This window comes from Halorussus salilacus (genome assembly GCF_024138125.1).
GTDB classification, from domain to species: Archaea; Halobacteriota; Halobacteria; order Halobacteriales; family Haladaptataceae; genus Halorussus; species Halorussus salilacus.
On record NZ_CP099993.1, the window covers coordinates 2,709,239 to 2,820,955 of the forward strand.

The 111,717-nt window shown below is 67.7% G+C and carries 110 protein-coding genes and 1 tRNA gene (2 of these 111 only partly in view); 53 read left to right on the forward strand and 58 right to left on the reverse strand.

The window, feature by feature from the left end; translation table 11 throughout:
- The 4 genes from NGM10_RS14005 to NGM10_RS14020 all read left to right on the forward strand — a co-directional run.
- A protein-coding gene (locus NGM10_RS14005; protein WP_253479743.1) for a M20/M25/M40 family metallo-hydrolase crosses the window boundary here: on the forward strand, positions 1–149 show its 3' portion. The gene continues 916 nt to the left of window position 1, outside the view; the window shows 149 of its 1,065 coding nt (coding positions 917–1,065); its start codon lies beyond the left edge, outside the window; its stop codon occupies positions 147–149.
- A gap of 94 nt (positions 150–243) precedes the next feature.
- Positions 244–939, forward strand: a complete 696-nt coding sequence (locus tag NGM10_RS14010; RefSeq protein ID WP_253479744.1) for a hypothetical protein — start codon at positions 244–246, stop codon at positions 937–939.
- Between the two features lie 103 nt (positions 940–1,042).
- Entirely contained in the window at positions 1,043–1,921 is an 879-nt protein-coding gene (locus tag NGM10_RS14015) for a hypothetical protein (RefSeq protein ID WP_253479746.1), read from the forward strand.
- Between the two features lie 193 nt (positions 1,922–2,114).
- Complete coding sequence (locus tag NGM10_RS14020; protein WP_253479747.1) at positions 2,115–2,501, forward strand: hypothetical protein; 387 nt, start codon at positions 2,115–2,117, stop codon at positions 2,499–2,501.
- Positions 2,502–2,522: 21 nt separating this feature from the next.
- Here the strand turns inward: NGM10_RS14020 and NGM10_RS14025 are convergent, their stop codons facing one another.
- Positions 2,523–5,321: an ATP-dependent helicase gene (locus tag NGM10_RS14025; RefSeq protein ID WP_253479749.1), complete on the reverse strand. Its 2,799-nt coding sequence runs from the start codon at positions 5,319–5,321 to the stop codon at positions 2,523–2,525.
- A 319-nt stretch (positions 5,322–5,640) separates the two neighbouring features.
- Positions 5,641–6,444 (reverse strand): GIDE domain-containing protein, encoded by an 804-nt coding sequence (locus NGM10_RS14030; RefSeq protein WP_253479751.1) that lies wholly within the window; start codon positions 6,442–6,444, stop codon positions 5,641–5,643.
- Positions 6,445–6,535: 91 nt separating this feature from the next.
- Here NGM10_RS14030 and NGM10_RS14035 point away from each other — a divergent pair, with 91 nt between their 5' ends.
- On the forward strand, positions 6,536–7,318 hold the full coding sequence (locus tag NGM10_RS14035) for an MBL fold metallo-hydrolase (protein WP_253479753.1): 783 nt from the start codon (positions 6,536–6,538) through the stop codon (positions 7,316–7,318).
- A gap of 173 nt (positions 7,319–7,491) precedes the next feature.
- Here NGM10_RS14035 and NGM10_RS14040 read toward each other — a convergent pair whose 3' ends face one another.
- A complete protein-coding gene (locus tag NGM10_RS14040; protein ID WP_253479755.1) occupies positions 7,492–8,559 on the reverse strand; it encodes an mRNA surveillance protein pelota in 1,068 nt (355 codons plus the stop codon).
- 39 nt (positions 8,560–8,598) lie between these two features.
- Positions 8,599–9,270 (reverse strand): DUF4013 domain-containing protein, encoded by a 672-nt coding sequence (locus NGM10_RS14045; RefSeq protein WP_253479758.1) that lies wholly within the window; start codon positions 9,268–9,270, stop codon positions 8,599–8,601.
- An 86-nt stretch (positions 9,271–9,356) separates the two neighbouring features.
- Here NGM10_RS14045 and NGM10_RS14050 point away from each other — a divergent pair, with 86 nt between their 5' ends.
- Positions 9,357–9,566, forward strand: a complete 210-nt coding sequence (locus NGM10_RS14050) for a hypothetical protein (protein ID WP_253479761.1) — start codon at positions 9,357–9,359, stop codon at positions 9,564–9,566.
- Positions 9,567–9,576: 10 nt separating this feature from the next.
- Here the strand turns inward: NGM10_RS14050 and rqcH are convergent, their stop codons facing one another.
- The 7 genes from rqcH to NGM10_RS14085 all read right to left on the reverse strand — a co-directional run bounded on the left by rqcH (position 9,577) and on the right by NGM10_RS14085 (position 18,505).
- Positions 9,577–11,685 carry a ribosome rescue protein RqcH gene (rqcH, locus tag NGM10_RS14055; protein ID WP_253479764.1) on the reverse strand — a complete coding sequence of 703 codons (2,109 nt, stop codon included), beginning with the start codon at positions 11,683–11,685 and terminating at the stop codon, positions 9,577–9,579.
- Positions 11,686–12,166: 481 nt separating this feature from the next.
- Entirely contained in the window at positions 12,167–13,822 is a 1,656-nt protein-coding gene (locus NGM10_RS14060) for a tRNA uridine(34) 5-carboxymethylaminomethyl modification radical SAM/GNAT enzyme Elp3 (protein ID WP_253479767.1), read from the reverse strand.
- A 340-nt stretch (positions 13,823–14,162) separates the two neighbouring features.
- A complete protein-coding gene (locus NGM10_RS14065) occupies positions 14,163–16,205 on the reverse strand; it encodes a DHH family phosphoesterase (RefSeq protein ID WP_253479769.1) in 2,043 nt (680 codons plus the stop codon).
- A gap of 75 nt (positions 16,206–16,280) precedes the next feature.
- Positions 16,281–16,490: a hypothetical protein gene (locus tag NGM10_RS14070; RefSeq protein WP_253479771.1), complete on the reverse strand. Its 210-nt coding sequence runs from the start codon at positions 16,488–16,490 to the stop codon at positions 16,281–16,283.
- A gap of 222 nt (positions 16,491–16,712) precedes the next feature.
- On the reverse strand, positions 16,713–16,976 hold the full coding sequence (locus NGM10_RS14075) for a hypothetical protein (protein WP_253479772.1): 264 nt from the start codon (positions 16,974–16,976) through the stop codon (positions 16,713–16,715).
- Between the two features lie 226 nt (positions 16,977–17,202).
- On the reverse strand, positions 17,203–17,856 hold the full coding sequence (locus NGM10_RS14080; protein WP_253479773.1) for a YIP1 family protein: 654 nt from the start codon (positions 17,854–17,856) through the stop codon (positions 17,203–17,205).
- Between the two features lie 64 nt (positions 17,857–17,920).
- A complete protein-coding gene (locus NGM10_RS14085) occupies positions 17,921–18,505 on the reverse strand; it encodes a thymidine kinase (protein ID WP_253479774.1) in 585 nt (194 codons plus the stop codon).
- A gap of 166 nt (positions 18,506–18,671) precedes the next feature.
- Between NGM10_RS14085 and NGM10_RS14090 the strand changes: the two genes are divergently transcribed.
- Positions 18,672–18,899: a hypothetical protein gene (locus NGM10_RS14090; protein ID WP_253479775.1), complete on the forward strand. Its 228-nt coding sequence runs from the start codon at positions 18,672–18,674 to the stop codon at positions 18,897–18,899.
- Between the two features lie 76 nt (positions 18,900–18,975).
- Here the strand turns inward: NGM10_RS14090 and NGM10_RS14095 are convergent, their stop codons facing one another.
- Both NGM10_RS14095 and NGM10_RS14100 read right to left on the reverse strand, forming a co-directional pair.
- Complete coding sequence (locus NGM10_RS14095; protein WP_253479776.1) at positions 18,976–19,995, reverse strand: NADP-dependent oxidoreductase; 1,020 nt, start codon at positions 19,993–19,995, stop codon at positions 18,976–18,978.
- 220 nt (positions 19,996–20,215) lie between these two features.
- Positions 20,216–20,803: an NADPH-dependent FMN reductase gene (locus tag NGM10_RS14100; RefSeq protein WP_253479777.1), complete on the reverse strand. Its 588-nt coding sequence runs from the start codon at positions 20,801–20,803 to the stop codon at positions 20,216–20,218.
- 137 nt (positions 20,804–20,940) lie between these two features.
- Here NGM10_RS14100 and NGM10_RS14105 point away from each other — a divergent pair, with 137 nt between their 5' ends.
- The 3 genes from NGM10_RS14105 (at position 20,941) to gdhB (ending at position 25,431) form a co-directional block, all read left to right on the forward strand.
- Positions 20,941–23,907 carry a bacterio-opsin activator domain-containing protein gene (locus tag NGM10_RS14105; protein ID WP_253479779.1) on the forward strand — a complete coding sequence of 989 codons (2,967 nt, stop codon included), beginning with the start codon at positions 20,941–20,943 and terminating at the stop codon, positions 23,905–23,907.
- Positions 23,908–23,987: 80 nt separating this feature from the next.
- Positions 23,988–24,137 (forward strand): rubrerythrin-like domain-containing protein, encoded by a 150-nt coding sequence (locus tag NGM10_RS14110; protein ID WP_253479781.1) that lies wholly within the window; start codon positions 23,988–23,990, stop codon positions 24,135–24,137.
- A gap of 4 nt (positions 24,138–24,141) precedes the next feature.
- Positions 24,142–25,431: a glutamate dehydrogenase GdhB gene (gdhB, locus tag NGM10_RS14115; protein WP_253479782.1), complete on the forward strand. Its 1,290-nt coding sequence runs from the start codon at positions 24,142–24,144 to the stop codon at positions 25,429–25,431.
- 139 nt (positions 25,432–25,570) lie between these two features.
- On the opposite strand, the gene NGM10_RS14120 is transcribed toward gdhB, so the two are convergent.
- The 5 genes from NGM10_RS14120 to NGM10_RS14140 all read right to left on the reverse strand — a co-directional run bounded on the left by NGM10_RS14120 (position 25,571) and on the right by NGM10_RS14140 (position 29,638).
- The gene (locus tag NGM10_RS14120; RefSeq protein WP_253479783.1) at positions 25,571–27,028 is read right to left on the reverse strand and encodes a serpin family protein; all 1,458 of its coding nucleotides are present in this window, start codon (positions 27,026–27,028) and stop codon (positions 25,571–25,573) included.
- Between the two features lie 99 nt (positions 27,029–27,127).
- Positions 27,128–27,607 carry a toxin-antitoxin system TumE family protein gene (locus tag NGM10_RS14125; protein ID WP_253479784.1) on the reverse strand — a complete coding sequence of 160 codons (480 nt, stop codon included), beginning with the start codon at positions 27,605–27,607 and terminating at the stop codon, positions 27,128–27,130.
- Positions 27,604–28,215 carry a helix-turn-helix domain-containing protein gene (locus NGM10_RS14130; RefSeq protein WP_253479785.1) on the reverse strand — a complete coding sequence of 204 codons (612 nt, stop codon included), beginning with the start codon at positions 28,213–28,215 and terminating at the stop codon, positions 27,604–27,606. The genes NGM10_RS14125 and NGM10_RS14130 overlap by 4 nt, the downstream gene beginning before the upstream one ends.
- A 54-nt stretch (positions 28,216–28,269) precedes the next feature.
- Positions 28,270–29,211 (reverse strand): HhH-GPD family protein, encoded by a 942-nt coding sequence (locus tag NGM10_RS14135; protein ID WP_253479786.1) that lies wholly within the window; start codon positions 29,209–29,211, stop codon positions 28,270–28,272.
- Positions 29,212–29,377: 166 nt separating this feature from the next.
- Entirely contained in the window at positions 29,378–29,638 is a 261-nt protein-coding gene (locus tag NGM10_RS14140; protein ID WP_253479787.1) for a YgaP family membrane protein, read from the reverse strand.
- A gap of 139 nt (positions 29,639–29,777) precedes the next feature.
- On the opposite strand from NGM10_RS14140, the gene NGM10_RS14145 reads away from it, so the two are divergent.
- Positions 29,778–30,110 (forward strand): ribbon-helix-helix protein, encoded by a 333-nt coding sequence (locus tag NGM10_RS14145; protein ID WP_253483851.1) that lies wholly within the window; start codon positions 29,778–29,780, stop codon positions 30,108–30,110.
- A gap of 267 nt (positions 30,111–30,377) precedes the next feature.
- On the opposite strand, the gene NGM10_RS14150 is transcribed toward NGM10_RS14145, so the two are convergent.
- Complete coding sequence (locus tag NGM10_RS14150; protein WP_253479788.1) at positions 30,378–30,869, reverse strand: hypothetical protein; 492 nt, start codon at positions 30,867–30,869, stop codon at positions 30,378–30,380.
- Positions 30,870–30,996: 127 nt separating this feature from the next.
- Here NGM10_RS14150 and NGM10_RS14155 point away from each other — a divergent pair, with 127 nt between their 5' ends.
- The gene (locus NGM10_RS14155) at positions 30,997–31,719 is read left to right on the forward strand and encodes an RNase P subunit p30 family protein (RefSeq protein ID WP_253479790.1); all 723 of its coding nucleotides are present in this window, start codon (positions 30,997–30,999) and stop codon (positions 31,717–31,719) included.
- A complete protein-coding gene (locus NGM10_RS14160; RefSeq protein WP_253479793.1) occupies positions 31,691–32,302 on the forward strand; it encodes a class I SAM-dependent methyltransferase in 612 nt (203 codons plus the stop codon). The genes NGM10_RS14155 and NGM10_RS14160 overlap by 29 nt, the downstream gene beginning before the upstream one ends.
- Before the next feature lie 4 nt (positions 32,303–32,306).
- On the opposite strand, the gene NGM10_RS14165 is transcribed toward NGM10_RS14160, so the two are convergent.
- Positions 32,307–32,465, reverse strand: a complete 159-nt coding sequence (locus NGM10_RS14165; protein ID WP_253479796.1) for a ribbon-helix-helix protein, CopG family — start codon at positions 32,463–32,465, stop codon at positions 32,307–32,309.
- Positions 32,466–32,581: 116 nt separating this feature from the next.
- Between NGM10_RS14165 and NGM10_RS14170 the strand changes: the two genes are divergently transcribed.
- Together NGM10_RS14170 and psmA are read left to right on the forward strand one after the other, a co-directional pair.
- Positions 32,582–33,061: an Rpp14/Pop5 family protein gene (locus tag NGM10_RS14170; protein ID WP_253479798.1), complete on the forward strand. Its 480-nt coding sequence runs from the start codon at positions 32,582–32,584 to the stop codon at positions 33,059–33,061.
- 7 nt (positions 33,062–33,068) lie between these two features.
- Complete coding sequence (gene psmA / locus NGM10_RS14175; RefSeq protein ID WP_253479801.1) at positions 33,069–33,830, forward strand: archaeal proteasome endopeptidase complex subunit alpha; 762 nt, start codon at positions 33,069–33,071, stop codon at positions 33,828–33,830.
- 236 nt (positions 33,831–34,066) lie between these two features.
- Here psmA and NGM10_RS14180 read toward each other — a convergent pair whose 3' ends face one another.
- From NGM10_RS14180 to NGM10_RS14190, 3 genes are all read right to left on the reverse strand, one after another.
- The gene (locus NGM10_RS14180) at positions 34,067–34,861 is read right to left on the reverse strand and encodes a M14 family metallopeptidase (protein WP_253479804.1); all 795 of its coding nucleotides are present in this window, start codon (positions 34,859–34,861) and stop codon (positions 34,067–34,069) included.
- A gap of 138 nt (positions 34,862–34,999) precedes the next feature.
- Positions 35,000–35,677, reverse strand: coding sequence for an ArsR/SmtB family transcription factor (locus NGM10_RS14185; RefSeq protein WP_253479807.1), 678 nt, complete (start codon positions 35,675–35,677; stop codon positions 35,000–35,002).
- A 167-nt stretch (positions 35,678–35,844) separates the two neighbouring features.
- A complete protein-coding gene (locus NGM10_RS14190; RefSeq protein ID WP_253479809.1) occupies positions 35,845–36,327 on the reverse strand; it encodes a DUF309 domain-containing protein in 483 nt (160 codons plus the stop codon).
- 430 nt (positions 36,328–36,757) lie between these two features.
- On the opposite strand from NGM10_RS14190, the gene NGM10_RS14195 reads away from it, so the two are divergent.
- The 3 genes from NGM10_RS14195 to NGM10_RS14205 all read left to right on the forward strand — a co-directional run bounded on the left by NGM10_RS14195 (position 36,758) and on the right by NGM10_RS14205 (position 38,495).
- Complete coding sequence (locus tag NGM10_RS14195) at positions 36,758–37,078, forward strand: DMT family transporter (RefSeq protein WP_253479812.1); 321 nt, start codon at positions 36,758–36,760, stop codon at positions 37,076–37,078.
- A gap of 95 nt (positions 37,079–37,173) precedes the next feature.
- Positions 37,174–37,653, forward strand: coding sequence for an Lrp/AsnC family transcriptional regulator (locus NGM10_RS14200; RefSeq protein WP_253479815.1), 480 nt, complete (start codon positions 37,174–37,176; stop codon positions 37,651–37,653).
- Positions 37,654–37,712: 59 nt separating this feature from the next.
- On the forward strand, positions 37,713–38,495 hold the full coding sequence (locus tag NGM10_RS14205; protein ID WP_253479818.1) for a PHP domain-containing protein: 783 nt from the start codon (positions 37,713–37,715) through the stop codon (positions 38,493–38,495).
- On the opposite strand, the gene NGM10_RS14210 is transcribed toward NGM10_RS14205, so the two are convergent.
- Positions 38,492–39,343 (reverse strand): RNA ligase family protein, encoded by an 852-nt coding sequence (locus tag NGM10_RS14210; protein ID WP_253479820.1) that lies wholly within the window; start codon positions 39,341–39,343, stop codon positions 38,492–38,494. The two genes, NGM10_RS14205 and NGM10_RS14210, sit on opposite strands and share 4 nt — an antisense overlap.
- Positions 39,344–39,933: 590 nt before the next feature.
- On the opposite strand from NGM10_RS14210, the gene NGM10_RS14215 reads away from it, so the two are divergent.
- The gene (locus tag NGM10_RS14215) at positions 39,934–41,346 is read left to right on the forward strand and encodes an MATE family efflux transporter (protein ID WP_253479822.1); all 1,413 of its coding nucleotides are present in this window, start codon (positions 39,934–39,936) and stop codon (positions 41,344–41,346) included.
- Positions 41,347–41,353: 7 nt separating this feature from the next.
- Here the strand turns inward: NGM10_RS14215 and ddfA are convergent, their stop codons facing one another.
- Positions 41,354–41,638 carry a DdfA family disk-determining factor gene (gene ddfA / locus NGM10_RS14220; RefSeq protein WP_253479824.1) on the reverse strand — a complete coding sequence of 95 codons (285 nt, stop codon included), beginning with the start codon at positions 41,636–41,638 and terminating at the stop codon, positions 41,354–41,356.
- A gap of 511 nt (positions 41,639–42,149) precedes the next feature.
- Positions 42,150–42,234, reverse strand: a tRNA-Leu gene (locus NGM10_RS14225).
- Between the two features lie 150 nt (positions 42,235–42,384).
- Here NGM10_RS14225 and NGM10_RS14230 point away from each other — a divergent pair.
- The 3 genes from NGM10_RS14230 to NGM10_RS14240 all read left to right on the forward strand — a co-directional run bounded on the left by NGM10_RS14230 (position 42,385) and on the right by NGM10_RS14240 (position 45,019).
- Positions 42,385–43,176 (forward strand): inositol monophosphatase family protein, encoded by a 792-nt coding sequence (locus tag NGM10_RS14230; protein ID WP_253479826.1) that lies wholly within the window; start codon positions 42,385–42,387, stop codon positions 43,174–43,176.
- A 72-nt stretch (positions 43,177–43,248) separates the two neighbouring features.
- Entirely contained in the window at positions 43,249–43,710 is a 462-nt protein-coding gene (locus tag NGM10_RS14235) for an Lrp/AsnC family transcriptional regulator (protein ID WP_253479828.1), read from the forward strand.
- 178 nt (positions 43,711–43,888) lie between these two features.
- Complete coding sequence (locus NGM10_RS14240; RefSeq protein ID WP_253479830.1) at positions 43,889–45,019, forward strand: DUF63 family protein; 1,131 nt, start codon at positions 43,889–43,891, stop codon at positions 45,017–45,019.
- A 14-nt stretch (positions 45,020–45,033) separates the two neighbouring features.
- Here NGM10_RS14240 and NGM10_RS14245 read toward each other — a convergent pair whose 3' ends face one another.
- The 4 genes from NGM10_RS14245 to NGM10_RS14260 all read right to left on the reverse strand — a co-directional run bounded on the left by NGM10_RS14245 (position 45,034) and on the right by NGM10_RS14260 (position 50,679).
- Positions 45,034–45,204, reverse strand: a complete 171-nt coding sequence (locus NGM10_RS14245) for a zf-TFIIB domain-containing protein (RefSeq protein WP_253479832.1) — start codon at positions 45,202–45,204, stop codon at positions 45,034–45,036.
- Positions 45,205–45,391: 187 nt separating this feature from the next.
- Entirely contained in the window at positions 45,392–47,170 is a 1,779-nt protein-coding gene (locus tag NGM10_RS14250; protein ID WP_253479833.1) for a YcaO-like family protein, read from the reverse strand.
- Between the two features lie 108 nt (positions 47,171–47,278).
- Positions 47,279–48,103: a transcriptional regulator TbsP gene (gene tbsP / locus NGM10_RS14255; RefSeq protein WP_253479835.1), complete on the reverse strand. Its 825-nt coding sequence runs from the start codon at positions 48,101–48,103 to the stop codon at positions 47,279–47,281.
- 461 nt (positions 48,104–48,564) lie between these two features.
- The gene (locus NGM10_RS14260; protein ID WP_253479838.1) at positions 48,565–50,679 is read right to left on the reverse strand and encodes a hypothetical protein; all 2,115 of its coding nucleotides are present in this window, start codon (positions 50,677–50,679) and stop codon (positions 48,565–48,567) included.
- 102 nt (positions 50,680–50,781) lie between these two features.
- On the opposite strand from NGM10_RS14260, the gene glyA reads away from it, so the two are divergent.
- Both glyA and NGM10_RS14270 read left to right on the forward strand, forming a co-directional pair.
- Entirely contained in the window at positions 50,782–52,029 is a 1,248-nt protein-coding gene (glyA, locus tag NGM10_RS14265) for a serine hydroxymethyltransferase (RefSeq protein ID WP_253479841.1), read from the forward strand.
- Between the two features lie 176 nt (positions 52,030–52,205).
- Positions 52,206–53,099: a bifunctional methylenetetrahydrofolate dehydrogenase/methenyltetrahydrofolate cyclohydrolase gene (locus tag NGM10_RS14270; RefSeq protein ID WP_253479843.1), complete on the forward strand. Its 894-nt coding sequence runs from the start codon at positions 52,206–52,208 to the stop codon at positions 53,097–53,099.
- Here NGM10_RS14270 and NGM10_RS14275 read toward each other — a convergent pair.
- Both NGM10_RS14275 and NGM10_RS14280 read right to left on the reverse strand, forming a co-directional pair.
- Positions 53,096–53,518 (reverse strand): hypothetical protein, encoded by a 423-nt coding sequence (locus tag NGM10_RS14275; RefSeq protein WP_253479844.1) that lies wholly within the window; start codon positions 53,516–53,518, stop codon positions 53,096–53,098. The genes NGM10_RS14270 and NGM10_RS14275 overlap by 4 nt on opposite strands.
- A 45-nt stretch (positions 53,519–53,563) precedes the next feature.
- Positions 53,564–54,409 (reverse strand): DUF7117 family protein, encoded by an 846-nt coding sequence (locus NGM10_RS14280; RefSeq protein WP_253479845.1) that lies wholly within the window; start codon positions 54,407–54,409, stop codon positions 53,564–53,566.
- An 85-nt stretch (positions 54,410–54,494) separates the two neighbouring features.
- On the opposite strand from NGM10_RS14280, the gene NGM10_RS14285 reads away from it, so the two are divergent.
- The 4 genes from NGM10_RS14285 (at position 54,495) to NGM10_RS14300 (ending at position 57,134) form a co-directional block, all read left to right on the forward strand.
- Complete coding sequence (locus NGM10_RS14285) at positions 54,495–54,746, forward strand: hypothetical protein (RefSeq protein ID WP_253479846.1); 252 nt, start codon at positions 54,495–54,497, stop codon at positions 54,744–54,746.
- A 142-nt stretch (positions 54,747–54,888) separates the two neighbouring features.
- Positions 54,889–55,179 (forward strand): hypothetical protein, encoded by a 291-nt coding sequence (locus NGM10_RS14290; RefSeq protein WP_253479847.1) that lies wholly within the window; start codon positions 54,889–54,891, stop codon positions 55,177–55,179.
- A 180-nt stretch (positions 55,180–55,359) separates the two neighbouring features.
- Positions 55,360–55,752: a DUF7528 family protein gene (locus NGM10_RS14295; protein WP_253479848.1), complete on the forward strand. Its 393-nt coding sequence runs from the start codon at positions 55,360–55,362 to the stop codon at positions 55,750–55,752.
- A gap of 455 nt (positions 55,753–56,207) precedes the next feature.
- Positions 56,208–57,134 (forward strand): DUF1028 domain-containing protein, encoded by a 927-nt coding sequence (locus NGM10_RS14300; protein ID WP_253479849.1) that lies wholly within the window; start codon positions 56,208–56,210, stop codon positions 57,132–57,134.
- 207 nt (positions 57,135–57,341) lie between these two features.
- Here NGM10_RS14300 and NGM10_RS14305 read toward each other — a convergent pair whose 3' ends face one another.
- The 3 genes from NGM10_RS14305 to NGM10_RS14315 all read right to left on the reverse strand — a co-directional run bounded on the left by NGM10_RS14305 (position 57,342) and on the right by NGM10_RS14315 (position 59,290).
- Complete coding sequence (locus tag NGM10_RS14305) at positions 57,342–58,088, reverse strand: hypothetical protein (RefSeq protein WP_253479850.1); 747 nt, start codon at positions 58,086–58,088, stop codon at positions 57,342–57,344.
- A 311-nt stretch (positions 58,089–58,399) separates the two neighbouring features.
- A complete protein-coding gene (locus NGM10_RS14310; RefSeq protein ID WP_253479851.1) occupies positions 58,400–58,849 on the reverse strand; it encodes a UPF0179 family protein in 450 nt (149 codons plus the stop codon).
- 42 nt (positions 58,850–58,891) lie between these two features.
- A complete protein-coding gene (locus NGM10_RS14315) occupies positions 58,892–59,290 on the reverse strand; it encodes a DUF5820 family protein (protein WP_253479853.1) in 399 nt (132 codons plus the stop codon).
- A gap of 545 nt (positions 59,291–59,835) precedes the next feature.
- Between NGM10_RS14315 and NGM10_RS14320 the strand changes: the two genes are divergently transcribed.
- The 6 genes from NGM10_RS14320 to NGM10_RS14345 all read left to right on the forward strand — a co-directional run bounded on the left by NGM10_RS14320 (position 59,836) and on the right by NGM10_RS14345 (position 68,462).
- Positions 59,836–61,899 (forward strand): PrkA family serine protein kinase, encoded by a 2,064-nt coding sequence (locus tag NGM10_RS14320; RefSeq protein ID WP_253479855.1) that lies wholly within the window; start codon positions 59,836–59,838, stop codon positions 61,897–61,899.
- 128 nt (positions 61,900–62,027) lie between these two features.
- Complete coding sequence (locus tag NGM10_RS14325) at positions 62,028–64,295, forward strand: PrkA family serine protein kinase (protein ID WP_253483853.1); 2,268 nt, start codon at positions 62,028–62,030, stop codon at positions 64,293–64,295.
- 76 nt (positions 64,296–64,371) lie between these two features.
- On the forward strand, positions 64,372–65,685 hold the full coding sequence (locus NGM10_RS14330; RefSeq protein ID WP_253479857.1) for a YeaH/YhbH family protein: 1,314 nt from the start codon (positions 64,372–64,374) through the stop codon (positions 65,683–65,685).
- The gene (locus tag NGM10_RS14335; RefSeq protein WP_253479859.1) at positions 65,682–67,661 is read left to right on the forward strand and encodes a SpoVR family protein; all 1,980 of its coding nucleotides are present in this window, start codon (positions 65,682–65,684) and stop codon (positions 67,659–67,661) included. The genes NGM10_RS14330 and NGM10_RS14335 overlap by 4 nt, the downstream gene beginning before the upstream one ends.
- A 129-nt stretch (positions 67,662–67,790) precedes the next feature.
- Positions 67,791–68,057, forward strand: a complete 267-nt coding sequence (locus NGM10_RS14340; protein WP_253479861.1) for an AbrB/MazE/SpoVT family DNA-binding domain-containing protein — start codon at positions 67,791–67,793, stop codon at positions 68,055–68,057.
- A 3-nt stretch (positions 68,058–68,060) separates the two neighbouring features.
- The gene (locus NGM10_RS14345; protein ID WP_253479863.1) at positions 68,061–68,462 is read left to right on the forward strand and encodes a PIN domain-containing protein; all 402 of its coding nucleotides are present in this window, start codon (positions 68,061–68,063) and stop codon (positions 68,460–68,462) included.
- A 62-nt stretch (positions 68,463–68,524) separates the two neighbouring features.
- Here NGM10_RS14345 and NGM10_RS14350 read toward each other — a convergent pair whose 3' ends face one another.
- Positions 68,525–70,306 (reverse strand): M3 family oligoendopeptidase, encoded by a 1,782-nt coding sequence (locus NGM10_RS14350; protein WP_253479865.1) that lies wholly within the window; start codon positions 70,304–70,306, stop codon positions 68,525–68,527.
- A 239-nt stretch (positions 70,307–70,545) separates the two neighbouring features.
- Here NGM10_RS14350 and NGM10_RS14355 point away from each other — a divergent pair, with 239 nt between their 5' ends.
- Positions 70,546–71,271, forward strand: coding sequence for a ribosome assembly factor SBDS (locus NGM10_RS14355; protein ID WP_253479867.1), 726 nt, complete (start codon positions 70,546–70,548; stop codon positions 71,269–71,271).
- A 31-nt stretch (positions 71,272–71,302) separates the two neighbouring features.
- Here the strand turns inward: NGM10_RS14355 and NGM10_RS14360 are convergent, their stop codons facing one another.
- On the reverse strand, positions 71,303–71,623 hold the full coding sequence (locus tag NGM10_RS14360) for an FUN14 domain-containing protein (protein ID WP_253479868.1): 321 nt from the start codon (positions 71,621–71,623) through the stop codon (positions 71,303–71,305).
- Positions 71,624–72,066: 443 nt separating this feature from the next.
- Here NGM10_RS14360 and NGM10_RS14365 point away from each other — a divergent pair, with 443 nt between their 5' ends.
- The 3 genes from NGM10_RS14365 (at position 72,067) to NGM10_RS14375 (ending at position 74,765) form a co-directional block, all read left to right on the forward strand.
- Complete coding sequence (locus NGM10_RS14365) at positions 72,067–72,423, forward strand: DUF2209 family protein (RefSeq protein WP_368408632.1); 357 nt, start codon at positions 72,067–72,069, stop codon at positions 72,421–72,423.
- A complete protein-coding gene (hflX, locus tag NGM10_RS14370; RefSeq protein WP_253479871.1) occupies positions 72,420–73,715 on the forward strand; it encodes a GTPase HflX in 1,296 nt (431 codons plus the stop codon). Before NGM10_RS14365 ends, hflX begins: the two co-directional genes overlap by 4 nt.
- Positions 73,716–74,045: 330 nt before the next feature.
- Positions 74,046–74,765 carry a DUF7344 domain-containing protein gene (locus tag NGM10_RS14375; RefSeq protein ID WP_253479872.1) on the forward strand — a complete coding sequence of 240 codons (720 nt, stop codon included), beginning with the start codon at positions 74,046–74,048 and terminating at the stop codon, positions 74,763–74,765.
- Here NGM10_RS14375 and moaC read toward each other — a convergent pair whose 3' ends face one another.
- The 5 genes from moaC to NGM10_RS14400 form a co-directional block, all read right to left on the reverse strand.
- Positions 74,766–75,269 (reverse strand): cyclic pyranopterin monophosphate synthase MoaC, encoded by a 504-nt coding sequence (gene moaC, locus NGM10_RS14380; protein ID WP_253479873.1) that lies wholly within the window; start codon positions 75,267–75,269, stop codon positions 74,766–74,768.
- Positions 75,262–76,701 carry an NAD(P)H-hydrate dehydratase gene (locus tag NGM10_RS14385; RefSeq protein WP_253479874.1) on the reverse strand — a complete coding sequence of 480 codons (1,440 nt, stop codon included), beginning with the start codon at positions 76,699–76,701 and terminating at the stop codon, positions 75,262–75,264. The genes moaC and NGM10_RS14385 overlap by 8 nt, the downstream gene beginning before the upstream one ends.
- A gap of 87 nt (positions 76,702–76,788) precedes the next feature.
- Complete coding sequence (locus NGM10_RS14390) at positions 76,789–77,076, reverse strand: acylphosphatase (RefSeq protein WP_253479875.1); 288 nt, start codon at positions 77,074–77,076, stop codon at positions 76,789–76,791.
- 540 nt (positions 77,077–77,616) lie between these two features.
- Complete coding sequence (locus NGM10_RS14395; protein ID WP_253479876.1) at positions 77,617–78,162, reverse strand: tRNA (cytidine(56)-2'-O)-methyltransferase; 546 nt, start codon at positions 78,160–78,162, stop codon at positions 77,617–77,619.
- Positions 78,163–78,286: 124 nt separating this feature from the next.
- The gene (locus NGM10_RS14400) at positions 78,287–78,526 is read right to left on the reverse strand and encodes a hypothetical protein (protein WP_253479878.1); all 240 of its coding nucleotides are present in this window, start codon (positions 78,524–78,526) and stop codon (positions 78,287–78,289) included.
- 105 nt (positions 78,527–78,631) lie between these two features.
- On the opposite strand from NGM10_RS14400, the gene NGM10_RS14405 reads away from it, so the two are divergent.
- A complete protein-coding gene (locus NGM10_RS14405) occupies positions 78,632–79,570 on the forward strand; it encodes an NAD-dependent epimerase/dehydratase family protein (protein ID WP_253479880.1) in 939 nt (312 codons plus the stop codon).
- A 29-nt stretch (positions 79,571–79,599) separates the two neighbouring features.
- Here NGM10_RS14405 and NGM10_RS14410 read toward each other — a convergent pair whose 3' ends face one another.
- The 7 genes from NGM10_RS14410 to NGM10_RS14440 all read right to left on the reverse strand — a co-directional run bounded on the left by NGM10_RS14410 (position 79,600) and on the right by NGM10_RS14440 (position 87,534).
- Positions 79,600–80,463, reverse strand: coding sequence for a hypothetical protein (locus NGM10_RS14410; RefSeq protein ID WP_253479883.1), 864 nt, complete (start codon positions 80,461–80,463; stop codon positions 79,600–79,602).
- 157 nt (positions 80,464–80,620) lie between these two features.
- A complete protein-coding gene (locus tag NGM10_RS14415) occupies positions 80,621–80,953 on the reverse strand; it encodes a BsuPI-related putative proteinase inhibitor (protein WP_253479886.1) in 333 nt (110 codons plus the stop codon).
- Positions 80,954–81,020: 67 nt separating this feature from the next.
- Positions 81,021–82,172 carry a S8 family serine peptidase gene (locus NGM10_RS14420; RefSeq protein ID WP_253479888.1) on the reverse strand — a complete coding sequence of 384 codons (1,152 nt, stop codon included), beginning with the start codon at positions 82,170–82,172 and terminating at the stop codon, positions 81,021–81,023.
- A 16-nt stretch (positions 82,173–82,188) separates the two neighbouring features.
- The gene (locus NGM10_RS14425; RefSeq protein ID WP_253479891.1) at positions 82,189–83,277 is read right to left on the reverse strand and encodes a S8 family peptidase; all 1,089 of its coding nucleotides are present in this window, start codon (positions 83,275–83,277) and stop codon (positions 82,189–82,191) included.
- Positions 83,278–83,469: 192 nt separating this feature from the next.
- Positions 83,470–84,627 (reverse strand): S8 family peptidase, encoded by a 1,158-nt coding sequence (locus tag NGM10_RS14430; protein WP_253479894.1) that lies wholly within the window; start codon positions 84,625–84,627, stop codon positions 83,470–83,472.
- Between the two features lie 247 nt (positions 84,628–84,874).
- Positions 84,875–86,065, reverse strand: a complete 1,191-nt coding sequence (locus tag NGM10_RS14435; protein ID WP_368408633.1) for a S8 family peptidase — start codon at positions 86,063–86,065, stop codon at positions 84,875–84,877.
- 281 nt (positions 86,066–86,346) lie between these two features.
- Positions 86,347–87,534 (reverse strand): S8 family peptidase, encoded by a 1,188-nt coding sequence (locus tag NGM10_RS14440; RefSeq protein ID WP_253479899.1) that lies wholly within the window; start codon positions 87,532–87,534, stop codon positions 86,347–86,349.
- 157 nt (positions 87,535–87,691) lie between these two features.
- On the opposite strand from NGM10_RS14440, the gene NGM10_RS14445 reads away from it, so the two are divergent.
- Both NGM10_RS14445 and NGM10_RS14450 read left to right on the forward strand, forming a co-directional pair.
- Complete coding sequence (locus NGM10_RS14445; RefSeq protein WP_253479901.1) at positions 87,692–88,447, forward strand: DUF2797 domain-containing protein; 756 nt, start codon at positions 87,692–87,694, stop codon at positions 88,445–88,447.
- A 63-nt stretch (positions 88,448–88,510) separates the two neighbouring features.
- Positions 88,511–89,818 (forward strand): DUF6498-containing protein, encoded by a 1,308-nt coding sequence (locus tag NGM10_RS14450; RefSeq protein WP_253479902.1) that lies wholly within the window; start codon positions 88,511–88,513, stop codon positions 89,816–89,818.
- Between the two features lies 1 nt (position 89,819).
- Here NGM10_RS14450 and purM read toward each other — a convergent pair whose 3' ends face one another.
- A complete protein-coding gene (purM, locus tag NGM10_RS14455; RefSeq protein WP_253479904.1) occupies positions 89,820–90,794 on the reverse strand; it encodes a phosphoribosylformylglycinamidine cyclo-ligase in 975 nt (324 codons plus the stop codon).
- A gap of 136 nt (positions 90,795–90,930) precedes the next feature.
- Between purM and NGM10_RS14460 the strand changes: the two genes are divergently transcribed.
- From NGM10_RS14460 to NGM10_RS14480, 5 genes are all read left to right on the forward strand, one after another.
- Entirely contained in the window at positions 90,931–91,173 is a 243-nt protein-coding gene (locus tag NGM10_RS14460) for a DUF8593 domain-containing protein (RefSeq protein WP_253479906.1), read from the forward strand.
- 99 nt (positions 91,174–91,272) lie between these two features.
- Positions 91,273–92,391: a BMP family lipoprotein gene (locus tag NGM10_RS14465; protein ID WP_253479908.1), complete on the forward strand. Its 1,119-nt coding sequence runs from the start codon at positions 91,273–91,275 to the stop codon at positions 92,389–92,391.
- A 44-nt stretch (positions 92,392–92,435) separates the two neighbouring features.
- Positions 92,436–94,112, forward strand: coding sequence for an ABC transporter ATP-binding protein (locus NGM10_RS14470; RefSeq protein WP_253479910.1), 1,677 nt, complete (start codon positions 92,436–92,438; stop codon positions 94,110–94,112).
- A gap of 46 nt (positions 94,113–94,158) precedes the next feature.
- Positions 94,159–95,235 (forward strand): ABC transporter permease, encoded by a 1,077-nt coding sequence (locus NGM10_RS14475; protein WP_368408673.1) that lies wholly within the window; start codon positions 94,159–94,161, stop codon positions 95,233–95,235.
- On the forward strand, positions 95,232–96,281 hold the full coding sequence (locus NGM10_RS14480) for an ABC transporter permease (protein WP_253479916.1): 1,050 nt from the start codon (positions 95,232–95,234) through the stop codon (positions 96,279–96,281). The genes NGM10_RS14475 and NGM10_RS14480 overlap by 4 nt, the downstream gene beginning before the upstream one ends.
- Before the next feature lie 74 nt (positions 96,282–96,355).
- Here the strand turns inward: NGM10_RS14480 and NGM10_RS14485 are convergent, their stop codons facing one another.
- The 4 genes from NGM10_RS14485 to NGM10_RS14495 all read right to left on the reverse strand — a co-directional run bounded on the left by NGM10_RS14485 (position 96,356) and on the right by NGM10_RS14495 (position 98,973).
- Positions 96,356–96,778, reverse strand: a complete 423-nt coding sequence (locus NGM10_RS14485; protein WP_253479919.1) for a hypothetical protein — start codon at positions 96,776–96,778, stop codon at positions 96,356–96,358.
- A 50-nt stretch (positions 96,779–96,828) separates the two neighbouring features.
- Positions 96,829–96,957, reverse strand: coding sequence for a hypothetical protein (locus tag NGM10_RS18210; protein ID WP_256504298.1), 129 nt, complete (start codon positions 96,955–96,957; stop codon positions 96,829–96,831).
- 97 nt (positions 96,958–97,054) lie between these two features.
- Complete coding sequence (locus NGM10_RS14490) at positions 97,055–97,675, reverse strand: zinc metalloprotease (RefSeq protein WP_253479922.1); 621 nt, start codon at positions 97,673–97,675, stop codon at positions 97,055–97,057.
- Positions 97,672–98,973 carry a TraB/GumN family protein gene (locus tag NGM10_RS14495; RefSeq protein WP_253479924.1) on the reverse strand — a complete coding sequence of 434 codons (1,302 nt, stop codon included), beginning with the start codon at positions 98,971–98,973 and terminating at the stop codon, positions 97,672–97,674. Before NGM10_RS14495 ends, NGM10_RS14490 begins: the two co-directional genes overlap by 4 nt.
- A 198-nt stretch (positions 98,974–99,171) precedes the next feature.
- On the opposite strand from NGM10_RS14495, the gene NGM10_RS14500 reads away from it, so the two are divergent.
- The 4 genes from NGM10_RS14500 (at position 99,172) to NGM10_RS14515 (ending at position 105,235) form a co-directional block, all read left to right on the forward strand.
- Positions 99,172–100,503 carry a right-handed parallel beta-helix repeat-containing protein gene (locus NGM10_RS14500; protein WP_253479926.1) on the forward strand — a complete coding sequence of 444 codons (1,332 nt, stop codon included), beginning with the start codon at positions 99,172–99,174 and terminating at the stop codon, positions 100,501–100,503.
- Positions 100,500–101,507 (forward strand): glycosyltransferase family 2 protein, encoded by a 1,008-nt coding sequence (locus tag NGM10_RS14505; protein ID WP_253479927.1) that lies wholly within the window; start codon positions 100,500–100,502, stop codon positions 101,505–101,507. The genes NGM10_RS14500 and NGM10_RS14505 overlap by 4 nt, the downstream gene beginning before the upstream one ends.
- Before the next feature lie 7 nt (positions 101,508–101,514).
- Positions 101,515–103,047: an oligosaccharide flippase family protein gene (locus tag NGM10_RS14510; RefSeq protein WP_253479929.1), complete on the forward strand. Its 1,533-nt coding sequence runs from the start codon at positions 101,515–101,517 to the stop codon at positions 103,045–103,047.
- A 223-nt stretch (positions 103,048–103,270) separates the two neighbouring features.
- On the forward strand, positions 103,271–105,235 hold the full coding sequence (locus NGM10_RS14515) for a putative glycosyltransferase family protein (protein ID WP_253479930.1): 1,965 nt from the start codon (positions 103,271–103,273) through the stop codon (positions 105,233–105,235).
- Positions 105,236–105,274: 39 nt separating this feature from the next.
- Here the strand turns inward: NGM10_RS14515 and NGM10_RS14520 are convergent, their stop codons facing one another.
- Positions 105,275–106,390 carry a DUF1616 domain-containing protein gene (locus NGM10_RS14520; protein WP_253479932.1) on the reverse strand — a complete coding sequence of 372 codons (1,116 nt, stop codon included), beginning with the start codon at positions 106,388–106,390 and terminating at the stop codon, positions 105,275–105,277.
- 311 nt (positions 106,391–106,701) lie between these two features.
- Between NGM10_RS14520 and NGM10_RS14525 the strand changes: the two genes are divergently transcribed.
- Positions 106,702–107,187 (forward strand): acyl-CoA thioesterase, encoded by a 486-nt coding sequence (locus NGM10_RS14525; protein ID WP_253479934.1) that lies wholly within the window; start codon positions 106,702–106,704, stop codon positions 107,185–107,187.
- A gap of 43 nt (positions 107,188–107,230) precedes the next feature.
- On the forward strand, positions 107,231–107,695 hold the full coding sequence (locus NGM10_RS14530; protein ID WP_253479936.1) for a DUF7992 family protein: 465 nt from the start codon (positions 107,231–107,233) through the stop codon (positions 107,693–107,695).
- A gap of 18 nt (positions 107,696–107,713) precedes the next feature.
- Here NGM10_RS14530 and NGM10_RS14535 read toward each other — a convergent pair whose 3' ends face one another.
- The gene (locus NGM10_RS14535; protein ID WP_253479937.1) at positions 107,714–108,574 is read right to left on the reverse strand and encodes a DUF7551 domain-containing protein; all 861 of its coding nucleotides are present in this window, start codon (positions 108,572–108,574) and stop codon (positions 107,714–107,716) included.
- 121 nt (positions 108,575–108,695) lie between these two features.
- Here NGM10_RS14535 and NGM10_RS14540 point away from each other — a divergent pair, with 121 nt between their 5' ends.
- Complete coding sequence (locus tag NGM10_RS14540) at positions 108,696–109,175, forward strand: FKBP-type peptidyl-prolyl cis-trans isomerase (RefSeq protein WP_253479940.1); 480 nt, start codon at positions 108,696–108,698, stop codon at positions 109,173–109,175.
- A 53-nt stretch (positions 109,176–109,228) separates the two neighbouring features.
- Here the strand turns inward: NGM10_RS14540 and NGM10_RS14545 are convergent, their stop codons facing one another.
- Both NGM10_RS14545 and NGM10_RS14550 read right to left on the reverse strand, forming a co-directional pair.
- Positions 109,229–110,749: a sulfite oxidase gene (locus tag NGM10_RS14545; RefSeq protein ID WP_253479943.1), complete on the reverse strand. Its 1,521-nt coding sequence runs from the start codon at positions 110,747–110,749 to the stop codon at positions 109,229–109,231.
- A gap of 88 nt (positions 110,750–110,837) precedes the next feature.
- Positions 110,838–111,717: the 3' portion of a plastocyanin/azurin family copper-binding protein gene (locus NGM10_RS14550; protein ID WP_253479946.1), read on the reverse strand. The gene runs 47 nt beyond the window's last position; 880 of the gene's 927 nt are visible here — the last part of the coding sequence; its start codon lies off the right edge, out of view; it ends in the stop codon at positions 110,838–110,840.

Genomic DNA, 111,717 nt, shown 5'->3' on the forward strand with positions numbered 1-111,717 from the left:
TCCCGTCGCTGAACCTCGGCCTGCCGAACCGATACATGCACACTCCGGTCGAGGTCATCGACACCGCTGACCTCGACGCGGCAGCCGACCTGCTCGCGGCCTTCGCGGAGCGGTCGGCCGGACGCGACGGATTCGGAGTCGACGTTTGAGCCCGACCGGCGGCTACCCGGCCGCGTTCCCGGCGTAAACGTCGCCCAGAACACTTTTCCACGGTTTTGACGTACTGGTGACCGTGGGGGACCTATGAGTACGAACTTGACACGAGTAGCCCGACGAGCGACCGGAGAATCGAACGACGACGCCGGGGATACCCCGATACAGGGGGCGGTCAGGGCCGTGACGGAACGGACCCGCAGAGGGTCGTCCGGCGGCCGTCACGGACGGCTGTCCGGGACGTACGTCGTCATCGATGTGGGTCAAGTCGTCGGTTCGCTCCTCGGGGGCCGCGGGGAGACGACCGGCGTCGCGGAGACGGCCGCCGAACTGATTCCCGAAGCCGAACCGATGTCCGAAACCGGAGGGCGTCGAGGCGGTCGGGGCCGCGGGGTGTTGCCCCGACTCTTCGTGCTCGGGGCCGTCGTCGGTCTCGGCTACGCGCTCCGGGGACGCTCCGATTCGGCCGACGAAATTGTCACGCGGGCGACCGAAAGAACCCGGCAGGTGGCCGGGACGACCGCCCAGCGGACGGCCACCGTCACCGGAACCGCGGCCGAGCGAATCCAAGAGGGGAGCGAACGGGTCGCCGAACAGATTCAGGAGGGTGGCGAGCAGGCCGCAGAGCGCGTCGAGGAGAGCGGCGAGCAGGCGGCCGAGCAGATTCAGGAGGGCGGCGAGCGGACCGCAGACCAGATGGAGGAGGCGGCCGAAACCGCGACGGAGGCCGAAAGTTCCGGTGAGGATTCGGGCGACTCCGAAAGCGGCGAGACGGACGAGGAGTGAGTCGGGGGAGTATCACGTTCTCCGTGAGACACTGCCTTCCCGAACTATATACTCACATATAAGATTCTAAAATTTTTATAGTGTCGGGGAGAACTATCTCTCGATGGGTGTCTCTCAGGAGCAACGGTACGCGAACTTCAACCTCTACGACATCTTCGCCAATTTTCTTCCCGGTGCAGTGCTCGTAATCGGTCTGCTCTTCCCCTACGTCGGAATCGACGGACTATTCGTCGAAGTGGAAGTCGGCAGTCTGCTGGTCCTCCTCGTCTCCTCGTTCGCCGTCGGACTGTTCGTTCAAGCACTCGGGGGAATCGTGCAGTCGTCCGGTCAGGACTTCGCGAATCATATCAAGAAGGTCGATGAGCGAGCCGATTCAAGCGGCAAAACCGGCACTCCCGAACCGAAGTCGGAAATCAACATCAGTACGCTGGACGCGTACTTCATCGAGACCTTCAGAGCCGAATTCGGTCTCGAATCGGATTTCACGGACTGGAACAGGCTACACAAACTGATACTCGCGAAACTCGAAGCGACTTCCAGGACGCGAGCGCTCCGCCTGCAGGCGCTGTATCTCTCGATGCGTGGTATGGCCGCGACGATGGTTCTGCTGGCGAGCTGGTTCGGAATCTACGCGATACTCACCGCTGTCGACGTGTTTCCGACCGCGATTCCGTTCTGGACGTTCCCCTATCTCGTCGCCGTTTCGCTCGTCACCGCAGGGATATTCTCCAATCGCGGGAGCGAGTTCAGCAGGGACGTCGCGAAGTACATGGTCATCGAGTACTACCTCGAAGTCATCAGCCAGCAGGACCGAGAGGTCGAACTCGACTTCTTGGACGAAACGACTCAGGGAGCAACCGATTCCGAGTCGGACGGCCCCGCTGGCGCGGACGCGAACGATAACGTAGACGACCAGTTTACCGCGGCAGAGAAAGAGTTGCTCGACTCGACGATGGCACCGTCCACGGGTGACGGGGAATGAGTCTTTGCGAACCCCGACCGACTGCGGGTGGAAACGAAACGGAGCGAGTCGCGAACGGATGGCACGGGATTATCAGGGACAGGATTATGACGCCGGTAGATGAGGAAAAGTTTATACAACGAGTGGTAGTAAGTCCGGATTGGACCCGAGACAGCAACCAGAGAGACCCGTCTGCTGAACGAGGGAGTAGCGTATGAGTGCATTACACGAGAGTTCGCTCGTCCACCACAACGGTACGAGTGCAGGGGAAGTCGCCGATTTGCTATCGAATCACGCGGCCCTCGTGACCGAAGGCGAAGACGGTAGTTACACTGTCTTCTTCAAAGAGCCGTTCGAGGAACTACCGCCGCGCAAGCGAGTCGCCACCGCGCTGTTCCTCCAGCGCGTCAGAGCGGAACTCGAATCCGAGTCGGCGTGGTTGACTCCGAGCGAGCTCACGCAGTGGCTCGACCTCCCCATGGGTGTGGTCTATCCCGCTTTACGTCACCTCGAACGGCAATCCGTAGTGGAGAACCGAAACGGCCTCTATCGCATCCCCGGGACGGAGTTCTCGAAACTGAAGCGCGTCCTCCGGGAGTAGGTCTCGTCGTCCCACCTCCTCTCACTCGGCCGCCGACACCCCGCCGCCCGTGTCGTACTCGTAGTCGTCGCCGATCTCCTCCAGCACGCGTTCGTGGAATTCCCGGAGGACGGCGCTCTCGTCCTCGGCCAGCACCACGTCGCTGGCCATCAGAGTTGCGAGACCGAACGCCTTCGGTGAGGGGGAGTCTACCCGGTTCTGGACCACCTCGATCTCCGCGGCCCGAACGTCGGCCAGCACCGCCTCGATGGCCGAGATCGCGAGCTTGTCCTCGATTATCTCCCGATACGTCTCCTCGATGACCGCGAAGTCCTCTAGGTCCTCGGCGAACCCGAGTAGCATCTCGCTGGAGACCTGTTGCTCGCTTGCCGACTTCTCGTAGCCCTTGTAGCGCTTGAGTATCATCAGCGACCGGGTGGCGTTGATGCGGAAGTACCGCTGGAGGAGTTCGGTGCCCGACAGCGCCGCCCGGAGGTCGCTCCGAACGTCCCCCGGGGAGATATCCCGCAGGATTTCGGCCACGTCGACCTTCCGATTGAGCGGCATCGACACCGTAAAGCCGTTGTCGGCGACCGCGACCGAGACGTTGGTGTTGGCGGCGTTGGCACACCGGTAGGCCACCACCCGCGAGAGGCCGTCGTTGAACTTCCGGCCGTAGTTCGAGTGGACGTAGTAGTGGCGCTCGTACTCCTCGCGGTCGAGTTCGACCTCGACCGCGAGCCGCGAGTCGGTGCTGACGCTCTCGGGTCCGGCGTACCGGACCTGCTCGTCGAACATCCGGGCGATGGCCCGGACGCTGTTCTCGTCGAGCGGGAACTCCCGGAGCCACACCCTGACCGCGGGCCTACCCCGCTTGCGGAAGCGTTCGAGGAGGTCGCTCTGGAATTCGAGGATGCTCCTGCCGAGGTCGTACGAGAGGGGCAGGCGCTCGGAGAACCACGAGGGGACCGTGGGCCGGGCGCTCGTCCGGTCGGCGTACACCTTCGACCCCCGGCGATACCGGAACTCGAAGTTCTGGCCGCCGAGGACGAACACGTCGCCCTTCTCCAGGGTGTCGAGATAGGACTCGTCGAGGTCGCCGACCCACTCGTCGTCGGCGCGGGTGAACACGTCGCAGGTGAACGAGTCCGGAATCGTGCCGATGTTGGTCATGTAGATGACCCGCGCGAGCCTGCCGCGCTTGCCGAGCAGGGGTTCGCCCACCTCGTACTCGGGGTAGTGGTACTCGCCGTCGGGCGGGTCGTTCTCGTCGCGCCATATCTTCGCGTAGACGTTCTTGTCTTCGAGCCCCTCGTAGTCCGAGGTGAGGTACCGAAAGAGGGTCTCGAACTGGTCGTCGGAGAAGTTCCGGTAGGGGTAGGCCCGCCGCAACGTCTCGCGGACCTCGCGTTCGGGGCGCACGTCGTTTATCGCCATCCCGTAGACGTGCTGGGCCGCCACGTCGTAGGCCTCCTCGGGGACGAACACGCGGTCGACGAACCCCTCTTTTGCCTTCTTGAGCATCACGGCGCACTCGACGAGTTCGTCGCGGTCGAGGGCGATGACGCGGCCGGTGACGGTCTGGCCGAGCTGGTGGCCCGCCCGCCCCACGCGCTGGAGGAGCGAGGCCACCGACTTGGGCGAGCCCACCTGCACCACGAGGTCGACGTGGGGCATGTCGATGCCGAGTTCGAGGCTCGTGGAGGTCGTCACCACGTCGAGGCTCCCGTCCTTGAGGTCGGCCTCGATGGACTGGCGGGCCTCCTTCGAGAGGCTCCCGTGGTGACACCCCGAGTTGTCCTCGTCGTAGGCGTCGTAGCCCTCCCGGAGATTGTGGAGGACGCGCTCGGCCCCCGACCGGGTGTTCGTGAACACGAGGGTGTTGGTGTGGTCCCCCACGAGGTCGTGGAGTTGGTCGTAGAACCGCTCGTTGACCACCTCGCGGGGCGTGTGGACGAGGTCGTCGGTGGGGCACTGCAACTCGATGTCGAACTCCCGGACGAACCGGGTGTCGACGATTTCGCAGTCGCGGGGCGGTCGGGGCGGGCGCTCGCCCGCCCCGACCGGTTCGTCGGCTCCATCCGCTTTGCCCGACCGCCGACCCACGAGGAACTCCGCGATGTCTTCCAGCGGTTCCACGGTCGCCGAACACCCGATGCGGGTCGGCGGCGACTCGACCACGTTCTCCAGTCGCTCCAGACTCACCGCGAGGTGGGTGCCCCGCTTGCCGTCGGCGAGGCTGTGTATCTCGTCGACGACGACGTACTCGACGGTCTTCAGCTTCTCCTTGAACTTCGGGGAGTTCAGCAGGATGGCCAGCGTCTCTGGCGTCGTGTTGAGGATGTGGGGCGTCTCCTCCAGCATCTTGCGGCGCTCGCTGTCGTCGGTGTCGCCGTGCCGGATGGCGTGTCGAATCTCGGGGTCGCCGTCGGCCCGCTCGGCGATGCCCGAGAGTGGGACCGCCAGATTCCGGTGGATGTCGTTGGCCAGCGACTTGAGCGGCGAGACGTAGAGGCAGTACACGGAGTTGTCCAGCCCGTCGTCCTGCTCGCGTTCTCGCCGGAACAGTTCGTTGAGGATGGCCGTGAACGACGCCAGCGTCTTCCCGCTCCCGGTCGGCGACGCCACGAGGGCGTTGGTCCGGTCCCGGACGAGCGGGATGGCCTCCTTCTGGGGCGGGGTGAAGAAACCGCCGTTCTCGGGGACGTACTCGCCGAACTCGGAGACCCACCACTCCCTGACCTCGGGTTCGAGCGACTCCAGTACCTCGGCGTCGTCGAGTTCGACGGTATCGGGGTCGAAGTCGTACTCTCCGCGCGCCAGCAGCTCGCGCGCTCCCATTTGGCCCTCCTTGGGACCGGGCGCACAAGACGGTTTGGCTCGTAGAGTGAAAGTGAAATCGGGCGCGTTCTTTGCGTCCGGCGCGCCTCGCGCGAGGCGCGCCGGACGGAACGCTCGGTAGTCGCATTCGGCTGCGCCTCCCGGATTGGTCGGCCCGGTGGTCGGGAGTATTCACCACTAGATTCGATATTTAAAACTTTGCCACGTAGCGAACGTGTATTCGGCCGCTGGAAGACAACTATCCCGGTTCTGATGGTGAGTTCCGGAACCACCGTTAATATAAACCCGACCCGACCAGACTGGTTTGTTTCGCCCCGCCTCAGACCCCGATTCCGAGCCCCGCGAGGAGCATCCACCCACCCAACGCCGCGAGGACGACGCCGACCGGAATCCGCCACAGGCCGACCGTCCGCGAGCGCACGAGCTCGTCCTGCGGGCGGTCCGAGACGAGGAACATCGGTTCGGCGCGCTCGTCGGCCTTCCGTATCTCCATGTGCTCGGGGCGAGTCGGGGCCTCCCAGTCGTCGCGGGGGTGGACCGTGCCGTAGACGTACGCCTCCTCGCTGGGTTTCAGGAGGTGCTGGTGGTACTTGCGGTCGCCGTGTTGCTGGCCCCAGTCGAGCGCCTCGATGAGCGGCTGGCTCGACGCGCCCGGGGTCGCGTCGGAGGCGAGGAACTCCCGGACGGGTTCGGGCGGGTCGTCGGGCCCGCCGACCTCGATGGTCTCCTCGGCGTGTTCGTCGATGTCGAACTCCGCGCCCTCCGGCCGGACGGTGATGGTCCCAGTCTCGTCCTCGACCTCGAACGCCGAGACCGAGACGGTCCCGCTCCCAACGGTCTCCCAGCCGGAGTGCTTGCCGCTCTCGTCCCACTCCTCTATCTCCCACTCGGCGGCGAGACACGACTCCTCGGTGAACGGCGCGCGCAGGGTCTCGCCGTCGATTGCGTTGGCGGTGCCGGTAATCTCGGCGGGACCGAGGTCGAGGTGCCAGACGTCGTCGGTGGGCGTGTTCTCCATCAGCTTTCGCTGTCTGTGGAGCGTCCACCCGCGGTAGCAGAACCACGCACCGACGCCGACCGCGGCGAGCGCGAGGACGCCCCACGGGAGGGATTCGGAGGGCATGTTCGACCTCGGATATGTATCCCGGGACGGAATAAGTGCCGATTGGGTCGCGCCCGAAGCCGTTTTACCGCTCGGACCGCGCCTTTCGCACATGCGCGTCACGTTCCTCGGCACCGGAAGCGCGATGCCGACCGGCGAGCGCTACCAGACCGGCGTCCTGCTGGAGGACGACGGCCGCCGACTCCTCGTCGACTGCGGGAGCGGCGTGCTCCACCGCCTCCAGCAGTCGGGCGTCGGCTACGAGGCGGTCTCGTCGGTCCTGCTGACCCACCACCACCTCGACCACGTCTCGGACCTGATGGCCCTGCTCAAGGCCCGGTGGCTGGCGGGCGAGGAGCACCTCGAAGTCGTCGGTCCCGCGGGCACGAAGGACCTCCTCGACGGTCTGCTCGACGTTCACGACTACCTGCAGGACCGGATGGACCTCCGGGTCCGCGAGGTCGGCGAACACGCGTTCGAGGTCGCTGGCTTCGAGGTCGAGGCCTTCGAGACACGCCACTCGATGCCGTGTCTGGCCTACCGGTTCGGCGAGGTCTCCGAGTCCAACTCGGAGGCTCGCGGGACCTCGTCCCGCGGTGGATTCGTCTTCGGGGCCGACAGCGAGGCGTTCGAGGGGCTGGCGAACTTCGCCGACGGCTGTGAGGTGTTGGCCCACGACTGCTCGTTCCCCGACGAGGTGGACGTGGACAACCACCCGACGCCGACCCAACTCGGGCGGGCGCTCGCCGACTCCGGCGCAGATATCGGCCGGGTGTTCCTCACCCACCTTTACCCCCACACCGAGGGCCGCCACGAGGAGATGCTCGACTCCATCGGGACGGTGTACGACGGCGACGTTCGGTTCGCGGAGGATTTGCGGACTGTCGAGCTTTGAAGCGAGACACATCCGCAAATCCTCAGCGTTGATGACGACCCCCGGACGGTCGAACTCTGAGAGTTCGAGTTCCTTCGAAGGAGTCGGCGGCGCGGAGGATTTGCGGAGCGTCGAACGGTCGAGCGACCCGGCCGAAAATCGCCCGCGCCGCGGGCGATTTTCGGCCGAGTGGTCTACTCCAGCCGGTATCGCAGGAGCGCGGCGACGCCGCCGAACCCCGAGAGCTGGTCGCCGGGCGCGAACTCGCTGGAGAAGACGGTCACGTCCCCGCCCTTCTGCTCGACCGACGTGACGAGGTCGTTGACGTCGAGGTCCCACTCGCCCTCGCCTGAGCGCTCCTCTCGCAGTCGCTCGTCGAGTATCAGGAGGTGTTCGATGGCACCGTAGTCGGCGGCCTTCTTCACCTGCTCGACGCCGTAGGCGACCTTCGCGCCCTCGCCGATGCGCTGGGTGAGGTCGTCGATGAGTTCGGCCTCCTCGGCGATGCGGGTCTCCTTCTGGACCTCCTCGACCGCGCCGCGCTTGAGCACCTCGTGGACGCCACGGTCGCCGACCGCGCTGGTGTCGACGGTCGTAATCTTCTCGGTCAGTTCGGGGGCCTCGTCGGCGATGTAGTCGTAGGCGTCCTGCTTCGTGAACCCCGGTCCCGCGAGCACGATGGCGTCGGTGTCGAGGTGACCGAGCGCGTCGGCCACCTCCGCGAACAGTTCGTCGCGGTCGCGGGCGTACTCGCCCTTGCCGGTCGTGCCCGAGAACTCGGCGTACTCCTCGGTGCCGTACTGGGCGACCGTGTGGATGTGGGCCTGACCCTCCTCGACCGTGACGATGGCGACGTCGGGGTTGTCGGTGGCCTCCTCGGCCTCTTCGAGCCGGTCGAGCTGGTCGGGCTTCCAGTGCTTCTCGATTGCTATCTCCTTGGTCTCCTCGACGTTGAGGGTGTGGTGCTGGCCGAGCTGGTCCTCCCGCGAGCAGTCGGCGATGGTCCCCCCGACCCGGAGACGGTTGGCGAACTTGTGGAACTCCACGTCCTCGACTTCGACGGCGACCCACAGGTGTTCGCGCTCGCCGCCGGTGTCGCGCATCTGGTCGTCGTTGCGCTGGATGCGCCGGGTGGTGTCGCCCGAGACGAGGTCGCCGGGTTCGAGGACGTACGTGAGGTGCCACAGGTCGTCGAGGCTCTCGGGGACGAGCGTGATGCGCTCGCCGCCGCCCTCGACGCGCTGGCGGCTCTGGATTCGCATACGAGACGGTCCGTGCTGAGGTGGTAAGTGCCCTGCTATTCACCGTGCCACCGAGCGACCGATCAGCCGAGCGACCGCGACCAGCGCGTAGGCCGCCACGACGAGCCCGGCCACCTCGCCGGGTCGCCCGGCCGTCGCGGCGGCGCTCGCGAGCGCCGCCGCGACGGCCGCGACCCCCAGCGCCGAGACCCACCCCACGAAGTACCCGGCGTCGGTCGCGATTCGCCGGACACCGGCGGGGTCGAGTCCCGCGCGGACGGTCCGTCGGCGGGCCACCCCGACAAGCGCCGCGGGCAGGAGGTACGCGAACGACAGCGACGCGAGGAGGACGACCGTCCCCCCGGCGTAGACGACAAGCGCCGACCCGGCGGAGGCGGGCGACTCGCCCGCGAGTCGCCCACCGACCGTGACCGCGAGCGCGACCCCCGGTGCGAGGAGGTAGCCGACCGCGACGGCGAGCGCTCGCAGGCCGTCGGCCGCGAGCGCTCGCGGGTCGGCGAACCCCGGCGGTGCGTCGGCGGCCTCCCCGCCCTCGATGCTCGCCCGGAGGACGGCCGTCGCGTGGCCCGCGAGCAGGACCGCGGGAATCGCCGCGAGGGGGGCGAAGACGCCGAGACGGGCGAGCAGACCGACCGCCAGCGCGAGGGCGACCCCGACCAGCAGGGTCCCCTCGTCGCCCCGGGCCGGGTAAGTCAGCGCGTCGCGGAGCATACCTCCGGTACGAGACCGAGGACCGTAATAGCTGGGCGCTCGTCCCGCCAAAACGCTTATTTCCTCTATCGGACCGAGAACAATACATGACGACGAAATCCGAAGAGAAGTCCGATTCCTCGACAGGCGACGGTCGCTGGACGCTCGGCGTCGATACCGACGGCGACGGCGCGATGAACGTCGTGTTCCGGTCGAGGGGCGGCGTCCTCGCCGCCCTGACCGCGGTCCTCGTCGCGTTCGTCGCGCTCGACCTGCTCGTCACCGGCGGGGAGACCATCCGAGCGCTCGCGCCCTGAGTCCCGACCGCTACTCGTCCTCGATTCGGCTCCCGCCCGGCGGCAGGAACTCCTGGATGAGGTCGGCGCTCGCGACCTTCCGGACGAACGAGGTGTCGGCGAACCGCTCGCGGAACTGTCGGTAGATTCGCTTCGCGGTGTCGTTCTGGGCGAACCGGCCGGGTTCGACCTCGACGTGGGTCTCGACCTGCGGGACCACGGCGGCGGGCGGCCCCCCGAGGACGCGGGTGTGTGGTTCGCACGCGATTCCGACCGCGACGCCGACCTCCACGTCCCGGAAGTAGGTCCGGTCGCCGCGGATGGCGAACCCGCCCTTCTCCAAGTACTCGCCGCTCTCGGGCGTCTTGCTCACCTGGTCGGGGGTCACCATGTAGGCGTCGCCAGCGAACCGATTGTCCTTCCAGACCGACGAGTAGGAGACCGCGAACTGGGCGGCCTCGCGCTTGCTCGCGTCGGGGACCTCGACGTCCCGCGAGGGCTCGCTCGGGTCGGAGGTCTTGAGAATCGTCACGGGGCCGCCGTGAGCCTGCGCGTGGAAGAACAGGTCGTTGCCGTCCATGTACTTCTGAACGAGTTCCTCGTTCTGGTCGGCGTTCCGGCCGCCGATGACGAGGAAGCCGTCGGAGGTCCGGAACCACCTGAACCGCTCGTACCACTGCTCCTGCTTTCGGATGGGGATGGATGGCTCGTTGAGCCAGTCTACGTCCTCGGCCTCCTCCTCGTCGTCTCCGTCCTCGCCCTCGTCGGGGTCGGCCTCCCACTCGGCCTTGCGGCGCTTCACCTCCTCCAACTGCTCGCGGGTGTCCTCGATGGCCGCGAGCGCGCCCTCCTTCTTCTCCTCGATGCGCTTGGCCTCGGTGTAGAGGCGGTCTGCGTTCTTCTCGACCCCCGTCTCGGCGTCGAGTTCGACCGGCGTCCCGTCGAGTTCGACCGTGACGGTCCCCGCCTCGGGGTTCACGCCCCGGACGGCCTCGGCGGCGTCGATGCCCCGCTCGGCACCCTCCTCGAACCGCGCTTCTATCTCCTCCCACGAGGTGCCCTCGTCGAGGGCGTTCCGCACGGTGGTCAGTATCTCGTCGGCGAGCCCGTAGTGGGCGTAGAGGAGCTCGGCCTTCTCGCGTTCGGCCTCTGCCTGCTCCTCGAACCCCTCGATGGCTCCCTCCTGCTGTTCGATGATGCGCTTTTGCTTCTGTATCTCTGCCTCGAAGTCGGGGCGCTGGTCGCCGACCTCCCCGTCGCCGGGGTCGTCGCCCTCGAAGTCGACGTTCGCGAAGTAGAAGTCCACCGCCTCGTTGAAGGTGTCGAACCCTTCGGCTTCGAGGTCGCCGTACTCCTCCAGCGGGACGGGCGTCACGTCCACGAGGCGGCCGTCCTCCCGATACACGCGGGGGTCGAACTCCGCGGCGCGGACCGGTTCGGCCAGCCGCTGGATGGCGTCGTAGACCGCCTCGTAGTCGCTCTCGTCGGCGTCGGCGATGTCCTTGCCCTTCTCGACGCCCGCGCGGGTGCAGACCTCCTCGGCGTACAGCCCGCCGAAGTTGAGCTGGGTCGCGAGCGTCCGAACGATGTCGGTGTCCGACTCCTCCATGTGGGCGACCAGCACCTCGTAGTCGATTTCGAGGGGGTTCACGCGCTCGTCGGGGAACTCGTACCGGCTGCCCGGCGCGACGGTCCGGGACTTGAGCCGGACGGTGTCGAGCGAATCGACGACCTCCCGATTTTCGTCGAGCACCGCGACGTTGCCCTGCCCGAACAGCTCGGCGACGATGGTGGTGTCCTCGTCGTCGCGCTCGAAGTGGAACTGGAGGATGCGGTCGAAGCCGTACTGCTCGACGCCCGCGAAGTCGGCTCCCGACAGCCGATTGCGGAGCATCATCGCGAAGTTCGGTGGCCGTCCCGGCGCGTCCGGGACGTTCTCGGGCGCGGCGACGTGAGCGCGCTTGTTCTCGCCGACCTCCACGAGGAGTTCGACCCGACCGCGGTCGAAGTCGCGCATCTTCAGCCGGATGAAGTCGTCGTCGTAGAGGTACGCCTTGTCGAGCTTCGCGCCCTCGTAGGCCCCGAGTTCCGCGACCACGGCCGCGAGGTCGATGCTCGACAGCTCCCGCTTCTGGTCCATGCCTACGTGTTTTCTGTCGCCGGGGAAAGGCGTATCGCTACGGTGGGACTCGGATGGTGGAGGGGATTCTGCTATTCGGTGAGATTCGTGAAGTCGGACCTTCGGGAGGGAAATCGACGTGTAGCTAGCTATCGCCGTCACCTATGAGCCCGCACCACGTCCTCCCCAACCTCCTCACTCCCTCGCTCCGCTCGGTCGCTCGTCCCTCGCACGAGAATCGCGGCCCAAACTGCGGGCCGCGATTCCGCGCGCCACAGCCGAACTCGTTCCGCGTATCGCGCATCTACGCTTCCGGCCCGGCGCGCGGAACGTCGAATCCGCTTCGCGGATTCGACTTCTCGTGCGAGGGACGAGGACCGCAGGGAGGAACAGGGGTGACGACCGAGGACCGCAGTCGGTTGGGGAGGATGTGGTGCGGTCTCACAGGTGACGGAGGGAGCTAGATAGCTTCGATGGTCTCACCGCATGTATTTCGTCTCCTCTACAGCCGCTTGCTCACGTAGGGACCGTCCTGATGGTACCCCAGCTTCTCTCGGTAGTACTCGCGCGCGCCGATGCCCGAGATGACGCTGACCTTGTCGTAGCCCGCGTCGGCGGCCATCTCCTCGGCCTTCCGGAGGAGCTTCCGGCCGTACCCCTTGTGTTGCCAGTCGCGCGATTCGTTCCCTACCTCCACCATCGGGCCGTAGACGTGGAGTTCGCGCACCAACGCCGCGTTCTCCAGCTCCCGGCGCACCGGATTTCCGGGGAAGCGCAGGCGACAGAACCCCACCAGAAGGTCCTTGTCGGGGTCCTCGTAGCTGATGAAGTGTTCGGTCCCCCCGGCGGCCTCGTAGGTCAGCACGTCGAGTTCGACGTTCTCTGGGTCCTCGTCGTTCATCCCGACCTCCCGACACCGGATGCAGTCGCAGGTCCAGCCGTGGTCGTCCATCCGCTGGCGAGCGAGCTGGCGGAGGTTCGACTTCCACACCCCGGCGTCGATGAAGTCGGCGGGGATGTCGCGCTGGACGCGCTGGAGCCGGGTGTACTTCGGAATCATCGACTTGATCTCGGCGACCAGCTCGGCGGCCTCCTCGTTGCGAAGCGGTTCGTACTCGTCGCGGTGCCACCAGTCGTAGGTCGCGGTGCCCCGGACGACGAGGGTGGGATAGATTTTGAGGTAGTCGGGCCGCCACTTCTCGTCCTCGAACAGCCGCCGGAAGTCCTCCAGACACATCTCCTTTGACATGCCGGGCTGGCCGGGCATCATGTGGAATCCGACCTTGAACGCGGCGTCCCTGAGACGCTGGTTCGCGTCGATGGACGCCTGCGCGCCGTGGCCCCGGTGCATCTCGCGGTTGATGCGCTCGTAGGTGGTCTGGACGCCGACCTCGACCTTCGTGCCCCCGAGGTCGAGCATCCGGTCTATCTGCTCGGGGTCACACCAGTCGGGCTTGGTCTCGAACGTGGTGCCGATGTTCCGCACGTCGTTGGTCTCGTTCTCGGCGATCACGTCCTCCAGATACCGGAACTCGTAGTCGTCGTGGTCCTGCGCGAAGCTCTCGTCCTCGGCGGGCTCGGGCTCCTTCCCGGTGTCGTAGTCGTTCATCGCCTCCAGCGCGCGCTTGACGAACCACTCCTGATAGTCGTGGGAGCGAGCCGTCATCGTCCCGCCCATCAGGATGAGTTCGACCTTGTCGACGGGGTGGCCGATTTCGCGCAGTTGCTCCAACCGCAGGGTCACCTGCCCGTAGGGGTCGTAGTCGTTCTGGACCCCTCGGGCCGCCGCGGGCTCGTGGCCGGTGTAGCTCTGTGAGGAGGAGAACTCCGAGCCCGGCCCGCCGGGACAGTAGAGGCACTTGCCGTGCGGGCACTGGTGGGGGCTCGTCATGATGGCGACCGGCGAGACGCCCGACGCGGTCCGGACGGGCTTGCGCTGGAGCACCTCCTGTAAGTCCTCCCTGCGCTCGTCTGGGGCGTAATCCAGCAGTTCGGAGTTCTTCGGCACCTTCGGCGCGGAGTGCTCCGAGCAGACCGACAGCTTCTCGCTTTCGAGGTCGTCGCGCTCGATTTCGCCCGCGAGGATGCGCTCGACCAGTTCCTCGCAGACCCGCTCGAACGCCTCGGTCTCGGTGGCGTCCGGCGTCTCGGTACTCATTGGTGTGTATCTGGTCGGTTGGGCGGGATAAGGGTGTCGTCTACGCGTCCGGGAGACACTTTCGGCGAATCGAACCACCGGCAGTCGAGGGTTTCGAAGACAGCACGGAGAGGACCGTATCAGCGACCAAGTCGGAGAAAGCCCCCGCCTTCTCCGCTCCCGCGGCTCGTTGCGCGCTTCGGTCGCTTCGCTCCCTCCAGTGCTTACGTCGCCGGGGTTCGCGGAGAAGGCGGCCCCTTTCAGTCCCACCTCGCGGTGGACTAGTGACTACACACGAAACCGCGGTTCGCGGAAAAGAGCGACCCGAACCGACCCGCACCGAAGCGCCGAAAAACCCGACTTACAGCCGTTCGCCGATGGCGTCCACGACGGCGTCGACGGCGGCCTCCTTCTCGCCCACGAGGAACTCGATGGAGCCGTCGCGGGTGCCCGTCGCGGCGATGCCCGCGTTCTCGGCGTCCTCGCGCGCCGCCTCGGCGATTTCTCGGGCGTCCACGCGGCCGCCGCTCCGGATGTGGACCTCGTCCTCGTCCACGCCGAGCGTGACGTGGTCGTCGGCGGCCCCGTCGGCGCCGATGCCCCGGCGGTGGACCTCGTCGAGCAGGAGGCCGGTCGGCGGGAAGTCGAAGCGGTGGGTGAACGCCTCGGCGTCCAGCACCGTGAACGAGACGCCGTTCGCGCCCCGGACCGAGAGGTTCGGCTCGACGGTGTCGAGTTCGGTCCCGAGCTTCTGGCGGAACTGCTCGGCGACGTGCTCGGCGAGGTCGCGCTTCTCGTGTTCGAACAGGAGGTCGGTGACGAGCTCGCGCTTGTCCTCGTAGGCCTGATAGAAGGCTTCGAGCGCGACCGCCTCGCGCAGCGCGTCGGTGTGGTCGTCGTCGTAGCCCGCCTCGGCGGCGAGGTCGACGTAGTCCTCGGGGCCGTCCGCCCAGTAGCTGACCGCCGGGAGGTGGGCGACGCCGCCGCGCACGTCGGGGTTGACGTGGGCCGCGACGTTCGCGCCGAGCACGCCCGCGGTCACGTCGTCGCCCGCCTCGCCTTCGAGGTGGGGGTTGACCGCCACGTCGGCGAGGTCGGCGACGCCCTCGTCGGGGTAGCCCGCGTCGATGGTGACCCGGGGGGCGTCGTAGATGTCGAGCAGTTCGAGGCCGTCGCGGGACTCGTCGGTGCTGCCCGCGGCCACGAGGACGAACAGGGGGAGCTTCTCGTCGTGGCGCTCGCGGTTGTCGAGCATCTGGGTGACGTCCTTGGTCGCGTCGGCCATGTCGTAGTCGCCGCCTTCGAGCGGTCGCCGGTCGAAGTAGTGGTACTCGGCGTCGCTCTTGGCGTGCTCGTCCCGCACCAGCGGCAGGACCGCGCGCTCGATTGCCGCGCCCGCGACGTAGCCGTCGGCGGTCGCGTTGTGGCGCACGATGACAGGCCGGGACTCCATCACGGCCCGCCGAATCGTCTCGGCGGCGTCGCGGACGCGCTCGTGGACCGCGGCCACCGCGTCGTGGTCGGCCAGCAGCTCCACGTCGTCGGGGCGGGCCTCGGCGCGCAGGGCGTCTTCGAGCCGGGTCTCGACCGCTTCGCGCTCGTCGCCCGCCAGCTTCTCCAGTTCCTCGGTCTCGACCTGCAGTTCGTTGTGGCGGAGTTCGACCACGCCGTCGAGTCGAACGAAGTCGCCGGTGTCCACCTCGGGGTAGGCCCGGACGCCCGCCTCGACGAACGCGGCGCAGTCGACCGTCGCGGTCTCGTCGCGGACCTCGAAGACCGTCGGGCCGGAGGTCTGGCGCGCGCCGACGACCTCGCCCTCGATTCGGACCGTCTCGTTCACGCGGTCGCTCAGCGTCGCGACCTGCACGCGGGCGGGTTCGGGGTCAGAATCGACTTCTGGCTCGGCCGATTCGGCCGCCTCGGTCGCGGCGCTCGCGCCCGCGCCGTCGGTCGTCGCCTGCTGGCTCCCGTCGTCGGCGTCGTCTCCGTCGTCTCCCCCGGGGTCGTCGGCCTCGTCGGCCTCGTCGGGGAGGACGGCCCCGCGCTCGGGGTCGTCGAGGAGCTTGCCCCGGAACTCGCGCTCGGACTGGCGAAGCGACCAGCCGAGGTCGACGTTGCCGTTGTCTCGAACGCCGGTCACTTGGACGTAGACGACCTCGCCCTCGTCCCAGTCGAGGGAGTCGAGGCGTCGGTCCAGTTCGCTCTTGTGGAGGAGACCGGTGACGCGGTCGCCGATGTCGACGAAGACGCCGAACTCGGCGAAGCCGTCGACCGTTCCCTTGTAATACCGTCCCGGCGTCAGCTGTTCGGGCGAATCGCCGGTAAACTCGAAGAGGACGTCCTGCTGGTGGCTCTCGCAGATAGCGCCGTCGGCAGGAGTCCCGCAAATGATGCACGAACCCATCTTATACGCGAGCAAAATAGCCCCGGCCTAAAACTGTTGTCGAAACAGGTCTGGCCTCACCGTGGAATTTGTGGACTACTCCCGAAACGCGTCGACCCCCGGCAGGTCGGCGACGCCCTCGTGGGTGCCCACGAACTCGGCGTCCTCGACGGCTCGCTCGAAGTCCTCGACGCTCTCGTACTCCCGAACCGCCAGCACCCGGCCCTCCTCGACCACGAAGACGATCTCGTCGGTGCCCTCGCCGTGGCGGAAGTGGTCGGCCTTGCGGGGTTCGTCTGGTTGCATCTTCTCTAGAACCGACCCGAACGTCCTTGAAAGTTCTCCGGGACTGGCGTTCGATAAGTCGCGCTCGACGACGCAATCCACCGGGGAACCGGCAGGTGGAACATCCGGCAGAATCCGGCCGGTGAATCATCTACCGGGTGGGACCGAAAGGAGCCGGGCGCTTTCTACGCAGTCACGACTCCGTCTCTCTTCCCGAGGAATCTCCCCCGAAAAATCCCGCTCTCACTCGAAGACGGGACTGTCGTCCTCCAGCGCCTCGATGTCCGTCGCAATCTCCCGCACCTGCTCGGGGAACAGCGCGACCTGCACCTCGTTGCCCTCGTCGTCCTCGCAGACGATTTTCACGCGCTTGTCGCCGAACTCGCGGGCCTCGGCCGACTCCACGTCGAACAGTTTCGCGGTCCCGGTCTTGTTCGAGGGACCGACGTTCCGGATGGCTCCGTCCTTGAGTTCGACCATGAAGTCCTCGACGATGAGATTGAGCATGTATCAGAGTAGAACCGCTCGCGACTTATAGGGGCTGGTGAACCGGGTGTTGTGGTATCTCAGAAAGCCCCCGCCCGCTCGCGGTCGCTCCGGCGGATATTCGGCGCTCTCCGCACTTCCCGCGCCGAATAGAGCCGCCGGAGACGACTAAAGTGGACGCGAGCGGGCGGCCCCTTTCGTTCCCACCCTGTGGTTTGTGTAGTCGGCCGAAACACACCCCGAAAAATCAAATCAGCGGAAGACAGCCCTGAAAACCCAGTTCCGCGATACGAACGCACACCTCGCTCCCGCGCAGAATCACGACCTCCTCGAACGCCGCGACCCCGCGGAAGGCGTACCCGAACACCAGCGTTGCAGGGATTGCCCCGGCGACCAGCGCCCGGAGGGACGAGGTGTCGTGGACGACCCGGAGGCCGATAACGAACAGAATCGCACCGTAGATCGCACAAACCGCCCGAACCGTGGGACTCGGAATCCCGGCGAACACGCACGGCGCGGTGGCGTAGGCGACGACCTGCACCGTCTCGCTGATGCCCCCGCGGTCGGGGACCGTCAGAATCAGGAGCACGGTCTGGACCGCGGCGGTCAGGTGGAGGACCGCGGGCGCGACGAACAGGGTCGCCAGCGCGAGGCCGAACAGCGCCGAGAGCGCGGGCCGACCGCCGAACGAGGGGGCCGCACCGGGGACTAGCGCGAACCGGGTCGCCTCCTCGACGAGGACGACAGCCATGGCGAACACGAGTCCGGGGGCCTGGTCGCCCGGCGCGACCCCCCGCTCGAAGAACCGGCGGGGGCGGACGAGCACCTCGACCCACGCGCGCGCGACCGCGGCGGGGCCGCGGTCGCGCCCGCCCGTCGGGTTCTCTACCCACTGAGTCATGCTCGCGACACCCGCCGAGTCACGTTCGAGACACCCCTTTCGTCACGGTCGAATCACGTCCGGACTAGTCGGTCCGGAGGGTATGACAGTTGCGACATCGCGCCTCGTAGGACTCGGTCGCGCCGACCATGATGGTCGGGTCGTCGACGTGGGCGGGTTCGCCGTCGATGAGCCGCTGGTTCCGGGTCGCGGGTTCGCCGCATTCGGCGCAGATGGCCTGATACTTGTCGACGTACTCGGCGAGGGCGACCAGCCGCGGCAGGGGTTCGAAGGGTTCGCCCCGGAAGGTCTGGTCGGTGCCCGAGACGATGACCCGCCGGTCGTCGTCGGCGAGGAACTCGCAGACCTCGACCAGCTCCCCGGTGAAGAAGTTGGCCTCGTCGATGGCGACGACCTGCTCGCCGTTGAGTTCGTCGACCATCTCCCAGACGCCCTCGTCGGGGTCGACCACGGTCGCCTCCCACTGGCGGCCGTTGTGCGAGCCGACGGTCCCCTCGCCGTAGCGGTCGTCGAGCGAGGGCTTGAACACCGCGACCTCCTGTCCGGCGATCTCGGCCCGCCGGAGCCTGCGGAGCAGTTCCTCGGTCTTCCCGGAGAACATGCACCCGGTGACGACCTCGACCCACCCGCTGTTCGTTATCTTGTGCATGTCCGATGTGCGCTCAAGCCTGCGTCAAAACTGTTGCCGATTCGGTCGCGATGGTCGGAACGGGTCGGCGACTCCCCTCTCGGTTCCGGGAGTAGGGCGCGGTACGCCCCGATTATCGCTCAACAGGGAGCGTATACTGAAAGTCCGGACGGCCGATGGGAACGGTATGCGGGCGGCCTCCTGCTCCGACTGCGGTCGGTCGCTCGACCTCACGGTCGAGCGACACTTCCGCGTCTCCCCGGAGTCCGTCGACGGTCGCGGAGCGAGCGGCGTCGACGGAGAGGCGGGCGAGACGGTCTTCTGCCTCGACTGCGGCGTCGTCCGACTCAACTCCGACCCGTCGCTTCCCGCGGGAGCGGTGGAGGCCCACGCGCCGACCGGGGCGCGGCGGTGAACCCCAGACCGAGCAGCCACTCGTCCGTGACTGACTCGCGTCGGTCCGGAGGGGACCCGCGCAGGTCCGGCGAGGACTACTCCTCGGAGTCGCCGACCGCCACCAGCTGCTTGCCGACGTTCTCGCCCTCGAACAGCCCGAGGAAGGCGTCGGGAGCGTTCTCCAGTCCCTCGGTGACGGTCTCGCGGTACTGCACGTCGCCCGACTCGACCCACTCCGCGAGCTTCCGGGTCGCCTCCTCGAACCGGGGCGCGAAGTCGCCGACGAGGAACCCCTCGACGCGCGCTCGGCTCTCGATGAGTTTGGGGAGCTTCCGGGGTCCCGTGGGAATCTCCTCGGCGTTGTACAGCGATATCTGGCCGCAGACCGCCACCCTGGCGTCGACGTTCAGCTTCGAGAACACCGCGTCGGTGATGGGGCCGCCGACGTTGTCGAAGTAGCTGTCGACCCCGCCGGGCGCGGCCTCGTCGAGCGCGCCGCGGTAGTCGTCGGTCTCTTTGTAGTTGATACCCGCGTCGAAGCCGAGGTCGTCTTCGAGGAACGCGACCTTCTCATCGGAGCCCGCGAATCCGACCACGCGAGCGCCCGACAGCTTCGCGATTTGCCCGGCGACCGACCCGACCGCGCCCGCCGCGCCCGTGACGACGAAGGTGTCGCCCGCCTTCGGCTGCGCGACCTCGCGGGTGCCGAAGTACGCGGTCCGACCCGGCATCCCGAGGACGCCGAGCGCGGTCGAGACGGGCCCGAGGTCGGGGTTCACGGGCTGAAGCTGGCTCCCCCGGGCGGTCGCGTAGTCGGCCCACTGGAGGTTGCCGGTAACGAGGTCGCCCGCCTCGAAGTCGGCACCGTTCGAGTCGACGACCTCGCCGACCACGCCCGCTCGGAGGGGTTCGCCGACCTCCCACGGTTCGGCGTACGACTCCCGGGCGTCCATCCGACCCCGCATGTAGGGGTCGACCGAGAGGTAGCGCGTCCGGACCAGCACCTCGCCGGGTCCGGGTTCGGGTACGTCCTCCTCGGCCAGTTCGAAGGTGTCGCGGTCGGGCTTGCCGTCGGGACGATTCGCCAGTAGGAACTTGCGGTTGGTCTCGCGCATGGTCGACCCGTGGGCCGCCGCGGGCAAGGAACCTGCGGAACCGGCAGGGACGCGCGGAACCGGTAGGGCCGCGGTCGGGCGCGCCTCGCGAGCGAGGCGCGCCCGACCGCGCTCGTCGGTCGGCTCGCGCCGACGTTCTCGGTCACTCCACCGCGTCGGCGTTCTCGGTCACTCCACCGCGTCGGCGTTCTCGGTCACTCCACCGCGCCGACGTTCTCGGTCACTCCACCGCGCCGACGTTCTCCTCGCTCTCCATCGTGGGCGGGGAGGGCTCGATTTTCGCGTAGTTCACCATCTCCTCGCCGAGTCGGACCACGCGCTCTTCGAGGTCCTCGTCGGTGAACTCGCCGTCCCGGACCGCCGAGTGCGACCGCGGGACCGCGGCCTGATCTGGCAGGACCCACGCGTCGAGCGCCCGGCAGACCGACCGGAGGTGTTCGAGCGCGGTGATTGGGAACTTCCCGCCCGACACCGCGAGCAGGCCGACGGTCTTGTGCTCGAACTCGTCGAAACCGCAGTAGTCGAGCGCGGTCTTGAGGTTCGAGGAGTACGACCCGTGGTACATCGGGGTCCCGAGGATGACGGCGTCGGCCTCGCGCACGTCTCGGGCGAACGCGGCCGCGTCGCCAGCGTCCTCGTCGTCCACGTCGGGGTCGAACGCGGGCAGGTCGTAGTCCCGGAGGTCGAGGAGGTCGCCCTCCCCGCCCGCGTTCTCGACGCCATCCAGTGCGCGCTCCAGCGCGACTCGGGTGACGCTGTCGTCTCGCAGGCTCCCGCAGACGGCCGCGATACGTGGTCCGTTCGCCATACCGGTGGGTGGGAGGCCGATTCACAAATAGCTGGCTTCCGCGCCCGCGGCGGGGACGGCGTCCGCGCTCGCGGAGGACGAACCGATTCGGACGCGGACGACGGACACTTATCGGCCCGCCCACTACTCCACCGACGATGGACACGACTCGGTCACCTCGAACGGCCGCCGACGTCTCGGTCCTCCTCGTCGGGCCGACCGCGTGGCGCGAGCGGGTCGGCCCGGCGTTCGAAGCGTCGGCGGCGTTCTCGGTGCGAGCGGTCGGGACGCCCGAGCGAGCGATGGCGGCGGCGACCGAACTCGACGCCGCGACCGACTGCGTCGTCAGCGCGCAGGACCTCGACCCGGGAACCGGCCTCGAACTGCTGGCCGACCTGGGCTCGCGGGGCGTCTCCGCGCCCTTCCTGCTGGTCCCGGCAGACGGGAGCGAATCGCTCGCCAGCGACGCGCTCGGAGCGGGCGTCGACGACTACCTCTCAGCGAGCGCCGACCCCGGTGAGCTTCGGAGACGGTGTCGACGGGCGGTCCGGCGGGCGAGCGAGCGCCGCCGACGCCGCGAGAAGGCCGACGGGTTCGAGGCGGTCGTCTCGACGCCCGACGAGTTCGCGGCGGTCCTCGACGCCGACGGCACCGTCGAGCGCGTCAACGACGCCGCGCTCGGCTATCTCGACGCCGAGGCCGACGCCGTCCTCGGGAAGCGCTTCTGGGGCCTGCCGTGGAGCGACGCCGACGACTCTCGGCGGGCGGTCCAGCGGGCGCTCCGGCGCGCCCGGGAGGGCGAGTACGCCGACTTCGAGGCGGCCCTCTCGGGCGATGCGGGCGACACCCGATTCGAGTTCTCCGCCCGGCCGGTCGCGGGCGACTCGGGGTCGCCCGGCGACCCCGAGTCGTCGTCTCCCTCTCGCTCTCCGGTCTCACCGAACGACGACGAGGCGGTCGACCGCCTCGTCGTCGAGGGCCGAGAGGTCGCCGAACGCGTCCGACTGGAGCAGGAGCTCCGCGACTCCGAGGAGCTCCACCGGGTGACGCTGAACAACATGACCGACACCGTGCTGGTCACCGACGACGACGGCGAGTTCACCTACGTCTGCCCGAACGTCCACTTCATCTTCGGCTACACCGCCGAGGAGATACACGAGATGGGGACCATCGACGCCCTGCTGGGCGAGGACCTCTTCGACCGCGAGCGCCTCGAATCCGAGGGCGTTCTCACCAACCTCGAATGCGCCGCGACCGACGAGGAGGGCCGCGAGCACACCCTGCTGGTCAACGTTCGGCGGGTCTCTATTCAGGGCGGAACGACCCTCTACAGCTGTCGGGACATCACCACGCGCAAGCAGCGCGAGCAGGCGCTGACCCAGCTCCACCGGACCAGCCGAGGTCTGCTCTACGCCGAGACCAAGGACGACATCGCCGACCGGGTCGTCTCGGACGCGACCGCCATCCTCCCGTCGGCCGCCGCGGCGGTCTACCGGTTCGACCGCGAGGCGAACGTCCTGACCCCGACCGCGGCGTCCGAGGAGTTCGCCGACCTGGCTTCGACCGGCGGGTCGCTGCCCGACCTGCGGCTCGGCCGCGACACCGTGGTGGCCCGCGCGTTCATCGACGAGGAGACGCGGACGCCGGGCGGTAGACCGGAGGAGGAAAACGGAACGCTCCTCGCGTTGCCGGGCGACTACGTCGCTGTCCCGCTTGGCGACCACGGCGTCTTCGTGGCGGCCGCGACCGATGGCGACGCCTTCGACGCCATCGGCGAGGAGGTGGCGGAACTGGTGGCCGCCACGACCGAGGCGGCACTCGACCGGGTCGAGCGCGAGACCGAACTCCGGGAGCGCGACCGGACGCTCCAGCGCCAGAACCGCCGACTCTCCCAGCTCAATCGGATCAACGAGTTCATCCGCGAGATCGACCAGGCGCTGGTCGGCGCGGAGTCCCGCGAGGAGATAGAGACCGCGGTCTGCGAGCGGCTGGTCGCCGACGACCGGTTCGCGTTCGCGTGGATCGGCGACACCACGCCCCTGAGACGGACGCTCCAGCCGCGGGCGTGGGCGGGCGACGAGCGGGGCTACCTCGACGGCGTTCCGCTGGGATTCGACGCCGACGGTGGGGACGCGGCGGATGCCGCGTCCCCACCGTCTCGCGAGCCCAGCGTCCGGGCGGCCGACGACCGCGAGCCGGTACTCGTCTCGAACGTCGCCGACCACCTCCGGACGGGCCGGTGGTGCAAGGAGGCGGTGGCCCGAGACCTCCAGTCGGTGCTGGCGATTCCGCTCGTCTACGACGACGTCCTGCTCGGGACGCTGACCGTCTACGCCGACAGCCCCGACGCCTTCGACGAGATGGTCGAATCGGTGCTGGGAGAACTGGGCGACACCGTCGCCTCGGCCATCAACGCGGTCCAGCGCAAGGAGGCCCTCGACAGCGACACCGTCGTCGAACTCGAATACCGCATCTCGGACCCGAGCGCGCTCTGCTCCCGGCTCGCCGACGAGACGGGCGGCGCGGTCGAGGTCGAGGGTGACGTGGCCCGCGAGGACGGGACGACGCTGGTCTTCGCCGCGGTCGAGGGCGTCGCCCTCGACCGCGCCGTCGAGACCGCCGAGGGGTTCGTCGGCGTCGAGGACGCCGAGCCGATCCGCGCGACCGACGAAGGCGGCATCGTCGGCCTCCAGACGAGCGAGGACTTCGTCACCGCGGCCATCGCCGACCACGGGGCGGTCGTCCGCCGCCTGCGGGCGACCCCCGAGGGAATCACGCTCGCGGTGGACGTGCCCGACTCGGTCACGACCCGGTCGATAGACGAGGTGGTCTCGAACACCTACGACGCCGCCGAACCCGTCGCCCAGCGCGAGCGGACCCGGGCGCTCGACACCCGGGGTCGGCCGGGCCGGTTCCTCGACGACCTGACCGAGCGCCAGCTCGAAGTCGCCCGGATGGCCTACCACACCGGGTTCTTCGACTCCCAGCGCGACGTGACCGGCCGCGACGTGGCCGCGATGCTCGACATCTCTCACACCGCGTTCTACGACCACGTCCGGCGAATCCAGCGGAAGCTGTTCGCGTCGCTGTTCGAGGGCCGCGCGCGTCCCACCCACGTTGAATAGTAACCCGTGGTCTCCGGTTACGGGGTTTACTATTCAACAATCCATTCCATGAGGACGCGTCCCCATGCAATTTTTACCGAATGAGTCTCAGAGACGCCGAGTACGACCCCGACGCCGACTACGAGTACGAGTGTCTGGGGTGTAGCGAGACCCTGCGCGCCGCCACCCACCCGGGCGAGTGCCCCGAGTGCGGAACCGCGATGCGGAACCGCGGGATGCCCTACGAGTAACGCCATGGCGACCAACACGCTCGACGACGGCGAGACCGACGAGTACGCCGAGACCGAGTCTGCGCTCGAAACCGCGCTCCGACAGCTCTCGGAGGCGGCCCCGCACGTCGACGTCGACGACGGCGTCATCGAGCGGCTCAAGCACCCGACCCGGGTGGTCGAGGTCGGCGTGCCGCTCGAACGCGACGACGGGAGCGTCGAAGTGTACACCGGCTACCGCGCCCAGCACGACGACGTTCGGGGCCCCTACAAGGGCGGCCTGCGCTTCCATCCGGAGGTCACCGCCGAGGAGTGCGTGGGGCTGTCGATGTGGATGACGTGGAAGTGCGCGGTGATGGACCTGCCGTTCGGGGGCGGGAAAGGCGGGGTCGTCGTCGACCCCAAGGACCTCAGCACCGCCGAGAAGGAGCGGCTCACCCGCCGGTTCGCCGAGGAGATACGCGACACCATCGGTCCCAAGCGCGACATCCCCGCGCCCGACATGGGGACCGACGCCCAGACGATGGCGTGGTTCATGGACGCCTACTCGATGCAGGAGGGCGAGACGACCCCCGGCGTCGTCACGGGCAAACCCCCCGTCATCGGCGGGAGCGAGGGCCGCGAGGAGGCCCCGGGCCGGTCGGTCGCCATCGTCGCCCGCGAGGCCCTCCGGTACTACGACAGGGCGGTCGAGGACGCCACCGTCGCGGTACAGGGGTTCGGGAGCGTCGGGGCGAACGCCGCGCGCCTGCTCGACGACTGGGGAGCGAACGTGGTCGCGGTCAGCGACGTGAACGGCGCGGCCTACGACACGACCGGCCTCGACACCCACGCCATTCCCTCCCACGAGGAGGAACCCGAGGCCGTCATGACCTACGACGCGCCGAACACGCTCACCAACGAGGAACTGCTCGAACTCGACGTCGACGTGCTGATTCCGGCCGCGCTCGGCAACGTCATCACCGCCGACAACGCGAACGACGTCGAGGCCGACGTCGTGGTCGAGGGAGCGAACGGTCCGACCACCTCGGCCGCCGACGCCGTCCTCGACGAGCGCGACGTGCCGGTGATTCCGGACATCCTCGCGAACGCGGGCGGGGTCACCGTCTCGTACTTCGAGTGGCTGCAGGACATAAACCGCAGGCAGTGGCCGCTCGAACGCGTCAACGAGGAACTCGAATCGATGATGCTGTCGGCGTGGGACGACGTGCGCGCCGAGGTCGAGGCCCGGGGTCTCGCGTGGCGCGACGCCGCCTACGTCGTCGCGCTCGAACGGGTCGGTTCCGCGAAGGCCGCCAGAGGGCTCTGGCCCTGAACTGACACCCCGTAGCCGGAATCGGTCCCGCGAGTCGAACTCCGTACACGGCGGGCGCATCGCGTTCGACTCGCTCTTAGGGTTTGCTTGCACGGACGTTCGGACGATGCGCCGGGTCAGGGGCGGGCAGTGCGGTCCGTCATTCTTCGGGAATCTCCGTCACGCGCCCGACGAACAGCGGCGTCTCGGTCGGCTCGTCGCGGATGTAGAACAGGAACGGTCTGTCGACCGTCAGGTCGACCTCCCGGGGTGGCGCGCTCTCGGTCATGATCACCGCGGTCGCGGCCGCGGCCTCGGTGCCGAGTTCGTCGACCTCCACGAAGCTCTTGTGCCGGATGTCGTCGACGAACAGCTCCCCGCCCTCGGCCATGCCAGAGAAGTCGGCGCCGGGACCGAACGCCTCCTCCATCCCGAGGTCCTCCATCGCCTCGACGAGGCTGAACTCCGACTCGATGCCGAACTTGGGGAACGTGAGGTTGACCAGCGCGGTGCTGGCTTCGTCGAGCATGATCGCGAGTCGGTCGACCGTGAACGCCTCCTCGAACGCCTCGAACTCGCCTTCTGCGGGCACGACGACCACCATGCTGGTCTCGCCGTTGGCATAGGGGAGTTCGACGAAGTGGTGGCCCTCGATTTCGGCGTGCTGGAACTTGATGGAGTCGGAGTGGGTCATCATCGACACCTCCGCGGTCGTCCCGTCGAGCGCGGTGAACTCCCGGGGCTCGGTGGCGTCCTCGTCGAATGGGAACTTCCAGCGCGCGCCGAAGTAGACCGCGTTCGTCAGCACGAGCCGGGTGGTTTCGTCGACGGATTTCCGGGGAAGCAGGTCCTCGATGCGGTCGTCGGTCCGCTCGGCCACCCAGTCGTTTATCTCCTCGCGGGCGGCCTCGGGGTCGCCCGCGAAGTCCACGAGGTTCGTCCCCGCGCCGTAGTAGGCCTCCAGCAGGTCGAGGAAGTCCTCGCGGAAGGGGTAGCCGTCCTGACCCCACACCGCGTTCGCGGTCGAGAGCTCGAACGCCGGACCCGCGTCCTCGTCTTCGTCCTCGGTCCCGGTCGGCCCGCTCGCCTCCTGCCCGTCCTCGTTGCGTCGCTCGAACTCCGCCTCCAGCGACCCGAACGCGGCGTGGAGATTCTCGCCGTCGAGGACGTATCGGAGCGCGTCGGCCATCTCGTCGGCGGTCCCGCCGCGAGCGCCAGCGTAGGTCATCGCCAGCGCGACCGAGACGCTGTACGGCGAGGCGAAGAGGGTCCCGCCCTCGCGCTCGCGCAGGACCGCGAGCAGGTCGAGCGCGAACCCGACGTTGCCCCGTATCTGGTCGGCCAGCAGGTCCTCCGCGATTTCGGGGTCGGTCGTCGGGTCTATCTCGGGGAACGGCGGCGCGTCGAGGTCCTCGAAATCGGGGTCCTCCTCGGTGGTCGTTTCGTCTCCTTCGGTCGTCTCCTCGGTCGTGGTTTCGGTGGTCGTCGGTTCGGTGGTCGTGGTCTCGCCGGTGGTCGGGTCGTCGGTTCCGGTGCCGGGGTCGCTTCCCGCGCAACCCGCGAGACCGGCGAGGAACGCGCCGGTCAGCGCGAGCGTCTCGCGTCGTCGGAGGGTCATGGGTCGGAAATCGACGCGGGATTGTAAACGTCTTCTGTAGGGTGAAGCGCGCGTTTCAGCTATCGGCCCGGGGCGCTCGACCGGAAGTATCGCACTGCGTTACGGCGGGTTCTCGGCGTCGTTGACGCCCTCGAACGTCCCGTTTTCGTAGGCGTACCGCCATCGCTGGAGCGCCGCTCGCGTGACGAGGCCGACCTCGGAGACGGTGATGCACGACTGTTCGACGGGGCGACTCGGGGCGTCCGGCGGCGGATGGAAGTGCCGAGTCGGCGCGTCGGGCTTCGGGTGGCGGTCGAACCGGAAGTCCCTGCCCCGGTCGTCTGTGTAGTGAACGGCGTAGTTGCCGGTCAGACTCCAGCGCACGTCCAACCGGGCGGCCGACGCGTCGCCGACGCCGTCCGCAAGCTCGATGGAGAGCGTCTGGGGGTTCAGAGAGTCGTCCAGCGACGCCGCCTCGACCAGCGGTTCCGCCTCGGCGGCGAGGTCTCGAATCTCACGCAACGCCCCGGCGTCGATGGGACCGAACACCTCCGGATTCTCGCTCGACCGGCCGCGCCGGGTGTCTTCGTCCTCGGTCATACCACGACGGAGGTGTCCCCGTTCCCGTCGTCGTCCGTATCCGTGCCGGTGAGGTGGCCGCTCTGGTGGGCGTCGCTGATGGCGACCGCCGCCTGCGCGAGCGCGAGGTTCCGCCGCGTCGTCTGCCACTCGGTCAGAACCGCCCCGCGTTCGTCGTCGGCGTCGGCAACGTCGAGTTCGCGGGCGAACTCCTCGGGCGACTCGACGCCGTACTCCTCGCGCCACTCCCGGATAGAGGCCTTCATGTCGGCGATTCCGGACGCGATCTCCTCGGGCGTGAGCTCCGAGAGGAGCGATTGGGCGTGTTCGGTGACGATGGCGGTCTCCGACCGGCGGTAGCGGGTCGTCGCCCCGTCCTCGGTCGTCGCGACCTCGCCCGAGTCGACGAGCGTCCGCAGGTGCTTTCGCGCCGTGGTCGCCGACACGCGAGCGCGGTCGGCGATGCGGTCGGCCGATTCGGGCTCGTAGGTCCGATGGACTATCTCGTAGACGCGTTCGAACGGCGTGGTCTCCTCGACCCACTCCTCCGCGACGGCCTCGTTCACGTCACGCGGTTCGCTCCCGCCGTCGGGAGTCGAGCGACGCGACGAGGGCGTGTCGTCGGTCATCGTACGCGACGGTACGCGAAGTCAGCATAATAATCTGTGGGTGAGCATTCTGGGCTACTTTCGGAGTCGCGCGACCGCCTCGCCGCCGTTCGCGTCCGTCTCGTTCTCGACGACCTCCACCAGTCCGTCGCGTTCGAGGTCGTCCAGAATCCCGCGGAGCCACTCCCTGCCGTACTCGCCCTCGGGAGCGTAGTCAACCCGGACGCGCGGCCCGAGCTTCGACAGCGGGAGTTCGTCGTACTCCTTCAGGGTCGCAATCACGCGCCCCCGGAACTGCCGCCTGCTGCCCTCGAAACTCGGCTGAGTCGGCACGTCGGGCGCGGTGAAGTCGCCGGTCTCGTAGGCGTGACACCACTCGCGCCACGGACACCCCGCCGAGTCGCACTTGGGCGACTGCTCGCAGGCGACGCCCCCGAGTTCCATGATGGCGTTGTTCCAGATTCTGGACTCGCCGTCGGGCATGAGGTCGTTCGCGGCGGCCTCGAACGCCGAATCGTCGTCGGGAACGTCGAAGGCGCGGTGGAGCACGCGCTTGACGTTGGTGTCGACCACGGCGTCGCCGTTGTCGAACGCGAAGGAGGCGACCGCGTTGGCGGTGTAGGGGCCGACGCCCATCAGATTCTGTAGCTCGTCGGGCGTCTCGGGGAACTCGCCGTCGTACTCCTCGACGACCTGCTCGGCGGCCTCGTGGAGGTACTTCGCGCGGTTGTTGTAGCCGAGGCTGTGGCTCGTCCAGAAGCCGACCACGTCGGCGCGGTCGGCCGCCGCGAGGGCCTCGGGCGCGGGCCACTCGTCCAGAAAGGCCTCCCAGGCCTCGACGACCCTGCCGAGCTGGGTCTGCTGGCTCATGACCTCCGAGACCAGAATCTCGTAGGCGTCGGCGGTCTCGCGCCACGGGAACGACCGGTGGTCCTCGGCGTACCACGAGGTCAGGGCCTCGCGGACCGCCGGGAGGTCGTCGGGTAGCGACCAGTCGGTCTCGGGTCCGTCGCTCATCGGCGCTGGGTAGGGACGGCCCGGATAAAGGAAGCGTGGTTCGGGCCGCCGCGTCGGCGCGCCGACGCGGCGGCCCGGTCTCGGTCGTTCGCGTTCCGGTCGTTCTCGCTTCGAGTCGTTCGCGCTTCGAGTCGTTCGCGCTCCGGTCGGTTCCGGCCGTTCGCAGTCACTGAACCGCCCGCTCGCGGGCGGTTCGGGCCTCCTCGGACAGCCCCGAGTCGGACGTGTCCCGGCCGAGCGCGGTGTTCGCGGGACACCGCCGCGTCAGTCCGGTGACGGTGAGTATCGCGCCGACAGCGGCCGCGGCCGCTTCGAGCGCGGGGTGGAGCCGAATCAGCCCTCGGTTCGACGCGGCCGCGACCAACAGCAGGAGCGGCCCGACCGAGACGCGGAACTCCTCGTCGGACCCGCCGACGTTCGGTTTCATGGTATCCCAAGGGACCACGCCCGAGTACTTGAAGATTCGTGGCGGGTGGGTTCCGGTGGGTCGGCGCGTCGCGCCCGCCGCGGCGGGCGCGACGCGCCGGGTCGAAAGGGGTTTCCCGCCCGCGCCCGACGGTTCGGGCATGAGTCTCGACGACCTACAGGACGAGGTCGAGGCCGAGTACGCCGACCTCGGCGACGAACTCGCAGTGAGCCTCGACCGCGAGACGCGCAACGAACTCGCGATGCTCAACGCCGCGTTCGACCCCGACGGGACCGACGAACTCCTCCGGCGGGCGGTCCACATGCTGTTCCAGACTGCGGTCGAGACCGGGAACCTCGACTTCCACCTCCGCAGCGAGTTCGACGCGACCTACGACGAATTCCTCTCGGGGATGACCTACGAGGAGATGACCGGCGGCGGCCAGCAGTTCCCGCAGGCCCAGCAGAACGACGACCGACGGTATCAGTTCTAGAAGCCGATCCCCCCGTCGAAGTGGTCCTCGTTGAATTCCGGGATACTCCCACAGGGCACACCGAGCACTACCTACATGGAGGGAATCGTGTTTCGACTCGGTAGCGAGAACTACTGTTCGTCGTCGGAATCGCTCGTATTGCGTCGGAACAACTTCGTGAGGAGCGCGGCACCTTTGTTGCTCCGCTGGCCTTTTCGCTCCAGTTCGGCCCGCGACTGTCGGCTCATATCGCATCACTTGGCCGGTATCTGATAAAACGTTTCGGGGTTAAAATACGATAGCGAGTCCGAACAACAACAGTCCTTCGAGAAGGAAGACCTGCTGTCCGAGGAGGTCTGCGTTGAATTCGATGTCCCCCGCGTTCGCCTCGATGAAACCGCTGTACGAGTCGACGATATCCGCTTCCCAACCGTTTCGGAGGCGCTCCGGTCGATAGTTGAGGTCGTCGAGATACTCTTCGGTAGGGCCGAGTATCAGCTTCGATTCGTGATACGTAGCGACGCCGAATAGCAGGGAGAAGAAAAGTGAAATTCCACCCCACAGAGCCAACCAAGCGTCGAATACGGGGCCTGCGAACCGCCACGCAGAGATGAGACCCCCCAGGAGGAGAACGGATATCCGAACTGCGCGGGTCGCCTTGTCGTCGATGTCGCCGATAGCTCGTTGCTGGGCCTGAAGGACGGCACGAGACTCCTTGTAGGCCGTCTCCAGTCGGTCGTTGGACCAGTTGTCGCTATCGGTGGGGTCGCGGTCGGTCACGCCCCGCTTTCATTCGTCATCCTACAAGGACTCTTGGCGAAAGTATCAGACGCGTGAGTATCTGGTACGGCAAAGGAACAGATAGAAACCGTTCGGAGGAGATGCTCAGAACGAGAGACGTTCGTCCATGCAACTCTACGAGGGCGTCCACGCCCACCCCGACGCCGACAGCACCGTCGCGCGCACGGCCGCCACCGCCGCCGACTACGGCTTCGACGGCGTGGTCGTGCGCAACCACAGCGACGCGCTCGCCGACTACGACGCCGAGACGGTCGCCGACGAGTACGGCGTGGACGTTGTCGAGGGCGTCGAGATACGGGCGGAGGGTCCCGAGCAGGCCAGCGGTCACGTCGGCAACTACCGACCAAAGTGTACGATTCTGGGAATCCACGGCGGGACGAACGCGCTCAACCGCTTCGCGGTCGAGTCCGACCGCGTGGACGTGCTCGCCCACCCCATGCGCGGGCGAGGGGACTTCAACCATGTGCTGGCGAAGGCCGCGGTCGACCACGACGTGCGCGTGGAGTTCGACCTCTCGCGGGTCCTCCGCGACGACGGCGGCCCGCGGGTGCAGGCTCTGCAGGACCTCCGAAAGCTCCGCGAGCTGGTCGAGAAGTACGACGCGCCCTACGTCGTGAGCGCGAACCCCCGCTCGCACCTCCAGTTGCGCGCGCCCCGCGAACTCGCCGCGGTGGGGGAGGCGGTGGGGTTCTCCGCCGAGGGGATTCGAGAGGGCCTGCGCGAGTGGGGACGACTCGCCGAGCGCAACCGCGAGCGCATGTCCGACGATTTCATAGCGCCGGGGGTCGAACGCGGCAGGTATGAAGAAGAGCCTTCAGGACCACGCTGACCGATTCGACGAGGTGGCGGGCGAGTACGACGACAGCCAGAACGACACCGAGGAGTACCGCGCCTGCGTGTCGCTGGTCGTCGAGCACGCCGACCCCGACTCGGACGACACCGTGGTCGACCTCGGGACCGGCACGGGAGCTATCGCGCTGGCACTGGCCGACGACGCCGGGCGCGTCGTCGGCCGCGACATCAGCGAGGGGATGATGGAGCGCGCCCGGGAGAAAGCGGCGGAGCAGGGCATCGAGAACGTCGAGTTCGGCGAGGGCCGTTTCCGAGAGCCGAACGTCGCGTCGGCCGACATCGTCGTCTCGAACTTCGCGATGCACCACCTCAGCGACGAGGAGAAGCGCGAAGCCATCGAGGTAATCGCCGAGCTGGGGCCGCGGAGGTTCGTGCTCGGCGACGTGATGTTCTTCGGCGAACCGGACCCTGACGAACCCTTCTACAGCCCCGAGGTCGACGACCCCTCGACGGTGGGCCATCTGGCCGACGTGATGACGGACGCCGGGTTCTCGCTGACCGCGGTCGAGCGCGTCCACGAGCAGGTGGGCGTGTTGGTGGCCGAGCGGAGTCCCGAGTAGCGGCTCACCCCTTGCGCTCCTTCAGCCACTCGTCCAGCATGTCCCGTATCGCGGTCTCGCGGTTGTCCCGGTACTCCGCGAACGCCACGTCGTCCAGCCGTTCGAGTTCCTCCTCGCCGAGTTCGATGGTGATTTCCTCCATGTCGAGGTGGTCCAGATGCATCTGCGAGACCTTCCGAACAGCGAACACATATAGGTTCGTCAGACGGTCGTGTGACGCGAGCGCGGGACTTCCCACCATTCAAGCCCCGGGCCGTCCAATCCTCGCCAACGACTCCCATGAAACACCTCCCGAAGCATCTCCAGCCCCGGTGGCGCTACCTCGCGGTCGTCCTCGAAGCGTGGCCCGACGCCGACTTCGACCGCCGGGACTTCCAGCGCAGCGTCTGGTTCTCCGCCCAGAATCTGCTGGGCGACGCGGGAAGCGCCGACGCCGACCTGAAGGTCCTGCGATTCGACTTCTCCGAGGGGACCGGCGAGGCCATCGTGCGAGCGCGCCGAGGTCACGCCGAGGAGGCGCGAGCGGCGCTTGCCTGCATCGACGAGGTTAACCGCGACCCCGTGGGCCTGTTCGTCGCAGGTATAAGCGGTACGGTCCGTGCCTGTGAAGAAAAGTATTTACGACGAGCGGCCGAATTTCGGGACGAGAGAAAAGTCGTGTTCGGGGACGCTCAGCGGTCGGCAGTCGTCCGAGGCAATCGCCTCGACGTGCCGACCGACGGCGCGTTCGCGGGCGCGACGGAACTCGATTTCGAGTGATACCACTATGCAGGGACAAGCCCAACAGCAGGCCTACGACCGTGGGATTACCATCTTCTCCCCGGACGGACGGCTCTATCAGGTCGAGTACGCCCGCGAGGCCGTCAAGCGCGGCACGGCGAGCATCGGCGTCCGCACGGAAGGCGGCGTCGTGCTGGCCGTGGACAAGCGCATCCGTTCGGAACTCATGGAGCGGACGAGCGTGGAGAAGATTCACAAGGCCGACGACCACATCGGCATCGCCTCGGCGGGCCACGTCGCCGACGCCCGCCAGCTCATCGACTTCGCCCGGCGGCAGGCGCAGGTCAACCGCCTGCGCTACGGCGAGGCCATCGGCGTCGAGACGCTGACCAAGGAGGTCACCGACCACATCCAGCAGTACACGCAGGTCGGGGGCGCGCGTCCGTTCGGCGTCGCGCTCATCATCGGCGGCATCGAGAACGGCGAACCCCGCCTCTACGAGACCGACCCCTCCGGGACGCCCTACGAGTGGAAGGCGCTGGCGGTCGGTGCCGACCGCGGCGAGATTCAGGACTACCTCGAAGAGAACTACAACGAGGGTGCCGACCTCGACGGCGGTATCGAGCTCGCGCTCCGCGCGCTCGCGACGGTCAACGACGACGAACTCAGCCCCGAGGGCGTCGGCGTGGCCACAATCGACGCCGAGACCGAGTCGTTCCTCGAACTCACCAACGACGAGATCGAGGAGTACCTCGGCGAGTTCGAACTGCTCGCCGACGACACCGACGAGCAGACCGACGAGGAGTAACCGACTTCCTCCTTCCCGCGGTTCTCGACCCTTCAGTAGTGGCTACGTCGTTGCGGTTCGGTGCCGTGTCTTCTTCGAGAACCCCCGCCCGCTCGCGGTCCGAAGGCTCGCGAGCGGGCGGTCCCTTCCGGTTCCATCAGAGGAGTTCGGTTCCCCGGGCGACCCCGGGCCGAAGGTGACAACGGCCGGTTCTCGGTGGACGGTGTCACCGAGCGCGACTCGTCGAGAGCCGCCGGTTACGCGTCCAGCACGCCGACGCGCTCGCTCCGGTAGCCGAAGATGGACTCGTAGCCGTACGCCGACAGCAGGACGGGGTAGAACGGTTCGTCGGCGACCACCTCGCGGTCGTCGGCCGCCGCGAACGACTCGCCCGCGTCGACGCGCTCGAAGTTCTCGGCGAGCACCCGGTACTCGCCGGCGGGTTCCTTGGGAATCTTGCGGCCCAGACGGAACACCGCCACCTCGTCGCGGTCGGCCGCCGGGACCTCCTCGGCCGGGAGCGCGCCGGTCGCCCGCAGGAAGCCGCGGGTCAACTCCACGGCGTTCTCGGCGGCCGCCTCCGAGCCCTGATAGCCGCACTCGACCTCGACGGTGTGTGGGTACTCGATGAGCCGTCCGTCGGTCTCGTTCTGGGTGTCCACCAGCACCGAGACGGGGAGGTGTGGACAGACGGTCCGGGCCACCGCGCCGACCGTGTCGGTGACCGCGAACGGTTCGCCGTACGACTGGGTGGAGTGTAGCGCCAGCGTGGTGCAGTCCCGGACCTCGCGCGCGAGGTCGGCGGCGAGTCGCCCCTCGTGGGTGTCGGCGTCCGGGTCGCCCGGGAACGCGCGGTTGAGGTCCTCGTCGACGTAGCGCACGCCGCGTTCGAGCGCCTCCTCATTGGCGACGACGAGCTTCACGGGGCGCTCGACCTCGGGCGGGTCGGCGAGTAGCGCCTCGACCGCGCGGAGACCGCAGGGCTCGTCGCCGTGAATCGCGGCGACCACGGCTATCTCCGGCGTGCCCGCGCCTAGCTGTTCGATTCGCATCTGCCACAGTTCAGGAAATGTTCGGCCTTGAGCGTTTCGAATCGATGGCTCGCCGCGGGACCGCGTCGCGGTCCCGCGGCGAGCGGTGGGTCCGTCTCGCACACTCCACCGACGCTCGTTCTCGCACACCCCCGCCGACTACTCGCCGTGGTCGCACAGCGCCCGGACGCGGGGTTCGACCGCGGCGGCGGCGTCGGTCAGGGCCACGAAGTCGCCCTGCTGGTCGTACTCGACGAGGCCCGCGTCGGCGAGCTTCGGGACGTGGGTGTGGTACAGCGAGAGGTAGACCTCCAGTACGGTCTCGGCGTCGATCTCCGGGAGGGGCCGGTCGTACTCGCCGACCGCGACCTCGTCGGCGAGGTCGGCGAGCGGGAGGTCGCCGTGGGTCAACAGCGTCACGAGCGCGCGGCGACGGCGGAACGCCGAGAGGGCGTCCAGAAGCGCGTCGAGCGAGACCGGCGACTCCTCGACCCCGCGGTCGAGGGTCGAGAGCACGGCTTCGAGGCGGCGGTCCGACCGGTACCGGACCGTCCGGTCGTCGGCGTCGTAGTCGAGGAACCCGGCGTCGGCGAGCTTCGGCAGGAGGGTGTGGTGGAGCCGAGCGGTCGTTCGACCGGTGGCGTCGCTTTCGGCGAGTCGCTCGGCGAGGTCCTCGACGGCGACCGGACCGCCGTCGGTCTCGGCGAGATGCCGGAGGAGGGTCCGACACTCCCGGTCGCCTACCGCGTCGAAGACGGCGTCGAGCGGAGCGTCACGCTCGGGGCTGTGCGGGCCGGTGGTCGGTACCATCTCGTATTGGCGTTCGGTCGTCGTCATGTGAGAGCCTCCGTTCCGGAACCCGAGTTCGCGGGGACCGCTCCATCCCGAACGTGGACGAGCAAACTATATAAGTTGTCGATTTCAATTGAGTCGCGGCAGGTCCGTCGGGATGACTCGGACCGCACCGACCGCCCCGACGCGGTCGGTCGAGTCTCGCGAGCCGGTCAGTCGAGTCGCTCGGCGTACTCGTAGTCCTCTATGCGAGCCTTCGGGAGTTCGCCGTCGAGCGAAATCCGCCAGCCGTGGAGGGCCGTCGGGTCCGCCAGCGCGTCGGTCATGGTCGCGCGCACGTCGGGCAGGTCCACGCCGTAGAAGTCGTCGGGCACGTCCCGGAGGTATCGGAGCGCGGTCCGGAACAGGCTCTCCATCCCGCCGTCGTCCTCGAAGTCGAAGTGCTTGTACGCGCCCGCCGCGACCTGCACCATCCCGTGGAGGAACGCGCTCTCGGTGGTCCCCGACCCGTAGTTGTACCACTCGTCCTCGAAGCAGTCGTGGGACTCGTGGTACTCGCCGGAGTTGTAGAGCGCGACGCCGTGGATGACCGCGCGCCGGAGGGTCCCGTGCTCCCACATCCCCCGCTCGGGGAGCCACCCGGTCGGGTCGCCCGTCGGCGGGCCGACCATCGGGTCTCGGGTGTGGTCGTCCATACCGGGGATTCGGGCCGGAGGCGGGTAACTGCTCCGGACGACGTGGTAGGCTCGGAGAAAGGGTTTGTAGGAGTACTGCCGAAAACCGGTTCCAGAAAGCCCCCGCCCGCTCGCGACGAATTGTAGAGTCAGTGAACGAGGCCGCTTCGAAAGCCCCCGCCCGCTCGCGGTCGCTCCGCGGGATATTCTCGCGCTCTCCGCACCGTCGGACCTGCGGTCCGACGAGCCCTCACTCGCTTCGCTCGCGAGGACACGGCCCGCGCGAGAATAGTCGCCCGCGGAGACGACCACGGCCTACGGCCGCGACCGGGCGGCCCCTTTCAATCCCACCCGCGTAGACTGGTTCACCTGCACGCAGAGGGTGAAAACACGACCCTGCAACTCATTCCGAACGACAACCTATAGACCCGCGAGGACCCAAACCCGGGACATGTCGTGGACAACGCTGGTCGTCGCGGGGCTGTTCGAGGTGGCGTGGGCCATCGGCCTGAAGTACTCCGACGGCCTGACGAACCCCAGAGCGACCGCGGCGACGGTCGTCGCGCTCGTCGTCAGCATGGTGTTGCTCGCGCGGGCGGTCGAGGACCTCCCGGTCGGGACGGCCTACGCGGTCTGGACCGGCATCGGCGCGGTGGGGACCGCCACGCTCGGCATCGTCCTGTTCGAGGAACCCGCCGACCTCTCGCGGGTCGCCTTCGTCGGCGTCATCGTGGTCGGCATCGCGGGCCTCCACGTCACCTCGGGCCACTGATTCGCGGGACCCGAGACCGCGGGTCGGACGCCACGACCGTCCGTCAGGGGGCACAAACCTGATTGTCGCGTGTCCCGACTAGTTCCCCATCTTCCATGAGCGAAGATAGCATCGACCACATCGACAAAGGCATCCTCTACCTGCTCCAGGAGAACGCCCGGAACAACACCACTTCGGCCATCGCCGAGCAGGTCGACGTGGCGTCAAGCACGGTCGGCAACCGCATCAAGCGACTGGAGGACCGGGGAGTCATCACCGGCTACCACCCCTCGGTCGACTACCAGACGGCGGGGATGAGCCACCACGTCGTGGTCGTCGGGACGGTTCCGTTCGACGACCAGCGCCGCGTCGCCGACGCCGCGACCGAGGTCGACGGCGTGGTTCGGGTCCGGGAACTGCTCGCGGGCGAGGGCAACGTCACCGTCGAGGTCATCGGCCGGTCCCAGACCGAAATCGAGGAGCGAATCGGGGCCCTGACCGACCTCGGTCTCGACCCCGAGCGCGTCGAGATGGTCACGCGCGAGACCGCCCAGCCGTTCAACCACTTCGGCGAGCAGTTCGTGAGCGACGGGTGAGCAGGGCGTCAGATTTCCGAACCCCAATAGCTACGCCGTCCGAGCCCCAACGTTCTCGCGTGCCCGTCACTCACGATTATCACGTTCACTCGAACTACTCCGACGGGTCGGTCATGCCGGGGATGGTCCGGGCGGCCGCCGACGCCGGACTGGAGGCGGTCGGGTTCGCAGACCACTGCAACGTCGCCGACCGCGAGCGGATGCGACGAGCCAAGCGCGAGTACGGCTTCAACCTCGACCGGACCTACCCCCTCCGGCGCGAGGCCATCGAGACGCTCCGCGAGCGGTTCGACCTGACGGTCTACGACGCGGTCGAACTCGACTACGACCCGCGCGACGAGGCCGCCATCGCCGACTTCCTCGACGAGGCCGACTTCGACTACGCGCTCGGGAGCGTCCACCACGTCGACGGCGAGAACGTCCAGAGTAGCGCGGAGTTCGCCGACCGCTCTCCGGTCGAGCGTCGCGCAATCGTCGAGCGATACTACGAGTCGCTCGTGAGCCTCGCCGAGTCGGAACTGTTCGAAATCGCCGCCCACGTCGACCTCGTCGAGCGGACCCCCGAACTCCGGGGCTACACCACGGCCGACCACCGCGAGATGGTCGCCGACGCGTTCGCGCGCTCGCCCACGGTGCCCGAAGTCAACGCCGGGCGCGCGCTGGGCGACTACGGCGAGTTTCACCCCGCGTCCGACCTGTTCGACGCCCTGCGCGAGCGCGGCGTCGAGTTCGTGGTCGGGTCCGATTCCCACGCGCCCGCGGAACTCCGCGAGCGCGTCCCCGCGCTCGCGGAGCGCTTCGAGGCCGCCGACGCCGAACCGGTTCGGCTGTTCGAGGGCTAGCCGCCGAGGTACTCCTGGGTCCGGGCCGCGACCGCCGACTTGAACGCCCGAACGTCGAGGTCGGCGCGGTCCTCGAAGAGTCGCGCGTGTTCCTCACGGAAGATGCGCTCGACGACCCGGTCGTAGACCGCGTCGAACGTGACCGGGCGGTCGGACTCGCGCAGGGCGCTCGCGACCGCCTCGAACCGCTCGTCGGTCGCGTACTCCTCGGCGAGCGCGTCGGGGTCGGCGTCGATTGGGTCGGTCTCGGCGGTGTCGACCGGGTCGGCCCCGTCGGCGTCCGGAACAGCCGGATTGGGAATCTGGGCGCGCCCGCCGGTCTTGTTCCGGACGACGACCCCGGCGGCGGGGCCGTCGTACCACTCCGAGGTCGGAATCTCGTAGCTCCCCGGGTCGAAGTCGGTCGCCCGGACCTCCTTCTCGAAGGTATCGACGGGGTGCAGGCCGAGTCGCCGGTGTATCTTCTCGACCGCGTCCGGCGGGAGGAACGCCTCCTTGCGCGCCGACCACACGTCGAACCCGAGGAACGAGGGCATCCGGTCCCAGTCGTACTCGATTCGGTGGGCGTGGGTCGCCTCGCCGAAGAAGACGAACCCCTCGGGTTCGGAGACCGCCTCCCGCAGGGCCGCCCGGTCGAGGTTCTCCCGGACGTGACGCGCGGCGTGGCGGTACGGCCCGGGCACCTCCTCGCCGAAGACCCGGGTCCGGTCGCCGAACCGGAGGAGTCCCGACTCCCGAAGCTGAAAGCGGAGGTGCGCGCCGTCTATCTTCTCCTGTAGCCAGAGGTGGCCGCCCTCGAACAGGTCGGGTGCCTCCTCGGCGCGCGGAATCTCGGGGTACTGCTTCACCACGCGGGGTTCGGAGGCGAACGCCTTGAATGTGGTGTCGGTTCGGGAGGTGTTCCGGGAGGTGTCGCCCGGTGAGACAGTCCACGGAAACGGCCGGTGAACCATCCACTGGGAATCGCCCGGCGACACATTCCACGGGGTGGGATTGAAAGGGGCCGCCCGCTCGCGTTCACTTCAGTCGTCTCCGGCGGCTCTATTCGCGGCGGGCGTTGCGGAGAGCCGCGAATATCCGCCGGAGCGACCGCGAGCGGGCGGGGGCTTTCTGGGTGGTCGAGGGTCTGCCTTCTGTGGCGGTGGGTAGCGAGCGGGCGGGGGCTTTCTGGGTGGTCGAGGGTCTGCCTTCTGCGGCGGTGGGTAGCGAGCGGGCGGGGGCTTTCTGGGCGTTCGCTTTCGCGTCTCCCTCGGTCACTCTGTCACGACACCCACCGAAAACGGTAAAGGCTACCTCGATGACAGCCTCCGAACGTTAACGTTCGGGTGGCGGAACCGCTCGACCCGGCTTCCGAAGCCTTTTGACTGACCGGTCAGTTAGTTTCGGGCGTGACGGAGTGCATCGCCGACGAGACCACCGGCGACCGGGAGGACGACCGATGAGCCTCCGTGAGCGACTCGGCGGTGCGTTCAAGGACCAGTCGGAACTCGACCTGACCGACGGGGCAATCGGGTGGCCGCTGTTCTACCTCTCGCTTCCCATCGTCGTCACGAACCTGCTCCAGACCGCCTACAACCTCGCCGACACGTTCTGGCTCGGCCAGTACAGCACCGAGTCGCTGGCGGCCATCAGCTTCGCGTTCCCGATGGTGTTCCTGCTCATCTCGCTCGGGATGGGGCTGTCGGTGGCCGGGTCGGTCCTGGTCGCCCAGCACGTCGGCGCGGGCGAGGAGCGACAGGCCGAGTACGCCGCGTCCCAGACCGTGACGTTCTCCATCCTCGCGTCGCTCGTGCTGGGCGTCGTGGGCTACTTCCTCGTCGGCGACTTCCTCGCGCTGCTCGGGGCGTCGCCGGAGGTGCTCCCCGGCGCGAAGGCGTACATGCAGGTCATCTCGCTCGGCATCGTGTTCATGTTCGGGTTCTTCGTGTTCGTCGCGCTGATGCGGGGCTACGGCGACACGGTGACTCCGATGCTGGTGATGGCCGGGACCGTGGCCCTCAACGTCGCGCTCGACCCCTTCCTCATCTTCGGGTGGGGGCCGTTCGCCGAGCGCGGCATCCAGGGCGCGGCGGTCGCCACCATCGCCTCGCGGGCGCTGGCGATGGCGGTCGGACTCGGAATCATGCTCCGGGGGTCGCGGGGCGTGCGGATTCGAATCGAGGACATGCGCCCCGACTTCCAGTACCTCCGGAAGATACTCCGCATCGGGGTCCCGGCCTCGGTCGAGGGGACCGGCCGGGCGCTGTCGGTCAACCTCCTCCTGTACGTGGTCGCGCTGTTCCCGACCACCGTTGTCGCGGCCTACGGCGTCGGCACCCGCGTGTTCTCGGTCATCTTCCTGCCCGCCATCGCGGTCGCCCGGGGCGTCGAGACCATGTCGGGCCAGAACATCGGCGCGGGCAAGCCCGACCGCGCGGCGGCGACCAACCACTTCGGCGCGAAGGTGATGTTCGTCGTCCTCACGGCGATGGGCGTGGTCATCTGGCTCGCGGCCGACCCCATCGTCGCGGTGTTCACCGAGGACCCCGAGGTGGTCGATGTCGGCGCGACCTTCCTCCGGTACGTCGCGCCGTCGTTCGGCTTCATCGGGGTGATGCGCGCCTACACCGGCGGGTTCCGCGGCGCGGGCAAGACCCTGACCGCGGCCGCCCTCTCGATATTCATGCTCGGGGTCGTCCGCCTGCCGGTCGCGTGGTTCGGCGCCCACGAGATCGGCGAGGAGGGCATCTGGGTCGCGTTCCTCGTCTCGAACGTCGTCGGCGGGCTCCTCGCGCTCGCCTGGTTCCGGCGCGGGACGTGGCGGGACGGCGACCTCACCGAGGGACCGACCGGCGCGCCCGCCGACGACTGACCGCGGGTCAGCGACGCCCGCCGTCGCGCTCCCGAAGCAGGACCGCCTCGGGCGTCACCGTGACCTCGTACCCGGCGTAGTCGAACTCGATCTGCGCGCTCGCCGAGGCCGACCGCTGGCCGAAGAGCGAATCGAGGGCGTCCGGGTCGATTCGGTCGGCCAGCGGTTCGAGGTCGGTCGGTAGGCAGTTGCTCACCGCGGCGACCACGGTGTAGACCGCTTCGCTCGGTGATTCCTCTCGGTCCAATTCGCGAACGAAGTCGGCACCGCTCCTGTCGGTCGCGTTCGTCATGGCAGACCGGACACCCCGCCCGGAGCGGGTCGCGGGCCGCCGACCGACCCGAGTGTCACCTGCACCGTCGTCGCGAGTACGACGAACTCGATTCCGTCGTTACGTTCCATCTACTTACGCTAAGGCTACCCCACTCAAAAGCACACACCATTACATATCAAACGCGATTAAAAGGATCAGCCGAACAGTCCCCTCGAACCGGACGAGGGGAGAGCGGTCGCTGTTCGGAGCATCGGTCGGCCGGAGATATGCGAGGGAAGAACGCTCCGAAGCGGTCTTCCAGCACTCGTTTGTGACGTGGCAGAGCCACGCTACGTGGGAAACCCACGCTATTGAGTGCGAGGGAAGGGATTCGAACCACGTCGAGACGGTCCGGGCGTGCGGCGCTGGGGTGGCGCGACGCGCCACCCCAGCGCCGGTCCGGGCGACGACTCGCCTGATTCGAACCCTCCCTGTTGCATCTTGGCGCGGCGGTGCCGCGCGTTTCAACGTGGCAGAGCCACGCCTGCGATGCGAGGGAAGGGATTCGAACCCTTGGACCCCTACGGGAGCGGATCTTGAGTCCGCCGCCGTTGGCCTGGCTTGGCTACCCTCGCACGCGGTCGGGAATTGGTCCGAGTCGCTTTAATAGTCTGCGTTTCGACTCCCGGCGCGCCACGCTCGACCCGCCGCGCTCGACTCGGCGAGCGTCCCATCGCCTCTCCAAACCGACACTCCTTTTCCGTCGAACCCCCACTGCTGAAATCATGACCGACGCAGTAGACCGCCTCGCGGTCGCCGAGCGCGCGGCGCGGGCCGGGGCCGAAGTCGCCGCCGAGGGGTTCCGAAGCGGCATCGACGTGGAGACGAAGACGGGCAAGACCGACGTGGTCACCGAGGCCGACCGGGCGGCCCAGCGCCGGGTCATCGAGGTCGTCACCGAGGAGTACCCCGACGACGCCATCGTGGGCGAGGAGGAGGACGAACTCAAGGCGGTGCCCGACGAGGGCGACGCGTGGATAATCGACCCCATCGACGGGACGAACAACTACGTCCGGGACGTTCCGGTCTGGACGACCAGCGTCGCGGCGGTCCGGGACGGCGACCCGGTCGCGGCGGTCAACGACTGTCCCGCGCTCGGCGACCGGTTCGTGGCGGGACCGGAGGGCACCCGCCTGAACGGCGAGTCGGTCTCGGTCAGCGACCGGACCGACCCCGAGGCGTTCGCGGTCGCGCCGACCATCTGGTGGGACTTCGACCACCGCGAGGAGTACGCCGCTGTCTGCCGGGAGATCGTCGAGCGGTTCGGCGACATGCGCCGGTTCGGGTGCGCGCAGGTCACCCTCGGGATGGTGGCCGCGGGGTCGCTCGAAGGCACCGTGACCGACGTCGTCCCGAACCCGTGGGACACCGTCGCGGGGGTCTACATGGTCCGGCAGGCGGGCGGCGTGGTGACCGACCTCGACGGGAATCCGTGGCGACACGACAGCGAGGGACTCGTCGCCTCCAACGGCGAGGCCCACGACGAACTGCTGGCGGCGGTTCGGGACGTCGCGTAGTCGATTGGAAACCACCGTCACACTCGAAGTGAATTCTAAGGATATATAGGATGAAAGAATTTGATGTTAGGTATGGAACTCGATGATACCGACCGAGAAATCCTCGAAGCCCTCCAAGAGAACGCGAGAACGCCGTTCAGCGAGATCGCGCGACGAATCGACATGTCGAGCGCGACCGTCCACGACCGCGTCAACCGGATGGAGGAAGCGGGCGTCATCCAAGGCTATCACGCGAAGGTCGACCCGAAGGCGCTCGACTTCGGTATCTCTGCGGTCGTCGGCCTCCAAGTCGAGCAGGGCCAGGAACAGGAGACCCTCGGACGCCTCGAAGACATCGACGGCGTGCAGACGGTCCACCTCACGACCGGGTCGTGGGACGTGCTGATGCGGGTGTTCGCCGAGGACGCCGACGAACTCCGCGAGCTCATGTTCGAGCACATCGCCCAGATGGACGGGTTCGCCCGGTCGCAGACGATGGTCATCCTCGGGACGCCCTACGAGGCCGAGGAACTCCCCGTCGAACTGGAGGCGTGACGCGCCGAGAGTCACGTCGAAACCACCCGCGGTGATGGCTACGGGTTCCGACGGTGGCGAGAGGCGTCATCGCGAGTCGCACGTTCTCGGAGCCGAGTCGCCGAGCGACTCGGCTCCGGGGATGGACGGTCGGTCGGATACCGCAACGGTAAAACCGCCCGCTTCCGGGACGTAGAACATGGGCACGGTAACCGAGGAGATGGACCCCGAACGCCTCTGGGGCGGCACCGTCGCCGCATTGCTGGCCGCGCTGGTCGGCGGCGCGCTCGCGTTCCCCGAACTCGTCTACGACCGGTTCGTCTGGCAGTACTTCTGGGGGCCGGTCGTCGCCGACGCCCAGAGCGCGCAGTGTGCGGTCTACGCAGACGGGTCGACCACGTACCTCTACGACTCGGCCGCCTGTTCGGCCGCCTCCGGTCCGGTCGCGTACCCCGGCTACACGGTCGTCTCGGAGATCGGGTACGCGGTCACGCTCCTGCTCGCGCTCGTCGGCGTCGTGTTCCTCCTCCGGCGACTCGACATCGGTCAGGACAGGGGTCTGTTCTACGCGCTGTTCCCCTACATGCTGCTCGGGGGTGCCCTGCGCGTGGTCGAGGACGCCGGGGACGCGGTCCCGGCGGGCGTCGACCCCCTCGTCTCGTTCCCGTGGAACACGCTCATCATCAGCCCCATCATCTACTTCACGATGTTCGCGGTCACGCTGGTCGCGCTGGTGGGAAGCGTCAGGCTGGCCGACCGGGGGACGGTTTCGCGCTACGGCAGGCCCCTCGCGGGCGTCGGGGCCGCCCTGCTGGCGGCCACGCTCGGGTACCTCTCGGTGCTTGCGTTCACGACCGACTACGTCAGCTTCTACCCCCAGATCACGGCGGTCGTTGTGGTGGCCTCGACCGCCCTGACCGCGGCGGTCTGGTGGGCCATCGAGCGGTACGCGCCCCACGTCAACCGCGGGACAGAACGGATGGGACTGGTCGTCCTCTGGGCCCACTCGGTCGACGGCGTGGCGAACGTGGTCGGCATCGACTGGGCGACCGAACTCGGCCTGCCCGCCGACCTCGTCCCCAAGCATCCGGTCAACCGCGCGCTCATCCAGGTCGGCGAGCAGTTCCCCGAGACCGTCCAGCACTTCCTCGGGACGGCGTGGCCGTTCCTCGTGGTCAAAATCGTCGCCGCGGTGTTCGTGGTCTGGGTGTTCGACGAGCAGATATTCGAGGAGAGCCCGCGCTACGCCATCCTGCTCCTGATCGCCATCGTCGCGGTCGGGCTCGGTCCCGGTTCGCGGGACATGCTCCGGGCGACGTTCGGCGTGTAGGTGGGCGGGTCGGTTCAGGTTTCCAAGCGGTTCAGCGTCGTCTCCGGGAAGTATCGACCGCCGCAGTCCGAACACTCCGCGACCTCTATCGTGCCCTCGTCGAACCCCAGCGAGTCGGCCACGATTTCGGCCCGGGTCAGCGACGACCCGCAGGTCGCACAGTCGAGTTCGTACTCGGTCGTCACGGTCGGTCCCTCCCCGAGACTGAAATGATAAATAATGCCATACGCTAACACGTAGGACGGGCGGCGTCATAAAACTCCGGATTGGTCAGCCGACGCGAACGCCCGAGGCGTTGGTCGACTGTCGGCCAGCGCGAGGGACCCCGGTTCGACCCCGCCGCCGGACCGGACTAACCGTACCGTTTGCGAATCAGGGGTACGGATGGAGCTCGCGGTCCGGACGGAACTCGAAGCCCAGTTCGGCCGGGACGGTCCGGGCGCGCTCGCCGAAGTAGGCGGTCCCGGTGAAAAGCGGCTGGGCGTCGGGGACGAGGACCCGGACCGCCTCGAACCCCAGCGAAGCGACGTCGCGGGTCGTCAGTCGCGCGGCGAACGCAGACAGGTCGGCGTCGGCGAGGCGGTCGAGGACGGCGTCGAGTTCGGCCGTCCCCTCCGGGACCTCGGCGGGGCCGACGCTGTCGCTCGGGACCGTCGTCTCGACCGAGACGAACTCCCGGGCCGATTCGGGGAATCCGGCGTACCGGCCGATGGCCCCGTCCGAATCGGCGGCGTCCTCCCGGCCCATCGACCGGAGCTCCATCCAGTTCTGGAGGGCCTCGGCCAGCGCCGACTCCGCCGCGGCGTCGGGGTCGAGGTCGGCGTCGGAGCCGACCGCGAACGCGGGCCACTCCTCGCGGTCGCGGTGGACCGCGACCGCGACCACCGGTACGTCCACGTCCTGCGTGACCAACATCGCCGTCACGTCCAGATTCTCCGCGCGCGCACGCCGCGAGAGGGTCTCGAACCGCTCGCTGTCGACCGACAGCCCAAGCGGTTCGAACGTCGAGTACCACGCCAGCATGGTGGCGTCGCGCTCGACCGCCTCGTAGAGCCCCGACAGCAGCGCCTCGACCGTCGAGTTCCCGAGGCCGAGACCGGTCGTAATCGAGGGCCTGTGTCGGACCTCCGGCGGCGGGAAGTGGACGAACTCCGCGGGGAGGTCGACGGAGTCGCCGGTCGCGAGGTCCGCACCCCGGACCCACGCCACCGCCTCGTCGGGAGCGGGGGCGGCCCAGTCACCGGACTGGGCCGCCCCCGCGTCCCCGGGCCGGACGAATTCGGCGGGCGCGACTGCCGAGTCGACGTCGGCGGGTCGCGCGACTCGGAACTCCGACTCGCGGTAGACGCCCGCCGCGTAGCGTTCGAGCGCCTCGCCGAGCGCCTTCATCAGCCCCTCGTTCCAGTCGGCCGCCACGCCCGCGGCCTGCTCGGCCGCCCGCGCGTCGCTGAATCCGGTCGTGTCGGCCAGTTCCGCGAGGTAGTACGGCGCGGGGAACGACTCGGCCTCGCCTATCGACGAGACGAGGCCCACGCGGTCGTCGACCGCGCGCTCGGCCCGGGCGAGCGACTCCTCGAGGGTCGATTCGGCGTGGTCGCGCGCGAGCGTCCGGTCGCGCGCGTCGCCGCAGACCCCGCAGTCGGGCACCGGCAGGACCCGGCGCTCGGCGTGGGGAACCTCGATCACGCCGCCCAGAATCGCCGACTCGCCCCCCGACAGCAGCGTCGCGGCCTCGCGGCCCGCGAGCGCGCCCGCCAAGCGGGCGGTCGGGGCGTCGGTTCCGGGGGTCGCTTCGTCCCCGTCTCCGTCGTCGGCATCGCTTCCGTCGTCCAGATTCGCCTCGACCCGCGTCCGCAGGCACTCGTAGCACGCGGTCGCGGGCGCGAACCCCGAGACGGCGGCCTCGACCTCGGGGAGCGGGCGGCCGCCGACCCCGCCCAGCTCGACGGCGAGCCACGGCGTCTCTCCCTCGCGGGCCGCGCTGTTCGCGCGCTCGAACGTCTCCGCGCCCGCGTCGTCCACGACGACGCCGAGGTCGACGCCCGCGAACTCGCGGGCGTCGACCTCGGCGGTTTCGGCGTCGGCGAGCGCCGCGGTCGCGGCCTCGACCGCGACCCCCGCGCCCGCGATTCCGACGGTCGGTGTGCTCATGGCTCGACCGACGGACCGGGACACGAAAAACGCGGTGCTATCGCTCGGGGGTCGGTGACCGGCGAGCGAAAACCCCGCTCGCCTCTCGGCGCGAAACGACGTTTTCCGTCAGTTCAGCATGCTCTGGGCGACGCCCGCGAGCTGGTCGGTCTCGGCGTTCTGGAGGTCCTCGTTGGCGAGCTTGAGGCGCAGACGCGGACGACCCACGTCGATGGGGACCTTCTCGGTGCCGATGAGGCCCATGTCCTCGAGCTTGGTCTTCGTGCGCGAGAAGGTGGCCTTGCTCGCGATGCCGACGTCCTCGCCCCACTTGCTGATGTCGTACAGCAGGGCCTCGTTCTTGGCCGCGACGAGCAGGCTGATGGTGACCTCGTCGAGACCGTCGCCGTCTCCGCGGGCGGTCTCCATCGAGGAGAGCACCTCGTCGAAGTCCTGCTGGGCGTCGGCGCTGATCTCCTCGCCGAGCGTGTCGCGGACGCGCGAGATCGCGGGAGTGCGAAGCGAGAAGTCGCTGGTCTCCTCCCACTGCGCGGTGTAGGAGTCGTACGCCTCCGCGACGAACTCGTCGTCGTCGGCGGTGAGGCCGCCGACCTTGTCGTCGGCGGTCACCAGCGCGATGACGACCTCGTCGGTGACGATGAGCGAGTTGCTCGGCACCTCGTCGGTGGTGCGAAGCGACAGCGCGCCCTCGTCGATGAGGTCGGCGGCGTTGCTCGCGACGATGAAGTCCTCCATCACGTCCTTGAGCGTCCCCTCCTGTGCGAGCAGGCGGATGGTGGGCAGGTCGCCCTCGTACTCGGTGGCGACGCCAATGAGCTCTTCGATGGTGTCCTTCGATGGATTGACGACGAGCAGGGTCTCGGGCGCGCCGTCGACGACCGTCCGAAGGATTTCGGCTATTTCTTGATCGAGTAAATTCGATTCGGTCTCCATATACCCACAAACGCGTTTACCCTACTTAATTTTAACGTTAGTAACAGGGGGAAATCACGGATTATACGAGGAAGTCGGAGGTAGGTTTTACATCCCTAATCTCGTCGTCGGCCCGACCGTTCACACCCGATAGCAGTATCGAGACCGATATCCGATATTCGAAAATTTCGTTGAGGAGTGGAATACCTTCGAACGAGCGCGGATTTTACTCGCAAATATGTAGTTTCAACGGCGTATTTCCGGAGTTATTGCGTTCCTACTAAAACGTGAAAGATACGAAACAATCAAATGGTGGGACCCTGTAACACGGGATACGCCATGCGAGGCAAAATCCGACAATGGTTCGTTGACAGACCGCGAGCGATGGATGCGGCCTACGCAGTGATGCTGGGAACTACGTATCTGTGGGAAGTCGGTATTCAGGACTCTGCAGGCGGTTCTACAGGGCCGTAGTCCGGCGGTTAGCTTTCAAGTATTTTCGATAGCTCATTCGACCAGTAGAGATCACCATCGTAGACGAAGGGGGCCTTTGCTCGGTCGAGGAACGAACGGAGCTCCGAACGGTTGAGTGTGAAGTTCATGTCCTTTCCGTGGAGGTACATCTCCTCACCGTCGTCGTCAGGTAAGTAAATCTGATACCCACCACCAATGCTCCGCGGAGTCGTCTGAGTGAACTGAACATCAAAGGCTCCATCGGCCTCCTCTATCGTCCCGGAAGTTGGGTATCGGTTGTCACTCTGGGTCAGAACGTACGTTCCATCCCCGACGACCGCGTAGTCCTTGCCCATCATGATCCGCCGCCGGGCGAGCTGGAGGGCACGCTGGATGCTGAATCCGTGGATGAGCAGGCGGGCGAACGCCACGCCGACCTTCGCGGCCTGCTTGTTCAGGACCTTCGTGAACGTGACCGCGCCCGCGGCGCTTCCCTTCCTGACGAGGTCGCGTCCCTCGTAGTAGGAGCCACACGCGTTGAGGAAGAACGTCTGGACGTTGCTCTCCGCGATGTCCTCGACCGCGAGGTGGCCGTTCCGACACCGGAGTCCGTCCTCCTCGCAGTGGCCGATGTAGTGGACGAAGTCGTGGGCCGACTCCAGCACGTCGGCGAGTTCCCGCTTCGAGAGGTGCTCGTGAACGGTCACGTCGATGGGGAGGTCCTCGGCGCGCTCCTGATAGATGTCGGCGACGGTGTCGTGTTCGTCGACCATCTCGTCGTCGTTGAGGACGACCGTCACGTCGATGTCGCCCTCGCCCTGGTCGATGTACTTGAAGCGGTTCTCGTAGGCCTCGGGGACCGCCTTGAACACGTCGATGGGGACGCCATCGGCGAGCCAGCCGTTTATCTGGCCCTCGTGGAGGACGGGGTCGCGCCGGTCGACCGACCTGACCGTCCCGGCCCCCGCTCGGTATCCGGCTCCCGCGACGGCGGCCGCCTGCTGTGGATGGGCCGTCGGGTCGCCCGCCCGGTAGAAGTCGTCGATGGACTTGTTCAGGAGTTCTTCTTTCTCCAGTTCGGTGGATTCGGGGAGGTAGACGAGGCTGAGGTTGTTGAGGAAGTACGGCAGCGAGGTGGCGCTGTCGGCGACCGGTTCGACGTGCATGGCGAGGTGCCACTCGGGCAGGTCCTCGTCGATGCGCTCGTACCGGGCGTCGAGATACGTCGCCAACTGCTTGGCCGGGGTCGAGTGGTACGTCTCCTCGGCGTCGAGGTCGAGTCGGTCGAGCAGGTCCAACTCCGCGAGGTCCCAGCTGTACTCGCCCGCGTTCCGGACGAGGCAGTCGAGGAAGAACACCCGCCGGAGGGTGTCGGCGACCTCGTGCTGGAACCCGGGCAACGGGGTGAACCGGTGTTCGACTCCGGCCTCGGGCGCGCGGAGGACGGGGAACTGCCGGTCTTCGACCCGGAGTTCGGCCTGCAGGTAGTAGGCCAGGGGCGCGGCGACGAACACGTACTCGAAGTCGTCCGGGACGGCCAGCTCGATTCCTACGTCGGCCCGCGATTCGACTACGTGGTCGGGAATCTCGGTTCGGCCGCCGAGTTCGAGCCGCGGCGGATGACCGCGCAGGTTCGGATACGAACGGTCCGGACCGACCGTCTTGTGGGAGGCCGAGGCGTACGTCACCGCCGTCGCGACGCCCTCGGGCGTCGGCGGCACGGTGATCGTGTCGACCGGTTCCTCGTAGTGGCTCCGGAACCCGAACGTCACCTGCGTTCGCCCGGGGAACGAGACGATGAGGTCGTTGTAGTCGTCGGTCTTCCGAACCGTCGCGGGCCCGGAGAACTTCAGATACGTCTTGATGTTGAGATTGACGTCGAGGAGATACTCGTCGTCGGGGAGTTCGAGCGGTTCGCTATCGCCGCCGTGGGTGTGCTTTTCGTTGGACGTACCGCTGAACGCGAAGACCAGCGCCGCGGGGAGCCGAAGCTCGGAGGCGTAGCCCGACACCGTCGCGTCCAGCGGCCGGTCGATGTCGTGGCCCGCGTCGGCGGTCGACCAGCCGTCGGCGTCGATACACACCTCCGTCTTCGTGCGGTCGAACACCCGAAAGCCGGAATCCGTCTCCTCCCACTCTATCATGTCGGCGTCAAACAACGTGTCTCACCCGGAGTTTATATTTTTGTCGCCCGCCGCAACGCCGCGAAAGGTAAGCTTATACTTCGGGGCGCAGGGATTTCTCCCATGAAGTACGACCGCGTCCGCGAGGCCGACCCGAAGGTCGCAGACGCCCTCGAAGCCGAAGTCGAGCGCCAACGCGATACGCTGGCGATGATCGCCAGCGAGAACCACGTCAGCGAGGCCGTCCTCGAAGCCCAGGGGAGCGTCCTGACCAACAAGTACGCCGAGGGGTACCCCGGGTCGCGCTACTACGGCGGGTGCGAGCACGTCGACACCGTCGAGGAACTCGCCATCGAGCGCGCGAAGGAACTCTGGGGTGCCGAGCACGTCAACGTCCAGCCCCACTCCGGGTCGCAGGCCAACATGGCGGTCTACTTCGCCATGCTCGACCCCGGCGACAAGATTCTCTCGCTCGACCTGACCCACGGCGGCCACCTCAGCCACGGCCACCACGCCAACTTCACCGGCCAGCTCTACGAGGTCGAGCAGTACGAGGTCGACCCCGAGACGGGCTACATCGACTACGAGCAGTTGCGCGACCACGCCGAGGCGTTCGACCCCGACATCGTGGTCTCGGGCTACTCGGCCTACCCCCGCGAGGTCGAGTGGGAGCGCGTCCAGGAGGCCGCCGACGCCGCCGACGCCTACCACCTCGCCGACATGGCCCACATCACCGGTCTCGTGGCCTCGGGCGTCCACTCCTCGCCGGTCGGCGTCGCCGACTTCGTGACGGGGTCGACCCACAAGACCATCCGGGCGGGCCGGGGCGGCATCGTCCTCTGCGACGAGGAGTACGCCGACGCCATCGACTCGGCCGTCATCCCGGGGATGCAGGGCGGGCCCCTGATGCACAACGTCGCGGGCAAGGCGGTCGGGTTCGGGGAGGCACTCGAACCCGAGTTCGACGACTACGCCGAGCAGACCGTCAGGAACGCCGAGGCGCTCGGGGAACGCCTGCAGGAACACGGCTTCGGCCTCGTCTCCGGGGGTACCGACACCCACCTCGTACTGGTCGACCTCCGGGAGTCCCACGAGGACGTGACCGGCAAGGACGCCGAGGAGGCGCTCGAAGACGTGGGCATCGTCCTCAACGCCAACACCGTACCGGGCGAGACGCGCTCGCCGTTCGTCACCTCGGGCATCCGCGCGGGGACGCCCGCGCTCACGACCCGAGGCTTCGACGAGGACGACTGCGCGTACGTCGCCGACCTCATCGCCGACGTGGTCGACAACGTCGGCGACGACGACGTGACGGGCGAAGTCGCCGAGCAGGTCCAGGAACTCTGCGAGGCGAACCCCCTGTACGAGTAGGTCGCGGTCGATTGCCGTTACGCTTCGTTTTCGTTCCGGTACGGTACCTCTGCCGTCGAGCCGTCTGCTCGCGCACCCACTCTCTGATGCACGATATTGCATATATGGGGTTATATCGGCGGGGAAATGAGCACGAACCCGTGGATTGAAATGGCTCGGCGTCCCACCTACAGCCAATGACGGACATCATCGACGGCGACGCCGTCGCCGCCGACATCCGCGCCGACCTCCAGGACAGCATCGACGCGCTCGCCGACGAGGGCGTCCGGCCCGGCCTCGCGACCGTGCTGATGAGCGACGACCCCGCCAGCGAGACCTACGTCTCGATGAAACAGCGCGACTGCGAGGAGGTCGGCATCGAGGGCATCCACGTCGAACTCGACCCCGACGCGCCCGCCGACGAACTGTTCGACACCGTCGAGGACCTCAACGACGACCCCGAGGTCCACGGCATCCTCGTCCAGATGCCACTCGTCGAGCAGGTCGACACCCGCCGGGTCCTGCGCTCGGTCGACCCCGAGAAGGACGTGGACGGTTTCCACCCCGAGAACGTCGGGCGACTCGTCGCGGGGAACCCCCGGTTCAAGCCCTGCACGCCCCACGGAATCCAGAAGCTACTGGAATCGGCGGGCGTCGAGACCGAGGGCGCGGAGGCAGTCGTTGTCGGCCGGTCGATGATCGTCGGCAAGCCGATGGCGAACCTCCTCATCCAGAAGGGGCCGCTGGGCAACGCCACGACCACGGTGTGTCACTCCCGGACCGAGGACCTCGCGGCCCACACCCGCGAGGCCGACATCGTCATCGCGGCCGCGGGCGCTCCAGAGTTCATCGACGGGTCGATGCTCAAGGAGGGCGCGACCGTGATCGACGTGGGCGTCAACCGCGTAGATGCCGACACCGACAAGGGCTACGAGCTCGTCGGCGACGTGGACTTCGAGAGCGCCGAGGGGGTCGCGGGGGCCATCACGCCCGTCCCCGGCGGCGTCGGCCCGATGACCCGCGCGATGTTGCTCTACAACACGGTGAAGGCCGCCGGAGAGCAGGAGGGAATCGCAGTAGACCTCCCCTAACGTCTTTTCGCGCCCCTAACGACGCGTTCGCGAGTCGCGCTCGGCCTCCGAGATTTCCTCGGCCCGCTTCCGTATCCGCTCGCCCTCTCGCCTCGCGCGCTGTTGGTTGTTGTACGCGTACGGCGCGTACACCTCGCCGGTCCCCTCGGTCTCGCGGTCCCCTCGGTCTCGCGGTCCCCGGGTCGCTCGGGAGCGTCCCGGGCCTTCTGACCGCGCGAACGCCGCTTCTGGAGGACCAGTAGCGCGACGATTCCGAGCACGACGCCGAGCCCGAGCGCCCGGACGACCACCGCGGCGTCAGGCGCGGGCAGGTCGTCGCCGAGCGCCCCGCCGAACTGGAGGGCGAGGGGTGCGAGGACGAGGCCGAGAAACAGGAGTCTGACCGCCCACTGCCCGCGCGAGGTCCCTTCGGTCGCCATACCTAGAGGATTGGTAGCAATCGACAAAAGGATTCCCCGCGGGCCTCAGGCCAGTCGCTCGAACCGTTCCCGCGCGCTCGCCAGCGCGTCCTCGTCGCCCGCGCGCAGGAATCGACTCAGGTCGCGGGCCGCCTCGACCAGCGATTCGGCGGTCCGAGGGTCCACGTCGCCCTCCAGCGCCCGGACGCGCGTGACGTGGTCGCCGAGGGTTTCGAGCGCCGACGGGGCGCGGTCGTCTGGTTCCCCCTCGTCGGAGTCGCGGGCCTCGTCGACCCAGTCGGCCATCTCCCGTCGGTACTCGCCGACTGCCTCGGCGTAGGCGAGCCCCCGGACGGGGTGCATCGCGGTCGGGACCTCGCCGGGCGCGGGACGCACGGAACCGCCCGCCGAGGGCGGGGGCGAGGCGCGACGCGCCTCGCCCCCGCGCTCGTCTTCACTCGCTTCCTCACGATTGCGCTCGCCCTCTCGCAGGCCCTCATCTTCTTCCTCGGCGTCGGCCCCGCCGAGTAGCGCGAGGAAGTACCACTCCTCCTCCTCGTCGAGGTCGAGGCCGCGACCCACCGCGTCGGCGGCGTGGCGGAGTTCGTGGGCCGCGAGGTACGTCTCGTCGAGGTCGAGGAGGTCGCCGCCCCGCACGAACCCGCGCTTGCGGACGTACTCGCGGGCGAGGTCGCCAGCGCGGTCGGCGACCTCGCGCAGCGGCCGCGAGTCGACCAGTTCGCGGGCCTCGGTCAGGTCGAGTTCGACCGGCGTGTCGGTGTGGAGTCGGCGGTCGGAATCGACGCCGACGCTGCGGAGACTCCCGCACGACGGGCACTCGACGCTCGCGGTCTCGTAGTAGGACCACCGGGTGCCACACTCGGCGCACTCGCGCTCGCCGCGGACCTTCATGCGCCGGGTTTCGACCGCGCGACACAAAACGTCCCCGAACCCGGCCGCCTGAAGATTTATATCACGAATCCGCGATTTGTCGGCCATGCCCCGCGACGGCGAGGAGGACCTGCTCCGCTTTCGCGCGCCGGTCTCCGAGCGCTTCTGGCACGACTACGGCGTGCCCGTCGCGTTCGTGGCGACCGCGCTGGTCGCGCTCGCCCTGTTCCGCGCCCAGAGCGTCGGCGAGGGCGTCGCGTTCGTCGCCGTCTTTGTCGGCCTCTCGCTCGCGTCGATACTGGCCGGACTCGCGGTGTACAACGTCGTGGTGGTCGCGTTGCTCGCGCGGAAACGGTGAGTCCGGATCGACGACGGCCCCGTTTCGGCCGGTAACGCGAAATACGCCGGGGGTAACGTCCGTTCGCCCCGTCGCAAGCCCCGCAACCGACGCGAACGATTTCGCCACTATATCCGGGTCGAGGTGTTGTGGACGACCGACCATGAACGGGGGAGAGAATCACACGACGTTCAAGACCCCGTCGTCCGGGGCCGACGGTTCCGAGGGCGACGACCGGGAGTTCGCGACGTTCGAGAACCCCCGCATCGAGTCGGTCACCTTCCACCTCGTCAACCACTGGCGCGACCTCCGCATCGTGGGCGTCGGCGAGCGGTCGGCCGAGACCCACGACGTGGTGGTCTCCTGCGAGCGCTGTGAGGTCCGCTACCTGCTCGAAGACCTCCCGGCCGAGCGCGTCCCCGGCACAGAGGCGTTCGAGAACCTGAGTTCGTGACGGGGCGACCGCCCCTCGCCCCCGGTATTTAAGCCGGGGGCGACCCAACGACCCCACGCATGTCGACGGGACCTTCGACTCCGGTAGACGCGGAGGATAGAGGAAGTCGCCAGACGGCGGCTGGTCGAGAAATTCTCGGCCGAGCGCACGCCCGATTCTGAGTCCGACGCGAGCGTCGCGGTGACGGTCGCGGGCGAGGTCCACGAACTCACCAGAGCCGAGGCCGACGAGCTGCGCGGCGCGCTCGGCGAGGCGCTGACCGAGCGCCGGGAGTTCGTGCGCACGGTCGGGACCCACCGCGAGGACGGCAGTTACGTCGTCGCGCGCAGGCGGGCCGACTCGTCGGGCCACCGCAAGGTGTTCGAGGGCTTCGCCGCGCTCCGGCGGCTCTACGACCGACTCCCAGAGGAGTTCACCGCCGAGAACGTGGGACGCACGGGACTGACCGGCGGTCGACGCCACATGCTCGTCCACCACTTCGCCGAGCATCCGGCGTTCGCGTGTGAGCTATCGAGGCGACAGCCCCTGACCGCGGAAAAGAACCCGGACGATGGGGGTGGAAACGAGAAGTGACGTAATTTGTCGGTCGAGGTTCGGTGGTCTTTGGTGGTCCGGTGGTCGGCCGTGATTCACTGGTCTGTCGTGGTTCGGTGCCACCGGGACCGCCGCGAAGCTAGCTACTCCCGGTACCGATGAGACCGCACAGCACCGCGACCGCACAGCACCGCGACCGCACCGCAACCGCGCCCCGTGCCTCCCCGCGTGCGAACTCGCTCGCGGTGCGAGCGAGTTCGCGGCGCATCCCGTGGTTCGCGTAGCCTCCGAAACGCCCGGTTCGTCCGGGCCTCTGCGGTCGGGCGAGGACGGAGCGAGCGAAGCGAGCGACGACCGAGCAGGCTTCTTGGTGACGGGAGTAGCTAGCGTCGTCGTTGCCGTTCGAATGGCTGTTACCGACGAGACGACGCCGGATTCGCTCGCGTCGTGCCGCCACGCCAACGCTTTTGACGCTCGCCTCCCACCCGACTCCCATGCAGCCACGACCATCCACCTTCTCGATAGCCGCCCGCGACCCCGAGACGGGCGCGGTCGGCGTGGCGGTCCAGTCGAAGTTCGTCGGCGTCGGCGCAGTCGTCCCCTTCGTCAGCGCCGACGCGGGCGCGATAGCCACCCAGAGCTTCGCGAACGTCGCCTACGGCCCCGACGGCCTCGACCTCCTCCGGGAGGGGAAGTCGGCCGAGGAGGTCGTCCGGGAACTCGTCGGGGCAGACCCCGAGGCCGAGAGCCGACAGGTCGGCGTCGTCGGGCAGGACGGCTCGGTCGCGGCGTTCACCGGCGAGGAGTGCTTCGAGTACGCGGGCGACCTGCAGGGCGAGGAGTACACCGTGCAGGGCAACATCCTCGAAAATCGGGACACCTTGGAGGCGATGGCCGAGGCCTTCGAAGGAACGGAGGGCGGCCTCCCCGAGCGCCTCATCGCCGCGCTGTACGCTGGCAACGAGGCGGGCGGCGACAAGCGCGGCGAGCAGAGCGCCGCGCTCTACGTGGCCAAGGAGGGCGGTGGCTACGACGGCAAGAACGACCGCTGGATAGACGTGCGCGTGGACGACCACGAGTCGCCAATCGACGAACTCGAACGCGTGTTCAAGGTGTACGACGTGACCCTGCTCGAACGCGAGGAGCCCGCCGAGCTGACCGAGCTATCCGGCGAGACCGCCGAGGCCGTGACCGCCACGCTCGCCGACCTCGGTTTCTACGGGGGAGAACCGACCGGGGAGTTCGGCGAGGCCGAGCGCGACGCGCTGGAGGACTTCCGCGGGATGAACAACTTCGAGAACCACGAGCTTCCGGTGCTGGAGGACGCGCTCGCCCGCGGGTGGGACGACGCTGAGGACGAGGGCGAGGAGAAGATGGTCGATGCGATTTGGCACGGCCTGTCGCGGTTGGAGCGGAAGTAACCTACTCCGGGAATAACTCGCTTATTCGCCCAATACGGTGCGTGAAATCTACGGTAAAGGTAGGAGACTCGCGGATCGTTCAGTACGGACAGAAGCCATTATCGTATGGGTCTGTGACGTGTTGTTTCGGTAGATACGAGATAGAACTATCGTGGACGTCTCCTTGTCAGTTCACTGGGAGAAGAACCTCTAAACCCCGAACTTAAATCACCTATCCCGATACAATTTATCCTCTGGTGGCTGCTCTCCTTGTTTCCAAAGGCGCTTTTCGTACATCTTTTTATATGATTCAAAAATTTGACTCCCTGCTTTTGGAGAAACCTGTACATTTGGTCTGTCTTCAGGGCCCATACGCGGAAGGAATAATTCAATCTCGGCTTGCGCATCTTCTTGATTCGGATTTAGTATATTCACACTATTGTGGATCAAATGGGGTACCCAGCGAACATCGAAACCTACGTCAATGGCTTCCTGTGTGGTATTTAGTATATCATCATGGAGTGTCTCGGGGGATGCGTATATTCCACCAGTACCACCAGTACCACCTGTAGCCGCTGAATGTATTCTGAGATTGTGTGGATTAGGGGCTGGAAGAACTAATCGAAGATCTGCATCCTCAGGCGTATTTTGCGCAATATTATTAATTGTAACATGTCTGCCGCTATGCCAAGCACACCATACTGCCTCTGCTCCATTTGATTGGTCAGCGATGTGTGGACTGTCCTCCCTTTTTTCATATACAGCTACAACCGGTTTCTGGAGATGGTTTTCTAAGACAGACTCTATCGATTCCACGGCAGACTCTATCGATTCCTCGGTTTGTTTTGCCGTAATCCGCACCATTCCGATTTCGATTGTTCCAGTGGCAAAAAGAACAGCACCCAATGAAACCAATATATCCGGAAAAACTCCAAACCCCTTTGCTAACAGTATACACGTTATTCCAAGCAGCACCAGTACAAGACTACTCAGTCCCCACCTTGTCGGAAAATACATTTATTTGGAAATGTTTTGTGGTGTAGATATAATTAACGGTGGCTCAATAGTTGCTATACGAGAATCTGTACATTTGAGAATCGAGAATTTGTGCAAATACGTTGATTATGTTTGTGTAGAAAGCGCTGAATTACACGCGTGCGGGTTTCTGCCTCGTACGATCATCGGACACTTCCTGAACTAGTAGAGAGCTCAGCGCTCAATACGCAGAGCTATGCAACGGTTCCAGAAATTCAAATCTAAGGCCGAAGAGAGGAACCGTACTCCCCTCACTCCTCTTTCGGCGCGAACTCCACCAGCGTCAGGTCGCGGTCGAGCATGCAGTAGTCGTGGGGCGGGTCGCCGAGCTTCTCCGCGATGCGGTACTCCTCGTCGAACGCCGCACCCGTGGGTTCGCAGTACTCGTGGCTCGGACACTCGGTGTGGGGGCACGGCCCCGCGAGGCTGGCCTTGCTCCCGGCGTAGGCGTTCTTCGAGGGGACGTTGGCCGTCATGCCCACGGGTTCGACCTCGACCGCGGTGACCCCGGCGTCGTGGACGGCGCAGTCGAGGGTCTGTGCTCCCTCCCGAACGTCGGTGACGCGGTAGCGCACCCCCTCCGAGAGATTCAGACACTGGCTCCGGTACGGACAGCCCTCGCAGGCCGACGACTCCCCCCGATAGACGAACTCCCGGCCGGGGTCGGCGAGCCGGGTCCCGACGAGCGTGATGGACGACATAGCTGGTCGTACGCAAGCCGCGCGGTTAAGTTTCTCGTCCCGTCAACGTCGCCCCGTGAGCTCGTCCAGCCTGTCGAGGTACGCCTCCCGGGGGACCTGATACGCCCCGCGATAGTCAAGGTCGCCGCGGGCGAACTCGCGCGCGAGTTCGCCCGCGGCGTCGAGAGCGGCCTCCCGCGAGTCGTGAGTCCGGGCGCTCACCAGTTCCACGTCGGGTTCGAGGAAGAACTGGACCCGCCACACGTCGGGCGCGCCGGACGCGGCCTCGGTCTCACCCGGCGGCCGGTTCGGCGCGCCGCCAGCGACGTAGATGGTCGGGAGACACGCCGGGGGAAACTGCTCGGTGTCGAACACGTCGGGGCGGTACGCGAGGATTCGCCGCCCGCCGGGTTCGTCGTTCCAGACGGTCCACCCCTCGGGGAGGTCGTCGGCGTCGGTCATGTCCGGCGGTTGGGGACTGTCGGGTAAGGGACTGGCGGTCGGTGGTGGCCGTATTTAAACCGAGCGTTCTGGACGACTCGGTCGGGCGTCCCGCGCGCGAGCGACGCCGGTCGCCCTACTTAATCGTCGGTGTTCAATTAGATTGGTTCAACTGAAGTCGATTCTGATTCGAGCCAACAGTTATATGTTCTCTCATCCCATCCATTAAATAGTATCGGTGGTAGCAACCCACGCGGTACGCGGTAACACCTACCAGAACCCGGTCACGTCCGTTCGATTCGGTCGCCCTCCGACGTGTAGTCGCCGTGATTAGGGTGTGGGGATGGCACGCACATGATCGGCCAGTACCAGGACGCCCCGTCGGTTCGCGGGGCCGCGCGGAAGACCGAGAAGGGGGACCTAGCACGCCCAGCGCCGGGCCCGCGTCCGAACGTCGACTCCGTCGGGCCGTTAGACCTTAGTGGCTGTACGGCTACCACATACTCCGACCGGCGAGTTCGGTCGTCCGCTTCTCTCGCCTCTCCCACCGAACAATACGTGATACAATGAGCGAAACACTGGAAGAACTCAGCCAGCGCTATCAGGAATCGATGCCCGAAGACCTCCGCGAGACCAAGTCGTTCGACTGGTACCTCGAAGAGGTGTACGAGGACCCGAAGGTCGCCCGCAACGCCCACCAGCGGGTCGCCGACATGTTCGACTACTACGGGACCGAGTACGACGAGGACGCCGGGGTCGTCGAGTACCTGCTCGCCTCCGAAGACCCGCTCCACGACGGCGAGAACACCTTCTACGGCCACGAGATACACCGGGCCATCCACGAGTTCGTCAACAAGGTCAAGTCGGGCGCGCGCGGACTCGGCCCCCAGAAGCGCATCAAGCTCCTTCTCGGTCCCGTCGGGTCTGGCAAGTCCGACTTCGACCGGCAGGTCCGCACGTACTTCGAGGACTACACCCTCACCGAGGACGGGCGGATGTACACCTACCGGTGGACCAACCTCTGTGAGGTCGTCCACGATCAGGACCCCGCCGACGACACCGTCCGGTCGCCGATGAATCAGGACCCCCTCGTCCTGCTTCCGCTCGAACAGCGCCAGCGGGTCGTCGACGACCTCAACGAGAACCTCGACGCGCCCTACACCATCACCAACGAGCAATCGCTCGACCCCGCGTCGGCGTTCTACATGGACGAACTGCTGGCCCACTACGACGACGACATCCAGCAGGTCCTCGAAAACCACGTCGAGGTCATCCGGCTGACCGCCGACGAGAACAAGCGCCAAGCGGTCGAGACGTTCGAACCCAAGGACAAGAAGAATCAGGACGAGACCGAACTGACCGGCGACGTGAACTACAGCAAGATCGCCATCTACGGCGAGTCCGACCCGCGCGCGTTCGACTACTCGGGGGCGTTCTGCAACGCGAACCGGGGGATATTCTCGGGCGAGGAACTCCTCAAACTCCAGCGGGAGTTCCTGTACGACTTCCTCCACGCCACTCAGGAGCAGACCATCAAGCCCAAGAACAACCCCAGAATCGACATCGACCAGGTCATCGTCGGCCGGACGAACATGCCCGAGTACCGCGACAAGAAGGGCGACGAGAAGATGGAGGCGTTCAACGACCGGACCAAGCGCATCGACTTCCCGTACGTCCTCGAATACGACGAGGAGGCCCAGATATACCGGAAGATGCTCGGGAACGCCGACGTGCCCGACGTTCACATCGAACCCCACACCCTCGAAATGGCCGGGCTCTTCGGCGTCCTGACCCGCATCGAGGAGCCCGATACCGAACTGGTCGACCTCCTCCAGAAGGCGAAGGCGTACAACGGCGAGATAAAGGACGGCGAGGACGTGGACGTCAAGAAGCTCCGCGAGGAGGGCGAGGAGACCGCAGACATCGGCGAGGGGATGGAGGGGGTCTCCGCGCGGTTCATCGGCGACGAGATCGCGGAGGCCATCATGAACTCCACCCACCGCGACAAGGGGTTCCTCAGCCCCCTCTCGGTGTTCAACCACTTCGAGGAGAACCTCGAAAATCACGGCTCCATCCCCGAGGAGAACTTCACGACCTACTACCGCTACCTCGAGATGGTCCGCGAGGAGTACAAGGACCGCGCCATCGAGGACGTGCGCCACGCGCTGGCCTACGACATCGAGGAGATACAGCGCCAAGGCGAGAAGTACATGGACCACGTCATGGCGTACATCGACGACGACACCGTCGAAGACGAGCTCACGGGCCGCGAGCAGGAGCCCGACGAGAGCTTCCTCCGGGCGGTCGAGGAGAAGCTCGACATCCCCCGCGACCGCAAGGACGACTTCCGCCAGGAGGTCAGCAACTGGGTCAGCCGCCGCGCCCGCGAGGGGTCGCCGTTCGACCCGCAGGACAACGACCGCCTGCGCCGCGCGCTGGAGCGCAAGCTCTGGGAGGACAAGAAGCACAACATCAACTTCTCCGCGCTGGTGTCGGCCAACGAGATGGACGACGACGAGCAGAACGCCTGGATAGACGCGCTCATCGACCAGGGCTACTCGCGGGAGGGTGCCAAGGAGGTGCTCGAATTCGCCGGAGCCGAGGTCGCCCGCGCGGAGATGGAGGACTGACCGTGTCGTCCGGCCACGACGACCGCTCGGGGACCGACGACCGCTCGGGGACCGACGACCGCACGGGGACCGACGCCCGGAGCCGGTCGGGCGCGTCCGAATCGGACGCGCCCGACGGCGAGGCGTTCATCGCCGACGCCGACCGCGAACTCCGGGAGACCTACGAGGAGCCCATGAGCCTCGCGGCGTTCGTCGAGGAGTCCTTCGAGAACCCGACCGTCGCCGCCCACGCCAGCAAGTACCTGCTCGACGCCATCGAGTCGATGGGCACCCGGACGGTGGTCGAGGAGGGCGAGGAGAAGCAACGCTACCGCTTCTTCGACGACCCGCACAACGGCGGCGAACACGCCATCCTCGGCAACACCGAGGTGCTGAACGCGTTCGTCGACGACCTGCGGTCCATCGCGGCCGAGCGCGGCAAGGGCGAGAAGATAATCTGGTTCGACGGCCCGACCGCAACGGGCAAGTCCGAGCTGAAGCGATGTCTCGTCAACGGTCTCCGGGAGTACTCGAAGACCGAGGAAGGTCGCCGATACACGATGGAGTGGAACGTCGCGAGCGCGACCGAGGCCCGTAGCCTCTCGTACGGCGACGAGCGGGCCGCGGGCGACGAGGAGAACTGGTTCCCGAGTCCGGTCCAGTCGAACCCGCTGACGGTGTTCCCGTCCGAGGTCCGCGAGGAGATACTGAACGAGATAAACGCCCGACTCGACGACCACATCGACGTGACGGTCGAGGGACGGCTCGACCCCTTCAGCCGGGAGGCCTACGACTACCTCGAAGAGCGCTACCGCCGGACCGGCGAGGAGGACCTGTTCAGCGCGCTGACCGACCCGAGCCACCTCCGGGTGAAGAACTACGTGGTCGACGTGGGCCGGGGCATCGGCGTCCTCCACTCCGAGGACTCGGGGCCGCCCAAGGAGCGGCTCGTCGGGTCGTGGATGCGCGGGATGTTGCAGGAACTCGATTCGCGCGGTCGCAAGAACCCGCAGGCGTTCAGCTACGACGGCGTCCTCTCGCAGGGCAACGGCCTGCTGACCGTGGTCGAGGACGCGGCCCAGCACGCCGACCTGCTCCAGAAGCTGTTGAACGTCCCCGACGAGGGGACGGTGAAGCTCGACAAGGGCATCCAGATGGACATCGACACCCAGCTGGTCATCATCTCGAACCCCGACCTCGAAGCCCAGCTGAACCAGCACGCCGAGGCGGGCGGTGCCGACCCGCTGAAGGCGCTCAAGCGCCGACTCGACCGGCGGCGGTTCAAGTACCTCACCAATCTGAGCCTCGAAGCAGAGCTCATCCGCCGGGAGCTGACCAACGAGACCGACGTCTGGCAGGCCGACAGCTACGACGAACTCGAAGCCCTCATCCACGAACCGCTCTCCCTGCAGGTGCGCGACGACGACCACGACGTCTCTCGGCGCGAGCTCGCGCCCCACGCGGTCGAGGCCGCGGCGATGTACAGCGTCGTGACGCGACTCGACGGCGAGGACGTGCCCGCGGGACTCGACCTCGTGGACAAGGCCCTGCTGTTCGACCGGGGCTACCTGTTCGACGGCGACGACCGCCTCGACAAGGACGACTTCGAGTTCGACGACGACGCCGACGACGGCGACCAGGGCATCCCGGTGACCTACACGCGGGACGTGATCGCCGACCTGCTCAACGAGGACAGCGACCGCCACCACTCCGACCACGCCGTCGAGGAGGTCCTCATGCCACGGGACATCCTCAACGCGATGGCCGAGCGCCTGAGCGGCGCGCCGGTGTTCTCGACCGCCGAGCGCACCGAGTACGAGAACCGGCTCGTCCCCGTGAAGAACTACGTGTTCCAGCAACAGGAGGAGGACGTTCTCGACGCGATGATGGCCGACAAGCGCGTCGACGAGGCGACCGTCGAGGAGTACGTCGAGCACGTCTACGCGTGGGCGACCGACGAACCGGTCGAGAACGACCGGGGCGAGCGGGTCGAGCCCGACGCGCTCAAGATGAAGGTGTTCGAGACCGAGCACCTCGGCCGGTTCTCGCCCGAAGGGTACGGCCCCGACCACGGGCCCGCCCCCGCGGTCGAGGAGTTCCGTCGCAACAAGGTCATCACCGCGCTGAACCGCCACGCGTGGGAGAACCGCAACGAGGACTTTCAGGTCGGCGACATCGACCCCAAGGAGATACCCATCATCAAGACCGTGCTCGCGAACTACGACTGGGACGACGTGCGCCGGGTGTACGAGGACTTCGACCCCTCCCAGTGGTCGGACCCGCCCAGCGACACCGAGACGGCCGCGGTCAAGGCCGAGACGATAGCGAACATGGTCGAGCTGTTCGGGTACACCGAGGCCTCGGCGGAACTGACCAGCCAACACGTCATGAGTCAGGTGAGCTACAAATGGGACTGAACCGAGACCGGCCGAACGGAGACCGGCCGTGCGGGCCGCCCGCGGGCGGCCCGCACGGCGAGCGAGGTGAACCGAAATGGGACTGAGAGAGGACCTCGAACGCTACCGGGAGGTCGGCGAGCAGAAACGCCAGGACCTCGCCGACTTCATCCAGTACGGCGACCTCGGCCAGAGCCTGCCCGACGAGATACAGATTCCCATCAAGATCGTGGACCTGCCCGAGTTCGCCTACGACCGACGTGACCGAGGGGGTATCGGGCAGGGCGACCCCGACGTGGGCGACCCCGTTGGCCAGCCCCAGCCACAGCCCGGCGACGACGGCGACGAGGGAGACGAACCCGGCGAGGAGGGCGGCGACCACGACTACTACGAGATGGACCCCGAGGAGTTCGCCGAGGAACTCGACGACGAACTCGGCCTCGACCTCGAACCCAAGGGCAAGGAGGTCGTCGAGGAGACGGAGGGCGAGTTCACCGACATGACCCGCACCGGCCCGGACTCGACGCTCGACTTCGAGCGGATGTTCAAGGAGGGGCTGAAGCGGAAGCTCGCGATGGACTTCGACCCCGACTACGTGCGGGAGGCGCTGAAGGTCGAGGGGTGGGGTCCAGAGCGCGCCTTCGAGTGGGCACGGGACGAGAACATCAACGTCTCGAAGCACTGGCTCGACGAGCAGTACGACGCCATCCCCGAAGACGAGCGCACGAAGTGGGCCACCATCGAGGAGATGCAGGAGAGCTCGACCCAACGGAGCGCCGCCCAGAAGATACGCGAGGAGGGGATACGCCACGTCCCCTTCCGGAAGGAGGACGAGCGCTACCGCTACCCCGAGATAATCGAGGAGCGCGAGAAGAACGTCGTGGTGGTCAACATCCGCGACGTGTCGGGGTCGATGCGCGAGAAGAAGCGCGAACTGGTCGAGCGGACGTTCACGCCGCTGGACTGGTACCTCACCGGCAAGTACGACAACGCCGAGTTCGTCTACATCGCCCACGACGCCGAGGCGTGGGAGGTCGAGCGCGAGGAGTTCTTCGGCATCCGGTCGGGGGGCGGCACCAAGATATCGTCGGCGTACGAACTCACGGCCGCGATTCTCGACGAGCGGTACCCGTGGACCGAGTGGAACCGCTACGTGTTCGCGGCGGGCGACAGCGAGAACTCCCGCAACGACACCAGCGAGAACGTCATCCCGCTGATGGAGGAGATTCCGGCGAACCTCCACGCGTACGTCGAGACCCAACCCGACGGGAAGGCCATCAACGCGACCCACGCCGAGGAGGTCGGCGAGCACTTCGGCGACTCCGAGGCGGTGGCGGTCAGCTACGTCAACGGCCCGGGGGACGTGACCGACGCCATCTACGAAATCCTGAGCACGGAGGCCGAATCATGACGAACAGACCCCGAACCCGGAAGGCGGCCGAACAGCTCCACGAACCCGTCGCGGAGGCGCGAAACCTCGCGAAGAAGCTCGGACTCGACCCCTACCGGGTCAACTACTGGATCGTCGACTACGACGAAATGAACGAGCTCATCGCGTACAACGGCTTCCAGGAGCGCTATCCCCACTGGCGGTGGGGGATGCAGTACGACCGCCAGCAGAAGCAGGGCCAGTACACCGGCGGGAAGGCGTTCGAGATCGTCATCAACGACGACCCCTCCCACGCCTTCCTCCAGGAGTCGAACGCCGTGGCCGACCAGAAGGCGGTCATCACCCACGTCGAGGCCCACTCGGACTTCTTCGCCAACAACGAGTGGTACGGGATGTTCGCCGACGACCTCGACGCCGCCGCGATGCTGGCGCGTCACGCCGACCGCATCGAGGGCTACATGGCCGACCCCGACATCGACCGCGAGGCGGTCGAGCGGTGGATAGACAGCGTGCTGTGTCTGGAGGACAACATCGACCAGCACCAGCCGTTCAAGCGCCAGTTCGAGCGCGCCGACGACGGCGAGGACGACGAGGCCGACCTCGCCGAGAAGCTCGAAGGGATGGACCTGAGCGAAGAGGTCGTCGAGCAGGTGTTCGACGACGAGTGGCTCGACGCACAGGAGGAGACCCCGACCGACCTCGACGACCCCGAGAAGGACGTGCTCGCGTTCCTGCGCGAACACGGCAAGGCGTTCGACGACGAGACCGAGAAGGCGGTCGAGATGGCCGAGTGGCAAAAGGAGACACTGGAGATGCTCCGAGCCGAGTCGTACTACTTCGCGGCCCAGAAGTCCACGAAGGTGATGAACGAGGGGTGGGCCGCCTTTTGGGAGTCGATGATGATGGGCGAGGAGTCGTTCGCGGGCGACGACGAGTTCCTCCAGTACGCCGACCACCAAGCCCGCGTGCTCAACTCACCCGGCCTCAACCCCTACAAGCTCGGCAAGGAGCTGTGGGAGTACATAGAGAACACCGAGAACCGCCGAGAGGTCGTCAGGAAGCTCCTCCGGGTCGACGGAATCTCGTGGCGCAACTTCCACGATACCGTCGACTTCGACCGCGTGCAGGACCTGCTCGCGCCCGACCCCGCCCTCGACGGCATCACCGCCGAGACACTCGACGGCCTCGACCCGGACTCCCGGAAGGTCGATTCGGAGGCGCTGGAGGCCGCGAAGGACGGCGAAATCGACGCGGAGCGCTACCCGTGGAAGGTGCTGACCTACGAGGGACTCGCCGAGCGCCACTTCTCGCTGTGCAAGCCCCAGAACCGCGGATTCGTGCGCTCGATATCCCAGACCGACCTCGAACAGTACTCGCGGTACATCGTCGACGACGCCCGCTACGGCTCGGTCGAGGAGGCGCTCGCCGAGGTCGCGTACACCACCGGCTGGGACAAGATGCGCGAGATACGCGAGAGCCACAACGACGTGACCTTCCTCGACGGCTACCTCACCCAGGAGTTCGTGACCGACAACGAGTACTTCACCTACGAGTTCAGTCGGACGACCGGCGACTACCGGGTCGCCAGCACCGACTACGAGGACGTGAAGAAGAAGCTGATGCTCCAGTTCACCAACTTCGGCAAGCCGACCGTGGCGGTGTACGACGGCAACTACAACAACCGCAACGAACTGTTGCTCGGCCACCACTACAACGGCGTGATGCTCGACGTCGAACAGGCAAAGCGCACCCTCGAACGGGTGTTCGACCTCTGGGGCCGCCCCGTCAACCTCAAGACCATCGTGAAGGAGGTCGACGACCGCGACGCCGAGATCGCCAGACGGCGCGACCGCGAACCCGACCCCGACGAGCAGGGCAAGCTCCTGCGCTACGACGGCGAGAAGTTCACCATGGAGGACCTCGCGTGGAGCGAGGTCGAGGACATCGCGGCGACCGAAGTGGACTACGACACCAAGCCCGAGGAGTGGCTGGCGTAGGACTCCGCTCGCGGAATCGCGCGTCCGTCGGACGCGCGATTCCGCAGTTGCGGTTCCGTCGCGGATACGGGAACTACCCGAGATTGGTGGGAAAACTTTAGGATATTCCCGCCAAATACCGAACACGTCATGTCAAAATCGACCGACGAACGCGGGCGGATTTACCTCCCGAAGGACGTCCGAGAGCGGTTCGGCGACCGGTATCGCATCGTCGAACTCCCGAGCCACGTCGCGCTGTTCCCCGTCGACGAGGACCCAATCGAGGGGCTTCGAGACGCGGTCGGTGACGCCTTCGAAGGGGAAGACGCGGCCGACCTGAAGCGGGAGGCGCGCGAGGCCATCTCCCGAGAGATCGGCGAAGAGGCTGAGAATCTGTCGGGTGAGAGCGAGGACTGACCCGTGTACGTCGAAACCGACTTCCTCACCGCCCTCGTGAAGGACGACGACTGGCTCCGCGAACCCGCGCTTCGCGCGCTCGAAGAGCGCGACGACATCCACACGTCCATCCTCGCGTACGCCGAGGTACTGGTGCTGTTCTACGACCGCGAGACCGCGGAGTACGACATCGACCCACCGCGGGCGATTTCGAACCTCCTGGAACTCGTTCCGGTCGTCCCGGAAGCACACGAGGACGCCGTGCTGGCCGCCGCGGCTTTCCTCGACGAGTACGAGATGACCCCGTTCGACGCGCTCCACGCCGGAATCGTTACCACCGGCGAGGACCGGGTGCTGTCGAGTGAGCGTGACTACGACAGTATCGGTCTCGAACGCGTTCCGTTGGAGTCCGAGACCGCCGAGTGACGAGTCGCCACGACACGTCACGAGGGGGTCGAACCGGGACTTCCGCCTTTCGACTCCGCGACCTACAGTTCGTCCAGATAGCCGCCGAACGCCTCGGCGGCGCGCTCGTAGGGGTCCGGACTCGTCGGGTCGATGCCGAGACGCTCGAACTGCGCGAGAACGCCCTCCCGCCCGGTGTTCCGGAGGAACTCGCGGTAGTCGGCGGGCGAGAGACTCCCATCGCGGAGTCGGTCCCGAACCACGAGCGCGCCCGTCGCGCCGAGGACGTACTGGAAGCTACAGTAGGGTTCGCGCGTGCCCCACCCGAGCCAGTTCCGTCCGGCGCGGTCATCGTAGGCGACGACCGGCCGGAACTCCGCGAGGAGGTCGGCGTAGGACTCCCGGATGCGTTCGGCGGAGAGGTGGTCGCCGTCCTCCGCCGCGGTCGCGAGTTCGTGGACGAACGCCGAGGACATCGCGGCGTTGTAGAAGTTCCCGCCGAGGAACTCCACCAGTCGGTCTCTCGCGTGGTCGGCGAGCGCACCGCCCTCGGCGATGCAGTGTTCGGCCAGCAGAATCTCGTGGAGGAGCGAGGGGACCTCGCAGACGGAACTCGGGCAGGTCGCGTACCGGGTCGGTCCCTCCCGGTGGTAAGAGACGTTGAGCGCGTGGCCGAGTTCGTGGCAGACTACCGACATCGACCACACGTCGTCGCGGTAGTTCGCCAGCACGAACGCGCCGTCTTCGGCCGACGAGGGACAGTACGCCGGGATGTCGGTGCGCTTGTCCTGAGTGGGATAGACGTCGATGCGGCGCTCTTCGAAGAACGACCGGGTGCGAGCGACGTAGTCGTCGCCGAGCGGTTCGAGCGCGCCGAGGATACGCTCTTTCGCTTCCTCGTACGGTATCTCGGGGTCGGACGCGTCGGCGACCGACCCCGAGAGGTCCCACGGTCGAAGGGTCTCGACGCCCAGACGCTCGCGTCGGTCCTCCTGCGCGCGGTGATAGGGGTCGAGGTTCGCCCGGACCGCCCCGAGCATCGCGTCGTGGACCTCGCCGGGCAGGGTCGGTTCGAGACCGGATTCGGGGTAGGTCCCGCGGAAGTCCCGGTCCCGAATCGAGTCGTGGCCCCGCATCTCGGCCTCGGTGTGGGCCGCGCCGAGTTTCTCGGCGAACGCCCGAGAGAGCGCGTGCTCGAAACGGTCCATCTCTCGGCGGTAGGCCTCGTACACCCGTCGGCGGTAGTCGCGGTCGGCGTGGGTGAGTTCGTCGCGGAAGTTGCCGTACCGGAGTTCGACCGTGGTCCCGTCGGGACGCTCGACGGTGGGCGGGTCGAAGTCCTCGTTCCGGACGGCCTCGATGATTCTCGTCGGCGCGGACCGGACCTCGGCGTGGGCGGCGACGGCCTCCTCCGCGTCGGGCGAGCGCACCCGCGCCGCCTGCTCGCGGAGGCTCTCGGCGTACCGTCGGTAGTCGCCCGACTCGGCGACGAGCGCGTCGAGGCGGTCGTCGCCGGTGTCCCGGAGGCGTCGGCGCACCGCCGCTATCGCGGGGCTGAACTCGGATTCGAGGTCCCGGAACCGGCGTCGGCGCTCGCTCGCGGCCTCCGACTCGGTGTTCACGTTCGCGGCGAGCAGGGCGTACAGGCCCAGTCGTTGCTTTCGCCGGTGACACTCCTCGACCGATTCGAGCAACGTCCGAAGGTCCTCGGGCGAGTCGAGCGGCTCGCTCGCCCGGGATTCGAGGCGGCCGAGGCGCTCTCTGAGCGCCTCGGCCGCCGCGTCCCAGTCGGCGGGCCTCTCGAAGATGCGGGTCAGGTCGAAGCGATACTCGGGCGCTACGTCGTCGCGTGCTGGCAGGCTCATGCGTGGCTGTGGGGTGACTGCGGATGCGGTCGGATGTCGAGCGAACGGACGGGCGACCGGGGCGCGAGCGCCGGTCGGGAGGAGTTAGCGGGTCATCGGATGCCTGCCGTTGGTCTCACGTATCTGCTGACTGGCATAAGTCTGTCGCCGGTCCGGCGGGGCGAACCCCGGAGCCGAAATTCGAGCGCGTTCTAGCGCGCAGGAAAAAGTTGTTTAGCCGGGGGGCACTACCGTACGGTATGATACCACTCGAAGAGGCGGTGACCGCGCGCCTCGAATCCCACGGCGAGCGGTTCGAAGTGCTGGTCGACCCGGACGCCGCGCTCGCCATCAAGCGCGGGGAGTTCGACGGCGAGCTGGAGGACGTCATCGCGGCCGAAGACGTGTTCGAGAACGCGAGCAGGGGCGACCGACCCGCCGAGACCGCGCTCGAAGAGGTGTTCGGCACGACCGACCCCCTCGAAATCATCCCCGAAGTCATCGAGCGCGGCGAGATACAGATCACCGCCGAACAGCGCCGCGAGATGCAGGAGCAAAAGCACCGGAACCTCGTCAACCGCATCACGCGCAACGCGGTCAATCCCCAGATGGACAACGCGCCCCACCCGCCCGAGCGAATCGAGTCGGCGTTAGAGGAGACCGACTTCCGGGTCGACCCGATGGAGCCCGTCGAGACGCAGGTCGACGACGCCCTCGATGCGCTTCGCCCCGTCATCCCCATCCGGTTCGACGAGGTCACAATCGCGGTGCAGGTGCCCCCCGACTACGCCGGGAGCGCGCAGTCCCAGATACGCCAGTTCGGCGACCTCGACCGCGAGGAATGGCAGAACGACGGCTCGTGGGTCGGCGTGCTCACCTTCCCCGCGGGGATGCAAAACGAGTTCTACGACCTCGTCAACGAGATCACGAGCGGCGAGGCCGAGACCAGAATCATCAAGGACGAGGACGACCTCAAGACGCGGTGAGTCGGGCAGGTCCCTCGTTCGGTCCGGGGGATTACCCCTTCCTGAAGCCGACGAGGAAGCCGCCGGTGAACCCGGCACCGACCGAGAGGGTCGAGAGGATGCTCGTCACCCACGAGGGCGGAGTCCCGCCCTGGGCGGCGTCGCCGACCTTCAACACGCCCGCGCTGAGCCGCTCCCAGTCGACCGTCAGGATGCCCCGCGATTCGAGGAACTTGAACAGCGCGAGTTCGATGCCGACGAGCACCGCCAGAAGCTTGGCGACCTTCTTCGCGGCGAAGCCCATGATACCGCCGATTGCCGCACCCGAACCGAACTCGAGCCCGAGTTGCTGCGGGTCGATTCCCAGTTCCATGTTCGAAAGCCCTCAGTGATAGTTTAAGGCTTTTGTGGACGAACTACGACCGCTTACTGCGCTCGGAAGTGGCGAGCCAGAGGCTCGCCACTTCCTCGCTGGCGAAAACTCGACGAAAAACGCTTCGTCACCCCCCTCGGTCGGGTCGCTTCGCTCACGGCGTTGCCGTTCGCATTTCCGCGGCGCGTCGCGCCGCGCACCGCTCGCCGCGGATTGCGGTGTGCCCCCGTGGAAAGTGTCGCGGGGCGCTTCCGTGGAAAGTGTCGCGGGGCGTTTCCGTGAAAGGCGTCGACGAGTGCGACCGGGACCGACGCGCGCCGCCGGAAACGTCGCCCGAGTTACCTTTCTCGTCGGATTCAAAAGGGATGGGGGCGTACCCGAGGGTATGGACGCGGCGGGAGCGCCAACCGAGGTGAAGGCCCGGCGAGGCTGAGGTCGTCGGGGTGGACGTGAGCGGCCGCCACGAGGAGGACGGCGAGTACCTCATGGTGGCCGCGGCGGTCCACGCCGCGGTGGACTCGACCCGCCCCCGGAGCGTCGAGGGGATGGGGTTCGCCACCAGCCGCGCTCAGCCCACCTTCGAGAACGTCGCGCGAGTCGTCTCGGAGGCCGTCGCCGACCTCCCCGAACCGCCCGACGGACCCGTGGTCGCCGAGCGCGGCGAGTTCTACGAGGAACCCGCGTGGGAGGTCGGACAGTTCTTCGACACCGAGTTCAAGTACGTCGAGAGCATAGCTCAGCGCGAAACAGTGGAAGCCGCACACCACGCCGCGTACGCCGCCCGAAAACTGCTCCTATGAACGCGATAATCGCAAAGCGAGTCGATTCAGACACGCCAGACACCGAGGAGATACGCGACCTGACCCGCGCCGCGGGCTACGAGGTCGTCGATGAGTTCACCCAGTCCCGCAAGGAGGACCCCGCGCTCCAGATCGGCGAGGGGAAGGCCGACGAACTGGCCGCCGCGGTCGCCGAGACCGGCGCGGCGGTCGTGGTCTTCGACAACGAACTCGGGCCGTACCAGACCTACAATCTGGGCCAGAAGCTCCCCGAGGGCACGCGAGTCATCGACCGGTTCCGGCTCATCCTCGAGATATTCGGCCAGCGCGCACAGACCCGGAAGGCCCAGCTGCAGGTCGAACTCGCGGAACTCCGGTACGAACTCCCGCGGGCGGAGGCCAAGACCAGCCTCGCCAAGCGCGACGAGCGCCCGGGGTTCATGGGACTGGGCGAGTACGACGAGAGCCGCGAGCAGGACATCAAGGACCAGATATCCCGCATCAAAGACGAACTCGACTCCATCGCCCGGACCGAGGCCGACCGCCGGGACCGCCGGAGGGAATCGGGATTCGACCTCGTGGCGATGGCTGGCTACACCAACGCCGGGAAGTCGACGCTGATGCAGAGCCTCGCGGCCGACCTCGAACTCGGCGAGAACGACGACCTCCATCCCGACCTCGACACCACCGCCGAGGCCCAGGACCGCCTCTTCACGACGCTCGGTACCACCACCCGGAAGATGGACATGGAGCGCCGGGACGTGCTACTGACCGACACCGTCGGGTTCATCAGCGACCTGCCCCACTGGCTCGTGGAGTCGTTCAAGTCCACCCTCGACGCGGTGTACTACGCCGACCTCGTCCTGCTGGTGGTGGACGTGAGCGAGCCCGTCGAGGACATCCGCGAGAAGCTCGTCACCTCCCACGACACCCTCTACGAGCGCAACGAGGCCCCCATCGTGACCGTGCTGAACAAGATAGACGCCGTCACCGAGGAGGAACTGACCGAGAAACGCGAGGCGCTCTCGGCGCTCGCGCCGAACCCCATCGCCGTCTCGGGCAAGGCCCAGCTCAACCTCGACGCCCTCCGCGAGCGCATCGACGCGGAACTCCCCGACTGGAAGCGCGAACGCCTCCTCCTCCCGATGACCGAGGACACGATGAGCGTCGTCTCGTGGATTCACGACCACGGTCGGGTCGACGACGTGACCTACGCCGACGACGAGGTGGTCGTGGACTTCGAGGCCCGCCCCTCGGTGGTCGAGCGAGCGCGGGCGAAGGCCGGGGAGTTGCCCTCCGCGCCCTCGGCCTGAGGGGCCGACTCGTCGGCCCCTCAGGCCGACCCACACCGGGAACCGTCGAGCGACCGCGAGCGTAGCGTCGCGTTGGTCCGGGGTATCGCTCGCTACGGTCGTCGTAATCCGCGTTCGAGTCGCGGGTACAGCGCGCAAGGGGCGATACCCTCTGTGGCCGTCGGCCTCGCAGTCGGAGGGTTTCGGCGGTATCTCGGGAACCGCGCCCGGACGGGAACGAATAACAAAGTGCGCGTCGGCCGACCACGGTGACTGCGAACGCATAGTGATTCCAACGCACCCACGGTTCGCGGTCGGCGTCGCCGACCGCGAACGCCGTTCTCGACGCCGATGACAGCCGAACGAGGCCGCTCGCTCGCCCGGCCCGGGAACTGGGAGCGTTCGAAACCGACCGTCGTCGAGGCGGTTCTGAACCGCCGTCGTCGGTACGCCCTCTACTACCTCCGCGAGCGGGCCGGACCGGTCGACCTCGACGACCTCGTCCGTCAGGTCGCTGCGTGGGAGGCCGGGAAGACCCCCGGGGAGGTGGCCCGCGCCGACCGCGTCGCGGTCGGCGCGTCGCTCCGGGAGACCCACCTCCCGTTTCTGGCCCAGCGGAACATCGTGCGCTACGACCCTCACTGCGACCGGGCGACCTACTGCGCGACCGACCCGGCGCTCGCGGTGTACCTCGAAAACGACCCCCGGACTGCGGTTCGCTGGCACCGGGTGTACCTCCTGCTGACCGCGGTCGTGGCCGTCTTCGTGGGGCTGGTCTGGGTCGGCGTCGGACCGTTCGCGCGGGTGAATCCCCTCGCGGTCGCCGCGGTCGCGGTCGCGCTGTTCGCGGCCGCGAGCGTCGGCCACTGGTACGACGTCTACCGGTGGCGGCGACGGACCGAGGACCTGCCGCCCGACTTCGTGGTCGAGTTCGAGGAGGACGCCGACGGGCGAAACGGGGAGTCGGCTTCGTCGGCCGCGGCCGACGAAGCCGACGAGAGCGAGGAGGGCGAGGAAGGCGATGACGGAAACGAGAGCGAGGAGGGCGACGACGGAGACTGGCCGAGGTAGTCAGACCTCCGACTTGCGTTTCTCGACCACGCGAACGTTCTCGACGGCGGTATCGGGGTACTGCCCCTCGGCGTCCTTCTCTGCAGCCTTCACCATGTCCCAGACCACGTTCAGGCCGGTGGTCACGCCCTCCAGAGCCTCCATCTCACAGCCGGTCTTGCCGGTCGTCTCGACCGCGACTTCGAGGGTCACGCGGTCTTCGCTCAGGTCGAAGTCGGTCTCGACGTTCGTGATGGGAATCTGGTGGCACATCGGGATGGTCTCCCAGGTGTGCTTGACGGCTTGAATCGCGCCGACCCGCGCGGTCGCGAGCACGTCGCCCTTCGAAACGTCGTTGTCGCGGATGGCCGCGACGGTCTCGGGTCGAAGGCGAATTTCGCCCGCCGCGACCGCCCGGCGCGCGGTGTCGGGTTTCGCGCCCACGTCCACCATCTGGACCTCGCCCTCCTCGTCGGTGTGGGTGAGGTCGGCGTCCGACCCGTCGGGCGCGTCCTCGTTACTCATCGTCACCACCCCACAGCGCGCGGGGAAGCGCGTCGAGCAGGTCCGAGGCCAGCAGGCCGTCGTGGCGGTCGTCCAGCAGTTCGGCTGCCCGGCCGTTGGCGTAGGCCGCCATCGCGGCCGACTCGAAGGGGTCGTGCGCGCCCAGCAGGCCCGCGACCGTGCCCGCGAGGGTGTCGCCCGTGCCGCCGACCGTCATCCCCGGCGTGCCCGCCCGGTTGACCCGGGTCCGCTCGCCGTCGGTTATCACGTCGTCCTTCGCCTTCGCCAGCACGACGTGGCCGAGGTCGGCGGCGAAGTCGGCGATGTCGTCGGCGCGCTCGCCCAGTTCCGCCGCGCTCTCGATTTCGGGGCCGCCCATCGCCGCCAACTCCTTGCGGTTCGGCGTGCAGACCAGCGTGGCGTCGGTCTCGACCTCCGGAACTACGGGGAGCGCGTCGGCGTCCACGACCGCCGGGCCGGAGAACGCCGCGAGGAAGCGCTCGGCGGCCTCCAAGGTCTCGTCGGCGCTCCCGAGGCCCGGCCCGAGGACCACCACGTCGTCGTAGCGCTCGGCGGTCTCCACGAGGTCCGGGACCTGCTCGGGGGCGAGCCGATTGCCGTCGTAGGACTGGACGATGAGGTCCTCGGCGTACCCCTGAATCTCGCCCGCGACCGCCTCGGGCGCGGCGACGAACGAGAGGTCCGCGCCCGCCCGGAGCGCCGCCTGTGCCGCGAGCGCGGGCGCGCCGGTGTACGGGCCGCCGCCGACGACGTAGGCCCGCACGTCCTCGCCCTTCGCGCCGCCCCGGACGGGCCGAAGGTCGCCCGGTCCGACGAACCGCTCGGCCGCCGGGGGGACGCCGATGTCGGCGACCGTCACCTCGGCGTCGAGCGATTCGAGGCCGGGCTTGGCGTCGTGGAAGGCCACGACCCGGTCGGTCTCGACGACCGCGCCGGGGGCCTCGCCGGTGTCGGCGTCGAGCCCCGAGGGCACGTCGACCGCGACGACCGTCGCGTCGGCGTCGTTGACGCGCTCGGCCGCGGTGGCCTCGGGTTCCCGGAGCGCGCCCGAGACGCCGGTCCCGAGCATGGCGTCGACGAGTACGTCGGCCTCCGGCAGGTCGAGGTCCCGGGAGTCGGTGACCTCCTCGGTGTCGTATCCGGCCTTCTGCAGGGCCGCCCAGTTCTCGCGGGCGATGTCGGTCGAGATGGTCTCGGCCCGACCGAGCAGGTGGACCGACACGCCGTAGTCATCCAGAAATCGCGCGGCGACGAAGGCGTCGCCGCCGTTGTTGCCGCGTCCCGCGACGACCGCGACCCGCGCGCCGGGGTCGGCGACCGCCCGGACCTCGCGGGCGACGGCGTTGCCGCTCGACTCCATCAACTGCTTTCGGGGGACGCCCAGCGCGGCCGCGTTCTCGTCCACCTGGGCCATCCGCTCGGACGAAATCATACCCGGCGGTTCGTCGGCGAGCGCGTTAAACCCTGCCGTCGGTCGTCGGTCGTCGCGACCGAGGGTCACCGCCACCGTCGCCGACCCCTACCGCCGAATCCGGAAGCCGTCCTCGCCCTCCGGGTCGCCGTACTCGACCTCCACGTCCTCGACCTCGGCCGCGGGGCTTCCGGTGTGACACCACTCGACCATCTCGGAGACCGAGTCCTCCGACCCCTCGAAGACGGCCTCGACCCGGCCGTCCGGGAGGTTCCTGACCCAGCCGTCGATTCCCAGCTCTCGGGCGGTGTCGCGGGTGTTCGCCCGGTAGTAGACGCCCTGTACCGTCCCGGAGACGAAGACGTGCGCTCGCGTGCGGTCGTCGCTCTCTGGCATGCTCGGTCGGTCAGTTCGGCGGCGAGGGCTAAATTTGGGTGGGGTACGCGAAACTGATGGGTTCGATGGTGTTTCCGCTGGCTCCGAAATCCACCTCGGCGCGTGCTGGCGCGGCTTTGCGGTTTGAAGCCGCGCCGACACGCGCGAGGGATGAGGACCGCAGGGAAGGCGCGACCGAAGGGAGCGCCTGATCGAGGACCGCAATCGGCTGGGGAGGGCGTGGCTCTCCGTAGCGACGCGCGAGCAGGACGCTCCGACGAGACCGATTTCTGTTTCGCGTGGCGTCCCGCTCGCACGTCACCTATGAGACCGCACCACCTCCTCCCCAACCGACTGCGCTTCTCGTCGCTCCTTTCAGTCGCGTCCTGCGATGCTCGTCCCTCGCGCGGGCCGGCGTGGGCCAAACCGCGGCCCACGCCAGCGCGCGCCGAGGCGGTTGGTCGGTCGGTCGTTTCGTCGGTCGCTTTTGGCCGGTCGTAGTCGGTCGCTTTTGGCCGGTCGTAGTCGGTCACTTTTCGTCGGCCGCCCCTCGCTCCGGATTCACTCCTCGTCTGCTGGCACCACCGTCTTGCCGGTCTCCTCGGGAATCACTCGATGGCTCGCGCCCTCCCACTCGCGCTCTAACTCCCGGCCCTCGAACAGTCGGTCGAGGAACACCGCGAGCCCGGCCACCTCCGAGTGGGGCTGGTTGGTCACGCCGACGTTCCAGTCTGCGGCCTCGTACACGTCGAACGACACCTTCTGGGAGCCGACGACCGCGAGGATGGGCTCGCCGTCGGCGCGGGACTCCCGAATCTCGCCCTCCACGTCTTGGACGCGCTCGCCGTACATCGTCAGGTGGACGACCCGGCCGTCCCACTCCCGGAGGACCTGCCGGGGACTGTCGGTGAGTTCGACCGCGAAGGGGCCGCCGAACCGGTCGGTGATGTCCTCGACCGTCTCGACCGACTTGCTCGCGTCGCCCGCCAGAATCGCGCGGTCGGCTCCCAGCGCCCTGGCGGTCAGGCCGACGTGGGTCGTCATCCGCTCGTCGCGGCCGGGCCGGTGGCCGAGCCGGAGGACCGCGACCTCGGGTTCGCCTTGCATGGGCGTGTGTGGACGGTGGGAGGGTTAGGGGGTTTCGGAACGCGACAATCGCGGACGTGTTCCGGCCCAGAGACGCGGGAGCGAGCGACCGTCGGTCGTTCGCTCCCGCGCCTCGGCGAATCGCTCACTCCCGGGTCTCGGCGAGTCGCTCGGCGGCGACCGCAAGGCGTTCGACGGCGCGCACGAGTCGGAGGACGAGGAGAATGAGGTATCCGCCGCCGACGACCAGCATGGCGACGAGAAACCACGTCCGTCCGATACCGGTGATAACTGCGATTCCGAACCACAGCACGAGAATACCGAGAAGAACTGCTTTGCCCACGAGTTCGCTCTCGACGGTCCCCGACTCTCCATCCGAAGTCATACCCGAATCTGGTAATTAATCTGAAATAAAAGTTCCGGACACCCGCGGAGGGCGTGAATACCACAGACCGGAACACACTTGGCCGCAACTGTCCCAGAAGCGACCATGAAGCTCTCCGACAAGCGGATCGTCATCACCGGCGGGGCGGGCCTCGTCGGCTCGCACCTCGCCGAGCGACTCGCGCCCGACAACGACGTGGTCGTCGCAGACGACTGCTCGAAGGGCGACCCCGAGCGCGTGACCGACGACGCCGAGTTCGTCCGGGCGGACATGACCGACCCCGACGACGTGGCCGAAGTCGTGACCGAGGACGTGGACATCGTCTTCCACTTCGCGGCCTACACCGACACCAACTACGACGACGACCGCCAGCTGTTCGAGGAGAACGGCGCGATGACCTACAACGTCCTCGAACGCATGGACGAGGTGGGCGTCGACAAGCTGGCGTTCACCTCCTCGTCGACGGTGTACGGCGAGGCCCCGATGCCGACGCCCGAGGACTACGCGCCCCTCGAACCCATCAGCATCTACGGGTCGAGCAAGCTGGCCGACGAGGCCATCGTCTCGACCTACGCCCACTCATACGGCATCCAGGCGTGGGTCTACCGGTTCGCCAACATCGTCGGTCCCCACCAGCGGGGCAACGTGGTCCCCGACTTCATCGAGAAGCTGCTCGACGACCCCGAGACCCTGACGATTCTGGGCGACGGCCGCCAGGAGAAATCCTACCTCCACGTCGAGGAGTGCGTCGACGCGATGTGCCACGTCGTCGAGCACGCAGACGACGACCTCAACATCTACAACCTCGGCACCCGGACCACCACCTCGGTCAATTCCATCGCCGACATCGTGGCCGACGAGATGGGTCTGGACCCCGACTACGAGTACACCGGCGGCGACCGCGGGTGGACCGGCGACGTGCCCAAGATGCGCCTCTCCATCGAGAAGCTCTCGGCGCTCGGGTGGGAGCCCTCCACGTCGAGCGACGAGGCGGTCCGAAAGGCGACCCGGCAGTTGCTGGCAGAACTTCGGGCCGAGCGGTAGTCGGCGGTCTGCGTCCGGCGAACCCCGCGTCACCAGTTCGGAGCGCGACCCGCTCCGACGTTCTCGTTCGACCCGTCGCGCGCGACGACGGGATCGGTGACGTCTCGCAGGTCGGGATGCGTCCGTACTCGCCCGAGTTCGGCCGTCGGTGGCGCGTCGTGAACCTCGTCGCGAACCGACTGCCAGCGCTCGTGGCGCATCGCGACGTTGCAGGGAATCTCGATGTCGAGCATCCGGGCGATGGCGAACCGGTGTTTGCCGCTGTTGGCGAACAGAATCCGGCCGTCCCTCCCGATTGCGACCACGGGGTCGAGCCGGTGCGGGCTCGACCCTGGTCCGTCCCGGTCTCCCCGTTCGCTCCGCGGTCGATAGCCGTTCTCCTCGATGTCGGCGTACAGTCGGTCGACGTAGGCGCACCGCTCGTCGACGAACTCCGCGACGGTCTCACAGCCGTACGGCGCTTCACCCCGCCGGATTCGGTCTTGCGCCGCTCGGACGTACGCGGTGTCCTCCCAGTCTCGGCCCCGCTCGAACCGCTGTCGGAGTCCCTCGAACGTCGGGTGGTCGTCGACCGGTTCGAGGCCGCGCTCGTCCCAGTCGCCACCGGCGACCCGTCCCAGCCCCCAGGAGTACGAGACGTTCGTCCTGTGGTCCACTTCGGCCGGTCTGACCGGGACGGTTTCGAACGGACGAGCAGGAGCGGCGTACGCGAGCCGATTCGTCCAGAATATCCGATAGGAGTTGAACGTGAGGGCCCCGGGACGCTTGCTCTTGAGCGGCGTCTTCGCGAGCGCGAAGCGAGCGGTAGCGGTGAGCGCAGAACCGATACCGCTGGCCCCGACGACTTCGGAGAACCGTCGTATCTGTCGCAGATGCACGGTGAGAATTATCATCCACCTCGGTGATAATAGTCGTTTAGCCGTCAGGCCCGGGTTAGGCGGCGTCAGGTGCGTCCATTCGGGCTCTCCGTTCTGTTACGCTGGGTAATCGTCTCGCTAAGGCGTCCTTTCGATTCCGCCCTCCCATCGGGCATCGCGCGTCGGGCGAGCCCTACACCGAGAACTCCGCGCGGGCCTCCGCGTCGTCGCCGGTCGCGTTCAGCGTCGCGACCACGGTGTAGTCGCCGGGGTCGGGGTCGTCCCACGCGCCCGAGAACGTCTCGGTCGCCCCGGCGTCGATGGTCTCGGTCCGGAGCGCTTGCGTGAACATCCGGCCCTCGCTGGCGCGCCAGACCTCCTCGCCGTCTCTCAGTACCGCGAAGTCGGCCGACAGGCCGCTGCGGAACGTCACTTCCTCGGGGTCGTCCCCGACGTTCTCGACCTCGTACTCGAACTCGACCCGGTCGGCCTCGACCGTCGCGGCCACCGAACTTCGTAGCGTCATACTTTCTACTCCGACGCCCCGGGTTGAAAACTTTTTCACGGCGACCGGGAGCGGGGTCGGCCGGAGCCTACAGCCCCAGCGCCGCGGCGGCGTCCACGAGGCCGTCGCCCTGCTCGTCGCTCGGCAGGCCGATATCCTTGGCGGTCTCCCGGAGTCGAGCGCGGGCCTCGTCGGCGTCGTCCCCCTCGGCCATCAGACAGGCCGCGCTCCCGGCCACATGCGCGGCCGCGAACGAGGTGCCGGACACGGACTCGTAGCCGGTGTCGCCGCCGCACGAGAGGGGCGTGAGGTCCGCGCCGGGCGCGGCGAGTTCGATCTCGGGACCGGCCGAGGAGAACGACGCGAGCGCGTCGTTCTCGTCGGTCGCGCTGACCGCGACGACCTCGTCGTAGGCCGCCGGGTAGCTCACGCAGTCGTCGCATCCGTCGTTTCCGGCCGCGCCGACGAGCAGGAGCCCCCGGTCGGCGGCGTACCGACAGGCGTCCTTCAGGGTCTGAGAGCCCGACTCCGCGCCGAGTGCGAGGACGCCGACGTCTCGGCCCGCGTCCGCGGCGTGCTGGATTCCGGACGCGACGGTCGAGAACGACCCCCGGTCGTCACAGCCCAGGACCTTGACGGCGTGGAGGGTCGCGTCGGGCGCGACGCCGACGATTCCCCGGTCGTTGTCGACCGCGCCGACGGTCCCCGCGATTCGCGTCCCGTGACCCGAGTCGTCGTCCCAGGCGGTCTCGCAGAGGCCGCAGGAGTTACACCCGTCGTCGCAGTCCACGACGGCGTGTCCGTCGCCGAGGTTCTCCCAGAGGTCGCCGTGGCTCGCGTCGATGCCCGAATCGATGACCGCGACGTCAGCGCCCGCTCCCGTGTATCCCTCGACGTGAGCGGTCCGCGCGTCGATGGCCCGGACTCCCCACGGGACGGTCTGACCGAGCGCTTCGACCGGCCCGTCCCGCTCGACGTACCGGACGCCGGGACGCTCGCCGAGCGCGGCCGCCGCCTCCGCCGGCAGGCGGAGGGTGGCGGCGTCGAAGGCGAACTCCCGGACCGTCTCGTCGGCGGCGTCGAGCGCGGCATTCCGGCCGCGCTCGGACGCGAACCCGACGTTGACGGTCACGCGGTCGTCGGGCGCGGCGGACGCGAGTCCGCCCGCGCCGACGCCCGCGAGCGCGCCGCCGGTCGCTCTGAGAACGCGCCGCCTAGAGGCTCTGTGTTCCGGATTCATGTTGTAACGTCCGGCGTTACAGCCCCACCGCCGCGGCGGCGTCCACGAGGCCGTAGCCCTGCTCGTCGCTGGGCAGGCCGATGTCCTCGGCGGTGTCTCGCATCCGGGTCCGGGCGTCGGCCGCCGAGTAGCCCTCGCCCGCGAGTAGCGCGGCGACGCCCGAGACGTGGGCGGCGGCGAACGACGTGCCGCTGAGGGTGGTGCATCCGCCGCCGGAGTCGGTGGTCGGGATGTTCACGCCGGGCGCGGCGAGTTCGATCTCTGGGCCGGTCGAGGAGAACGACGCGAGCGCGTCGTTCTCGTCGGTCGCGCTGACCGCGACGACCGACGGGTACGCCGCGGGGTAGTTCACGCACCCGTCCCCGCAGGGGCCGCTTCCGCCCGCCGCGCCGACCAGCAGGACGCCCCGGTCGGCGGCGTACTGGCAGGCGTCCTCGACGGCCGACGACCCGGAACTCCCGCCGAGACTGATGTTGCCGACGTCCCAGCCCTGTTCGCCGACGTACTCGATTCCCGCCGCGATGTCGGCGTACGACCCCGACCCGGCGTCGTCCAGCACCTTCACGCCGTGGAGGGTCGCGTCGGGTGCGACGCCGGTCGTGCAGTCACACGATTGGGATGCCCCGATGACGCCCGCGACGTTCGTCCCGTGGCCGTTGTCGTCGTCCCACGGGTTCTCACAGTCGGTGCCGAAACACTCGACGAACGCCTTGCCGTTGCCCACGTTCGGCAGACAGGGATTGTCGGCGTCGATGCCGGTGTCGATGACGGCCACGTCGGCCCCCTCGCCCGCGTAGCCGCTGGCGTTCGCTTCGTCGGCACCGATTCGGGTGCGCCCCCACGACAGCGCCCGCATCCGGCCGTTCGCCTCGACGTAGCGAACGTTCGGGTTGCTGTCGAGAGTTTCGACCGCCCGCTTCGGGACGCGGACGGTCATCGCGTCGAAGGCGAACTCCCGAACCGTCTCGTCGGCGGCGTCGAGCGCGGCCTTCCGGCCGCGCTCGGACTTGAATCCGACGTTGATCTCCACCGTGTCGTCGGGCGCGGCCGACGCCACGCCGCCCGCGCCGAGCGCGAGGAGCGACCCGCCGGTGGTCTGGAGCACTGTTCGTCGGGAAACGCGGTCGTTGTGGAACATCACTCGGAATATTCTCTCGAACTAACTAATAATTTATTAGCTAGCTGAAACTAATACAACTGCCTGAGTCGGACCCGTGTCGGCGAGTCGCTTCGGACGCCGAAGAAAAACGCGAGGGGACCGGCGGTGTAGCTACGTCGAGCCGCGGATTCGACGCGCTCAGTTGTCGCTGGAGTCGTAGCCGAGCGCGGCGGCCACGTCGAGCAGGCCGTAGCCCTGCTCGTTGCTACCGAGACCGATGTCCTCGGCGGTGTTCTGGAGGCGCGAGCGGGTGTCGCCCGGGCCGTAGCCGTTGGCGCGCAGGAGGCCCGCGGCACCCGAGACGTGCGGGCAGGCCATCGACGTGCCCGAGAGGGTGTCGTAGCCGCCGTCGGTGTACGTCGAGTAGATGTCGGCACCCGGCGCGGCGAGTTCGACCTCGGGGCCGGTCGAGGAGAACGACGCGAGGTCGTCGCTCTCGTTGGTCGCGCTGACCGCGATGACCTCGTCGTAGGCGGCGGGGTAGCCCACGCAGTCCGAACACGGGCCGTCGTTGCCCGCGGCCGCGACCAGCGTGACGCCTCGGTCGGTGGCGTACTCGACCGCGTCGCGAACCGTCGAGGAGGCACTGCCGCCGAGGCTGAGGCTCCCGACGTCGTAGCCCTGGTCGGCGGTCCACTGGATGCCGTCGGCGATGTCGGAGTACGACCCGCCGCCGTTGGAGTCGAGCACCTTGACCGCGTGGAGGGTCACGTCGGGAGCGACGCCGACGACGCCCTCGTCGTTGCCGCGGATGGCCCCGGCGATACCGGCGCAGTGGGTGCCGTGACCGTTGTCGTCGTCCCAGTCGTAGCGGCAGTCGCCGTACCAGGTGGAACAACCGGTCGCCGCGTACCCCGCGCCGAGGTTGGCCCGGAGGTCGGGGTGGTCGGAGTCGATACCCGTGTCGATGATGGCGACGTCTGCGCCCGCACCGGTGTCGCCGTTCCGATGGGCGACCTCGGCGTCGACGCGGTCGACGCCCCACGGCAGGGTCTCTGCGAGCGCTTCCATCCGGCCGTTCTCCTCGACGTACCGGACGTTGGGGTTCTCGTCGAGGGCCTCGACCGCCTTCTTCGGGGCCTGAATGGTCACCGCATCGAACGGGAACTCCCGAACCGTCTCGTCGGCGGCGTCGAGCGCGGCCTTCCGGCCGCGCTCGGACGCGAACCCGACGTTGACCTCGACCGTGTCGTCGGGCTTGGCCGCCGCGAGTCCGGTCGCGCTGAGCGCGGCGACGGAACTGCCGGTCGCTTTCAGTACGTCACGCCTCGATACGCCGTTGATTTCACCCAACATTGCATGTAAACAATGCAACTTATTGAATATAAATTTTATCTAGCTTTAACTAGAATAAATCCGTTAAATGGTTTTTACGGCTGTTTGGCAGTGGTAGGATGAGCCGTTCGGTGCTGGCCGGAGTGTCAGACGGAGTGGGTCCCGACGGTGACGACTGGCCGAGAGAGAACGGCGACCGAGGTCGGAGTCGCAACGATGGGTCCGAAAAAAAGTCGAGGAGTGGTCTGGTGACCGGAACCGCGGTCGTTCAGTTGTCGCTGGAGTCGTAGCCGAGCGCGGCGGCGGCGTCGAGCAGGCCCGCGCCCGACTCGTTGTCGCCGAGACCGATGTCCTCGGCCGTGTCCTTGATCTGCTGGCGAACCTCCTCCCGCGTGTTACCGTTCGCCATGAGCAGTCCCGCCACACCGGCGACGTGGGGGCACGCCATCGAGGTGCCCGAGAACGTGTCGTAGCCGCCGTCGGTCGCGACCGTCGAGTAGACGTCGCTGCCGGGCGCGGCGATCTCGACTTCGGGACCCTGACTGGAGAAGCTCGAGAGCTCGTCGCTGTCGTTGGTCGAGCTGACCGCCATGACCTCGTCGTAGGCGGCGGGGTGACCGACACAGTCGGTACACTCGCCGTCGTTGCCAGCCGCGGCCACGAGGAACACGCCCTGGTCGGCGGCGTACTGAACTGCGTCCTGAACGGCCGACGAGGGGTCGCCACCGAGACTCATCGAGGCGACGTCGTAGCCCTGATCGGCGGTCCACTCGATGCCCGCCGCGATGTCGGAGTTGCTACCGCTGCCACACTTGTCCAGCACCTTCACCGCGTGGAGAGTGGCCTCGGTCGAGACGCCGACCACGCCGAGGTCGTTGTCGACGGCGTTGGCGGTCCCGGCGCAGTGAGTGCCGTGGTCGTTGTCGTCGTCCCACGACTGGTTGCAGGTGTTGCTCGCGGGCTTCGCGCCGAACCGGCAGCCACCGCCCGTGTCACAGGTGACGAACGCCTCGCCCTCGCCGAGGTTGGCCTGAAGGTCCTCGTGGTCGGAGTCGATACCGGTGTCGATGATGGCGATGTCGGCACCCGAACCGGTGTCGCCGTTGTCGTGGGCGACCTCGGCGTCGACGCGGTCGACGCCCCACGGGAGGTCCTGGGCGAGCGCGTGCATCGTGCCGTTCTCCTCGACGTAGCGGATGTTGGGGTTGCTCTCCAGCGCCGTAGCGGCCTTCTTCGCCGCGCGGATGGTGACGACGTCGATGGAGTTGAACTCCCGGACCGTCTCGTCGGCCTTGTCGAGTGCGGCACCGCGCCCGCGCTCGGACTTGAATCCGACGTTGACCTCGACCGTGTCGTCGGGCTTGGCCGCCGCGAGACCGCTTCCCGCCGCGGTCGCCACGGACGCACCGGCCACTTTCAGAACGCTTCGTCTCGAAACACCATTGTCATTATGTAGCATCGCACTTGGGGAGTGTGCACACACCAATAAAATACTTTCTATTCGCCAGTTAAAATAATACACGACTAACAATATATCCGTGATAAGTATAGAAAATTAACCTATCGCTGGATTAATTCGGGGGAGAAAATGGATGACGGAGCCATACTGCGGCGGTCGGAGACCGAACGGACTCCCGTTCGCGGCGTCGGGAGAACGTCGGCCTCCGGTGCGAAGACGGTGAAGCGTCCGGCTTCACAGACCCGGAATCGGCGTTACCTCGGTCGTCGCTGGAGGTCGGCTCAGTCGTCGCTGGAGTCGTAGCCGAGCGCGGCGGCGGCGTCGAGCAGGCCCGCGCCGGACTCGTTGTCGCCGAGACCGATGTCCTCGGCCGTGTCCTTCAGCTGCTGGCGGGTGGTCGCGGCGTCGTTGCCGTCGGCGATGAGCTGACCCGCGGCACCGGCGACGTGGGGGCACGCCATCGAGGTGCCCGAGAACGTGTCGTAGCCGCCGGGAATCGTCGAGTAGACGTCGCTTCCGGGCGCTGCGATCTCGACCTCCGACCCGGTCGAGGAGAAGCTCGAGAGCTCGTCGCTGTCGTTGGTCGAGCTGACCGCCATGACCTCGTCGTAGGCGGCGGGGTGACCGACACAGTCGGTACACTCGCCGTCGTTACCGGCCGCGGCCACGAGGAACACGCCCTCACTGGCGGCGTACTCGACCGCGTCCTTGAGCGTCGACGAGGCGTCGCCGCCGAGGCTCATCGAGGCGACGTCCCAGCCCTGGTCGGCGACGTACTCGATGCCCGCCGCGATGTCGGACATCGAACCGCCACCGCCACAGTCCAGCACCTTGACGGCGTGGAGGGTCGCCTCGGTCGAGACGCCCACGACGCCCTCGGAGTTGTCGACCCCGTCGGCGGTCCCGGCGCAGTGGGTGCCGTGGTCGTTGTCGTCGTCCCACGGCTCGTTACAGGCGTTGTCGTTGCCCTGGAACGAACAGCTTCCGGTGAAGCCGCCGGTGCCACACTCGACGAACGCCTTGCCCGCGCCGAGGTTGGCCTGGAGGTCGGGGTGGTCGGAGTCGATACCCGTGTCGATGATGGCGATGTCGGTACCCTCGCCCGTGTTCCCGTTGGCGTGAGCCACCTCGGCGTCGACGCGGTCGACGCCCCACGGGAGGTCCTGAGCCAGCGCGTGCATCGTGCCGTTCTCCTCGACGTAGCGGATGTTGGGGTTGCTCTCCAGCGCCGTAGCCGCCTTCTTCGGCAGGCGGAGCGTGAGAGCGTCGATGGAGTTGAACTCCCGGACCGTCTCGTCGGCCTTGTCGAGGGCGGCACCGCGCCCGCGGTCGGACTTGAACCCGACGTTGACTTCGACCGTGTCGTCGGGCTTGGCGGCCGCGAGACCGCTTCCCGCCGCGGTCGCCACCGACGCACCGGCCAGCTTCAGTACATTACGCCTCGAAACACCATTGTCATTACCCAGCATGACGTGTGATAATTAGACCCATGAGGTATAAGTTTTACTAATCTACTTTTGTCATTAAAATAAGTAGATTACCATAATATTGTTTGTTGGGACGAGAGCGCAACCACTCGCCGAATCGAACGCCACACATTTACCGAGTCGATGCCTACCGGGAGGCGTGCAGATCGTCGGCTACGAGACCGAGAGCGAAGACGGCGGTCCGGCGCTCCTCGTCGGCGATGACGGACGCGTCCGACGCGAGCGCCTGACCCCGGGCCGCGACCTCGCCTACTCGCTCGGTCGGCGGCGGTGCGCCGGGGCCCTCGACGGGACGACCCACCGCGAGTGCGACGCCACAGACGCCCCGTTCTGCGAGGCGCACGCCTCTACGTGGGTCTGCGCGCGGTGTACCGGCACCTGTCTCAAGGACGAGATGGACTGCCACGAGGACCACGCGATATATCTCGCCGCCTTCGCGCCCGCGACGTTCAAGGTCGGGGTCACCCGCGAGTGGCGGCTCCGGACTCGCCTGCGCGAGCAGGGGGCCGACCGCGCGGCCCACCTCCGGACCGTCTCGAACGGCCGCGTCGCCCGCGAGATAGAGTCCCGAATCGCCCGCGAGTACACCGACCGGGTCCGGGTCCCCGACAAGATAGACGGCCTCCACCGCGAGGTGGACGAGTCGGCGTGGTCGGCGACGCTCGCGGCGTTCGACCACGAGGCGACGTTCGAGTTCGACTACGGCCTCGCTCTCGACTCGGGGCCGGTCCCCGAGACGATGGCGACCGGGGAGGTGGTCGGGGTTCAGGGTCGGGTGCTGGTCCTGGAACGCGGCGAGACGACCTACGCGGTGGACCTCCGGGACCTCGTGGGCTACGAGGTCCGCGAGGAAGCGAGCGACAGGGCGTTGCAGTCGAGTCTGGCCGCGTTCTGACTCGGTCTCGGACGGCGGCGAAGTACCGTAATCGACAAGAATCGCGACTGCGACTCCCCGCTAATGGCCCCGTCACGGCGTCGCCGACTGCTCGGGCTCGTCTCGGCGGCCGCGGCGAACCTGCTCCCGCTGGTGGGCGTGGCCTTCTGGGGGTGGTCGCTCGGCGCGCTCGTGGCGGTGTACTGGTTCGAACTCGGCGTCCTGCTGGGGTGGGCGGTCGTCCGGGCGGTGTTCGCCCAGCGACCGTCGGAGTTCTCCAACGACGCGCTCCTCGTCACGGCGGCCGAGCACAAGCGCGGGGGTCTCTCGGTTCCCGGAACGCATATCCTTGTCCGGGTCCAGCACCTCCCGGCCCTCGCGCTCCTGGTCCCGGTCCTCGCGTTGCTGTGGCTGTTCGTCGGCGCGGTGGTGCTCGCGGGTCTCGAACGCACCGCGGGCGGCGGCCCGCTCGTGCCGCCGCGGGCCCACGCGACGGTCGGGGTCGGGGTCCTCGGCGTCGTCGCGAGCCAGAGCGTCTCGACCGTCTCGGAGTACTTCCTGTCGCGCAGATACCGCGAGGTCAACGCCCAGATGGCTCTCCAGTCGGCGCTGTGGCCCATCTTGGTGACTGGCGTCGTGCTGATGGTCGGGACCGCCGCGGTCCGGGCCACCGAGTCCGGTCTAGTCCTGCTCGGCCTGCTCGTCGGCACCAAACTGCTGTTCGACCTCGCGGGCGTCTACCGCGACCGACTCCGGGCGTTCGACGAGCGGACGCGCCTCGACTTCGGGTGGGCCTACGACCCGCCGGAGTGGCCGTCCGTAGACGGCCACTCCGGCCCCGCCGAGACGGTCCGACCCGAGGCGCTCGCGGTCGCGGCCGACGGGGTCGTTCGGGGGTTCGCGTCGGTGGGGGCGGTACTGCTCGTCGCGCTCCTCACGGTCGCCGCGCTCGGGTTCGGTCTGTCGGGAGCCGGTGACGCGGCCGGATTCTTCGGTGCGGTCGCCGCCGCGCTCGCCAGCGCGTTCGCGCTGGCTGGCGTCGCCGACCGCGCTATCCGGTACCTGCCGATGGAGTACCGGGTCGACGGCGACGTGGTGGGCTACGACCGACTCCTCGGCGAACCCCAGTGGCGGGTTCCGGCGTGGAAGGTCGCCCGCGCGGAGCCCGAACGGACCGGAGTCGACCGACTGTTCGGGACCGAGACGCTCGAAATCGACCACGACGACCGGACCGTCCGTCTCGTTCACCTCCCGGACGCGGCGGCCGTCCGGCCGCCCGCGTCCGACGGAAGTCCGGAGTCTCGTGGAAAATGCAGGGCCGACCGCGAAACCGACGCGACCGACTCCGGGGCCGACGCGACCGCCGGAACCGACGCGAACCGGACGCGATAGCTCAGTCCAGTTCCAGCCCGCGAATCGCCACCGAATCGCCCTCCCGGACCTCGCCGACGACGCGGCCGTCGGTCTCGTCGGCCAGCGACTCGGCGTCGTCCTCGGGGAGCGCCACCACGAACCCGGTGCCCATGTTGAACGTCCGGTGCATCTCCTCGTCGCCGACGTTGCCCTCCTCCTGCACGAACTCGAAGACCGGCTGGGCGTCGAAGGGGTCCGTTATCTCGTAGCGGAACTCGCCCATCCGAGAGAGGTTGGTCCACCCGCCGCCGGTGACGTGGGCCGCGGCGTGGACCTCGCGCTCCCGAAGCGCGGGCAGGAGGTAGGTGTAGAGCCGGGTGGGTTCGAGCAGGACCTCGCCCACGGTTCGGTCGGGGTCGAGCGGGAACGGGTCGTCGTAGCCGTGCTCGCGGGTCGCGGCCTCCCGCGCCAGCGTCAGGCCGTTCGAGTGGATGCCGCTGGAGGGGAACCCCACCAGCGCGTCGCCGACCTCGGCCTCGCCCGGGAAGACGGCGTCCTTCGGAGCGAGTCCCGCGCACGCGCCCGCGAGGTCGAGTCCCTTGATGACCTCGGGCATCACCGCGGTCTCGCCGCCCACGAGCGCGACGCCCGCCTCCTCGGCCCCGGCCGAGAGTCCCTCGCCGACCTGCTCGGAGAACTGCTCGGTGGGTTCCTCGACCGCGAGGTAGTCGACGAACGCGACCGGTTCGACCCCGCTCGCGACGAGGTCGTTTGCGTTCATCGCGATGCAGTCGATGCCGACCGTCGAGTAGTCGCCCAGCGCCTCTGCAACGAGCAGTTTCGTGCCGACGCCGTCGGTCGCCAGCGCGAGGTAGCGGTCGCCGATGTCGAGCAGTCCCGCGTACTCGCTCTCGTCGATGTCGCCGACCGCGCCGACCAGCGCCGCGGTGGCGGCCTCGCTGGCCTCGATGTCCACCCCGGCGTCGGCGTAGGTGAGTTCCTCGTCGTCGCTCATGGTCGAACCGGCGCGCGCGGCGAGTAAAGTTCCACCGTTTGCGCTCGACCGCTCCGGTCGAGCGCAAACGGCCGAACGCGGTTCCTGTCAGGGCCCGCCCACAGCGCACTTGGTGCGATAGGTCGGTGACACGAGTATGAGCGAGACCCTGACCGAGAGCGACGAGGGCAAGCGCGTCGTGGGCCCCGAAGGCGAACTACTCGGCACGATAGACGAGGTCGACGCGGGAGTCGCCCACGTCGAACCCGACGCGGGCGACTACGAGACCGTCAAGCGATACCTCAACTGGGAGGACTCGGCGAACGACGACTACACGTTTCGGGAAAGCGCAGTCGAAGAGATATCCGACGACGAAGTGGTCCTAAAAGACGAGGAATGAGTCGCGGTCTCGCAGTCACGTAACCGAGCGAAAGACGCCGCTCACCATGCGTACCTTTTTGTCGGATGAAATGTTACTAGGTACCTCATGACGGGGGGTATGTCAGACCGTGACGGGTCAACGAACAGTTCACTCGGTGATTCGAGCGACGTAATCGACCGCCGGACCGTCCTCGCGTCCGGCGCGGCGCTGGGCGGAATCGCACTCGCGGGGTGTACGGGGTCCATCGGGGGCAGTGGGTCCGGACAGGAGACGACCAACGTGGCCATCGTGTCGAGCCCGGCCGGATTCGACGACAGCGCGTTCAACGACCTCGCGCTCGAAGGCCTCCAGACCGCCGCCGAGGAGTACGACATCGAGATCAACGAGGTCGAGGAGACCGAGCAGGCCCAGTACCAGTCGACGCAGGCCGAACTCGCCCAGAGCGGCGACTACGACCTCATCGTCCTCGTGTCGTACAACCACACCGAGGCGCTGACCCAGAACGCGGTCGACTACCCCGACCAGAACTGGATGCTCATCAACGACCACGTCGACGAGCCGAACGTGGCGGGGTATACGTGGGCCAACCACGAGATGTCGTACCTCGCGGGCGTCCTCGGCGGGACGATGACGACCGAGGAACTCTCCCACGAGGGGAGCGAGACCGACCCCGAGGGGACCCAGATCGGCTTCGTCGGCGGCGTCGACGAGTCGCTCATCAACGCGTTCGAGCAGTCCTACGTGGCGGGCGCGGAGTGGGTCAACGAGGACGTGGAGGTCGACGTCGGGTACATCGGCGACTACACAGACACCGACACCGCAGCCGACATCGCGAGTTCTCAGTACGACGCCGGGGCCGACATCGTCTACCACGCCGCCGCGGCCGCGGGCCGCGGCGTCTTCGAGGCCGCACAGGACAACGGCCGGTTCGCCATCGGCGTCGACGCCGACCAGTCCCAGACGCTCCCGGACTTCCAGGACGTGATCCTCGGCTCCGCCGTGAAGTACATCAACGAGGGCACCCGCGAGGTCGCGGTCGCGGTCGCCGAGGGCAACTTCGACAGCGTCACCGGGGCCAACACCCTCGGACTGGAGGAGGAAGCCGTCGACTGCGTCATCGGACAGGCGTTCGAGGGCGAACTCCCCGACGCAGTCGGCGAGAACCTCGACGAGGCCAAGCAGGGCATCGCCGACGGCGACATCGAGGTGCCGTGTACCGCGTCGGGTTGCGACTGATTCCCAGACACCCTCTCTTCGATCTATGACACCCTATCCCCACTATGGCGGGGAGTAACGCACAGGCCGCCGTCCGGCTCGAAGGCATCACCAAGCGCTTCGGCGACGTCGTGGCGAACGACGACGTGGACTTCTCGCTGGAGCGCGGGACGGTCCACGCCCTGCTCGGCGAGAACGGGTCGGGCAAGACCACGCTGATGAGCGTCCTCTACGGGCTGTACGACCAGGACGCCGGGACCATCCACGTCGACGGCGAACCGCGGAGCTTCGACTCGCCCCGCGACGCGATGGACGCCGGAATCGGGATGATACACCAGCACTTCCAGCTCGTGGAGCCGATGACCGTCCTCCAGAACGTCATCCTCGGCCACGAGCCGACCGAGCGCGGTCTGGTCGACGAGGAGACGGCCAGAGAGGACATCGCGGATATCTCCTCGCGCTACGACTTCGACGTGGACCGCCACCTCGACACGCCTGTCCGGGACCTCGACCTCGGCGTGCGCCAGCGCGTCGAGATAGTAAAGAGCCTCTATCGGGGGGCCGACGTGCTCGTCCTCGACGAGCCGACCGCGGTCCTCACCCCCCAGGAGGTCGAGGGGCTGTTCGAGGTGATGGCCGAACTCACCGCGTCGGGTCGCTCGCTCGTGTTCATCACCCACAAGCTCGACGAGGCGCTGGCGTCGGCCGACGAGATCACCGTCCTCCGGGACGGGAGCGCCGTCGGCACCGTCCCCGCCGACTCGACCACCGAGCAGGAACTCGCCCGGATGATGGTCGGCCGCGAGATAGACTTCGAGCGCAAGCCCCGCGAGACGACGCCGGGCGACCCGGTGCTGGAAGTCGCGGACCTCCGCGTCCGGGGCGACCGCGGCCTCGAACGGGTCCGGGGCGTCGACCTCACCGTCCGGGAGGGCGAGATTCTGGGCGTCGCGGGGGTCCAGGGCAACGGCCAGACCGAACTGGTCGAGGCGCTCACGGGTCTCCGGTCGGCCGAGTCGGGGACCGTCCGGTTCGACGGCGAGGGCATCACCGCGCGGAGTCGCAGACGGCGCATCGAGGACGGCATCGCCTACGTGCCCGAGGACCGCCACACCGAGGGGTTGGTGCTGGACTACGACCTCGTCCGGAACGCCCTGCTCGGGAACCAGACCATCGAACCGTACGCAAACCGCGGCTTCCTCGACTGGGGGGCGGTCCGCGACCACGCCGAGGACATCGTCGCCGAGTACGACGTTCAGCCGCGGAACCCCGACGCGCGGGCGGCCTCGCTGTCGGGCGGCAATCAGCAGAAGTTCATCGTGGGCCGGGAGATCGAACACGACCCCGACGTGCTGGTCGCGGCCCACCCCACCCGCGGGGTCGACATCGGCTCCATCGAGTTCATCCACGACCGACTGCTCGAACTCCGCGACGAGGGACTCGCCATCGTGTTCGTCTCCTCGAAGCTCGACGAGGTCCGGAAGCTCTCGGACCGCATCTCGGTCATGTACGAGGGGGAGTTCATCGACACGGTCGACCCCGAGGGCGTGACCGAGGAGGAACTCGGCCTGCTGATGGCCGGACACGGCCGCGACGGGGACGAGGAGACCGACGAGCGAGTGACGGAAACGCCCGGGGACGAAACGACCGAAACGCCCGGGGACGAAACGACCGAAACGCCCGGGGATGAAACGACCGAAACGCCCGAGAGCGAACTCGACGGGGTGTCCGAGCGTGAGTAGCGACTCGACCGGCGGCCGCGCGGTCCTCGACCGCGCGGCCGCCCGCATGCTGAACGCGACGGTGCTCCAGCGACTCGCCATCGCGGTCGCCTCGACCGCGATGGCGTTGCTGATCGGGCTGGTCGTCGTGGCCGCGGCCGGGTACGACCCGGTCGCGTTCCTCGCCGACGTGTTCGAGGGCGCGTTCGGCGACGAGAACGCCGTCGCGCGCACGCTCAAGTTCACGACGCTGTTCGTGCTGACCGGCGTCGCGGTCGCCGTCGCGTTCCGGGCGGGCGTGTTCAACATCGGCGTGCAGGGCCAGTTCGTCGTCGGGGGGTTCGCCGCCGTCGTCTCCATCCTCTGGCTCGCGCCGTTCCTGCCCGAGGGCGGGGTCGGCGGTCTCGCGCTGATGCTGCTCGGAACGCTCGCGGCGGTCGTCGCCGGTGGCGCGTACGCCGCGATACCCGGCGTGCTGAAGGCCTACGCCGACGCCAACGAGATCATCACCACCATCATGCTCAACTTCATCGCGGTCGGGGTCGTCGGGTGGCTCGTCGAGGGGCCGGTCCGCGGCGAGGGCCAGCGCGCGCCCAACACCGACCGCATCCCGGAGTACGTCGAACTCCCCCGAGTCGTGTACGACACGCCCGACTTCTCGGTCGTCGGTCTCGGCGTCGCGCTCGCGGTCGTCGGACTCGTCGCGGTCGTCATGATGCGGACCCGGTTCGGCTACGACATGGTGACCAGCGGCCATCAGGAGTCGGCCGCGGCGTACTCGGGCGTCGACGCCAAGCGGACCGTCGTCGCGACCATGGCCCTCTCGGGGATGGTCGCTGGCGTCGCGGGCGCGGTGTTCGCCATCATGATTCAGGGCTACTACAGCGACCCGGCGGGCGTCGGGACCTACGGCTTCGACGCCATCGCGGTCAGCCTGCTCGCGGCGAACAACCCCCTCGGCGTGGTCCCGGCGGGTCTGCTGTTCGGCGGCCTCGACTCGGCCGGGAGCCACATCCGCATCAACACCGACGTGCCGGTCCAGCTCATCGACGGCATCGTCGGCCTCGTCGTGCTGTTCGTGGCCGCGCCCGAGCTGTTCCGGATGGCCGCCGCCCGAACCGGCCTCGGAGGTGACGACCGGTGAGCGTCGCCGACTACGCCGCCCGGAACCGGACGCGGCTCGGTGGTGCCGCCGTCGCGGTCGTTCTGGCCGGGGTGGTCGCGGTCGCGCTGGACGTGCCGGTCGCGGCCCTCTTCACGGTCGGGTTCGTCGAGCGGTCGCTTCAGGCGGCGACCCCCATCGCCTTGGCTGCCGTCGGCGGCCTCTACGCCGAGAAGAGCGGCGTGTTCAACATCGGGCTGGAGGGGTTCATGATATTCGGCGCGGTCAACGCCGCGGCGGTCGTGGCCCTGCTCGGCGGGGAGTCGCCCACGCAGGCCGACCTCTGGGTCGCCATGCTCGCCGCGGTAGTCATCGGTCTGGCCTACACCCTCGTCTTCGCTGTGCTGACCATCCGGTACAAGGCCGACCAGATCGTCGCGGGGCTCGCGGTCTGGTTCCTCGGCCTCGGTTTCGGTCCGTTTACCGCCGCACTCCTCTGGGGAAGCCGCAACAGCGGCCGACTCGTGAGCGTCGACGACGTGACCGTGCCCGTCCTCGCCGAGATACCCGTCGTCGGTCCCATCCTCTTCGACACGTCGCCGCTGGTGGTCCTGACCGCCCTGTCCGTCGGGGTCGCGTGGGTCGTCCTCTACCGGACCCGATACGGCTACTGGCTACAGGCCGCGGGCGAGAACCCCGAGGCACTCGACACCGCGGGCGTCAGCGTCACCCGCGTCCGGTACGCCGCGGTGCTGTTCTCGGGCGCGATGGCGGCGCTCGGCGGCGCAGTCCTGCTCGCCCACTCGGGGTCGTTCACCGGCACCGGCGACACGATGGTCAACGGTCGGGGGTGGATAGCCATCGTGGCCTACCTGTTCGGCAACTACAACCCCCTCGGGGCGGGTGCGGCCGCGCTCCTGTTCGGGGGGCTGGACATGCTCCAGATACAGTTCCAGACCGCCGGAATCGAGCTTCCCAACAGGCTCGTGAACCTCTTCCCGTACGCGGCGGTCGTCGTGGTGCTGTCGGTCTGGGGGTCGACCCGGATGCCCGCGGCGGTCGGCGAGTCCTACGAGAGCGAGGAGTAGATCGGGGTCGATTTTTCGCGTGTGTGGCACTCGGACTCGTTTTCTCCTCGTACGTCGGTTTCACGACGATTGAACTACAAGAACTGTCTCACGTCGGACGTATCGAACAGTTCTCCGGTTAGCTCCTCATAGAAGGCTTCCTCGGACCCGATGTTCGCATATCTGCTCTGAACGCATCTCGCTTGTCGCTTTTCCACGCCCGCCTTCTCGTATTCGTGTTCGGAGACACCCAAGAGGATGACCACGTTGTCGAAATCGGAAAGGTATGCGAGATTCTGGAGTATCACGCCGAAGATACGCATTTCGTCACCGCATCGAAACACTTTGAGATCACCGTACTGCTTATACACCAATTTCGTTGGCGTGTACCCCGCTTCAGTAATCTCCAGTAACTGCGTTTGGACGTACTCGGATTGCTCCCGAGTGAGGTCCGAAATCTCACCGAGGACTGACGGCGGAATCGCGATTCGGTTCTCCTCGTCGAGACTGACCGGCACTACCGCCTTCTTTCCGCGGGAGAAACTTAAACAACCAGATTAGAATCGGGTTAGCTCTGGAAGGCTTCCCTGACTTCCTGTGCCGAGGTGAACTCGAAATCGAGGGCCTCTTCGATGGCCCGGTCGATATTCTCTTGGGCCTCGTCTTCCGTGTCCTCGTCTCGGACCTCGACGCTCATACGTATCCTGACGTACTCGTAACTAATCAGTATTTCGGACGTCTCCGTAATCGACCCTCGACTGAGGAGGATGGACGGTTCATGGGTAGAGAAGCCCTCAGAACAGGAAGAGCGCCCACGCCGCCAGCGCGAAACACGGAATCCCGAACCCCGCGAACGCCCCGAGGCTCCAGTCCTTGACGGTCGCGCCGTCGAGCGGCCCGAACGGGATCATGTTGAACCCCGCGAGCAGGAAGTTGATGACGACGCCGAGATGGCCGATCTCCCCGACGAACGACCCCGCGAACGCGAGCGGGAGGAACAGGAGTCCGAGCGCGACGTTGGTCAGCGGCCCGGCCAGCGCGATGAGGCCGTTCTCCCGGGGCGTGATGCGGCCGCGGTGGTAGACCGCGCCGGGCGCGGCGAACAGGAACCCCGCCATCCCGCCCGCGACGGCGAGAAACAGCATACCGTAGTCGGCGCGGAACTCCGCGACCTGTCCGAACCGGATCGCGACGACCTTGTGGGCGAGTTCGTGGAGCAGGAATCCCACCCCCGCGGTCACGAGGCTCAGGCCGAACACCCCCGCGAACTCGGTCGGGTCGACGGCGTTCGGCGTACCGAGCAACTGCTCGACCAGCCGCCGATTGAGGAAGAACGCGAACGCCACGCCGAGCGCCGCCCACGCCACGAGGAGGTCCTGAATCTCCTTCCCGCTGAATCTGATGTTCGCGCTCATGTCAGGGCATCGACGATGAGCTCGGCGCTGTTGCGCGCGCCCTCAAGCATCAGCTGGGATATCTCGTTCACGCCGCCGACCTCCGCGCCGAGCAGGGGAAGCACCACGAACGGGAACAGGAGGCTGGCGACCATGCTCCCGACGTTGGTCATCGCCACGATGGCGATGAGACGGAACAGGGGCACGTCGAGCATGTCGGCGAGCAGTTCCCGCAGCGGGGTCTCCTCGTCCTTCATGAGTTCGTTGAGCCTGCCGATGTCTCCGACGTTGACCGCGGTGTGGCGTAGCTCCATGTACCCCGCGAACCACCCCGGTGCGAGCAGTGGGTTGACGCTGGTGAGCCACGCCACCGCGCCGCCGACGCCCGCGCTCGACCACCGCGCGCCCGCGAGCTTCGCGAGCGAGAACGCGAAGACGCCGTTGAACAGGAACCACGCCGCGAACACCTCGATGAGGAAGCCCTGCCGGACCCCGGCCATCGCCAGCAGGATGAAGAACGCGACGAAGCCGAACGTGATGAGGTAGCCGAACAGCTTGAAGGGTGAGAACCGGCTCCCCGATTCGGTTCCCACGAGCTCCTCCATCGGCGGTAGCGTCTCGGGATTCCGGAGGTACTCCTCGATTCCCTCGCGGTGGCCAGCGCCCACGACCGCGACCACGCGGTGGCCCGCCTTCCGGAGCGCCACCAGCTTGTGGGCGATGAAGGCGTCGCGCTCGTCGATGAGCGCCGCCGCGCCGCCGGGAGAGAACTGGCGGAACTCCTCCATCATCGCGGTCACCACGTCGCCGTCGGTGAGCTCTTCGATGTCGAACTCCTCGTCGTCGGGTTCGCCGCCGACCCCGACCATCGCGAGACACAGCTCCCAGACCATCCGGAGCTTCTCGAAGAACGACATCCGCGCCCAGAAGCGCTGGATGGTGGTCTGGATGTCGCGGTCGACCAGCGCCACCCCGCTTCCCACCCGCTCGGCGGCGTCGACCGCCGCCTGCATGTCCGCGCCGGGTTCGATGTCGAACCGGTCGCCCATCCGGGCCTGAACGTACGACAGCATCCAGTAGGCGATGAACTGGAAGACGGTGTTGCCTTCGAGGAGGTCGGAGGGTTCGAGGTCGTCGGCCACCTCGCCCTGCATCTGGCGGAACCGTCCCTCGTCGAGTTCGACCGCGACCGTGTCGGGTCGCTCCTCTTCGATCACCTCTTGGACCTCCTCGACGCTCTCGGCGGAGACGTGGGCGGTCCCGACGACGCGGACGGACCCCTCGCCGCCCCCGTCGTCCAACTCGACTGTGTCGGTCATCGTTCGGGTTACACGCCGTCCCTTTTTACCGTTGTCGGTGACCGAGCGTTTTCTTACCGGTATCCAGAACCGGATATTTACGGGCGGCGTTCCGGTCGGTCTCGTCGCGGAACTGTCGATAATTCCGCGGTTACCCCGGATAAGGCCCGCAATAACAATGACTGCCCGACCCCACGGTTACGACGAGAACCCCTCGACATGAACCGCCGACGACTCCTCCAGTCGGCCGGGGTGGTGGGGATGGCGTCGCTGGCCGGATGTCCCGACACCGGTGACCGACGGCCCGACTCCGCACCCACCGACGCGCCGGTCGCCAGAGACGGGTTCGACCGCGCGGTGAACGTCGCCGACGCGGGCGCCGACACCGACGGGAGCGAACCCATCGACGACCTCGTGGCCGAGCAGGCCGCCCGAGGCGGCCTGCTCGTCTTCCCGGACGGCGAGTACCGACTGGGTCACGTCGAACTGGAGAACGTCGGTCGGTTCGGGATGGTCGCCGAAGACGGCGCAGACCCCACGATACTCCCGGCATCCCCCGCCTCCGAGATGGGCCACACCATGCTCGAAGTCCTCGGGGCCGACTCGTTCCTGTTCGAGGGCATCTCCTTCGACTTCCGCGAGGAGGGGTACGGCGGCCGGATGCACGTCATGGCCGACCGAACCCTCGCGGTCCGGAACCTCCGGGTACGGGGCACCTACCCGCCGAGCGCCATCGGCTTCCACTTCGGAGTGACGGGCGAGAACGGCCGGGGACTCGTCGAGAACCTCGTCGCCCGCGGCGGCGGCCGACAGGGCGGCCGGTCGGTCGGCGTCTTCGTCGACCGGACCCACGCGGGCGAACTCACCTTCCGGAACTGCCACCTTGAGAACTTCCCGAACAACGGCCTGTACGCCTCCGCGTCGGGCAACACCGGCCAGTACGAGGGGAGCGACGGCAGGATTCGAGTGCTCGGTGGCTTCTACCGGAACAACAACATCGCGGGTATCCGCATCGGGGGTCCCGAGGCACTCGTCAGGCGCGCGACCATCGTGGTCGACGACGTGCCCCCGCACAACGACCTGAACGCCCGCGGCCTGCTCGTCCGGAACGGGACCGGCCACCGCATCGAGGAGTGCAACATCGTGGTCGGACCGGAAGCGGGCTACAGCCTCGGTGCCGTCGCGTTCAACGCCGACGCCGGACGGGCGACCTTCCGGGACAGTCGCATCGTGATGAACCGCAACGGGATTCCGGCGGTGTTCGCGCCGTCGCCCTCGAAGTCCGAGTACGACCCGTCCGGGCCGGTGTTCGAGAACGTCTCGATAACCGGCCGGGCTGGCGGTGCCGAGACCGTGGTCGTGCGCGACCGAAACCGAAGCGCGTTCCGGAACTGCGAGGTCGTCCAGTCGGGCGACAACCGCGCGGGCATCTGGTTCGACGGGGCCGACGACGGACTGGTCGCCGACACCACCATCGACGTGACCGGCATCCCGATACAGGAGATAGAGTCCTCGGTCCGGCGACGCAGCGTGAACGTGGTCCAGCCATGAGCCAGGAGACGACGCGCCCCCGCCGCGACGCCGCGACCGACCTCCCGACGCTGTCGGTCGTGGTCATCGCGCGCAACGAGGAGCGTCGTATCGAACGGTGTCTGGAGTCGGTGCTGGCGGCGGCCGAACCGTTCGACGCCGAGACCATCGTCGTGGACTCGAACTCGACCGACCGGACCGCCGAACTCGCCGCCGACTACCCCGCGACCGTCTTCCGGATTCCGACCGACGACCTCTCGAACCCATCGGCGGGCCGGTACGTCGGCGGGGCCGTCGCCGAGGGCGAGCAGGTGCTGTTCGTCGACGGCGACATCGTGGTCGAGGACGGCGACTGGCTGGAGACCGCCTCGCGGATGGTGGCCGCCGACCCCCGCCTCGCGGGGGTCGACGGCCACCTCGACGAGCGACCCCACGAGGACTCCGCTTCGGACCGACCCGAGGAGGTCGGGTGGATACGGGGGGTCGCGCTCTACGACGCCGACGCGCTCGCGGCGGTCGGGGGGTTCGACCCCTACCTGCGCGCGGTCGAGGACCTCCACCTCGGCCACGAACTCACCGCCGCTGGCTACCGATTCCGGCGGCTTCAGACCGTGGTGGGCCACCAGATACGCGACGACGCGGGACTCCACGAGCCGTTCCGGCGGTGGGAGCGGGGGTTCTTCGACGGCGTCGCCGACGCCCTCGCTCGGTCGGCCGACTCGCCGTCCCTGCTTGCCAAGCACCTCTGGCGGCTCCGCTACGCCGTCCTCACGGGAGTGTGGCTGGTCGTCGGGGTCGCGTCGCTGGTCGCGCTCCCCGCGTTCGCGGTCTGGGCGGCGGTCTCGGCGGTCGCGGTGGCCGCGCTGGTCCGTCTCAAGGGGCCGACGCTCGCCTACAAGGTGGTGATGGGATGGGTATCGGTCGCGCTCGCGGCGGTGCTGTACGACTGGTCGCCCCCGCCCGACCCCGAGGAGTACCCGCTGGACCGCGTCGAGCGCGTGGCGTCGGGACCCCGACTCGGGTGAGATTCCGATGGGACGGAGCCTCACGAGCGCGTTCCTGTCGATATTCAGCGCGCGAATCGCCACCACCGCGGTCACGCTCGTCACCCTCCCCATCATCGTCCGGGTGCTGGGCCCCGACAGCTACGGCGACTACGCCTTCCTGCTGTCGGTGTTCGCCATCGTGATGACGTTCGTCAGCTCCGGGGTGACCGAGGGCGTCCAGAAGTACGTCGGCGAGGACCGCGAGGCGGCGTGGCGCGAGCACGTCGTGGGGTTCTACCTCAGGCTGGCGGTCGCGCTCGCGGTCGTCGGCGCTCTCGGGACCGCGGCGTTCGCCCTGTTCGGCCCGGTCGAGCGCCTGCTCGACGCCCGGTTCCGGACGTACTTCCTCCTGCTCGGGGCGTTCATGTTCGCGGCCCAGCTCCGGTCGTTCGTCCGGCGGTCGCTGATGGGGATGGAACTGGAGCGCTACACCGAACCCCTGCGGGTGGCGTACGCGATTTCGTGGGTGACCATCGGCCTCCTGCTGGCGACCGCGGGGTGGGGCGTCGCGGGTCTGCTGGTCGGCAACATCGTCGCGTGCCTCGCCATCGCAGCGGTCGGCGGGGTGCTACTGGCCCGGCGACTCTCGATACGGGAGACCCTCTCGGCGACCCCCCGGTCGTTCCCGCGCGACGAACTGCTGTGGTTCAACGCGCTCAACATCGTGCTGGTCCTCCTGATGAAGTCGCTGTACAACGTCGACGTGGTCATGCTCCGGACCCTCGGCGGGAGCGAGATGACCGGCCACTACAAGTCGGCGCTGGTCATCGCGGAGTACCTCTGGTTCGTCCCGGTCTCGTTGCAGACCGTCCTGCTCCACTCGACCTCGGGGCTCTGGGCCGAGGACCGCCGGGACCGCATCGAGGCGCTGACCGCCCGCATCACCCGGTACACCCTCCTGCTGACCTGCCTGCTCGCGCTCGGCATCGCGGCGCTCGCGGGCCGGTTCGTGCCCCTCTACTACGGCCCGGCGTTCGCAGAGGCGGTCACGCCGCTGCGGGTCCTCCTGCCGGGCGTGGTGGCGTTCGCGGTCGTCCACCCGATGTACGCGGTCTCGCAGGCCAACGGCAACCTCAAGCCGCTGGTGGCGGCGACCGCCGGGTCGGCGCTGTTGAACGTCGCCCTCAACGCCGCGCTCATCCCGGCCTACGGGATGGTCGGGGCCGCGGTCGCCACCGGAATCGGCTACGGTTCGATGCTGGCGTTCCACGTCAGGAGCGCCCGCCACCTCGGGTTCGACCCGCTGGCCGACCTCCGGGCGGGGCGGGTCGCCCTCACGGCCGGGGTCGCCGCGGTACCCGTCTTCGGGGCGACCCTGTTGCTCGACGACCTGCTCGCGCTGGCGGTCGTCCCGCCGCTCGGGTTCGCGGTCTACGCGTGGACCGCGGTGGCGACCGGCGCGATAACCGCCGACGAACTCGCCGACCTCGCGGGGGCGCTACCGGTGTCGGTCCCCGCGAGCGTGCGGTCGTTCGCGTCGTCGCTCGTTCCGCACGCCGGGGAGGGCGGTCGGGAGTGACTGGGGGGAGTCCGGAGACGCTCCCCGAAGACCGCGGTGAATCGACCGACTGGGTCGGGGGAAATGAGACGTTAGCCCGCGAGACGCGCGCTCGCGTCGGAGGTAACGAGCGTATAACAAAAGTCGCGCTCGCTGTAGCGCCCGACAGCAACGTCTGTCTACCGACGCGATGCCGGTCGCGTCCGGAGTTCGAGGCGAAAGACAATGAGACACAGGGGGATACATGAGCAGTAGCGAAACGTTGCGGGGCCGGATCGCCGAGCGCCGCCTCGACGTGCTCGCGGCCGTCGCGGGGCTGACGGTCGCGGTGCTTTTGTTCCCGCTCCGGTTTCTCGCGTCGCAGGTGTACGTCGATACCATCCCCATCGTCGTCGGGGTCGCCTGCCTGCTGTACCTGCTGACGACCCGCGAACCGACCTACGGGACCGGCTTCCCGGAGCTGTCCGGCGCGTTCGGTCGGGTCTCGGCGGGGCTGGTGATCGCGGGAATCGGCGTCCTCGCGGCCCTGGGCGTCCGGCTCGGCGGCCGGACGCCCGCCTTCCTCGCGCTCGCGGGGGCGGTCGGGACCCTCCTTTTGGTCCAGATCGCGTTCGTCCGCGAGTCCGACCTCGACGCCCGCCTCGTGCTGGCCCAGATACTCGGTCTCTCGGTCGTCGTCCGGTTCGTCGCGCTGTACACGACGCCGGGTCTGGTCGGGGTCGACAGCTGGTCGCACGTCTACCACTACGCCGACATGGTGCTGGCGGCGAACTCGCTCGAAGCCATCGCGGAGTTCAAGTACTACGCCGCGCCGCTGTACCACCTCCTCGTGGTCGCCACCGCGGAGGTGCTGAGCGTGTCGCTCCGACAGGCGCTGTTCCTCTCGGTCGGGTCGCTGATGGCGCTGGTCGTGCTGTTCGTCTACGCGACCGCGCGGTTCTTCGTGCCCGCCCGGTGGGCGCTGTTCGCCGCGGCGGGAATCGCGGTCGCAGACGAGGTCCTGCTGTGGAGCATCCACCTCATTCCCACGAGTCTGGGGCTGTTCCTGTTCGCGGCAATCGTCTACACGATGGCGCGGCTGTTCTACACCGACTCGACCCGGCGCAACCTCGCGCTGTTGGTGGCGTTCAGCGTCGCGGTCATCCTCACCCACCAGGTGTCGTCGTTCATCACGCTCGTGCTCATCACCTCGGGCGTGCTCGCCCAGTTGCTGGTGCGGCTCTCGGCCGCCCAGAGCTGGATACCCATCGGTGGCGACGGCGACGAGGAGATAAACACGGTCAACCTCCTCGGGGTGCTCATCTTCGACCTCGGATTCCTGGTGTTCATGTGGTCGATAACGCCGTACGGAAACGGGTCGTTCCTCGAAACCACGGTTACGTGGCTACTCATCGCCTTGGAGGACTCCGCGGCGTTCCTCAACCTCGCCAGCAGTGGGGCCAGCGCGGGCGGGGGCGGCGGCGAGTCGTCGTTCCTGATGGACGTGGCGACGTACATGGACGCGGTCGGGAAGCTGCTGTTGCTGTTCGTCACCGTGGTCGGGAGCCTCGTGGCGCTCCGGCGCAGCCACACTCGCCAGCGCGCCTACACCTTCGTCGGTGCCATCGGCTTCATGCTGTTCTTCTCGTTCGGGTTCCCGCTGTTCGGCATCCGGACCTTCCTGCCGGGCCGGTGGTTCGCGTTCGTCTACGTGCTGATGGCCATCGTTGGCGTCATCGGGCTGAGCTACCTCGCGCGGAGCCTTCCGCGCGAGGTAGCGGTGGCGCTACTCCTGATGTTCGCCGCGGTGTTCCCGACGATGATGCTGGTGTCCTCGCGGGGGACGCCCGACGACCCGGTCATGACGGGCCAGCGCGCGAGTCCGGCCTACACGCAGGCCGAAATCGCCGCGGTGTGGACCGTCGAGGAGATACGCCCCCACCCCGACGAGTTCCTCTACACCGACCACCCGTACAAGGCGGTGTTCCAGCGGACCAACGTCCATCCGACCGAGCAGTTGCGGTTGGGCGACGACGGGAGACCGCCCGACGACCCCGCGCTCGTCGTCTACCGGCGCTACCAGTCCTACGGAGCGTCGTACTTCGAGGGGCCGGACGGCGTCGAATCCATCCGCAACGTCTCGCCCGGACAGCTCTGTGGCTCGGACGCGAGTCGCGTCTACTCGAACGGCGACGTGCGGATGTGCATGACCGAGGACGTCGCGGCCTGACGACCGCGGGAAAACGGAGCTCCCGGGAGAAGACCCGAGCTACTCGCCCTCGGACTCGTGGATGGTGTCGAGCCGGAGGGTCACGCTGCGGTAGGCCGACGCGCCGGTCGGTTCGTCCGGAACCGAACCCCGAAACAGCATGACGTGGAGGCGGACGTTCTCGGTCGCGTCGGGCGTGAACTCGACCGAGACGTTCTCGCGCTCGCCGTCGTCGAGGCTCACTTCGGTTCGCTGGACCTCGGTCGCGCTCTCGACCGCGAGTCCGTCGTCGGTCTCCTCGACGTCCTGCAACTGTGCCACCATGGCGTAGGTCGTCGGCTGGCCCTCGTGGTTCCGGACCCCGACCGCGAGCGACGCGGGTTCGCCGTCGGCGAACTCGGGGTAGTCGTCGGCGACGAGCGTGCCGTTCTCGTCCTCGCTGAGCAGATACAGCTCTGTGAACTGGTCGCCGGGCTGGGGGGCCGCCACCGCGTAGCCGATGCCCGCGAGCGCGACCACCACCCCGACCGCGAAGACGGCGTTCGCGACGGGGTGGCCGCCGTCCGAGTCGGCCGCCGACGCGGCGTCTCCCGACGACTCCGCAGCCTCACCTCCCTTCGACTCCGGCCCGTCCGAGAACAGCGGCGAGGCGCTGGGCAGGAGGGTCGGGGCGAACCGGTCGCCGGGCGGGAGCCGCCAGCGCCGGACCGAGCCGAGGAGACACCCGACCAGCGTGACCCCGGCGACGGCGAGTACCAGCGGTTCGACCCGGATTCCCCACGGCGTGAAGTTGAGCGCCAGCGCGACGGTCGGGGTGACGACCGCGCTGACCCCGACCGCGAGCGTGAGGCGTTCGAGCGCGTCGATGCCCCGGCGGGCCCGGAACTGGAACCGGGGGGCCATCGGCTCGCCCTCTGGGTCGAGCCGTTCGACTGCGGGCTCGTGGCCGGGGAACAGCACCGAGACCACGGCGTAGCCGGGGAGGACGAGCAGGAAGGCGAGGCCGAGCGCGACCGTGGTCAGCCGGGCGGCTATCGCGCCCGGCGACGCGTCTGCGAGCTCGGCCAGCGGGACGCTCGACTCGGCGTTCAGGACGAGCGCCGCCGCGAGCGCGGTCAGGCAGGCGACCGCCACGAGGTCGAATGGCACCCGGCGGGTCAGGGCTCGCGCGCTCATCGTCCCTCGCGGGGCCAGCGGTCGCCTTCCTCGCGAAGCCGACCGTCGCTTTCGGGCCGACGTTCGTTTCTCCCGAGACGCATGTACCGAGTCATCGGCGTGGCCGCCCTTTGTTATGGGCGCGTTTCCGAGCCCCCCGCGGTCGCGCTCAGCCCCGAACCCGCGCGCTCGCCCCCTCTCGCGGGCGGTCCCGAGCGCGGCCGCGCTCGGGACCGCCCGCGAACCGCGTCGAGTCGCGGTAAACGGAGGCTAACGCCCGGCGTCGCGGGAAGGCGAAAGCGACATCGGGGTGGCGGCCGACGGTCGAACCGATGCCCGAAACCGCGACGCTGATGGACTCGTACACCGAGATGACCGAGCTGCTGCTCCCGAACGACACTAACAACCTCGGGCGAGCGCTCGGGGGCGCGGTCCTCCACTGGATGGACATCTGCGGGGCCATCTCGGCGATGCGCTTCTCGAACCACCAGTGCGTGACCGCCTCGATGGACCACGTCGACTTCATCAGCCCCATCGACCTCGGGGAGGTCGCCATCGTCGAGGCGTTCGTGTTCAACACCGGCCGGACGAGCGTCGACGTGAAGGTCGACGTGCGCGCGGAAGACCCCCGGAAGGGCGACGAGCGCGAGACCACCACCTCCTTCTTCACCTTCGTCGCGCTCGACGAGGAGGGGACGCCCACGCCGGTCCCCGACCTCGACTGCCCGACCGACAACCAGCGGGCGCTCCGGGACGCCGCCCGACGACAGCGCCGCGAACAGCTCGCGGCGGTCGCCGAGAAGATAGACGACGAGTAGCCATCGGGAACGCTTATCGGCGTCGCGAGCGTACCGCTCGGCCATGGGACTCGACGTGTCGGTTCCGGACCCGCCCGAACTCTCGGAGGGCACCGACCTACAGGAGTACGACGACGTGGAGGTGCGGGGCGACACCGACTACCGGCGGTCGGAACTCGAAACGTTCCTGCGCGAGGGCGCGTGGGACCAGGCGTTCGACGAGTGGGCCGAGCACACCGACCTCGACGAGCCGGAGTTCGACATCGCCCGCGAGATGGACCTGTTCCGCGAATTCGACTTCTTCTGGGACGATTTCGCCGACCGCGTGGGGTATCACGCCCCCGGAATCGCCGAGGACTGGAAGGTCACCGAGTACCACCCCGACCTCGACTCGTGGAACACCGTCTCGGGAATCAACGCCGCGATGACCGAACTCGGTCAGGTCGTCTGCGACGTGCTGGAGAGCGACTACATCGACTGGGAGGCCGACTACGAACCGCCCGAGGACCTCCCGGACTTCGAGACGTAGTCGCGGGCCGAATCCGACTCAGCCGTTTTCGGGCACTGCGTTGGTGAGTCCGACGGCCCGGTCTGCCCCGGCGGTGACGACGCACTCCCACGTCGCGTCGGCGACCGGGCGGGCGTCCGTGACCGCGACGGTCCGGTCGGGCACGCGCCGCAGGAGGTCGACGGCCAGCGGCAGCGTCGGGAGACGGTCTTCCCCCCGGTCGAACGCGTACCTGTCGAGCGCGACCCGCCACGACCGTCCGGTCGCGGGGCCGTCTCGCGCGTCGACCCGGTAGTCCTCGACCAGCGCGAGGCGGTCGAACCGGGCGAGCGTGGCTTCGAGCGGGTCGCCGTCGGTCGAGGCCTCTCCGAGGCGGTCGGCGGCCGACCGGAGGACCCGGTGCTGTCGGTCGGGGGCAAGCCGCGCGTCGAGTTCGGCCCCAACGGTCGAGAGCAGGACGAGACAGAGTTCGTCCGGGTCGTCGACCGACTCCGCGGAGTAGAGGTACGCGTCCATCGCGGCGCGCTCGACCTCGGTCTCGCCGAGCGCCGAGAGCGCCTCGAACACAACCGCCGCGACGTCGTGGCAGAAGTCGGTGACGGCCGTCTCCTCCGGGGGCTCGGTCGCCGGGGCGTCGAACTGCCCGCCGCAGGCTCCGGCGAACTCCTCGGAGACCACCAGCGCGTAGCGGGGGAGTCGGGAGTCGTAGCGCCGGAGTTCCGCCCGGTATGCGGCCGCGAGTCCCGCGGCCTCGGCCGCGGTCTCGCGGTCCGGGAACCGCTTTCCGGCGACCGGGACCGGCCGCTCGCCGGTCCGAGCGCAGCTGACGTAGTAGCGTCCGGTGTCGTCGCTGAGGGCCGCGATGCGTTCGCGCACGTCGGAGAGGGTTCCGCCGACCATTTTAGGCTAGCCTAAAATCTCGGTGGATATATAGGTTCGGGGTCGATTTCAGGCTCCCGACTGGTCTACCGCAGACAAACCGTCCCACGAACTCAAGGGGGATGACGTCGAGTGATACCGTATGGCTTCCGAGGGGGAGATAGCGGTCGTTCACTTCACGGGGCGCATCGCGGAGGGCGAAGACGCCGGGGAACCGTTCGACACGTCCGACGTGGACGTGGCGCTCGACGAGGGAATCTACCACGACAACCGCGACTACAGGCCGCTGGAGTTTCGGGTCGGCGGCGGCGAGGTCGTCGACGGTCTCGACGAGGCAGTCCGGGGGATGACGGTCGGCGAGGAGCGGACCGTCCGGGTCGACCCGGACGCGGCGTTCGGCGAGCACGACGACGGGAAGGTGGTCGAGATATCCCGCGACGAACTGGAGGAACGCAGCGATGTGACCGCCGAACAGGGCGAACTCGTCGGGTCCGAGACCGGCGAAACGGGGTGGATAACCGAGGTCGGCGACGACACCGTCACGGTCGATTTCAACCACGAACTCGCAGGCGTCTCGGTCGAGTTCGACGTGAAACTGCTGGACGCCTACGAGGACGAGTGAGCGGAATCCCGAACGAAGAGAACACCAGCGAGAAGAGAAAATCGGTCGGACGACTACGTCGTCGTCGTGGTCTCGGTGAGTTCGTCGGTCTCGGTTTCGGTCTCGTCAGCTTCGGTCGTCTCGTCAGCTTCGGTCGTCCCGTCTTCCGCGGTCGTCTCGGTCTCGTCGGGTTCCTCGGCGGCCGCCTCGACGGTGACGCTCACGCCGTGGGGTTCGTAGGCAGTGGCGCAGTAACCGCCCTGATTCCACGGGAACTCCTCGTCGGTTATCTCGACGAGCTGGTCGTCCGGGTCCGAGATGGTCGCCGGTTGGCTTCGGCCCTCCTCGTCGGTCGCCCGCGAGTAGACCGTGTACTCGCCGGGTTCGGCGTCCCAGACGTATCTGAACTGCCGCCAGGAGTAGGGCGTCTCGACCGGACCGAAGAACTCCGCTTCCTCCCACGAGTCGCCGCCGTCGGTCGACACCTCGACGGTCTCGACTTCGTCGTCGCCCGCCCACGCGACCCCGATCACCTCGACGGTCCCGCCCGGACCGGGACTCACGGTCGCGTCCTGGACCGGATAGCCGATGAGGGATTTGACGATCTGGTCGTAGATGTAGGGGTGGCGTATCTCCTCGGACTGCATCTGATCTTCGATGTCGAACAGGTCGATGGTCTCGAACTGCTCGGCCTCCTCGTCTATCGGCGTGAGCCGATACGAGTACTGTTGCCAGTGGGTGTAGAGGCGCTGGTCGCCCTCCTCCCACTCCTCGCCGTACACCATCATGTCCATGACGTGCATCCGGTTGACCCACTTGACGTTGTTGTTGCCGTACCACCCCGGCACCAACAGCCGGACCGGGAAGCCGTGGTCGCTCGATATCGGACTCCCGTTCATCTCGTAGGCCAGCAGGCAGTCGTCCATCACCTTCTCCATCGGAATCGAGCGAGTGAAGATGTCCTCACCGTCGGGTGCCTCCCCGCCCATCACCGACAGCCACATGTCCGAGTCGGTGTTCGCGCCGTACTCCTCCAGAATCTCGCTGATGGGCGTCCCGGTCCACGCCGTGTTCCCGACCGCGCCGAACGTCCACTGATTGCCCCCGACCTGCGGGTCGAAGTACGACCGGCCGTTGCCCGAACACTGCATCGCGTGGATCACCGTCTCGGTCGAGTAGCCGTGACGAATCTCGTCCATCGACAGTTCGACCTCCTCGTCCACCATCCCGGTCAGCGAAACGGTCCACTCGTCCTCGTCGATGTCGGGCGTCGCGTAGTGGTTGCGTATGTAGTGCTCTTCCCGTGGCGTGATGTAGCTCTGGTAGGTCTCCAGCGACGCGGCCTCGCCGTTCTCGGGGTCTTCCGAGAGGATTCGAAGCCCCGGATACCCCTCCTGGAGGCTCGGCCCGTCGTCCTCCGCCGTGGTGGTCTCCTGTTCGCCCTCGGTCGTGGTCTCGTCCTGTCCCCCGACGTTGCTCGAAAGTATCCCGACGCCCGCGAGTGCGCCGCTCGCCATCAGGAACCGCCGACGGTCGAGATACCGCTGTCGTCGCGTCTGTCCGTTCGTGTCGTCGTCCCCGTTCTCCCCCAACATGCACCTTGTGTAGCGACACCAACCAGTATAAAATCCCGCCTGACGTTGTGAGCGTCCGAACGTACGATTAACGGCGTTGAGCCGGGAACTATTCGGTGACGACGACGGTCCCGACCATCCCTTGGTCGGCGTGGGGCGTACAGACGTAGACGTACGTTCCGGGGACCGTGAAGGTGTGCTCGAACGTCTCGCCGACCTCCATGACCATGAACGACCGACTGCCCTCGTAGGTGGAGAACGGTTCGGCGTCGTCCGGTATCTCTACTTTCGGGTCGGCGTCGGGCTTGGCGCTGACGTTGTGACCTTCGCTCTCGGCGGTCCACCGGACCGTGTCGCCGACCGATATCTCGACCTCCTCCGGGACGAATCGGAGGTACTGCCCGTCCGGGCCCACTGCGACGTCCACGACCTCGCCGTCTCCCTCTGTTTCGGTCTCCGTCTCACCGTCCTCCGTCGGCGTCTCGGTCTCCTCCGTCGTCTCGAACCCCTCGCCGAGTTCGACGTCCCCGACCATCTGCTCGGGATGGTACTCGCATCGGTAGGCCGCCAGCGACTCGCTCGCCTCGAAGACGACCTCGCGGGTCTCGCCGACCTCGCTGGCGCTGTCGGTCCGTTCGAGGGCCTCGCCGTCCTCGTCTTCGAGGCGAAGTTCGTGTTGCTCGCCGTCGAGGTTCATCCAGACCACTCGATACCGCTCGCCATCCCGGAGCGCGAGCGTCGGGTTCTCCTCGCCAGTTATCGCCGCGGGCGCGAGTCCATACCAGCCCGAGGTTCGACCGCCGAGAGCGACGGTCGTCGCGTCGCCGTCCGTCGCTTCCTCGGTCTCGGTCGTGGCCGTTTCGTCTCCCTCGGTCGTCGTGTCCTCCTCTGTCGTCGTCTCCTCGCCCTCTTCGGTGGTCTCCTGCGCGCCAGCGAGCCCACCGACTCCTGCGACGGCACTCGCCGCTCCCATCGCCCGCAGAAACGTT

Coding starts and splice junctions, on each gene's coding strand:
- NGM10_RS14450 (WP_253479902.1), top strand. CDS start 88,511: ATGGCCCCGTCACGGCGTCGCCGACTGCTCGGGCTCGTCTCGGCGGCC.
- NGM10_RS18210 (WP_256504298.1), bottom strand. CDS start 96,957: ATGAGCGTCGAGGTCCGAGACGAGGACACGGAAGACGAGGCCCAAGAG.
- NGM10_RS14270 (WP_253479843.1), top strand. CDS start 52,206: ATGACGGACATCATCGACGGCGACGCCGTCGCCGCCGACATCCGCGCC.
- NGM10_RS14050 (WP_253479761.1), top strand. CDS start 9,357: ATGACGACGAAATCCGAAGAGAAGTCCGATTCCTCGACAGGCGACGGT.
- NGM10_RS14540 (WP_253479940.1), top strand. CDS start 108,696: ATGGCTTCCGAGGGGGAGATAGCGGTCGTTCACTTCACGGGGCGCATC.
- ddfA (WP_253479824.1), bottom strand. CDS start 41,638: ATGACGAACGCGACCGACAGGAGCGGTGCCGACTTCGTTCGCGAATTG.
- NGM10_RS14045 (WP_253479758.1), bottom strand. CDS start 9,270: ATGCTCCGCGACGCGCTGACTTACCCGGCCCGGGGCGACGAGGGGACC.
- NGM10_RS14400 (WP_253479878.1), bottom strand. CDS start 78,526: ATGACTTCGGATGGAGAGTCGGGGACCGTCGAGAGCGAACTCGTGGGC.
- NGM10_RS14535 (WP_253479937.1), bottom strand. CDS start 108,574: ATGGTCGGCGGAACCCTCTCCGACGTGCGCGAACGCATCGCGGCCCTC.
- NGM10_RS14075 (WP_253479772.1), bottom strand. CDS start 16,976: ATGCTCAATCTCATCGTCGAGGACTTCATGGTCGAACTCAAGGACGGA.
- moaC (WP_253479873.1), bottom strand. CDS start 75,269: ATGAGTAACGAGGACGCGCCCGACGGGTCGGACGCCGACCTCACCCAC.
- NGM10_RS14065 (WP_253479769.1), bottom strand. CDS start 16,205: ATGGGTTCGTGCATCATTTGCGGGACTCCTGCCGACGGCGCTATCTGC.
- NGM10_RS14280 (WP_253479845.1), bottom strand. CDS start 54,409: ATGAAGGTCCGCGGCGAGCGCGAGTGCGCCGAGTGTGGCACCCGGTGG.
- gdhB (WP_253479782.1), top strand. CDS start 24,142: ATGGCGACCAACACGCTCGACGACGGCGAGACCGACGAGTACGCCGAG.
- NGM10_RS14385 (WP_253479874.1), bottom strand. CDS start 76,701: ATGATTTCGTCCGAGCGGATGGCCCAGGTGGACGAGAACGCGGCCGCG.
- NGM10_RS14410 (WP_253479883.1), bottom strand. CDS start 80,463: ATGATAATTCTCACCGTGCATCTGCGACAGATACGACGGTTCTCCGAA.
- tbsP (WP_253479835.1), bottom strand. CDS start 48,103: ATGGAGACCGAATCGAATTTACTCGATCAAGAAATAGCCGAAATCCTT.
- NGM10_RS14475 (WP_368408673.1), top strand. CDS start 94,159: ATGCTGAACGCGACGGTGCTCCAGCGACTCGCCATCGCGGTCGCCTCG.
- NGM10_RS14340 (WP_253479861.1), top strand. CDS start 67,791: ATGTCAAAATCGACCGACGAACGCGGGCGGATTTACCTCCCGAAGGAC.
- NGM10_RS14085 (WP_253479774.1), bottom strand. CDS start 18,505: ATGCACAAGATAACGAACAGCGGGTGGGTCGAGGTCGTCACCGGGTGC.
- NGM10_RS14490 (WP_253479922.1), bottom strand. CDS start 97,675: ATGAGCGCGAACATCAGATTCAGCGGGAAGGAGATTCAGGACCTCCTC.
- NGM10_RS14435 (WP_368408633.1), bottom strand. CDS start 86,065: ATGCTACATAATGACAATGGTGTTTCGAGACGAAGCGTTCTGAAAGTG.
- NGM10_RS14515 (WP_253479930.1), top strand. CDS start 103,271: ATGAGCAGTAGCGAAACGTTGCGGGGCCGGATCGCCGAGCGCCGCCTC.
- NGM10_RS14020 (WP_253479747.1), top strand. CDS start 2,115: ATGAGTGCATTACACGAGAGTTCGCTCGTCCACCACAACGGTACGAGT.
- NGM10_RS14135 (WP_253479786.1), bottom strand. CDS start 29,211: ATGAGCGACGGACCCGAGACCGACTGGTCGCTACCCGACGACCTCCCG.
- NGM10_RS14105 (WP_253479779.1), top strand. CDS start 20,941: ATGGACACGACTCGGTCACCTCGAACGGCCGCCGACGTCTCGGTCCTC.
- NGM10_RS14170 (WP_253479798.1), top strand. CDS start 32,582: ATGAAACACCTCCCGAAGCATCTCCAGCCCCGGTGGCGCTACCTCGCG.
- NGM10_RS14525 (WP_253479934.1), top strand. CDS start 106,702: ATGCCCGAAACCGCGACGCTGATGGACTCGTACACCGAGATGACCGAG.
- NGM10_RS14405 (WP_253479880.1), top strand. CDS start 78,632: ATGAAGCTCTCCGACAAGCGGATCGTCATCACCGGCGGGGCGGGCCTC.
- hflX (WP_253479871.1), top strand. CDS start 72,420: ATGAACGCGATAATCGCAAAGCGAGTCGATTCAGACACGCCAGACACC.
- NGM10_RS14195 (WP_253479812.1), top strand. CDS start 36,758: ATGTCGTGGACAACGCTGGTCGTCGCGGGGCTGTTCGAGGTGGCGTGG.
- NGM10_RS14215 (WP_253479822.1), top strand. CDS start 39,934: ATGAGCCTCCGTGAGCGACTCGGCGGTGCGTTCAAGGACCAGTCGGAA.
- NGM10_RS14240 (WP_253479830.1), top strand. CDS start 43,889: ATGGGCACGGTAACCGAGGAGATGGACCCCGAACGCCTCTGGGGCGGC.
- NGM10_RS14360 (WP_253479868.1), bottom strand. CDS start 71,623: ATGGAACTGGGAATCGACCCGCAGCAACTCGGGCTCGAGTTCGGTTCG.
- NGM10_RS14355 (WP_253479867.1), top strand. CDS start 70,546: ATGATACCACTCGAAGAGGCGGTGACCGCGCGCCTCGAATCCCACGGC.
- NGM10_RS14235 (WP_253479828.1), top strand. CDS start 43,249: ATGGAACTCGATGATACCGACCGAGAAATCCTCGAAGCCCTCCAAGAG.
- NGM10_RS14120 (WP_253479783.1), bottom strand. CDS start 27,028: ATGACCCTCCGACGACGCGAGACGCTCGCGCTGACCGGCGCGTTCCTC.
- NGM10_RS14465 (WP_253479908.1), top strand. CDS start 91,273: ATGTCAGACCGTGACGGGTCAACGAACAGTTCACTCGGTGATTCGAGC.
- NGM10_RS14260 (WP_253479838.1), bottom strand. CDS start 50,679: ATGATAGAGTGGGAGGAGACGGATTCCGGCTTTCGGGTGTTCGACCGC.
- NGM10_RS14030 (WP_253479751.1), bottom strand. CDS start 6,444: ATGCCCTCCGAATCCCTCCCGTGGGGCGTCCTCGCGCTCGCCGCGGTC.
- NGM10_RS14285 (WP_253479846.1), top strand. CDS start 54,495: ATGCCCCGCGACGGCGAGGAGGACCTGCTCCGCTTTCGCGCGCCGGTC.
- NGM10_RS14310 (WP_253479851.1), bottom strand. CDS start 58,849: ATGTCGTCCATCACGCTCGTCGGGACCCGGCTCGCCGACCCCGGCCGG.
- purM (WP_253479904.1), bottom strand. CDS start 90,794: ATGAGCGACGACGAGGAACTCACCTACGCCGACGCCGGGGTGGACATC.
- NGM10_RS14335 (WP_253479859.1), top strand. CDS start 65,682: ATGACGAACAGACCCCGAACCCGGAAGGCGGCCGAACAGCTCCACGAA.
- NGM10_RS14505 (WP_253479927.1), top strand. CDS start 100,500: ATGAGCCAGGAGACGACGCGCCCCCGCCGCGACGCCGCGACCGACCTC.
- NGM10_RS14390 (WP_253479875.1), bottom strand. CDS start 77,076: ATGCCAGAGAGCGACGACCGCACGCGAGCGCACGTCTTCGTCTCCGGG.
- NGM10_RS14110 (WP_253479781.1), top strand. CDS start 23,988: ATGAGTCTCAGAGACGCCGAGTACGACCCCGACGCCGACTACGAGTAC.
- NGM10_RS14180 (WP_253479804.1), bottom strand. CDS start 34,861: ATGCGAATCGAACAGCTAGGCGCGGGCACGCCGGAGATAGCCGTGGTC.
- NGM10_RS14015 (WP_253479746.1), top strand. CDS start 1,043: ATGGGTGTCTCTCAGGAGCAACGGTACGCGAACTTCAACCTCTACGAC.
- NGM10_RS14350 (WP_253479865.1), bottom strand. CDS start 70,306: ATGAGCCTGCCAGCACGCGACGACGTAGCGCCCGAGTATCGCTTCGAC.
- NGM10_RS14100 (WP_253479777.1), bottom strand. CDS start 20,803: ATGGCGAACGGACCACGTATCGCGGCCGTCTGCGGGAGCCTGCGAGAC.
- NGM10_RS14040 (WP_253479755.1), bottom strand. CDS start 8,559: ATGCGAATCCAGAGCCGCCAGCGCGTCGAGGGCGGCGGCGAGCGCATC.
- psmA (WP_253479801.1), top strand. CDS start 33,069: ATGCAGGGACAAGCCCAACAGCAGGCCTACGACCGTGGGATTACCATC.
- NGM10_RS14545 (WP_253479943.1), bottom strand. CDS start 110,749: ATGTTGGGGGAGAACGGGGACGACGACACGAACGGACAGACGCGACGA.
- NGM10_RS14025 (WP_253479749.1), bottom strand. CDS start 5,321: ATGGGAGCGCGCGAGCTGCTGGCGCGCGGAGAGTACGACTTCGACCCC.
- NGM10_RS14090 (WP_253479775.1), top strand. CDS start 18,672: ATGCGGGCGGCCTCCTGCTCCGACTGCGGTCGGTCGCTCGACCTCACG.
- NGM10_RS14185 (WP_253479807.1), bottom strand. CDS start 35,677: ATGACGACGACCGAACGCCAATACGAGATGGTACCGACCACCGGCCCG.
- NGM10_RS14470 (WP_253479910.1), top strand. CDS start 92,436: ATGGCGGGGAGTAACGCACAGGCCGCCGTCCGGCTCGAAGGCATCACC.
- NGM10_RS14125 (WP_253479784.1), bottom strand. CDS start 27,607: ATGACCGAGGACGAAGACACCCGGCGCGGCCGGTCGAGCGAGAATCCG.
- NGM10_RS14530 (WP_253479936.1), top strand. CDS start 107,231: ATGGGACTCGACGTGTCGGTTCCGGACCCGCCCGAACTCTCGGAGGGC.
- rqcH (WP_253479764.1), bottom strand. CDS start 11,685: ATGGACCAGAAGCGGGAGCTGTCGAGCATCGACCTCGCGGCCGTGGTC.
- NGM10_RS14275 (WP_253479844.1), bottom strand. CDS start 53,518: ATGGCGACCGAAGGGACCTCGCGCGGGCAGTGGGCGGTCAGACTCCTG.
- NGM10_RS14315 (WP_253479853.1), bottom strand. CDS start 59,290: ATGACCGACGCCGACGACCTCCCCGAGGGGTGGACCGTCTGGAACGAC.
- NGM10_RS14495 (WP_253479924.1), bottom strand. CDS start 98,973: ATGACCGACACAGTCGAGTTGGACGACGGGGGCGGCGAGGGGTCCGTC.
- NGM10_RS14060 (WP_253479767.1), bottom strand. CDS start 13,822: ATGAGTACCGAGACGCCGGACGCCACCGAGACCGAGGCGTTCGAGCGG.
- NGM10_RS14440 (WP_253479899.1), bottom strand. CDS start 87,534: ATGCTGGGTAATGACAATGGTGTTTCGAGGCGTAATGTACTGAAGCTG.
- NGM10_RS14145 (WP_253483851.1), top strand. CDS start 29,778: ATGAGTCTCGACGACCTACAGGACGAGGTCGAGGCCGAGTACGCCGAC.
- NGM10_RS14200 (WP_253479815.1), top strand. CDS start 37,174: ATGAGCGAAGATAGCATCGACCACATCGACAAAGGCATCCTCTACCTG.
- NGM10_RS14430 (WP_253479894.1), bottom strand. CDS start 84,627: ATGTTGGGTGAAATCAACGGCGTATCGAGGCGTGACGTACTGAAAGCG.
- NGM10_RS14095 (WP_253479776.1), bottom strand. CDS start 19,995: ATGCGCGAGACCAACCGCAAGTTCCTACTGGCGAATCGTCCCGACGGC.
- NGM10_RS14520 (WP_253479932.1), bottom strand. CDS start 106,390: ATGAGCGCGCGAGCCCTGACCCGCCGGGTGCCATTCGACCTCGTGGCG.
- glyA (WP_253479841.1), top strand. CDS start 50,782: ATGAAGTACGACCGCGTCCGCGAGGCCGACCCGAAGGTCGCAGACGCC.
- NGM10_RS14420 (WP_253479888.1), bottom strand. CDS start 82,172: ATGAATCCGGAACACAGAGCCTCTAGGCGGCGCGTTCTCAGAGCGACC.
- NGM10_RS14415 (WP_253479886.1), bottom strand. CDS start 80,953: ATGACGCTACGAAGTTCGGTGGCCGCGACGGTCGAGGCCGACCGGGTC.
- NGM10_RS14230 (WP_253479826.1), top strand. CDS start 42,385: ATGACCGACGCAGTAGACCGCCTCGCGGTCGCCGAGCGCGCGGCGCGG.
- NGM10_RS14320 (WP_253479855.1), top strand. CDS start 59,836: ATGAGCGAAACACTGGAAGAACTCAGCCAGCGCTATCAGGAATCGATG.
- NGM10_RS14160 (WP_253479793.1), top strand. CDS start 31,691: ATGAAGAAGAGCCTTCAGGACCACGCTGACCGATTCGACGAGGTGGCG.
- NGM10_RS14300 (WP_253479849.1), top strand. CDS start 56,208: ATGCAGCCACGACCATCCACCTTCTCGATAGCCGCCCGCGACCCCGAG.
- NGM10_RS14375 (WP_253479872.1), top strand. CDS start 74,046: ATGACAGCCGAACGAGGCCGCTCGCTCGCCCGGCCCGGGAACTGGGAG.
- NGM10_RS14130 (WP_253479785.1), bottom strand. CDS start 28,215: ATGACCGACGACACGCCCTCGTCGCGTCGCTCGACTCCCGACGGCGGG.
- NGM10_RS14010 (WP_253479744.1), top strand. CDS start 244: ATGAGTACGAACTTGACACGAGTAGCCCGACGAGCGACCGGAGAATCG.
- NGM10_RS14290 (WP_253479847.1), top strand. CDS start 54,889: ATGAACGGGGGAGAGAATCACACGACGTTCAAGACCCCGTCGTCCGGG.
- NGM10_RS14155 (WP_253479790.1), top strand. CDS start 30,997: ATGCAACTCTACGAGGGCGTCCACGCCCACCCCGACGCCGACAGCACC.
- NGM10_RS14510 (WP_253479929.1), top strand. CDS start 101,515: ATGGGACGGAGCCTCACGAGCGCGTTCCTGTCGATATTCAGCGCGCGA.
- NGM10_RS14080 (WP_253479773.1), bottom strand. CDS start 17,856: ATGACTCAGTGGGTAGAGAACCCGACGGGCGGGCGCGACCGCGGCCCC.
- NGM10_RS14500 (WP_253479926.1), top strand. CDS start 99,172: ATGAACCGCCGACGACTCCTCCAGTCGGCCGGGGTGGTGGGGATGGCG.
- NGM10_RS14395 (WP_253479876.1), bottom strand. CDS start 78,162: ATGCAAGGCGAACCCGAGGTCGCGGTCCTCCGGCTCGGCCACCGGCCC.
- NGM10_RS14250 (WP_253479833.1), bottom strand. CDS start 47,170: ATGAGCACACCGACCGTCGGAATCGCGGGCGCGGGGGTCGCGGTCGAG.
- NGM10_RS14035 (WP_253479753.1), top strand. CDS start 6,536: ATGCGCGTCACGTTCCTCGGCACCGGAAGCGCGATGCCGACCGGCGAG.
- NGM10_RS14140 (WP_253479787.1), bottom strand. CDS start 29,638: ATGAAACCGAACGTCGGCGGGTCCGACGAGGAGTTCCGCGTCTCGGTC.
- NGM10_RS14330 (WP_253479857.1), top strand. CDS start 64,372: ATGGGACTGAGAGAGGACCTCGAACGCTACCGGGAGGTCGGCGAGCAG.
- NGM10_RS14165 (WP_253479796.1), bottom strand. CDS start 32,465: ATGCATCTGGACCACCTCGACATGGAGGAAATCACCATCGAACTCGGC.
- NGM10_RS14460 (WP_253479906.1), top strand. CDS start 90,931: ATGAGCGAGACCCTGACCGAGAGCGACGAGGGCAAGCGCGTCGTGGGC.
- NGM10_RS14070 (WP_253479771.1), bottom strand. CDS start 16,490: ATGCAACCAGACGAACCCCGCAAGGCCGACCACTTCCGCCACGGCGAG.
- NGM10_RS14190 (WP_253479809.1), bottom strand. CDS start 36,327: ATGGACGACCACACCCGAGACCCGATGGTCGGCCCGCCGACGGGCGAC.